Annotated in this window: 103 protein-coding genes and 1 tRNA gene (2 of these 104 cut by a window edge); 67 read left to right on the top strand and 37 right to left on the bottom strand. The window is 35.5% G+C overall.

The features are described from left to right. From B0E34_RS20290 to katG, 8 genes are all read right to left on the bottom strand, one after another. A protein-coding gene (locus tag B0E34_RS20290; RefSeq protein ID WP_087712389.1) for a UvrD-helicase domain-containing protein crosses the window boundary here: on the bottom strand, positions 1–1,030 show its 5' portion. 791 nt of this gene lie to the left of the window's left edge; the window shows 1,030 of its 1,821 coding nt (coding positions 1–1,030); the start codon lies at positions 1,028–1,030; its stop codon lies off the left edge, out of view. Between the two features lies 1 nt (position 1,031). Then, positions 1,032–3,074, bottom strand: a complete 2,043-nt coding sequence (locus B0E34_RS20285; protein ID WP_087712388.1) for an ATP-dependent nuclease — start codon at positions 3,072–3,074, stop codon at positions 1,032–1,034. Positions 3,075–3,482: 408 nt separating this feature from the next. Further along, positions 3,483–4,478, bottom strand: a complete 996-nt coding sequence (locus B0E34_RS20275) for a hypothetical protein (RefSeq protein WP_087712386.1) — start codon at positions 4,476–4,478, stop codon at positions 3,483–3,485. 159 nt (positions 4,479–4,637) lie between these two features. After that, positions 4,638–5,429, bottom strand: coding sequence for a DUF5131 family protein (locus B0E34_RS20270; protein ID WP_087712385.1), 792 nt, complete (start codon positions 5,427–5,429; stop codon positions 4,638–4,640). A gap of 142 nt (positions 5,430–5,571) precedes the next feature. After that, a complete protein-coding gene (locus B0E34_RS20265) occupies positions 5,572–5,859 on the bottom strand; it encodes a helix-turn-helix domain-containing protein (protein WP_087712384.1) in 288 nt (95 codons plus the stop codon). Between the two features lie 618 nt (positions 5,860–6,477). Further along, positions 6,478–7,767 carry a phage integrase SAM-like domain-containing protein gene (locus tag B0E34_RS20260; protein ID WP_087712383.1) on the bottom strand — a complete coding sequence of 430 codons (1,290 nt, stop codon included), beginning with the start codon at positions 7,765–7,767 and terminating at the stop codon, positions 6,478–6,480. Positions 7,768–8,006: 239 nt separating this feature from the next. Continuing rightward, on the bottom strand, positions 8,007–8,609 hold the full coding sequence (locus tag B0E34_RS20255; protein ID WP_087712382.1) for a phage tail-like protein: 603 nt from the start codon (positions 8,607–8,609) through the stop codon (positions 8,007–8,009). Positions 8,610–8,743: 134 nt separating this feature from the next. Next, positions 8,744–11,023: a catalase/peroxidase HPI gene (katG, locus tag B0E34_RS20250; RefSeq protein ID WP_087712381.1), complete on the bottom strand. Its 2,280-nt coding sequence runs from the start codon at positions 11,021–11,023 to the stop codon at positions 8,744–8,746. 332 nt (positions 11,024–11,355) lie between these two features. Here katG and B0E34_RS20245 point away from each other — a divergent pair, with 332 nt between their 5' ends. Both B0E34_RS20245 and B0E34_RS20240 read left to right on the top strand, forming a co-directional pair. Next, the gene (locus B0E34_RS20245) at positions 11,356–11,817 is read left to right on the top strand and encodes a heme-binding domain-containing protein (RefSeq protein WP_087712380.1); all 462 of its coding nucleotides are present in this window, start codon (positions 11,356–11,358) and stop codon (positions 11,815–11,817) included. 11 nt (positions 11,818–11,828) lie between these two features. Then, positions 11,829–12,242 (top strand): thiol-disulfide oxidoreductase DCC family protein, encoded by a 414-nt coding sequence (locus B0E34_RS20240; protein ID WP_087712379.1) that lies wholly within the window; start codon positions 11,829–11,831, stop codon positions 12,240–12,242. An 83-nt stretch (positions 12,243–12,325) separates the two neighbouring features. Here the strand turns inward: B0E34_RS20240 and B0E34_RS20235 are convergent, their stop codons facing one another. Beyond that, positions 12,326–13,762, bottom strand: coding sequence for an alpha-amylase (locus tag B0E34_RS20235; protein ID WP_087712378.1), 1,437 nt, complete (start codon positions 13,760–13,762; stop codon positions 12,326–12,328). A 190-nt stretch (positions 13,763–13,952) separates the two neighbouring features. Here B0E34_RS20235 and B0E34_RS20230 point away from each other — a divergent pair, with 190 nt between their 5' ends. After that, complete coding sequence (locus B0E34_RS20230) at positions 13,953–14,618, top strand: DUF4290 domain-containing protein (protein ID WP_087712377.1); 666 nt, start codon at positions 13,953–13,955, stop codon at positions 14,616–14,618. 2 nt (positions 14,619–14,620) lie between these two features. Continuing rightward, positions 14,621–15,928 (top strand): UDP-N-acetylglucosamine 1-carboxyvinyltransferase, encoded by a 1,308-nt coding sequence (gene murA / locus B0E34_RS20225; RefSeq protein ID WP_076390936.1) that lies wholly within the window; start codon positions 14,621–14,623, stop codon positions 15,926–15,928. A gap of 537 nt (positions 15,929–16,465) precedes the next feature. On the opposite strand, the gene B0E34_RS20220 is transcribed toward murA, so the two are convergent. The 5 genes from B0E34_RS20220 to B0E34_RS20200 all read right to left on the bottom strand — a co-directional run bounded on the left by B0E34_RS20220 (position 16,466) and on the right by B0E34_RS20200 (position 19,866). Further along, positions 16,466–16,777: an NIL domain-containing protein gene (locus B0E34_RS20220; RefSeq protein ID WP_087712376.1), complete on the bottom strand. Its 312-nt coding sequence runs from the start codon at positions 16,775–16,777 to the stop codon at positions 16,466–16,468. Between the two features lie 237 nt (positions 16,778–17,014). Beyond that, positions 17,015–17,608 carry a YiiX/YebB-like N1pC/P60 family cysteine hydrolase gene (locus B0E34_RS20215; RefSeq protein WP_165763037.1) on the bottom strand — a complete coding sequence of 198 codons (594 nt, stop codon included), beginning with the start codon at positions 17,606–17,608 and terminating at the stop codon, positions 17,015–17,017. Positions 17,609–17,654: 46 nt separating this feature from the next. Continuing rightward, on the bottom strand, positions 17,655–18,113 hold the full coding sequence (locus B0E34_RS20210; RefSeq protein ID WP_087712374.1) for a DUF1801 domain-containing protein: 459 nt from the start codon (positions 18,111–18,113) through the stop codon (positions 17,655–17,657). A gap of 555 nt (positions 18,114–18,668) precedes the next feature. Then, entirely contained in the window at positions 18,669–19,517 is an 849-nt protein-coding gene (locus B0E34_RS20205) for a GLPGLI family protein (protein WP_087712373.1), read from the bottom strand. 76 nt (positions 19,518–19,593) lie between these two features. Continuing rightward, positions 19,594–19,866, bottom strand: a complete 273-nt coding sequence (locus B0E34_RS20200) for a hypothetical protein (protein ID WP_087712372.1) — start codon at positions 19,864–19,866, stop codon at positions 19,594–19,596. Between the two features lie 482 nt (positions 19,867–20,348). Between B0E34_RS20200 and B0E34_RS21480 the strand changes: the two genes are divergently transcribed. Further along, the gene (locus B0E34_RS21480) at positions 20,349–20,519 is read left to right on the top strand and encodes a hypothetical protein (protein WP_165763036.1); all 171 of its coding nucleotides are present in this window, start codon (positions 20,349–20,351) and stop codon (positions 20,517–20,519) included. 208 nt (positions 20,520–20,727) lie between these two features. On the opposite strand, the gene B0E34_RS20195 is transcribed toward B0E34_RS21480, so the two are convergent. Then, on the bottom strand, positions 20,728–22,152 hold the full coding sequence (locus tag B0E34_RS20195; RefSeq protein ID WP_087712371.1) for a hypothetical protein: 1,425 nt from the start codon (positions 22,150–22,152) through the stop codon (positions 20,728–20,730). 10 nt (positions 22,153–22,162) lie between these two features. Beyond that, positions 22,163–23,347: a hypothetical protein gene (locus tag B0E34_RS20190; RefSeq protein ID WP_087712370.1), complete on the bottom strand. Its 1,185-nt coding sequence runs from the start codon at positions 23,345–23,347 to the stop codon at positions 22,163–22,165. A gap of 199 nt (positions 23,348–23,546) precedes the next feature. Here B0E34_RS20190 and B0E34_RS20185 point away from each other — a divergent pair, with 199 nt between their 5' ends. From B0E34_RS20185 to proC, 4 genes are all read left to right on the top strand, one after another. Then, positions 23,547–24,752, top strand: a complete 1,206-nt coding sequence (locus B0E34_RS20185; protein WP_076390929.1) for a pyridoxal phosphate-dependent aminotransferase — start codon at positions 23,547–23,549, stop codon at positions 24,750–24,752. A 16-nt stretch (positions 24,753–24,768) separates the two neighbouring features. After that, positions 24,769–25,248 (top strand): hypothetical protein, encoded by a 480-nt coding sequence (locus tag B0E34_RS20180; protein ID WP_087712369.1) that lies wholly within the window; start codon positions 24,769–24,771, stop codon positions 25,246–25,248. Positions 25,249–25,252: 4 nt separating this feature from the next. Further along, positions 25,253–26,266 (top strand): UDP-N-acetylmuramate dehydrogenase, encoded by a 1,014-nt coding sequence (gene murB / locus B0E34_RS20175; protein ID WP_087712368.1) that lies wholly within the window; start codon positions 25,253–25,255, stop codon positions 26,264–26,266. A gap of 143 nt (positions 26,267–26,409) precedes the next feature. Further along, positions 26,410–27,213 carry a pyrroline-5-carboxylate reductase gene (gene proC / locus B0E34_RS20170; protein ID WP_087712367.1) on the top strand — a complete coding sequence of 268 codons (804 nt, stop codon included), beginning with the start codon at positions 26,410–26,412 and terminating at the stop codon, positions 27,211–27,213. A 399-nt stretch (positions 27,214–27,612) separates the two neighbouring features. On the opposite strand, the gene B0E34_RS20165 is transcribed toward proC, so the two are convergent. After that, entirely contained in the window at positions 27,613–28,035 is a 423-nt protein-coding gene (locus B0E34_RS20165) for a VanZ family protein (protein WP_087712366.1), read from the bottom strand. A gap of 55 nt (positions 28,036–28,090) precedes the next feature. On the opposite strand from B0E34_RS20165, the gene lnt reads away from it, so the two are divergent. The 6 genes from lnt (at position 28,091) to B0E34_RS20135 (ending at position 31,997) form a co-directional block, all read left to right on the top strand. Next, entirely contained in the window at positions 28,091–29,725 is a 1,635-nt protein-coding gene (gene lnt / locus B0E34_RS20160) for an apolipoprotein N-acyltransferase (RefSeq protein WP_087712365.1), read from the top strand. 192 nt (positions 29,726–29,917) lie between these two features. Next, the gene (gene rpmB, locus B0E34_RS20155) at positions 29,918–30,160 is read left to right on the top strand and encodes a 50S ribosomal protein L28 (protein WP_002976757.1); all 243 of its coding nucleotides are present in this window, start codon (positions 29,918–29,920) and stop codon (positions 30,158–30,160) included. 3 nt (positions 30,161–30,163) lie between these two features. Then, the gene (rpmG, locus tag B0E34_RS20150) at positions 30,164–30,346 is read left to right on the top strand and encodes a 50S ribosomal protein L33 (protein WP_027379950.1); all 183 of its coding nucleotides are present in this window, start codon (positions 30,164–30,166) and stop codon (positions 30,344–30,346) included. Between the two features lie 20 nt (positions 30,347–30,366). Next, a complete protein-coding gene (locus tag B0E34_RS20145; protein WP_087712364.1) occupies positions 30,367–30,516 on the top strand; it encodes a DUF4295 family protein in 150 nt (49 codons plus the stop codon). Between the two features lie 196 nt (positions 30,517–30,712). Then, positions 30,713–31,666 carry a signal recognition particle-docking protein FtsY gene (gene ftsY / locus B0E34_RS20140; protein WP_087712363.1) on the top strand — a complete coding sequence of 318 codons (954 nt, stop codon included), beginning with the start codon at positions 30,713–30,715 and terminating at the stop codon, positions 31,664–31,666. Positions 31,667–31,736: 70 nt separating this feature from the next. Beyond that, positions 31,737–31,997, top strand: coding sequence for a GlsB/YeaQ/YmgE family stress response membrane protein (locus tag B0E34_RS20135; protein ID WP_087712362.1), 261 nt, complete (start codon positions 31,737–31,739; stop codon positions 31,995–31,997). A 78-nt stretch (positions 31,998–32,075) separates the two neighbouring features. Here the strand turns inward: B0E34_RS20135 and sppA are convergent, their stop codons facing one another. After that, entirely contained in the window at positions 32,076–33,833 is a 1,758-nt protein-coding gene (gene sppA / locus B0E34_RS20130) for a signal peptide peptidase SppA (protein WP_087712361.1), read from the bottom strand. Positions 33,834–33,852: 19 nt separating this feature from the next. Here sppA and folK point away from each other — a divergent pair, with 19 nt between their 5' ends. The 5 genes from folK (at position 33,853) to fmt (ending at position 39,981) form a co-directional block, all read left to right on the top strand. Further along, positions 33,853–34,272 carry a 2-amino-4-hydroxy-6-hydroxymethyldihydropteridine diphosphokinase gene (gene folK, locus B0E34_RS20125; protein WP_087712360.1) on the top strand — a complete coding sequence of 140 codons (420 nt, stop codon included), beginning with the start codon at positions 33,853–33,855 and terminating at the stop codon, positions 34,270–34,272. A 17-nt stretch (positions 34,273–34,289) separates the two neighbouring features. Further along, the gene (locus tag B0E34_RS20120) at positions 34,290–35,405 is read left to right on the top strand and encodes an outer membrane beta-barrel protein (protein ID WP_087712359.1); all 1,116 of its coding nucleotides are present in this window, start codon (positions 34,290–34,292) and stop codon (positions 35,403–35,405) included. Between the two features lie 41 nt (positions 35,406–35,446). Beyond that, positions 35,447–36,907 carry an OmpA family protein gene (locus B0E34_RS20115; RefSeq protein ID WP_087712358.1) on the top strand — a complete coding sequence of 487 codons (1,461 nt, stop codon included), beginning with the start codon at positions 35,447–35,449 and terminating at the stop codon, positions 36,905–36,907. Between the two features lie 79 nt (positions 36,908–36,986). Further along, a complete protein-coding gene (locus tag B0E34_RS20110) occupies positions 36,987–38,888 on the top strand; it encodes a RecQ family ATP-dependent DNA helicase (protein ID WP_087712357.1) in 1,902 nt (633 codons plus the stop codon). Between the two features lie 145 nt (positions 38,889–39,033). Next, positions 39,034–39,981, top strand: coding sequence for a methionyl-tRNA formyltransferase (gene fmt / locus B0E34_RS20105; RefSeq protein ID WP_087712356.1), 948 nt, complete (start codon positions 39,034–39,036; stop codon positions 39,979–39,981). 112 nt (positions 39,982–40,093) lie between these two features. On the opposite strand, the gene ribB is transcribed toward fmt, so the two are convergent. Continuing rightward, positions 40,094–41,215 (bottom strand): 3,4-dihydroxy-2-butanone-4-phosphate synthase, encoded by a 1,122-nt coding sequence (gene ribB / locus B0E34_RS20100; protein ID WP_087712355.1) that lies wholly within the window; start codon positions 41,213–41,215, stop codon positions 40,094–40,096. Between the two features lie 68 nt (positions 41,216–41,283). Further along, complete coding sequence (locus tag B0E34_RS20095; protein WP_087712354.1) at positions 41,284–42,288, bottom strand: LLM class flavin-dependent oxidoreductase; 1,005 nt, start codon at positions 42,286–42,288, stop codon at positions 41,284–41,286. A 403-nt stretch (positions 42,289–42,691) separates the two neighbouring features. Between B0E34_RS20095 and B0E34_RS20090 the strand changes: the two genes are divergently transcribed. From B0E34_RS20090 to B0E34_RS20050, 9 genes are all read left to right on the top strand, one after another. Further along, positions 42,692–43,168: a hypothetical protein gene (locus B0E34_RS20090; protein WP_087712353.1), complete on the top strand. Its 477-nt coding sequence runs from the start codon at positions 42,692–42,694 to the stop codon at positions 43,166–43,168. A gap of 333 nt (positions 43,169–43,501) precedes the next feature. Further along, positions 43,502–45,706: a hypothetical protein gene (locus tag B0E34_RS20085; protein WP_087712352.1), complete on the top strand. Its 2,205-nt coding sequence runs from the start codon at positions 43,502–43,504 to the stop codon at positions 45,704–45,706. Positions 45,707–45,710: 4 nt separating this feature from the next. Next, entirely contained in the window at positions 45,711–45,980 is a 270-nt protein-coding gene (locus tag B0E34_RS20080; RefSeq protein ID WP_087712351.1) for a hypothetical protein, read from the top strand. 104 nt (positions 45,981–46,084) lie between these two features. Beyond that, positions 46,085–47,113: a hypothetical protein gene (locus B0E34_RS20075; protein WP_087712350.1), complete on the top strand. Its 1,029-nt coding sequence runs from the start codon at positions 46,085–46,087 to the stop codon at positions 47,111–47,113. A 12-nt stretch (positions 47,114–47,125) separates the two neighbouring features. After that, positions 47,126–47,410 (top strand): toxin-antitoxin system YwqK family antitoxin, encoded by a 285-nt coding sequence (locus B0E34_RS20070; protein WP_087712349.1) that lies wholly within the window; start codon positions 47,126–47,128, stop codon positions 47,408–47,410. A gap of 99 nt (positions 47,411–47,509) precedes the next feature. Then, positions 47,510–47,755: a hypothetical protein gene (locus B0E34_RS20065; RefSeq protein WP_087712348.1), complete on the top strand. Its 246-nt coding sequence runs from the start codon at positions 47,510–47,512 to the stop codon at positions 47,753–47,755. Beyond that, positions 47,756–47,995 carry a hypothetical protein gene (locus tag B0E34_RS20060; protein WP_087712347.1) on the top strand — a complete coding sequence of 80 codons (240 nt, stop codon included), beginning with the start codon at positions 47,756–47,758 and terminating at the stop codon, positions 47,993–47,995. A 75-nt stretch (positions 47,996–48,070) separates the two neighbouring features. Continuing rightward, positions 48,071–48,445 carry a hypothetical protein gene (locus tag B0E34_RS20055; RefSeq protein WP_123956718.1) on the top strand — a complete coding sequence of 125 codons (375 nt, stop codon included), beginning with the start codon at positions 48,071–48,073 and terminating at the stop codon, positions 48,443–48,445. Next, positions 48,442–49,131: an endonuclease/exonuclease/phosphatase family protein gene (locus B0E34_RS20050; protein ID WP_087712345.1), complete on the top strand. Its 690-nt coding sequence runs from the start codon at positions 48,442–48,444 to the stop codon at positions 49,129–49,131. Before B0E34_RS20055 ends, B0E34_RS20050 begins: the two co-directional genes overlap by 4 nt. Positions 49,132–49,133: 2 nt before the next feature. Here B0E34_RS20050 and B0E34_RS20045 read toward each other — a convergent pair whose 3' ends face one another. After that, positions 49,134–49,502, bottom strand: a complete 369-nt coding sequence (locus B0E34_RS20045) for a lipocalin family protein (protein WP_087712344.1) — start codon at positions 49,500–49,502, stop codon at positions 49,134–49,136. A gap of 131 nt (positions 49,503–49,633) precedes the next feature. After that, entirely contained in the window at positions 49,634–51,760 is a 2,127-nt protein-coding gene (locus B0E34_RS20040) for a helix-turn-helix domain-containing protein (RefSeq protein ID WP_087712343.1), read from the bottom strand. Positions 51,761–51,842: 82 nt separating this feature from the next. On the opposite strand from B0E34_RS20040, the gene B0E34_RS20035 reads away from it, so the two are divergent. Further along, entirely contained in the window at positions 51,843–52,283 is a 441-nt protein-coding gene (locus tag B0E34_RS20035) for a hypothetical protein (RefSeq protein ID WP_087712426.1), read from the top strand. A 151-nt stretch (positions 52,284–52,434) separates the two neighbouring features. Here B0E34_RS20035 and B0E34_RS20030 read toward each other — a convergent pair whose 3' ends face one another. Then, positions 52,435–52,971, bottom strand: coding sequence for a gamma carbonic anhydrase family protein (locus B0E34_RS20030; RefSeq protein ID WP_087712425.1), 537 nt, complete (start codon positions 52,969–52,971; stop codon positions 52,435–52,437). A gap of 153 nt (positions 52,972–53,124) precedes the next feature. On the opposite strand from B0E34_RS20030, the gene B0E34_RS20025 reads away from it, so the two are divergent. Then, the gene (locus B0E34_RS20025) at positions 53,125–54,003 is read left to right on the top strand and encodes a NifU family protein (protein ID WP_087712341.1); all 879 of its coding nucleotides are present in this window, start codon (positions 53,125–53,127) and stop codon (positions 54,001–54,003) included. A gap of 66 nt (positions 54,004–54,069) precedes the next feature. Next, positions 54,070–55,092: a ferrochelatase gene (gene hemH / locus B0E34_RS20020; protein ID WP_087712339.1), complete on the top strand. Its 1,023-nt coding sequence runs from the start codon at positions 54,070–54,072 to the stop codon at positions 55,090–55,092. Between the two features lie 82 nt (positions 55,093–55,174). Here the strand turns inward: hemH and B0E34_RS20015 are convergent, their stop codons facing one another. Beyond that, positions 55,175–57,121, bottom strand: coding sequence for a M4 family metallopeptidase (locus B0E34_RS20015; RefSeq protein WP_165763035.1), 1,947 nt, complete (start codon positions 57,119–57,121; stop codon positions 55,175–55,177). Positions 57,122–57,581: 460 nt separating this feature from the next. Between B0E34_RS20015 and B0E34_RS20010 the strand changes: the two genes are divergently transcribed. Further along, a complete protein-coding gene (locus tag B0E34_RS20010; RefSeq protein WP_076390900.1) occupies positions 57,582–57,809 on the top strand; it encodes a hypothetical protein in 228 nt (75 codons plus the stop codon). 1 nt (position 57,810) lies between these two features. Beyond that, positions 57,811–58,062: a hypothetical protein gene (locus tag B0E34_RS20005; protein ID WP_076390899.1), complete on the top strand. Its 252-nt coding sequence runs from the start codon at positions 57,811–57,813 to the stop codon at positions 58,060–58,062. Between the two features lie 117 nt (positions 58,063–58,179). Here B0E34_RS20005 and B0E34_RS20000 read toward each other — a convergent pair whose 3' ends face one another. After that, entirely contained in the window at positions 58,180–59,391 is a 1,212-nt protein-coding gene (locus tag B0E34_RS20000; RefSeq protein ID WP_087712335.1) for a type IX secretion system plug protein, read from the bottom strand. Positions 59,392–60,017: 626 nt separating this feature from the next. Beyond that, on the bottom strand, positions 60,018–61,043 hold the full coding sequence (locus B0E34_RS19990) for an IS110 family RNA-guided transposase (RefSeq protein ID WP_165763034.1): 1,026 nt from the start codon (positions 61,041–61,043) through the stop codon (positions 60,018–60,020). 468 nt (positions 61,044–61,511) lie between these two features. Here B0E34_RS19990 and B0E34_RS19985 point away from each other — a divergent pair, with 468 nt between their 5' ends. The 5 genes from B0E34_RS19985 (at position 61,512) to B0E34_RS19965 (ending at position 65,284) form a co-directional block, all read left to right on the top strand. Beyond that, complete coding sequence (locus B0E34_RS19985) at positions 61,512–62,150, top strand: MBL fold metallo-hydrolase (protein WP_087712329.1); 639 nt, start codon at positions 61,512–61,514, stop codon at positions 62,148–62,150. 136 nt (positions 62,151–62,286) lie between these two features. After that, a complete protein-coding gene (locus B0E34_RS19980; protein ID WP_087712424.1) occupies positions 62,287–63,279 on the top strand; it encodes a phosphotransferase in 993 nt (330 codons plus the stop codon). Positions 63,280–63,341: 62 nt separating this feature from the next. Next, entirely contained in the window at positions 63,342–64,091 is a 750-nt protein-coding gene (locus tag B0E34_RS19975) for a hypothetical protein (protein ID WP_087712327.1), read from the top strand. A gap of 24 nt (positions 64,092–64,115) precedes the next feature. Next, complete coding sequence (locus tag B0E34_RS19970) at positions 64,116–64,703, top strand: leucine-rich repeat domain-containing protein (RefSeq protein WP_087712325.1); 588 nt, start codon at positions 64,116–64,118, stop codon at positions 64,701–64,703. Between the two features lie 17 nt (positions 64,704–64,720). Beyond that, positions 64,721–65,284: a leucine-rich repeat domain-containing protein gene (locus B0E34_RS19965; RefSeq protein WP_123956716.1), complete on the top strand. Its 564-nt coding sequence runs from the start codon at positions 64,721–64,723 to the stop codon at positions 65,282–65,284. Positions 65,285–65,357: 73 nt separating this feature from the next. Here B0E34_RS19965 and B0E34_RS19960 read toward each other — a convergent pair whose 3' ends face one another. Genes B0E34_RS19960 through B0E34_RS19950 form a run of 3 tightly spaced genes read right to left on the bottom strand, consistent with a single transcriptional unit; the run spans position 65,358 to position 70,534 of the window. Continuing rightward, positions 65,358–67,796, bottom strand: a complete 2,439-nt coding sequence (locus tag B0E34_RS19960; protein ID WP_087712321.1) for a TonB-dependent receptor — start codon at positions 67,794–67,796, stop codon at positions 65,358–65,360. 28 nt (positions 67,797–67,824) lie between these two features. Further along, complete coding sequence (locus B0E34_RS19955) at positions 67,825–69,303, bottom strand: trehalase family glycosidase (RefSeq protein WP_087712320.1); 1,479 nt, start codon at positions 69,301–69,303, stop codon at positions 67,825–67,827. Between the two features lies 1 nt (position 69,304). After that, positions 69,305–70,534 carry an MFS transporter gene (locus tag B0E34_RS19950; protein ID WP_087712318.1) on the bottom strand — a complete coding sequence of 410 codons (1,230 nt, stop codon included), beginning with the start codon at positions 70,532–70,534 and terminating at the stop codon, positions 69,305–69,307. A gap of 123 nt (positions 70,535–70,657) precedes the next feature. Here B0E34_RS19950 and B0E34_RS19945 point away from each other — a divergent pair, with 123 nt between their 5' ends. Both B0E34_RS19945 and B0E34_RS19940 read left to right on the top strand, forming a co-directional pair. Beyond that, the gene (locus tag B0E34_RS19945; RefSeq protein ID WP_087712316.1) at positions 70,658–71,563 is read left to right on the top strand and encodes an AraC family transcriptional regulator; all 906 of its coding nucleotides are present in this window, start codon (positions 70,658–70,660) and stop codon (positions 71,561–71,563) included. Between the two features lie 91 nt (positions 71,564–71,654). Then, positions 71,655–71,948 carry a DUF3892 domain-containing protein gene (locus B0E34_RS19940; RefSeq protein ID WP_087712314.1) on the top strand — a complete coding sequence of 98 codons (294 nt, stop codon included), beginning with the start codon at positions 71,655–71,657 and terminating at the stop codon, positions 71,946–71,948. 98 nt (positions 71,949–72,046) lie between these two features. Here the strand turns inward: B0E34_RS19940 and B0E34_RS19935 are convergent, their stop codons facing one another. Next, positions 72,047–72,601: a thioredoxin family protein gene (locus B0E34_RS19935; protein WP_087712312.1), complete on the bottom strand. Its 555-nt coding sequence runs from the start codon at positions 72,599–72,601 to the stop codon at positions 72,047–72,049. 301 nt (positions 72,602–72,902) lie between these two features. Here B0E34_RS19935 and B0E34_RS19930 point away from each other — a divergent pair, with 301 nt between their 5' ends. From B0E34_RS19930 to B0E34_RS19915, 4 genes are all read left to right on the top strand, one after another. Next, positions 72,903–73,499 (top strand): TetR/AcrR family transcriptional regulator, encoded by a 597-nt coding sequence (locus B0E34_RS19930; RefSeq protein WP_076390885.1) that lies wholly within the window; start codon positions 72,903–72,905, stop codon positions 73,497–73,499. 361 nt (positions 73,500–73,860) lie between these two features. Continuing rightward, a complete protein-coding gene (locus B0E34_RS19925; protein ID WP_087712310.1) occupies positions 73,861–75,021 on the top strand; it encodes an efflux RND transporter periplasmic adaptor subunit in 1,161 nt (386 codons plus the stop codon). A gap of 213 nt (positions 75,022–75,234) precedes the next feature. Further along, on the top strand, positions 75,235–78,417 hold the full coding sequence (locus tag B0E34_RS19920; protein WP_087712309.1) for an efflux RND transporter permease subunit: 3,183 nt from the start codon (positions 75,235–75,237) through the stop codon (positions 78,415–78,417). 290 nt (positions 78,418–78,707) lie between these two features. Further along, positions 78,708–80,120 (top strand): efflux transporter outer membrane subunit, encoded by a 1,413-nt coding sequence (locus B0E34_RS19915; RefSeq protein ID WP_087712307.1) that lies wholly within the window; start codon positions 78,708–78,710, stop codon positions 80,118–80,120. A 207-nt stretch (positions 80,121–80,327) separates the two neighbouring features. Here B0E34_RS19915 and miaA read toward each other — a convergent pair whose 3' ends face one another. Continuing rightward, positions 80,328–81,248, bottom strand: coding sequence for a tRNA (adenosine(37)-N6)-dimethylallyltransferase MiaA (gene miaA, locus B0E34_RS19910; RefSeq protein WP_087712305.1), 921 nt, complete (start codon positions 81,246–81,248; stop codon positions 80,328–80,330). Positions 81,249–81,468: 220 nt separating this feature from the next. Between miaA and B0E34_RS19905 the strand changes: the two genes are divergently transcribed. The 3 genes from B0E34_RS19905 to nadA all read left to right on the top strand — a co-directional run bounded on the left by B0E34_RS19905 (position 81,469) and on the right by nadA (position 84,092). Beyond that, positions 81,469–82,326 carry a YicC family protein gene (locus B0E34_RS19905; protein ID WP_087712304.1) on the top strand — a complete coding sequence of 286 codons (858 nt, stop codon included), beginning with the start codon at positions 81,469–81,471 and terminating at the stop codon, positions 82,324–82,326. A gap of 76 nt (positions 82,327–82,402) precedes the next feature. Continuing rightward, positions 82,403–82,966 (top strand): guanylate kinase, encoded by a 564-nt coding sequence (gene gmk / locus B0E34_RS19900; RefSeq protein ID WP_087712423.1) that lies wholly within the window; start codon positions 82,403–82,405, stop codon positions 82,964–82,966. Between the two features lie 106 nt (positions 82,967–83,072). Then, positions 83,073–84,092 carry a quinolinate synthase NadA gene (nadA, locus tag B0E34_RS19895; protein WP_087712302.1) on the top strand — a complete coding sequence of 340 codons (1,020 nt, stop codon included), beginning with the start codon at positions 83,073–83,075 and terminating at the stop codon, positions 84,090–84,092. A gap of 34 nt (positions 84,093–84,126) precedes the next feature. Here the strand turns inward: nadA and B0E34_RS19890 are convergent, their stop codons facing one another. Further along, entirely contained in the window at positions 84,127–84,315 is a 189-nt protein-coding gene (locus B0E34_RS19890) for a hypothetical protein (protein ID WP_087712301.1), read from the bottom strand. Positions 84,316–84,334: 19 nt separating this feature from the next. Next, positions 84,335–84,529, bottom strand: a complete 195-nt coding sequence (locus B0E34_RS21180; RefSeq protein WP_123956714.1) for a bacteriocin-like protein — start codon at positions 84,527–84,529, stop codon at positions 84,335–84,337. A gap of 460 nt (positions 84,530–84,989) precedes the next feature. On the opposite strand from B0E34_RS21180, the gene thrA reads away from it, so the two are divergent. From thrA to B0E34_RS19850, 8 genes are all read left to right on the top strand, one after another. Next, complete coding sequence (gene thrA / locus B0E34_RS19885) at positions 84,990–87,434, top strand: bifunctional aspartate kinase/homoserine dehydrogenase I (RefSeq protein WP_087712299.1); 2,445 nt, start codon at positions 84,990–84,992, stop codon at positions 87,432–87,434. 10 nt (positions 87,435–87,444) lie between these two features. Further along, entirely contained in the window at positions 87,445–88,368 is a 924-nt protein-coding gene (locus B0E34_RS19880) for a homoserine kinase (protein ID WP_087712297.1), read from the top strand. A gap of 11 nt (positions 88,369–88,379) precedes the next feature. Further along, the gene (gene thrC / locus B0E34_RS19875) at positions 88,380–89,681 is read left to right on the top strand and encodes a threonine synthase (RefSeq protein ID WP_087712295.1); all 1,302 of its coding nucleotides are present in this window, start codon (positions 88,380–88,382) and stop codon (positions 89,679–89,681) included. Between the two features lie 5 nt (positions 89,682–89,686). Further along, complete coding sequence (gene folB / locus B0E34_RS19870) at positions 89,687–90,049, top strand: dihydroneopterin aldolase (protein WP_087712293.1); 363 nt, start codon at positions 89,687–89,689, stop codon at positions 90,047–90,049. A 32-nt stretch (positions 90,050–90,081) separates the two neighbouring features. Continuing rightward, positions 90,082–91,446 carry a DUF4403 family protein gene (locus B0E34_RS19865; protein WP_087712291.1) on the top strand — a complete coding sequence of 455 codons (1,365 nt, stop codon included), beginning with the start codon at positions 90,082–90,084 and terminating at the stop codon, positions 91,444–91,446. A gap of 21 nt (positions 91,447–91,467) precedes the next feature. Further along, on the top strand, positions 91,468–91,977 hold the full coding sequence (locus tag B0E34_RS19860) for an RDD family protein (protein ID WP_087712289.1): 510 nt from the start codon (positions 91,468–91,470) through the stop codon (positions 91,975–91,977). Between the two features lie 56 nt (positions 91,978–92,033). Then, positions 92,034–92,104 (top strand) — tRNA-Cys (locus B0E34_RS19855). 488 nt (positions 92,105–92,592) lie between these two features. After that, the gene (locus B0E34_RS19850; protein WP_076390870.1) at positions 92,593–92,820 is read left to right on the top strand and encodes a hypothetical protein; all 228 of its coding nucleotides are present in this window, start codon (positions 92,593–92,595) and stop codon (positions 92,818–92,820) included. A 403-nt stretch (positions 92,821–93,223) separates the two neighbouring features. On the opposite strand, the gene B0E34_RS19845 is transcribed toward B0E34_RS19850, so the two are convergent. Both B0E34_RS19845 and B0E34_RS19840 read right to left on the bottom strand, forming a co-directional pair. Then, positions 93,224–97,687, bottom strand: coding sequence for a GEVED domain-containing protein (locus B0E34_RS19845; protein WP_087712287.1), 4,464 nt, complete (start codon positions 97,685–97,687; stop codon positions 93,224–93,226). 431 nt (positions 97,688–98,118) lie between these two features. Further along, positions 98,119–98,553, bottom strand: a complete 435-nt coding sequence (locus tag B0E34_RS19840; RefSeq protein WP_087712285.1) for a hypothetical protein — start codon at positions 98,551–98,553, stop codon at positions 98,119–98,121. Positions 98,554–98,782: 229 nt separating this feature from the next. Here B0E34_RS19840 and B0E34_RS19835 point away from each other — a divergent pair, with 229 nt between their 5' ends. The 9 genes from B0E34_RS19835 (at position 98,783) to B0E34_RS19795 (ending at position 108,934) form a co-directional block, all read left to right on the top strand. Then, entirely contained in the window at positions 98,783–99,322 is a 540-nt protein-coding gene (locus B0E34_RS19835) for a YMGG-like glycine zipper-containing protein (protein WP_087712283.1), read from the top strand. Positions 99,323–99,378: 56 nt separating this feature from the next. Then, a complete protein-coding gene (locus B0E34_RS19830; RefSeq protein ID WP_087712282.1) occupies positions 99,379–101,013 on the top strand; it encodes an LIC_10190 family membrane protein in 1,635 nt (544 codons plus the stop codon). Positions 101,014–101,064: 51 nt separating this feature from the next. Further along, complete coding sequence (aroC, locus tag B0E34_RS19825; RefSeq protein WP_087712280.1) at positions 101,065–102,135, top strand: chorismate synthase; 1,071 nt, start codon at positions 101,065–101,067, stop codon at positions 102,133–102,135. Positions 102,136–102,152: 17 nt separating this feature from the next. Continuing rightward, positions 102,153–102,716, top strand: a complete 564-nt coding sequence (locus B0E34_RS19820) for a thioredoxin family protein (protein ID WP_087712278.1) — start codon at positions 102,153–102,155, stop codon at positions 102,714–102,716. A 1-nt stretch (position 102,717) separates the two neighbouring features. After that, complete coding sequence (locus B0E34_RS19815; protein ID WP_087712276.1) at positions 102,718–103,470, top strand: hypothetical protein; 753 nt, start codon at positions 102,718–102,720, stop codon at positions 103,468–103,470. A 14-nt stretch (positions 103,471–103,484) separates the two neighbouring features. Further along, positions 103,485–104,024, top strand: coding sequence for a TlpA family protein disulfide reductase (locus tag B0E34_RS19810; RefSeq protein ID WP_076390862.1), 540 nt, complete (start codon positions 103,485–103,487; stop codon positions 104,022–104,024). Between the two features lie 83 nt (positions 104,025–104,107). After that, the gene (locus B0E34_RS19805) at positions 104,108–104,455 is read left to right on the top strand and encodes a YkvA family protein (RefSeq protein ID WP_087712274.1); all 348 of its coding nucleotides are present in this window, start codon (positions 104,108–104,110) and stop codon (positions 104,453–104,455) included. A gap of 228 nt (positions 104,456–104,683) precedes the next feature. Beyond that, the gene (gene pyrF / locus B0E34_RS19800; RefSeq protein WP_087712273.1) at positions 104,684–106,063 is read left to right on the top strand and encodes an orotidine-5'-phosphate decarboxylase; all 1,380 of its coding nucleotides are present in this window, start codon (positions 104,684–104,686) and stop codon (positions 106,061–106,063) included. Positions 106,064–106,117: 54 nt separating this feature from the next. Further along, a complete protein-coding gene (locus B0E34_RS19795; RefSeq protein ID WP_228423119.1) occupies positions 106,118–108,934 on the top strand; it encodes a gluzincin family metallopeptidase in 2,817 nt (938 codons plus the stop codon). A gap of 45 nt (positions 108,935–108,979) precedes the next feature. On the opposite strand, the gene B0E34_RS19790 is transcribed toward B0E34_RS19795, so the two are convergent. Both B0E34_RS19790 and B0E34_RS19785 read right to left on the bottom strand, forming a co-directional pair. Then, positions 108,980–109,768 (bottom strand): T9SS type A sorting domain-containing protein, encoded by a 789-nt coding sequence (locus B0E34_RS19790; RefSeq protein ID WP_087712269.1) that lies wholly within the window; start codon positions 109,766–109,768, stop codon positions 108,980–108,982. 99 nt (positions 109,769–109,867) lie between these two features. Further along, on the bottom strand, positions 109,868–110,806 hold the full coding sequence (locus tag B0E34_RS19785) for a T9SS type A sorting domain-containing protein (RefSeq protein ID WP_087712267.1): 939 nt from the start codon (positions 110,804–110,806) through the stop codon (positions 109,868–109,870). A gap of 187 nt (positions 110,807–110,993) precedes the next feature. Between B0E34_RS19785 and B0E34_RS19780 the strand changes: the two genes are divergently transcribed. Together B0E34_RS19780 and dusB are read left to right on the top strand one after the other, a co-directional pair. Then, complete coding sequence (locus B0E34_RS19780) at positions 110,994–114,206, top strand: DUF8818 domain-containing protein (RefSeq protein WP_228423118.1); 3,213 nt, start codon at positions 110,994–110,996, stop codon at positions 114,204–114,206. A gap of 194 nt (positions 114,207–114,400) precedes the next feature. After that, positions 114,401–115,343: the 5' portion of a tRNA dihydrouridine synthase DusB gene (dusB, locus tag B0E34_RS19775; RefSeq protein ID WP_076390857.1), read on the top strand. 56 nt of this gene lie beyond the right edge of the window; the window shows 943 of its 999 coding nt (coding positions 1–943); the start codon lies at positions 114,401–114,403; the stop codon falls past the right edge of the window.

Genomic DNA, 115,343 nt, shown 5'->3' with positions numbered 1-115,343 from the left:
AAAAACCTGCTCTTTCTGCTATACGACTATTTGCTAAAACAAGAATCTTGTCTGATTCTGCGTTAAAAACCCAACCTTGCTCTATTAATTTATTTACAACTTTATCATAGAAATCATTTTTGTGACTTTTTAATGAATTTTCAAATTCAGTTACTTTTTGCTTTCCTCCTTTTTCAGGATGATTTTTCCAATAAAGAAATTTAATTGAACCTTGTATTTCTTTTTGAGGCTTTTGCTCAATATTTGTTCTAAAGCTATTTAATAACTTTACAACTTCTTTTGAAGATCTATAATTTTCTTCTTTTTTAATTAAGACTAAAGTTTTATTCTCTCCTGTGTAATAATTTTCCAGGTTTCCAACACCTGTATCATAAATTTTTTGATGAGAATCCCCATAGAAACCCAATACAATATTTTTTTCATTTCTTTTTAATAAAAAATCTATTAGAGTTTGTACTGTATCTAAAGATGTATCTTGATATTCGTCTATAAAAATATATGGATATTTTTGTGCTACAATTGATGTTAACAAAGAGTAATTTTCAAAAAGCATTTTAGCCAATTCGATAACATCATCATGATGTAACTCTCCATTCTCAAAATCACGAAAAGAGGAATCATTATAAAATACTGTTTCAATATTATTAACTCGGTCTTTTAAGTTTTTAATATACTTAGAAGCTTTATCATTATCAACGTCTTTTTGATACCTTATTTCGTTCAGCTTGCATAATTCAATTTTAAGTTGTTTTTGGAATTGTTTGATAGATTGCCATAAAAATTCGTGAATTGTATATACATTAACCAAATCATTAAATTCAATTCTTTTGATAATTTCATTCTTAGCTACATTGGTATATGTAATACAGATGATACTTTGATTATTCAAGTTTAAATTATCTCCTTGCAATTCAATTAAATGGTTTAATGTTTGGATTAATAAATACGTTTTACCTGAACCAGCACCAGCTTCAACAACAAAACTTGATTTTTTCTCAATACATTCTTTTACTTCGTCAAATGCTGCCATACTAGTCAATTTTTGCAATTTCTATGTGATCATTTTTTGCCAACCATTCCAGGCCTTCTTTAATATATTTAGGGACTATCCATTGTTGCTTAGTTCCTTTTTCGTCAAAAGTCATCAAATCAAATGTAAATATTGTTTTTTCTTTTGAATTTGGTGCTAAATCATAAGGCTCTACAGTAAGATCTTTTCCTTTTAATAGATCAAAATAATCATTTACTTTTAAGTCTTTAGCCGAGTAAGAAAAAAAAGGATTATTACAATTAATAATAGCTTCCTCTAGACTTCGAGCAGTGTAAGAATGACTTTCTTCTGTCACTTGATAGGCTACCCGAATTATTCCAGAATCAATTTTTGAATCTTCAGATGCAGATAATAATTCTGATATTAGCTCTTTTTGAGGTAGCCATTGTTTTAAAGTTTGATTTGAAGTTTTCGAATTTGGAGTACTAACCTTACAAGCCTTTCTATTATCCTCTGGATCTACTGAGTCAAGGTCTGTCACAATAAGAACTTTTGTGTTTAAAAACTTAAAGAATTCTTTAAATTTATGAGTATATGCTCCACCAACTTCAATGATTGAAACATATTCATTTTCTAATTTTTCAGAAACTTTCTTGATAAATATCGGCATTAAAAGTTTTTCTGTGATACCCTCAACCATAATTACTTTGTCGGCAAAAAACAGATCACATTTGTTTAAATTTAAATATTGTTTTAAAAACCTAAAAGTATCTTCTTGTTTCTCTTTATGCTTGAAGTCATTAAAATCTTTAACTTCAATAAAATTCTTCCCATCTTTTTTGAATTTATTGAAATATCTAATTCTTTCAAAACTCCTTTTCACATTTAAACCTGCTTCAGCAATCATATGAGAAGAATGAGTACTGATAATTAATTGTACTTGTACTTTGTCTTCTGATAAAGTTTTTTCAATAGTTTCTCTCACCTGTTCAACAAATACTTGTTGCATCTGTGGATGTAAATGCGCTTCTGGTTCTTCAAGAAGAATAGTTAAGATTTCAGTTTCATGCTTCGCTTTATTTTTTTTGAAATTTTCGATAAAGGAAACAATTTTTAAAACTAAAAAAATTAAATTACTATATCCTAATCCATTATAGTTTTCGGGAAGCTCAATATCACCATTTTTGTAAAAGTATTTTATATTATTTTTTATAATGCTCTCTGGATCGAATTTAGACTTCAATATTATTTCAGGAATATTTATTTCCTTATCGACACCGAATGATTTAAGCTTTTCGAGAATTTTTTCAAGGACTTTTTCATATTTTCCGTCCAATTCAGTAGATACATATTTTAAAGTACTTTTAAGCGCTTCAACATCAGCGTTCTGATCACCATGAACATTTTGATAATAATCAGAAAAACCAACGGCTAATGATCGATTCTTATCTGTCTTAATATCATCTAATTTTCTAGATGCTTGAATACTCTCAAAATATAAAACTTTTGAAATTCTACTTAAAATATTATCTTCTATCAAATTATCTCCTCCAAAAAGACGAGTGGAATAATATCCTGTAATATTTTCATTTAACCATTCAATTAATTTTATGTCTTGATTTGCTCTATTATGAAATGTTTTGAAAAGATTAATTCTATCACTAGGCTCGTGTTTAAAGAGTATTGTTGCTTCTGTTTTTGCATCATCTAAATCAGAGATAAAATCACTTATATTTATTAAAGAATCTTTAATTTTATCATATTCAATCTTTATTTCCAGAGTAATTCTAGGAATATTCAAGATAATTTCTTTTTCCAATCTATCTCGTTCTGTTTCATCTACTTCAAAGAGCAATTCATCTTTAAATTTTTTATAACAATTTTCAAAAATTTCATAACTATTTTGAGAAAAATCATGAAAGGAAATTTTATGCTTTCCTCCTAGAAATAGGTTAATGATCTCAAAAAGAGATGTTTTTCCAGTATTGTTTTTTCCAACAATTAATGTTATATCATTTTCTATATTTACTGAAATATTATCTAATAGACGAAAGTTAGTGACGGAAATTTTAGTTATTTTCATGGTTAAATATTATGGAAATAGTTTTGCTAAATTTATAAATTATAAAAATAATAAAGGAATAAAAACTCCATTATGGTTTTCCGTAAAAATGAAATTTAATAATAATTGTATCCTACTTTTTTTCTTTTTAGACCACAAAACCGACTTTCAATTTACAACCCATGTTTCGATTTTCATTCTTTCTTACTGATTTTCAACTAATAAGAAGTAGATGATATAGCTCACTATTTATAAAATCATAAATTCATTTGTAAACATAGAATTAATCATATTATCACTCAAAAATGCTATAACCACCATGAATAAAGACTTTATATAAAAACCTCGAAGATAATACCATAGTAATCTAAATATTTATATCTTTAATTATTCTCATACAATCCATCCTAAACCACTTTTTAGGGTTCATCAGGCGGATTTATCTTTAGTTATCCAGTCTTCCGATTCAAATTTTGGGTTCATATCCGCAGAATATTCTGAAAATAGTGATTTTGTTACACTTTGCATCGTGGAAAACCATCGCATTGTTGTACATATTGAATCATGTATCGTCCAAAGTGGCATTTCAGGATAATATCTTTCTAACAACAAAACCATAAAATAAGGTTGAGAATTTTTAATATCCAGACTTGCAATCATTTCACCCTCATAACTCAAAAAAGGTCTAAATGATTTTGGAAGGTTGGTAAGATTGGTATGGATTCTATTATCAGAATTATCATCTCTTGTTGCTCTGAAAATCTGATTTTTCATCATTAAAGCACAATGCCAATAATTATAAACATTTGCTATTATTGGATTAGGTTTACTATAAACTGCATCATATTTATTATAACAGAATTTATCTTCCATACTGGCAATTAAATTGTCAAAATCAATAATAAGTCCTTTATTTAGCCATTTTGTAAGATGTGGACAATCATTTGAAAAATTTTCATCCAGAATTTTTTCGTTGAGTTTTTCATCCGAGATTTCAAAAATTGAAAAATCCAGACATTCATTACCTTCTGTTTTAATTGCAGAATAATTGAATCTGTAACCATTACTCGCATTAGTATAAGTTGAATAATTTATCTTTTGAATAATTTCAATATCAAGGAAATAATCAAAGTATCGATTGTATTTATAATATTTTTTCTCTAATACTCTTGAATTTAAAGGGATATACCCCCATTTGTAAGTTTTATCTTTTTTACGGGCGGGAATGCTGATAATCAAACTCAAGTAATACATTGCCAGTGCTAATTTAAACGTTTTGAAAGGTGGTTTTTTCTCAACCATATCTACCAAATAATTATAAACTTTTGTGGGTAATATAACCTTCCATTGAAAATCCTTATGATAAAAAGCTGTTGCATTGATTCTATGGTTTGAACTTTTGGTTTTGTATTGTTGTATTTTCATTTTTTTTGTTGTTAAAAAGGCACAGCAATGGCAATCAATGCAGTTTTTACTGTGCCTTTGGGTTGTTATTATAAAAAGATTTTTAGTTGATTTTTTGAGCGTACGCAGGGCTGTGCGGTTCAGTAGTAAAAAAGGTTCTGCTCCTGCATGGTAGTGATATTAAAAAGGTAACTCGCCAATAATTGGCTTTACAATACAGGGATTGTCGAGATATAGCTTACCGTCAAGCATACAACCTCCTTTTTCATATTGAGAATGACTTTTACTTATGGTTGGATCTTTTGGATCAGGATTAGATTTTATGTCTCCCCACTGCTTAAAGAAAAAAGGGACATTCTGATCTTCGCAATTTTTCTTGATTTTGAGTACCCATTCTTTTTTCATAGGTCTAATATTACCTGATCCACTCTCACCGCCTACAATAACCCAGTCAATTCCTGTCAAGTCGAGGTCTGGTAATTCTTCAATCAATGGTTCAATGGAAAGAAATTTATTTTTTGCGCCGCATTGTCTCAGTCGGTCTATTTTTCGGACGCTCGCAACACTCCCCACAGAAATACCCATCCAGATATTATTAGTCCACGTAAGCTGATCGGATCGTTCAACCAAAATAGCATCTCTTTTAGTCAAAACTTGATAGGTATGTGGAGTATTATTCATTACTTCAAATACTTTTTTAAGAAATCCCAAACTACAATCTTTATGAAAAAGATCTGACATGCTATTAACAAATATTACGGTTGGCTTTTTCCAAGTGATAAAAGGTTGCTTTAATGTGTAATCATGTTCAACAAAATTATCAAAGCCATGTATATACTTTGGATCTAGCTTTTCTTGAAGTTTGTCAGTGAATGTTTTAGCATAACAATTTTCGCATTCTTTAGAAAAAATTGTACATCCCGTGGTAGGATTCCATGTATGTTTTGTCCATTTTATTAATGATTTTTTCATAATATTTTACTTTTGATTCAGACATACCAATAGCCCCCCCTTATGTGTTTATACCAGGGTATTGTCTGATTGTTTAAAATTTGATTTAAGGGGGTAGTTAAGAAATTTTACAGTTGTGGGAATACAACTAATAAGAAAGGATTTAAGGATTTAAACGAGCTAAAACCTCATTTTTAGAGTAATAAACTCTTTTACCGATTTTTATATTTTTCAATGTACCATCATTGTTCCAGTGAAAGAGCGTTGTTAAGCTAACATCTAATAATTTAGCTGTTTCCTCACGAGTATAAAACTCTTTTTCATCTTTTGATACTTGATTAAGTTGCATTTTTTCCAATACTTTATAAACAACCTGCTCAAAATCCTGCATTAGTTCTTCTTTAGTTATTTGGAATAGTAGTGTGTTATTATTATTTGTATTAGTATTCATATTGTAGATTTTTAATTATTAGACATAAAAAAAGGAACCCTTTTGAGGTTCCTGATTGTTTCGCCCAATTTCGGGCATAAAAAAAGACCCAACTTTAAAAGTCAGGTCTGATATATTGTTGATTTAATTTCGTTGATGTTTGGATGTAATTATCCTATGGTATTTAATTCGTTCGCTGTTTTTAATGGTTTGGACTCCATCTATCAAAATTGTATTTGTTGCGAAGACATAATTACTCCAAGAAAAATTAACCCGTCATTTGGTGAGGTTGAGGTTCCGAGGTCTTCAAAAATGTATCCCAGACATAATCCACCTATCTAACATAGTAATTCGCCGTTTGGTAGGTTTGGACTCCTGTCTTCAAAATGTGTCACTATTTACACAGATATAATCATTTTTCTGCGCTTTTGTTTAATTTCGGAGGCTCCCGAAATCATCAAAAAAGTGATAATACAATTTTGGCATCACTGTTATCATTTCACTACTGAAATAAACAGCTACTTAATGAATTGTTAAAGATACCTTTGCTGAATGCGAAAATTAATAAGATTACATCCGATTTCCGATTCAATTGCAAATTTATAAGTTTTTTTCTAACTAACAAAATTTTAACAAAATTTAACTTTTTCTAATTCTTTTTACTTTCTCCTGCTCTGCCCAATATTGCTCTAGTTTTTCCGCATGTTCTCTTTTAGAGGTTTTAACATAGTCCAAGAACTGGCTGTGCGACTTATGCCCTGTAATTGCCATAATCGTTTTATCATCTAATTTGCCGTAATGGTTCGATACAAAAGACCTACGACAGGTATGAGATGCAATGAGCTTATGTTTTGGATAGTAGCCCTTCTCCTTTCGGTTTGTATCAGAATTTTTCAATCCGCCTAGAATCACTTCATCAATTCCCACTAATTCACATAACTCCTTGACATACAAGTTAAACTTTTGGTCGCTGATTTCTGGTAATACACCCTCCCTTTTCTCGATAATCTGTTTTAATTGCGGATGGATGGGAATCTCAATAAAACTGTTTGTTTTCTCTGTTTCTACAATCTTTATTCTGTTATTAGAAATATCAAAACTATTAATACGCTTCAAATCCGAGATTCTTAGTCCCGTCCATAGCCCCGTAATAAACAAATCTCTGACCTTATCTAATCTGTCATTATCCGAAAGGTCATAGTTAAAGATTCGTTCGATTTCGTTCTCATTCAGGTAGGTATCAATCGTTTCATCTTTTTTGATGGTAAAGCGGTCACTGCTCAATTCAGGGTTGATTTTAACGCCTTTTGCTACGGAAGCATTTAAAACCTGCTTTATCTGTTTGATGGATTTATTGATTGTGGTATTGCCATATTTGCTGACTTCCTTGTGATAACGGATGAACTCGTTGCAGAAATTCAAATCTACCTCCGAGATTCGTATTTTTTTGCCCATGTGTTCTTCAACCTGCTTTATATGTGCTTTTGTATACTCAAACCTTGTAATTGTTCTTTCTGCCAACGGTTCACCCGTAACAGTATTGATTTTAGTTTTTGCATCCGCAATATATTGGTCAAAAAGCGGGATGACAAAAAATTTAGGGTCATTCTCTCCGTCTGGTCGCTCGTGAAACTCATTGATAATTTTGAGTAACCAAATCGGAGTGATAGCATGACCTTTCGGAAAATCTTCGATAAACCGTTCATAAACTAGCTTTTTCAGTTTTTCCGTTTTTGCTTTTACAGAATCGTTTGTTACTTCAACGCTCCTTGTGCTTTTTTTTCCTTTTGCTATTTTTTTATATTTGAAATCCGTTTCAAAAACAAAGATGTTCGTTTTTGCATTAATATCAATTTTATTATGATAAAACCGTATATTGATATTTACAGGTACTTTTTTAGTGTAAACTCCGAATTCTATATTTGCCATAAACCGCCTATTTTAGGGTCATACAAAGATAATTAATTTTTCCGATTTACTCCCGAATTTATACTATATTATATTAAACTCAGTTATATTTATTTTAATTAAAATCAATAAAAAAGCCCATTATTAGGGCTCTTAAAGATTCATTCAAATACGGTTAAATTCAATGGTTAGATCCTGTGGGTCTACAAAAACCGTTAATTATTAAATTAACGGTTTTTTGTTTAGATAACTTTCCTCAATTAATATCTTGAAGTAATTACCCAAGCCGATCCCGTACTCTGCACTACAATTCCTCTTCCCAAATCGCTGTTATTTAATCCATAGTTAGAAAAAGTACCTCCGTTGATCCTGAATAATCCATTTACCGTTACATTTCCTGCAGTATCGTTGATGAGTTGATAGACCTTTCCTCTGTTCGACGAAGTTGCAGATGGTAAAGTAACATCTCCCGATATTAAAACGGTATAATCGTCGTCTGCAACGTTTCCGGTTGATAATGTCCTGATTTTTTGTGAAGCTGCAGCAGAGATCAGTTTGATCCATTTCCCAGAATTTCCGTCAAAATAGTAATATCCGGAAGCCGTAACATCTATGGTTTGTCCTGCAGGAGCTGTATCTTCCTGTGTAACGAAAACAATTGCTCCGTTTTGTGATGCAGTATAATTTTTTGCTCTCAATTGATCTCCTGTAATTCTCGGGGCAATTATCCCGTCAAATTTGAATGGATCTCCCGGATTGCCAATAACATCCAATGTGGCATTTGGACTTTCACCGTTGATGCCGATTTGAGCGTAACTAAAAGAACCTACCAATAGTAAGGCAGGAAATAATTTTCTTATCATGTTAGAATTTGTTTTTTTAACAAAAATATATCTTTATTACACAAATCCTAATTTTAAACCAATAAAATTACATTTAAAATACAAAAAGACAACCATATCGACTGTCTTTTCAAATATTATGTTAAATAATTAAATTATTTTAAATCAAATCGATCAAGATTCATCACTTTTACCCATGCTGAAACAAAATCTTTCACAAATTTTTCTTTAGCATCAGAACTTGCGTATACTTCTGCAATAGCTCTTAATTCAGAATTCGATCCAAAAACAAGATCTGCTCTCGTGGCTGTCCATTTTTTATCTCCTGTTTTTCGGTCTGTTCCTTCGTAAAGTTCATTATCTTCCGAAGCCGACTTCCACTGGGTACTCATATCCAATAAATTAACAAAGAAATCATTAGAGAGTACTCCCGGATTCTGTGTAAAAATACCGTGAGAAGATCCGTCGAAATTTGCATTAAGAGATCTCATTCCTCCGATCAGTACGGTAAGTTCAGGAGCTGTAAGATTTAATAATTGTGCTTTATCAATCAGTAATGATTCTGTGGAAACCGAGAATTTTTTCTTTAGATAATTTCTGAATCCATCTGCTGCAGGCTCAAGATATCCCATAGATTCTACATCCGTCTGTTCCTGTGAAGCATCCATTCTTCCCGGCGCAAAAGGAACGATTACTTGATAACCTCCGTCTTTTGCCGCTTTTTCAACAGCAGCACTTCCTGCAAGAACAATAAGGTCTGCTAAAGAAACTTTTTTACCACCTGTCTGATTTTCGTTAAATTCTTTCTGAATATTTTCAAGAGTAGTTAAAACTTTCTGAAGCTGTGCCGGATTATTTACTTTCCAGTCTTTTTGTGGAGCCAGACGAATTCTCGCCCCGTTTGCGCCTCCTCTTTTATCACTTCCTCTGAATGTAGAAGCCGATGCCCAGGCTGTAGAAACCAATTCGGAAACACTTAAACCTGAATCTAAAATTTTTGATTTTAAAGCTTCAACGTCTGAATTATTGATTAACGCGTGATCCACTTCCGGAATCGGATCCTGCCATATTAATTCTTCCGCAGGAACATCCGGCCCTAAATAACGGGCTTTTGGTCCCATATCTCTGTGTGTCAGTTTATACCACGCTCTTGCAAATGCGTCTGCAAAAGCATCCGGATTTTCATAAAATCTTCTTGAAATTTTCTCATAAACAGGATCAAACCTCAACGATAAATCCGTTGTAAGCATTGTCGGTCTGTGTTTTTTATCAGGATCAAAAGCATCCGGAATAATTTCTTCACCATTTTTGGCAACCCACTGATGTGCTCCTGCAGGACTTTTGGTAAGTTCCCATTCATTTTCGAAAAGATTTTTAAAGAAATAATTGCTCCATTCCGTCGGAGTTTCCGTCCAGGTTACTTCCAGTCCGCTGGAAATAGCATCCGGTCCTTTTCCGGATTTATAGGTACTGTTCCACCCGAATCCCTGCGCTTCAATTCCTGCTGCTTCCGGCTCTTCTCCTACATGATCTGCTGGTCCTGCTCCGTGCGTTTTACCAAATGTGTGACCTCCCGCAATTAAAGCAACGGTTTCTTCATCATTCATTGCCATTCTTCCAAACGTATCGCGAATATCTTTTGCTGCTGCAATAGGATCAGGATTTCCGTCCGGACCTTCAGGATTCACATAAATAAGTCCCATTTGTACTGCAGCCAAAGGTTTTTCTAAATTTCTTGTATGGATATCTCCGTCTGCATTATCATCAGTAGGAAGAACTCCTCTGTTTTCTACCACTCCGTCTGAGCCATGTGCATAGCGAAGATCTCCGCCCAACCATGTTTTCTCTGTTCCCCAATACACATCCTGATCCGGTTCCCAAACATCTTCACGACCTCCCGCAAATCCGAACGTTTTGAATCCCATAGATTCTAAGGCAATATTCCCGGTAAGGATCATTAAATCTGCCCAGGAAATTTTCTTCCCGTATTTTTGTTTAATGGGCCAAAGAAGTCTTCTCGCTTTATCCAGACTTACGTTATCCGGCCAACTGTTCAAAGGGGCAAAACGCTGCTGTCCTGCTCCTGCTCCGCCTCGCCCGTCACCTACACGATACGTTCCTGCGCTGTGCCAAGCCATACGGATAAACAAAGGTCCGTAATGTCCGAAATCTGCAGGCCACCAATCCTGAGAATCCGTCATTAGAGCATGAAGATCTTTTTTTACTTCTTCCAGATCCAGACTTTTAAAAGCTTCTGCATAATTGAAATCTTTCTCCATCGGATTAGACAGATCAGAATGCTGACGAAGAATATCTACTCTTAACTGATCCGGCCACCAATCTATATTTTTAGTACCACCTCCTGCTACATTTTCTTTTTTCATCGTTCCGTTGTGAAAAGGGCATTTGCTGATGTCTCCTGAAGTATTTTCCATATTGTTTAAATTTTTATGTTGTTTTACGTTTTACTGAATGAACAATGCAAACTTACCAATGTTACAATATAAATACAATCTATTGAAAAAATTTTTACGATAGTTAAAAACAATAATTTACACCAAATTACTGTTTTGCAGTTATTTAAAATTTGAAATAATTAATCATTCAATTAAGTTAAGCTTTTTTACTTTAATTTAAATAATCTTCAGCCGTTAAAAATCATATTTAGAACAATTCAAGACAGTGGTGAGATTTCCTGAATTTTATCCTTTCTATTTATCAGAATTTTAAGTATCTTTATCTATTAAGAAAACATAAAATTTTAGCAATGAAAAAAATATTGGTTGTCATTCTTGTCGCTTTTATCATCATCCAGTTTTTCCCAATTGATAAAACCAATCCGGCTCCGACTCCCGGAATGGATTTTTTAAAGATCAAAAACACGCAGCCCGAAGTGGCACAACTGATTAATAATTCCTGCTATGACTGCCATTCCAACGAATCCAGATATCCGTGGTATTCTAATATTGCTCCTGCTTCATGGATTCTGAAAAACCATATTGATGAAGGAAGAAAAGAGCTTAATTTCTCTACTTTTGCAACCTATCTTCCCAAACAGCAGGTTCATAAACTTGATGAATGCATAGAGATGGTCGAAAAGAAAGAAATGCCTCTGGAATCGTATTATATCGGACATCAGGATGCGAAACTTACTGATGCGCAAAGAAAAATATTAGTAGATTACTTCAAAAAAGAAAAAGCGGAAACCGAAAGAAAAATGGCTCTTTAAAACCAAAAATCATGGAGGAAAAATGGATGGGGAAACATATTGTATTTTTTGACGGCGATTGCGGAGTCTGCAATTTCTGGGTACAGTGGATTCTTAAAAGGGATCACAACAACAGATTTCTTTTTGCCTCCCTGCAATCGGATTTCGGACAACAATTCTTAACCGAAAGAAAACTAAATACGGAAGTCTTCAACACGCTTTATTTGTGGAAACCAAATCATTATTATCTTGAAAAATCCAACGCAGTTCTGCAAATTGCCAATATTTTAGGCGGAATTTATAAACTTTCAGCCATCGGAAAAATAATTCCCCGATTTTTCAGTGATACAATTTATGATCTGATTTCAAAAAACAGAATGAAACTGGCAAATCAGAAATGTTATCTGCCGACTCCGGATGAAAGAAAAAAATTTATAGAAGTTTGATTTGTATTTAAGTTACTTTTCTCACGAATAAACAAAGACTGCCTTTTCAAAAAAGCAGTCTTTTCATTTTAAATTGTCGAATCCTACTGGTTCAAAGACCATACAGAATAAGACTTCGGAGCACATTGAATTTTCACCCATTTGTCGCCCTGCGTTGTAGGATACCAGCCTGAACTTCCTGTAAAATCTTTAATCTGCTGACTTGCCCAGTTCGTCTGAATCCATCTTTCCTGCCAAGTTGAAGAGTTATTGATGTAAACTACCAATCCCGGATTTCCGTTGTAGCCGTTTCTTCTTGCAATGTATTCGTCGTTATCCGTATACAAAATAGAAGTTGTTCCGGTAGCTTTGTTATTGTGAATCCAGATCAGATTGTTTAATCTTTCTTTATTTAGCCATTCTTCATAATCTCTGTAGAAAATCGTAGGATATCCTTCGTGCGTTAAAATATAAGCATACGCCAACATTTTATTGTAAATGATGTCTGTATCGTGATTGGCAACAAAAGTCACCGCTTTAAAAGGATTTCTTTTCCACATCATATCATCATTCAGAGCATTCAAATTATTGTTATCAAATGCTTCATCCATTTTATAATAGGCTGCAAAATCGAAAACCGAACTGTTGGCATTATTTGCCCACCATTCCAGCGTATTTACATTAGAATCCCAAAGCTCTCCTACAGAAAATCCTCCCACGTTGGCATTCCATTTATTAACTACCCATGGTCCGAAACCTTTTACATAATCGAATCTCCATCCGTCAAACTTCATGACGTTTTTATAGTATTTTGCAACAGAATCGTCTCTTTCCCAAAGCCAGCTCTGAACGTATGGACTTGCATGGCAGAGATCCGGAAAACCGCCAAAAGCACCTTCATCGTTATTTCCGTAAGAATTTTTGTAAAAATCGTTGTAATTTCTTGGAAATTTTCCCGATGCTACTCCCGAAAAATTTGTCCAGGTACTGGTTCCTGTGTAAGGATTCGCTTCCGACTGACCACCACTGTTGTGATTGATGACAATATCGGCGTATACCTGCATATTTTCGTCATGAGCTTTTGTAATCAGAGCTTCCAGTTCCGCTCTTGATCCGAAACGTGTTTCCACACTTCCATTCTGGTTAAAATTTCCGAAATCGTAATAATCCGTGGGATCGTAACCCATAGAATAGGCTCCGTTCTGGGCTTTTGAAGCCGGAGGAAGCCATATCGCTCCAATTCCTGCATTCGACCAGTCGGTTACTTTGGTTTTTACGGTATTCCACCAGTTCCCGCCATCCGGAACATCCCAGTAAAATCCCTGCATAAGGACACTTCCACCCGGTCCGGCAACAAATTTTGAGGTGGAAGAAACTCCCGCTCCTGTACTGAAAGGACGTCCATCATGATTGGTGACATTCACAATTTTATCATGAATTTCTAACTGTTTTGAGCTTTCGCTAATTGTTTCATCATTGTTCTGGCAGGAACTTACAATACCTAAAGCCAGCAATGAAAGTAAAAAGTGTGTTTTTTTCATGTTAAAAATTTAAATTATTAAAGTATCAACTAAATTACACTTTTATTGAAATAAATTCTAAACCAAGTGAAATAATTTTAATTTTATCTAACAAATCCATTCAAATCGTTATTCGGAAGATTCATTAAAAAATCATAAACTTTTAAGATTTTCGGTACAATTTTTCCATTATTCCATATATTTGCAGACTATGGAATACAATACCCAAAAAACTCAGCTTCATTTGCCGGAATACGGCAGAATTATACAACAGTTGGTTGAACGTTGTAAAGAGCTTCCTACAAAAGAAGAGAGAAGCGAAATGGCAATGGCGATCATTGATTTTATGGGTCAGAGAAACCCGCAGCTGCGAGACGAAGAAAATTATAAACATAAACTTTGGGATCATCTCTATATTTTAGCCAATCATGAATTGGATGTAGATTCTCCCTACCCTTTTCCTACGAAAGAAGAACTTGAAGAAAAACCGAAGAGAATGGAATATCCAAAACTTCAGGGTGATTTTAAATTTTACGGGAAAAGTATTCTTCAGTTAATTGAAAAAGCCATCGAACTTGAACAGGGCGACGAAAAAGAAGCTTTGATCGAGGTGATTGCCAACAATATGAAGAAATCTTACAATGTCTATAATAAAGAACACGTAACGGACGATGTAATCTTCCGTCACCTTAAAGAACTTTCGGAAAACAGGCTGGATCTTACCGGAATAGATTCTCTTGAAAAGAGCAAAATCTATTACACGACCAATAACAACAACCGAAATAACAACAATAACAACAGGAATAACAACCGAAACAACCAGAACAACAAAAGAAGGCACAACAATAACAACAACAATCATAATAAAAGAAAGTAGACATGAGTGGAACATTTCAAATAAGAGGAGGAAAAAGACTGCAAGGTGAAATTACTCCACAGGGAGCTAAGAACGAAGCTCTTCAGATTCTTTGTGCTGTTTTGTTGACAGATGAGGAAGTCAGAATTAAAAATATTCCCGATATCCACGACGTTAATCGATTAATTGAGATTCTGGGCGACTTTGGTGTACAGGTTACCAAAAACGGACACGGCGATTATACTTTCAAAGCTGATAAAGTAAATTTTGATTATATAAAATCAAACGAATTTAAAAAAGACGGCGCAAAACTGAGAGGTTCGATCATGTTGATGGGACCAATGTTGGCGAGATACGGTGAAGCGTATATGCCGACTCCGGGAGGCGATAAAATCGGAAGAAGAAGATTAGACACTCACTTTCAGGGACTTGTAGAACTGGGTGCCGAATTTCATTACGATGAGGAAGAATTCTTTTATTCATTAAAAGCGAAAGAACTCAATGGTAAGTTTATCCTGCTTGAAGAGGCTTCTGTAACAGGAACAGCCAACATCGTGATGGCTGCAGCTTTGGCAAAAGGAAAAACCAGAATTTATAACGCGGCGTGCGAACCGTATCTTCAGCAGCTTTGCAAAATGCTGAACAGAATGGGAGCCAATATTTCAGGAATCGGATCCAACCTGTTAACCATCGAAGGGGTTTCGCATCTACACGGAACGGAACATACCATGCTTCCGGATATGGTGGAAATCGGTTCATGGATTGGTCTTGCTGCAATGACGAAATCTGAAATCACCATTAAAAACGTAAACTGGAATCAGCTTGGTGTTATTCCGAATACGTTCAGAAAATTAGGCATTCAGCTTGAGCAGAGCAATGACGATATTTTTATTCCGGCGCAGGAAAATTATAAAATTCAAAAATTTATCGACGGATCTATTTTAACGATTTCCGATGCACCTTGGCCAGGATTTACTCCGGATTTGTTATCGATTATTCTGGTGGTGGCAACTCAGGCAAAAGGAAGTCTGCTGGTTCACCAGAAAATGTTTGAATCCAGATTATTTTTCGTGGATAAACTGATCGATATGGGAGCGCAGATCATTCTTTGCGACCCGCACAGAGCAACGGTAATCGGGCTAAATCAGGAAACTCCGCTGAGAGGAACGACGATGGTTTCTCCTGACATCAGAGCAGGAAATGCTCTTTTAATTGCTGCCCTTTCCGCGGAAGGAAAATCTATTATCCACAATATCGAACAGATCGACAGAGGTTATGAAAATATCGACGGAAGACTGAAAGCAATCGGAGCGGATATTGAGAGAATTTAATTTTTATTTTAAAATACAGAGACCACTTTTTGAGTGGTCTTTTTTTTTCGCAAAGATTGTATTTACATTCCTTGTTATAAAGTGAGTAAAGAATAATCAATAAACTGATTTAATCAAGCTGTAATCTCTGGCTTCGTAAAGCAGATTTTATTTGCCTTTTCTTCTAAAATATCCTCAGTTCAGGATAAGAAATAAATTTAAATAATTAATTTATCGCAAAGAAAAACAAAAGATTTTTTTACTTATTGAAAGTTTGTAAGCTAAACAAAGGCACTTCGTTTATTTAAAAAACACAAAGATGGTATTACTTTGATCAATTTTACGCCTTTGTATATCTTAAAAACTGAATTCCTGATAAATGAATCTCTTTGTTTAACCTTGCGTTTAAAAAAATTTATTCCAAACTCAGGTTTAAAATAAGATGTAAAAAAGAATTATAAAAAATTTAAGAGAATCTTAATTTTTAACGAAAAATAAAAACGACCAGTCACAAAAAATGTAACGGTCGTTTGTTGTAATTAAAACTATATGAATCTCTTAAGTATATTTTCTGCACGTATATTCTACCGTGGTACTCAAAAGCTTATTTTTTTCCAGATAAAATTCTAATTGCTTAAAATCTTCTGAGTTTACATTAATATAAAGCTGAACTGCACCGAAACTTCTTCCGTCTACATATTCTACGTTAGCCGATAACACTTTATGACAAATCCCGAACTGATGGTAAATGGTATTCATTAAATGTTCGAATTTCATTTTACCATTCAGCTCTACTTCCAGTATCCATTCTTTTTTGGGCAGGTTTAATTGATTTTGTAAAACCTGTAGTCCCGGATTTGGTGTTACCATAACTCAACATTTTAGGGTTAAACTTTCAGAGAAAACTTTTTTCAGATTTAATATTCTGTTGCTTTGTGCTAATTGTCAGACAAAAATATAAAAAAATATTAGTCTATCAAATTAGTAGGGTAGTATTTTTTAATTTTAATCAAATTTTTTCTCTGATGTTTATTTTTCGGTTAAAACCATTTGATTTTTTTCATAAAAAAACGGGCTAAGCCCGTTCCTATTGAATCTTAATATAATTTATTTTTTATTTAGTTCCATCACTCTTTCCAGTTTTTGAGAAGCAGCCAGACCATTTGGATTGCAGCCTAACTCACCTTCAGGAACTTTCAAGTTTTTCTTTTGATAGAATTCTTCCCAAAAAACATTTGTTTTTCCTGTTTCCGGATCAATAAACGTCATCGGTTCCAATTTAAAAATATGATCCTGCCGAAAAGCTCTTTCTATGAAATCTGAACAGTAATAGGAATTTTCGTCAAGAATATAATTGAAATTGTAAGGTTTACCTACCATCGATTCTGCCTTTTCAAGCGCAGAAGGAATCGATTTCTGGTATTCGGATTTCAGACGGTATACTATAATCCGCTGTCCTTCTTTGGACTGATCTTTCAGGAAATCTTTTATCTCCTGCTTCTGCGAACCGCCTTTTGGAGCGGCGTGAAGCACGAAAATTCCGTCTTTACTTTTTTCCACAATACCGATGTGGTCGAAAGAAGCATTTTTCTGCTTTTGAGTGACATTATTGATTGCCCCGGAAAGTCCCGTTTCTTTTGCAGTCACAAAAAGCAAATCTCCGTTCTTCAAACCTGAAATCTGTGAGTTTTTACACCCCATTATCAGGACAAAAAGGAAAAAAACCGTAAAAACTTTCAATAAAAAATTATTTCTTTTTAAAATTGGTTTCATAAATATCAATCCATTCTTCAACCGTCATTTTTTTGCTCATTTCTGCCAACAATTCCATCGGAATATCTTCCATTTTTTTGAAGCGGACACAGGATTTCCCCATATCCAGCTTTTTTTTGGAATGTTTCGGAAATTCTTCTACAAACCAGTTCAGCAGTTCGGGTTTCGCATACATTCCCATGTGATACAACGCAACGAAATTTTTCTGGGAAGCAATGCTGATGAAAGGCAAAGGCGATCCGGGTGTACAGTGATAACCGTCGGGATACGTTTCCAGAGGAACCGCCCAACCGATCATTCCGTAGCTTGAACCCTGCGTAAAACCTTCGGGTAAATTATCGTTAATTGTCTGATACATTTTTCTGAATATTTCCTGTCTTTCTTCGGGAATCTGGGAAATATAATCATCAACGGAAACGGATTGAATCTGCATATTTTTCAGTTTTAATAATTCTCCAAATTAACAAAATTTTAGCGGAACAGGATTTTAAATGAATTACTTTGTTTTAACTTTTTTCTGATTCGCAGGTTTTAATCTTGATGCTTAATTGAACACAAAGCTCACGAGGGATTTTTAGTTATGAAATTTGTTTACACATTTTATTTAACCGCAAAAGTCGTAAAAGATGAACTAATTGTTTATTTAAAGCTGGCGATTATAAATAAAAAAGATCACAATAGTTTTTAAAAATCTTTGATTTTTATTCTTTTGAGTGCTTTGATTATTCTGGAAATTCGCTTTATCATTATCTTTTGCATCTTTTGCGGTTAATTCCTAAATTAATGTAAACAAGTCTTATTAACGTTTTTAGGTTCATAAAGCCGTTACACTTAACAAAGAATAAGGGAAAGTTTTCTTAACTTTTTTGATTCACCGGTTTTAATCTTGATGCTTAATTGAACACAAAGCTGAAGAACGATTTTTAACTGAATAAAGGCTATCATTTTGAATAATAGTATAATAAGACAGGATTCCTGTTTTATTATACTAATTTAATTCTATAGGGTTATCTCCCTTTTTCCTTAACTGCATTTCTTTCTGTCTTTCCATGATGATTTTTCTTTGTTCCGGAGTAACACTTGTTCCAAGACTTTCTAATATTCCTAATGAGTTTTCTCTGAAATTTTGTAAAGTTTTTTCTAATTCAGTTTTAGTTGTTTCCGTTGAATTAGTATATCTATTTTCATATATATTTACTAATCTTCCTTTCAACTTAGAGTTAGATACGGATTTTACAAGTTCAAAATCATAATCTCCTTTATTATCAGTTATTTTTATGATTAATCCCGGCAATCCACTGAATTTATACGGACCATAAGGCAATGGAATTTCTGCAGAATACCACGCAGTCCAATTTCTGCCTTTATATGAAACCTCTGCTTTTTTGCAATTAATTGTATTTATTATTTTTGTTTCATCAATAAGTTTCCAATCTTTTATTGCCGATTCTTTATATGACAGTAAAGACATGGCAACTCTTTGAAAATACTGTATATTTTCATTGGTTTGTATGATCGTATAAGAAAACTTTGTTTGTGGCATTGACGTCCCTCTGAAATCAAAAACCCCTCCACCATTATTAATTGCTTTTCTTGAAACAATACCGGCTACAGAATCTCTTTTCAAAGAATTAAGACTACTAAAAAATGTACGATAATCAGCTACCTGAAGTGAGAATAGTTCTTCATCTGTCTGATTAGGATTTAACGTATTTAATTTAGCTTTCAATAAGTAAATGAACTCTCCTCGCAATGAATCTTTAGTATTCAATTGAGAATAAAATAAAATACTGTAAAATAAAACGAATAGTTGAAATAGTTTTTTATGATAAGACATTGATATTGCTTTTTATTATGAAAAATTGCACATATAAAACCATATGTGCAAATGAAGATTTGTTATTTCTTAACTATTAATAACCGTGTCCACAATAAATTGCTTCAACCATATTGGCCCAAATTTGTCCTTGTTCGTTAGTCCAGTCCTGAGTAGTGGTAGCAGCTACACCACAAGAAGTATAAGTAACAAAAGTGCTCTTGAATTTAGCCGTTTTTTTTGTCTTTTTTACCACTTTAGTACTTACTATTGTTTTTGCAGCCTTAAGATTTAATTTTTTTACAGGTGTTCCTTTAGCACTAACAAAACCCGCTACACCAAGCATAGCGACGAAAAATACTTTTTTCATAATTGTATATTTTTTAAAATTGAACAGCGAATATATGGTTATAAATCAAACAAAAGAGAAAAATTTTATTATGTTAAACCCCTGACAAAAGCCATTTTAAAACATTATTTTATTTTACGGCTAACTTTTTATGAGAAGTTTATTTAACCGCAAAAGTCGCAAAAGATGAACTAAATATTTATTTAAAGTTGATCACTATAAATGAAAAAGCTCACAATAGTTTTTAAAAATCTTTGATTTTTATTCTTTTGAGTACTTTGATTATTCTGGATTCGCTTTATCATTATCTTTTGGTACCTTTTGCGGTTAATTCCGAAATTAATTTAAAGAAGTTCCTAAAATATGCTCACTCTGGCGTTTTAGCTTCGGAGGTTTCCGAAATCATATTCCTTTTGGCGAGATGATTTCGGGAGTTCCCGATAGTATATCATCTTGGGCGGAATACCCTCGGAGAGTTCCGAAAATTTACTCCTCTTGGCGAGATGGTTTCGGCAGTTCCCGAAGGCTTCCTCCTTTCGGCGGTGGCTCTGGAAAGGCGATTGCCGGGTTTGAGAATTTTACTCTTTTTACTTTTCCACGAGAATCTGGAAAATATAATCATGTACGGACACGGATTGAATCTGCATATTTTTCAGTTTTTTAATGATGTTTAATTGAACATAAAGCTCACAAAGGATTTTTTAATTATGAAACGTTTTTAGGGTTACAAAGCCGTTATTCTTAACAAAGAATAACGGTTTTAAGAATATTCAACTTTATGTTTTGCAATGATCTCTATTGATCAAATTTGAAACTATTTTAAATAAAAAAAATCAGCCCTAAAAATTTAAGGCTGATTCTTTTAATATTATTTTGATTAAATTATTTTACAAAATTGTAAACGCTGAACATCTGGACGTCTTTCCCGTTTTTGTCCAGAAACAACAATTTATTGTTTGCAGGAACAAACTGTACTAAGTTTCCGTCTGTAAAACCATAATTCTGGAAGAAACTTCTCCCTTTATAATCGAGTGTTAGTTCTTTCGGAGCCAGAGTGCCAAAATCGAAAGATTTCATGGAGAAACCTGTATTTCCGAATGCTCCTTTCGGATAGAATGCAGAAACATAAAGATTGTCTCCGGATTCAATCACCTGAACTCTTCTTCCCGAAGGATTGCTTCCAAGCGGTACAAACTGCTTTACTTCTCCTTCTTTATTGAATTTCATTAAAACACCCACATCAAGCGTATACACTGGATCGGGAAAACGGTTCATCGCAGTCGGCATCGGTCTTGAGATCTTTTCCTGCTGAACCGCCATTAAAACTTCATCGCCTTTTACGATGGTTTTAATTACTTTCACATCGTTCATATCTTTCGCTCCCGCAAGATTGGTATTGCTGATTACGGCTTTTCCGGATTTGATGTCGTAGAACATTACTGTTCCGAATGTACTTCCGCCCATCGTAACTGCCTGATTTTTTCTTCCGAAAGTTACCAGATAATCGCTGTCGTTTTTGCTGATCGCGTATAATTTTTCAGGAATGTATTTATCATCAAAAGGCAGATCTTTATCTTCCGTGTTGGAAACCATCTCTATTTTATAAGATTCTTTCCAGCCCGCAGCTTTACGAAGCAACACAATTTTTCCAGAGTTGGTTAAGGTTAACGATTTTTCCACATAATCGCTGCTTAAAGAAATTTCTTTGTTCCAAAGCGGCGTTAATGTTCTTAAATCGAGAACCAGAGCATCATTGATGTTATCTGTTTTTTTCGTGGCATATCGGTCGTTGAAAACGGCTGCATATTTTCCGTTCTCAGAAAAAACCACGTAGGTCGTTCCCGATTTGTTGGTAGATTCAATCGTATATTTTGCGATACTTTTTGTGGTAAACGTTCCCGATTTTTTGCTGAAGACGTGCTGAAAAACCTCTTTTCTGTTTTCTTTTCCGAAATATTCTTCCGTAAATGCCACAAAACGGTCTTCATCTATCTGCTGAGAACCCAGATAATTGTGAAGAACACCGTTGGTTTTATTCGCGTAATCCTGAATATAAGTATCTACAAGACTTCCGTTCTGATCGAGTTTTCTCATCAGCAGCTTTTTGTGCGGAAATACGTTTCTCATCAATCCGTCGATATTAATCGCGCTGAACATATAAGAATTGTAATCGTCTGCCAACACCAGTTTTTCGTCGGTTTCAAGATTGGCATCGGTTGTAAATTTTGTTCCCTCCACCACTTTTACCTGCGCAAATGCGCATACAGAAGCGGTAATCATTACAGAGGCAATAATCTGTTTAATCATATTATTTTCTTTAGTTATTATAAATTTTTTCTTCTAATCTTTTTAATTCGAGGTTCGCATCGTAAGACAGTTTGATGTCTACCAAATGTTCCTGAAGTTCGTTTAAATATTTTTCCGCTTCTGTGTAATTTCCCAAAGCAAGGTTCAGCCTTATTAAATTGAAATAAAGGTACTCTCCTATTTTCTGGTTGTAAGGGGCTTTTTTATCGTTGTAATTGACTTTGGTAAGTGCTGTTTTCCACATTTCGATTCCCTTCTGCATATTTTCCATGGCAACTTTATTGGGCGCGTAATCGGATTTTGCTTGAAGCTTTTTAAGATTCGTCGTTACATAGATATATGCTTTTTCCAGATCATCGTAGTCTCCTTTATTTTTTACCGTTTCTAAAGTAACCGATGAATTAATGGTCTGATATCCGAAATGATCATTGATGATATTTCTTGTACGGTCCATTGTTCTCTGTAGATATCTTTTTTCGTGGACATTGAGGTTGATTTCATTTGTAGGTACACTTGCGATCTCGGCAAAATCTGAAAAGTACGTTTTGTCTAATTTAACCACTCCGTTCTGTTTTCCGACAATTCGCACCGGCTGATTGGCGAATGTTTTCCCCTGATTGTCCTGAAAATTCGTTCTTTCCATTTCAACAAGCACATCAAGATGATTCCCTCCTTTTGAAAATCCGGCAACATCCATCTGAGAAGCGAGAATTTTATTATCGACAATTAAAGCATCTTTAAGATCGGGCTGTCTGTACACCGGCATCGGCGGAATATTGAGGACAGGTCTTGAAGGCAGCCTTAAAATTGGCGCTCCGTTTACAGCGGCAATTTTTTCGACAGCAGATAATTTATTGTACTCAGCAGATTCAAGCTTGAATTTTTCCTGAAGCTTTTTTACTTCTGCTTCATAATCTTTCAGCCTTTCCTGATGTTCGATTTTCGCTGTTTCTACATTCGTCTGATAATTATTTACCTGATTCTGATGCTCTTCTTTAGACATCCTTAAAACATCATCTTTCGTAATATTATAAGGGGATTTTACCGTGATGGTGTAATTTCTGTTGGCAAGATCTGTTGTAAAAACAGGCTCTTTCAGCAACTGAAAACTGATGGTTTCTTTATCAATTCTCTGCCCGAAAACAGACTGAACCGAAAACAAAACAACAGGAAAAAGTAAATTTAATTTCTTCATATATCTATTTAAGTTCCGGGCAAAAGTAAAATAAATTATTAATAAAACACTTTCTGTATCTATTATTAAGGAAATATTCACTTTAAAGGGGTTCTTAAAGCAAAACATTCAACTCAATCTGTTAAAATTCTTTCTTTACAAGCTTTATTTTATTATTGAGAAATTATATCTTATTTTTGCCATACAAATTTTTTGAACAATGCCGAATATTTCAAACAGAGCACTCCACATGCCGCCATCGCCGGTAAGAAAATTGGTTCCTTTCGCCCTAAAAGCGAAGCAGAAAGGGACAAAAGTTTATCATCTTAATATCGGGCAACCGGATATTGAAACTCCGGAAACGGCACTTAATGCTTTAAAGAATATTGATTTAAAAGTATTGGAATATGCTCTTTCTGAAGGAAATATCGACTACAGAAAAGCACTTACAGAATATTATCATTCATTGGATTTCACAGATCTTACACCAGATAATTTCATTGTAACCAACGGAGGATCAGAAGCTTTAAATTTCGCCATCTCTACTTTGTGTGATGATGGTGATGAAGTAATTATTCCTGAACCTTATTATGCCAATTATAACGGATTTACAAGTACTTTCAATGTAAATGTAGTGGCAATTCCTTCTACCATCGATACTGGTTTTGCACTTCCTCCGGTTGAAGAATTTGAGAAAAAAATCACTGAAAAAACAAGAGCTATCGTTATCTGCAACCCCGGAAATCCTACCGGTTATCTTTACACCCGTGAAGAACTTCAGAAATTAGCAGAGATTGCTTTAAAATATGACATCGTTGTTATTTCAGACGAAGTATACAGAGAGTATGTTTACGATGGAAAACAGCAGGTTTCTATGCTGGCTTTTCCTGAACTGGCAGAAAACTGCATCATTATCGATTCAGAATCAAAACGTTATTCAATGTGCGGCGTAAGAATCGGATGTATGATTACCCGTTCTAAAAAAATCCACGATGCGGCAATGCTTTTTGCACAGGCAAGATTAAGTCCTGTTTTATTGGGACAGATCGCGGCAACGGCGGCTCACCAAAATGACGGAGCGTACATCAGAGCGGTAAGAGAAGAATATACACACAGAAGAAATGTTCTGGTAGATTTACTGAACGCCATTCCGGGAGTAATCTGCCCAAAACCGAAAGGCGCATTCTACTGCGTTGCGGAACTTCCGGTAGACGATACTGAAAAGTTTGCACAATGGCTTCTGGAAAGCTATTCCCACAATAACGAAACCATTATGGTGGCTCCTGCAGGAGGATTCTACAGCAATCCGGAACTGGGGAAAAAGCAGGTAAGAATTGCTTACGTTCTGAAAGAGGAAGATTTAAGAAGAAGCGCAGCAATCCTTAAAGATGCTCTTGAAAAATACAAATCAGAATTCAGTCTTTAATTTAAACTAACATAATATGTCAGCAATAAAATATCATAGTTTGAAATTGTTCTCACTATTTATTTTATTGCTGATATTTTTTTCATGTAACCGCAAAAAGGAAGAAAATTATTCCGGAAACGCCAACGAAATTATTTCAATAAGCTATTCGGATATTGGCGGGGATCTCGGAAATTACAAAATCGTAAAAATTAACAAAGATTCTGTTTTTGCAGAACAGGGAATTTCAGCAAAGAAAATCCACAAAGAATGGAAATCTGCAATAACCCCGCAAATCTGGAAAAGAGTAACGGCGTCTCTTAATGTAAAAACATTAGACAAAATCGAAAGCTCTCCCAGCAAACAGCCGGTTGACGGATTTGATGAAACTTTCCAGATCAGAACACCGAAAAAATACCACGTTTATGTAAATTCGTATTCAGATACTATTTATTATCAACAGCTTCAGAAATTAAAAGACCAGATTAACGCCCTTCTTCCAACAGAATATAACTAAAACAATGCACGAAAATTATTCACTAAAGCCATACAATACTTTCGGGGTAGATGTAAAAGCAAGATATTTCACCGAAATACTTACCGTTGAAGAACTGAAAGAAGCCATTAGTTTCTCCAATTCTCATTCGCTTACTACTTTATTTTTAGGAGGCGGAAGCAATGTTTTATTTACAAAAGATTTTGACGGATTGGTGATTAAATTAAACCTGAAAGGAATTTCTGTGCTGCCTGTAAATGAGAACGAAGTTTTGGTTACCGCAAAAGCAGGCGAAAACTGGCACGAATTCGTGATGTTCTGTCTGGATAAGAATTTTGGAGGACTGGAAAACCTTTCTTTAATTCCTGGGAACGTAGGAACTTCGCCGATGCAGAATATCGGAGCTTACGGAACGGAAATTAAAGATGTTTTTTATGACTGCAAGGTTTTAAATCTTGAAACTCTGGAAATTGAAACTTTTGATCTTGAAAAATGCAGATTCGGGTACAGAGACTCAATTTTTAAGCAGGAAGGAAAAGGAAAATATGTGATTTTAGAAGTTTCGTTCAGACTTACCTTCCGAAATCATAAGATCAAAACAGAGTACGGCGCGATACAGTCTGAACTTGAAAGTTCAGGTATTGAAAATCCTACGATTCAGGATGTTTCCAGAGCGGTTATCAATATCCGGCAAAGCAAATTACCTGATCCGAAAGAAACAGGAAATGCGGGAAGTTTCTTTAAAAATCCCTCGATTCCTTTGGCTCAGTTTGAAGCATTACAGCAGAAATTTGAAAATATTCCGGGATATCCGAACGGAAATTCTGTAAAAGTTCCTGCAGGATGGCTGATTGAACAATCCGGCTGGAAAGGAAAACAAATAGGAAATGTTGCCTCTCACAAGTTGCAGGCTCTGGTCATCGTTAACGCAACCGGAAACGCAACCGGAAAGGAAATTTTTGATTTTTCGACGGAGATTATTAATTCTGTAAAAGAAAAATTCGGGATTGAACTGGAAAGGGAGGTGAATATTATTTAAAAACATTTCCAAAAAGACCTTTCAATTTGTTATAAAAATTAATCACAAAAACTATTTAAAATCCAACCTGTTGTGATTTTCGTGATTTTAAACAATTTTACTAACTTTAGAACTAATTATCAGAATAATAAAAACACACAAATATGAAAATAGCAATTCTCGGAGCCGGAAATATGGGCTTATCCTTTTCAAAGTCTTTTTTGAAATACGAACTGATAAAGCCTGAAAACCTTCATTTAATTACAAGAAACCAGTCTAAATTTTCAAAAATTTCGGAAGAATTCCCAAAGTCTAAGATCTCTACTTTCGATGAAGTGAATGATCTGGACGCAGATTTAATTATCATCGCCGTAAAACCTCAGGATTTTCAGCACGTAGCGGAAAATTTCCGGTTTCAGTTAAAAGAAAACCAGATGGTTTTATCAATTATGGCAGGAATTAAAATCGAGAAAATTCAGAAATTATTAAATCATCCTTTGGTTGTAAGAGCCATGCCCAACTCTCCTACTCTTCTCGGAATGGGAATTACAGGCTACACTTCTGCGGAAGGAATTTCTTTCAGCCAGTTAATTAGTATTGAGAGACTATTAAATTCTACCGGAAGATCTGTTTATCTGGAAAATGAAGAATTGTTGGACAGTGTTACGGCGCTTTCGGGGAGCGGACCTGCTTATTTTTACTACATTATCGATGCGATGATAAAAGCAGGCGTAGAAATGGGAATCGAAGAAAATCTTTCCCAGCTTTTTGTAAAACAGACGATGTTGGGAGCGTATCATTTAATCAACAATTCGGATAAAAGTCTGGAAGAACTCATAAAAGATGTGGCTTCCAAAGGCGGAACCACTGAAGCTGCCCTGAAATCCTTCAATGAAAATAATTTAAAGGAAATTCTGAAGGGCGGAATTCTGAGTGCAGAAAAACGTGCGAAGGAACTGAATGGATAATCAGACTTTTTCAGAGGATAAATAAAAATCGACTTTAGTCAGAATTTATGCTACGTTTTGGCTAAAGCCGATTTTCTTTTTTTAACCTAAGTTCGGGATAAGTCTTCTTAACCGCAAGGTTAAACAAAGAGATTCAATTATCAGGAATTCAGTTTTTAAGATATACAAACACGTAAAACTTATCAAAGTAATACCATTTTTGTCTTTTTTTAAATAAACGAAGTGCCTTTGTTTAGCTTATCAACTTTTAATAATTTAAAAAAATCTTTTGTTTTTTTTGCGATAAATTAATACAATACTACAAATCAATTATTTAAACTTATTTCTTATCCGAACTGAGTTTTTTTCATCATTATAATGAACTAAAAACCCATTCCTGTTGATGTATTCTTAAATATTTCAAACTATCCCGTTTGGAAATCGTTTTTCGATAAAATTCTTCATTAAAAAGCCTAGAAATACACCAAAAGTATTCAGAATAATATCATCCACTTCAAAAATCCCCATTCTGGAAAAGTACTGAATTGCTTCCACAATGGTAATTGCCGAAATAAACGTAAAAAGGAGATTCTGTAAATCCTGAAGTCTGGGAAAAATCCAGCCGAGAAATCCGAAAGGAATAAACATCACCACATTTCCCGCAACAATGGTCACGATTTCTTTCCATGAAATACATCCTTTAATGAAATTGATGGTAGAAAATATCGGCTCTATGGTTAACAGATTATCTTCCATCTGCGTTCTGCCCATCCCGAAAAACATGAGGTACAGCAAAAACAGGGTGTAAGGAACAATAATGATTTTATAAAATTTCTTTAACATCGTTTGCAAATTTATTCATTTCAAAAACATTAAATTTGTATGTTAAATCAATTTAATGAAATACGTTTTACTTACGCTCATTTCAGCGATGCTTTTGTCCGTTTCGTGGCCTACTTACGGCGTTCCGTTTTTTATATTTTTTGCGCTTGTCCCGCTTTTGATGATGGAACACGGCGTGTCTAAATTTTCAGATTACAACAGAAAAAGCTGGGTGGTTTTCGGACTTTCCTACCTCTGTTTTGTGATTTGGAATGTGGTAACAACAGGATGGCTTTATGGTTCAAAAAATCCGGACGGAAGCCATTCTATGATGGCGGTTGTATTTCCGGTATTGGTCAATTCTTTCCTGTATTCATTGGTTTTCCAATGCTATCACTGGTACAAAAATGCACAGGGAACATATTGGGGATTAGGATTTCTGATCGCGATCTGGATGAGTTTTGAAAAGTTCCATTTGGGATGGGAATTAACGTGGCCATGGCTGAATCTGGGAAATGTTTTTTCCGATTATCCTAAACTTATCCAGTGGTACGATACTTTAGGAGCAACCGGCGGAAGTTTCTGGATCCTGCTCATTAATGTATTGATTTTCTACACTGTAAGAATCTGGGAAGCAGGGAGAAAAAGAAAAGAACTCATTAAAAACACATCCATTGTTGCCGCTTTAATCATTATTCCGATGATTATTTCTGTGGTGAAATATAATAATTTTGATGAAAAACCCATCGGAAGCGTTAATGTTCTGATGCTTCAGCCTGATCTGGATCCGTATGCAGAAAAATACACGCAGGACAGCTTAACGATTGAAAACGATCTTCTAAACCTAGCAGAAAGAAATTCCAAAACAAAAATAGACTATTACATCGCGCCCGAAACTGCGCTTCCGGGAAGAGGTTCTATTTCGGAAACCGCTTTTGAAAAGAGTGTTATTTTAAACAATCTTAAAGGGTTTTTAGCCAAACATCCGGGTTCGGTTTTTGCAACAGGAATTTCTTCGCATCGTTTTTTTACAAATGAAAACAATCTGCCAAAAGAAGCGTATCAGATTCACACAGGACTTTGGGTGGAAAGTTTCAATTCGGCGGTGCAGGTTATTCCGAATCAGAAAGTAGAAGTGTATCATAAAGGAAAGCTGGTTCCGGGTGTGGAAATTTTCCCTTATATGAATTATTTGAAGCCACTTCTGGGTGATGCAATGATTAATCTGGGAGGAACAGTTGCTTCTTTGGGAACCGATAAAGAAAGGGTTGCATTTTCAAATCCTTTCAACAAAGGAAAAATTGCCCCTATCATCTGTTATGAAAGTATTTATGGTGAATTTACGGGAGAATATGTAAAAAAAGGGGCGAACTTTTTAGCCATCATGACGAACGATTCATGGTGGGGTGTTACAGAAGGGCATAAACAGCTTCTTTCCTACGCAAAATTAAGAGCTATTGAAACCCGAAGAGAAATCGCAAGAGCTGCAAACAGCGGAATTTCCGCTCATATTAATGCGAAAGGGGAAATCATGGAAGATACTTTTTACGGCGATAAAACCGCTTTATTTTCTAAAATAAACCTTTATGACGGGATGACTTTTTATACAAGATCAGGAGATCTTCTGTCGAGATTCTCCGTTTTTGCTTTAGGATTTCTGCTGTTTTATTTTTTAATCCGCTGGTTTCAGAGAAAGACAAAAAAGGCTTAAAAATTATTATTTCGGGAATATGAAATATATCATTCCTGAAGCCAACACGTACTGAGAGTGAGATTAACATAAAATCTGAACGATTAATGTATAAGTTATTTATAAATAATTTTGTAAAACATTTGTCTATCTGAAAAATTCTTTGTTATTTTGCACACTCAAATATTATAGTACAAATAAGAACATCGAGATATGTCAAGAATTTGCCAAATAACAGGAAAGCGTGCAATGGTTGGTAACAACGTTTCTCACGCTAATAACAAAACGAAGCGTCGTTTTGAAATTAACTTATTAGAGAAGAAATTTTACCTTCCGGAGCAGGATAAGCACGTAACACTGAAAGTATCAGCTCATGGATTGAGAGTGATTAACAAGATTGGAATCGAGGAAGCTATTGAAAGAGCTACTAGAAACGGATTGATAAAAAAGAACTAAATCATGGCAAAAAAAGGAAATAGAGTTCAAGTAATCCTTGAATGTACAGAGCACAAAGAAAGCGGTATGCCAGGAATGTCTAGATACATTTCTACAAAAAATAAAAAGAACACTACAGAGAGATTGGAATTGAAAAAATACAATCCTGTTCTTAAGAAAGTTACAGTTCACAAAGAAATCAAGTAATTTATAAAATATAATTTACCATGGCAAAGAAAGTAGTAGCAACCCTACAAACCGGGTCTAAAAAAATGACCAAAGTGGTGAAAATGGTGAAGTCTCCAAAATCAGGAGCTTACGTTTTCGAAGAAAAAGTAATGAATGCAGACGAAGTTGACGGTTATTTGAAAAAATAATCTCCACTTTATTTACAATATAAAAAACTACTCATATTTTGGGTAGTTTTTTTGTTATCTTTGCTTTTAATCTAATCTGGAAGTTACAAGCTGGATGCCTGAAGTTTATTACGTATTATTGTAAAGTAAGATTGTAAACTTTAATCCTCCATCTCCCGCTTCCATCATTACAACATAAAATTCCATAATTCATAAGATGAGTTGGTTTAAGAATATTTTTAAAAAAGAAGAAAAAGAAACGTTAGATAAAGGATTGGAAAAATCCAGCCAGGGTTTCTTTGAAAAAATGACGAAAGCCGTAGTCGGCAAAAGCAAAGTAGATGATGAAGTTCTTGATGATCTTGAAGAAGTACTCATTGCATCCGACGTCGGCGCATCTACCACCATCAAAATTATAGAAAGAATAGAAGAACGTGTTGCGAGAGACAAATACGTTGGTGTAAACGAACTTGATAAAATCCTTCGTGAAGAAATCTCAGGTCTTCTGCTTGAAAATCCACACGCAGGAACAGGAAATATCGACACTTCCAAAAAGCCTTACGTCATTATGGTTGTTGGTGTAAACGGCGTAGGAAAAACAACCACCATCGGAAAACTGGCACATCAGTTTACTTCAGAAGGAAAAAAAGTGGTTTTAGGCGCGGCAGATACATTCAGAGCCGCTGCGGTGGATCAACTGGTAATCTGGAGCCAGAGAGTCGGAGTTCCTATCGTAAAGCAGGAGATGGGCTCAGATCCGGCTTCCGTTGCTTTTGATACGGTACAGAGTGCCGTTGCCCAAAATGCAGACGTGGTTATTATTGATACGGCAGGAAGACTTCACAACAAGATCAATTTAATGAATGAGCTTTCTAAAATCAAGAGAGTAATGCAGAAGGTTATTCCGGATGCGCCTCATGAGATTTTACTGGTTCTTGACGGTTCTACCGGGCAGAATGCTTTTGAACAGGCAAAACAGTTTACAGCCGCTACGGAAGTAAATGCTTTAGCGGTAACCAAACTTGACGGAACAGCGAAAGGAGGCGTTGTTATCGGAATTTCAGACCAGTTCCAGATTCCTGTAAAATATATAGGCGTTGGAGAGAAGATGCAGGATTTGCAGTTATTTAATGGTACGGAGTTTGTAGATTCTTTTTTCAAGAAAAGATGATGTAAAAAATCATGTTTTCCCAACATTATTAATGAACTAAACATAAATATTAACATTAAAAAATGCAACTATGGGATTTATAACATGGATTATTTTCGGACTGTTAGCCGGAGCACTTGCTAAAGCAATCATGCCTGGAAAACAAGGGGGCGGAATTCTTATTACTATGATTTTAGGAATCGTAGGAGCCTTTATAGGAGGTTCAATAGGGGTTTACCTTCTTCACTGGGGAGATGTAGATTCTTTCTGGAACTTCAGAAGCTGGATCTTGGCTATCGGAGGCGCTTTAATTGTTCTGTGGATTTACGGAATGCTTACGAAAAAAAGCTAAGTTTAATTAGCAATAAAAAATTAAAACGGCGGATTTGAAATTCAAATCCGCCGTTTCTTTGTACAATATATAATTTAGTTAGTTGATTTTGATCTGGTAAGGCATTTCCATTTTAACTTCAGACTGCAGCTTTCTTTCTTCTACGATCTGCTCTAAAAGTTCATAATTTGCTTTTCCGATTTTATTCTTCACCACTCTTGCAGAGATATCCTCTTCATTAAGATCTTTAAAAATCTGCTCGAAAGGCGTCATGCTTTTAGGATAAGAAGAAACTGCGTAAGACTTTAAACCAGCTTTCTGTGCAGCAAATTTCACAGCATCATTCAATGTTCCCAATTCATCTACAAGACCGATTTGTTTGGCTCTGGTTCCGCTCCAAACTCTTCCTCCTCCTACACTGTCGATCTGTTCAAAAGTCTGTTTTCTGTTCTGCGTTACAAAATGCACGAATCTTTTATAAGTACCTTCCACGCTTCTTGTAATTAAGCTTACTCCGTAAGGCGTAACTCCGTTTAAAGAAGAATAATATTGGGAATTGGCATTGGTAGAAACAATATCGGAACGGATTCCGTTTTTATTGGCAATATCTTTGAAATAAGGAATCACTCCGAAAACGCCGATAGATCCTGTAAGCGTGTTTGGTTCAGAATAAATTTTATCTGCCGCCATTGCAATGTAATATCCTCCTGAAGCGGCATAATCTCCAAAGGAAACAATTAACGGTTTTTTCTTTTTCAACTGCTGAAGTTCAAATAAAATCTCATCCGAAGCATTTGCACTTCCTCCCGGAGAATTAATTCTGAAAACAACCGCCTTTACTTTATCGTTATCCTGAAGCTCTTTAATGTATTTAATATATTTCTCGGAATGGATATCGTTATAATCGTCTCCTCCGTTAATAGAACCTGAAGCATACAAAACCGCTACTCTGTCTCCCGATTTTTCATCATCAGAATAAGAAGCAATATATTTTCCTAAAGAAATTTTATTCAGCTTATCGTCTCCTGCTAAATTTAATTTCGATTTAATTAATTGATCGTATTCTGTTTTCTGAATTAATTTGTCCGCCAGTTTATATTTTAAACTTAAATCAGGAATCATTCCGTACAAACTGTCGACCACCGTTCTGAACTGTGCCGTATCTATTTTTCTTGAAACCGCCATTCTTGAAGAAGTGTTTTTCCAGATATCATTTAAAAGTGTGCTTAATTGCTCTTTATTTTCCGGAGAAATATCATTTCTTAAAAAAGGTTCAACCGCAGATTTAAATTTTCCGTGACGGATAACTTCAATCCCGATTCCGTATTTGTCGGCAAAATCTTTATAAAAAGCGACTTCTGTTGCCAAACCTTTAAGCTCGATCATTCCGGAAGGATTAAGATAATACTGATCTGCAACCGATCCTAAATAATAAGCTGCCTGAGAAACCGTATTTCCATAAGCATAAACAAATTTCCCGCTCTTTTTAAAATCCTGAATAGCATTTCTGAGATCATCGATCTGGGTAATTCCTGCATTTAAATAATCGGCTTCAATGCTTATTCCTTTAATATTATCATCGGTTTTTGCTTTTTCGATGGCTTCAATAGCATCATAAATCAACACATTTTTTGTCTGTTCACTAATATTAAAAAGTCCTTTCTGCTCTTCTGTAGGACTGTCTATTATATTGGTTTTTAAATTAATCGTAAGGACAGAATTTTTCTTTACAACCACAGATTTCTCACTTCCCATTGCGCTGAACACCAGCATGATGATAAAAAAGAAGAAAAACACAGCACCTAAAATGACAATAGCCACTATATTTGCCAGTACATTTTTAAAAAAGCTTTTCATAAATCAATCATTTTACAATATGTCGCAACATAAAGTCGTTTTGTTACTCGGAAGTAATCTTGGAGATCAAAAAAAAAATCTTGAAACCGCTATAGAAAAACTGCAAAGCGGTGGAAATGAAATATTAAAATTGAGTGAATTTTTAATATCCGAGCCCGTAGAATTTGCCAGTTCTAATATTTTTTGTAATATTGCACTGATAATGTTTACTCGTCTTTCGCCTATTCAACTACTTGATTTTGTTAAAAGTATTGAAAAAGAAATGGGAAGAGCTAACGATTCTAAAGCTTCAGGAGGATATTCTGATAGAGTAATAGACATAGATATCGTTACCTATAATGAACTAAAATTTGTCTCAGAAAGATTGGAAATCCCTCACAAAAAGCATCTTTTTGAAAGAGAATTTTCAAAAACATTATTAAGAAATTTTATCAAATAAAACATAAAACATATTGTATGAAATTAGGTTTATTATTATTGGCTACGTTGCCTATTGCTGCTTACGCACAAGATAGTATAGCTGTTACTTCAAATGATAAGTATCCCAATACATTTTCTTCAGGTTCTGCCAATGTTCAACCTTTCGACACAAAAGCAAAAAGATTCAACGACTGGTCTGTATCAGTAGGTGGAGGTGCTGCATTTATGGTTCACTCCGATCTGAAGTCTATTACAGATAAAAAAATCAACTGGGGCTACAATTCATATGTGAGTTTAGACAAACAGATTACCCATGTTGTAGGAATCAGTCTTATTTATCAGAGAGGAGAAACAAATCAGAGAGGACAGCTTGAAGGAGCTGCAGGTGTAGCTGCCGGAGTGGCAGAAGCCAAAACGAAATATAACCAGATTGCTTTAATGGGAGATGTTAACTTTTCTAATCTTTTAAGAAGAGTAGACAATCATTCTCCTTACAGATGGGCATTGCATGGTTATGCAGGTGTTGGTTTAATGAATTTCAATACTTCTTTATATGATAATAATGAATTCAGATGGAGCACTACTCCTGCAAGAATTCCGTTATTCATTAACCAAAAGTTAGACATCAACTCAATTTATTATCAGCTTGGTGCAGGTTTGAAATATAAAGTTTCAAAACTTATCGACATTGAAGCAAGAACAATGTATATCATCAGTGGAGACGACGAATTCGACGGTGGTGGTAACGCAGGTCCTGCAGATTATGATGTTACTTCTAAAGTATCAAAGTATAATATGCTTGATAAAAGAAGATCTGATAATGCGTGGACAGTTAACTTAGGTGTTTCTTTCAAACTAGGAAAACACAATTCTCATCTGGCTTGGCACGATCCTTTACAGGAAGCATATTACAGAACCAATGTTCTGGAAAACAAAAGCACAGAACTTGTAGTATGTGAAAAAGGTGATCTTGATAACGACGGTGTTTGCGACGATTGGGACAGACAGCTTGATACTCCTGCAGGAGCAAGAGTAGACGGAGCCGGAGTTGCTTTAGATATGGATCTGGATGGAGTAATCGATTTATACGATAAGTGTGTAACGGTTCCCGGACCGGTAGAAAATCAAGGTTGTCCTACTACAGCCAAATAATTATAACTAAATCATTTAATTAACTAAATAAAAAATACACTATGAAATTAAGTTTAGCAATTGTTGCATTAGCACTTACTGTTCCTACAGTTGCCTTTGCACAGGACTCAACTGCAGTAGTTTCAAACGGGCAATATCCAAATACGTTTTCTTCGGGCTCTGCAAATGTTTCCCCGTTTACCAATAAATCTAAAAGATTTAACGATTGGGCAATCTCTTTCGGTGCTGGTGTACCATTAGTTCAATCTGCAGACTTAACATCTATAAAAAGCGGAAACGGTAAAAACCTTTTTGGTTATTCTGCATATGTAAGTATTGATAAAGCCATTACTCACGCTTTTGGTCTTAATTTACAATACGACAGAGGAGAAACGAGACAGGGATGGTTTAATACAAAAGATTCTGCGCCTTCTGATGCTTCAGCGTATCAACGTGTAGCTGCAAGAACGCAATATGATGCAATCTCATTATTAGGAGACATTAACTTCTCAAACCTATTCAGAAGAGTGGATAACCATTCTCCTTACAGATGGGCTTTGCATGGATATGCAGGTATCGGAACTTTAGCCTACAGAGCTTATCAGAAAGATGATAAAGGGCAAAGACTGGTAACGGAAATTAAGCCGTTTCAACTTGGATCTATGTTTGCTCAGGCAGGTGCCGGTGTGAAATTTAAAGTAAACAGAAGAATCGATATCGAAGGTAGAGTAATGTATGCCGTTACCGGTGATGATGAATTTGACGGTGGAGGAGACAAATACAGCACGATCAACCAACGTGAAGAGCAGGTTTCTGATAACTTCTTCAACGCTACTTTAGGGGTTTCTTTAAAACTTGGAAAACACGAATCTCACTTAATGTGGCACGATCCACTTCAGGAGATCTACTATAAATTAGATGTTTTAGCTAACAAAAACCAGGATATCGAAGTTTGTAAAAAAGGAGATCTTGATAACGATGGTGTTTGCGACGATTGGGACAGACAGCTTGATACTCCTGCAGGTGCAAGAGTGGACGGTGCAGGTGTAGCTCTTGATACTGATCTTGACGGTGTTATTGATCTATACGATAAGTGTGTAACCGTTCCGGGACCAGTGGAAAACCAAGGTTGCCCTACAACAGCTCCTACTCCGGTTGGACCAGTTGATGAAAAAGAGACAAAATTAGATGGAATTGAATTTGATCTGAATTCAGACAGAATTTTACCTTCTAACACTCCAATTCTTAACAACGCTGTAAATTACATTAATTCTTCTAATGGATCTTACACAGTAGTTGGAGCAACAGATACAAGAGCTTCTGATGCATACAACCAAAAACTTTCTGAAAGAAGAGCGAACAACGTAAAAGATTATTTAATTAAAAACGGAGTTCAGTCTGGTAAACTTAACGCAGTAGGTAGAGGTGAAAAAGACCTTAAATATCCTGAATGCGACCCTGCTACGAAATGTCCTGAATGGAAAAACAGAGCAAACAGAAGAGTTTACTTCGAAGCTAAATAATAAAAATTTATTATTAAATATATAAAAGCCATGCATTGCGTGGCTTTTTTTGTCAGAATACTTTTATTACTTTTATCCTATGATTTCTCAGCAAGATTTTCAAAAGCTAAAATTTAAAACCCTGAAACATTTTTGGGGGTATGATGGTTTTCGCGATTCTCAGGAAGCAATTATAGATTCTGTCATTAATGAAAAAGATACTCTTGTCCTGTTGCCTACAGGAGCCGGAAAATCTCTTTGTTATCAGCTTCCCGCCTTGTTAAAGGAAGGAACCTGTCTTATAATTTCCCCTTTACTGGCATTGATGAAAGATCAGGTAAATCAATTAAAATCAAGAGGAATCGAAGCCGAATATCTGTCTTCGGAACTGGATGAATATGATGCTGAAAATATCTATGACCGATGCAAAGAAGGACTGACAAAAATGCTGTATGTCTCTCCTGAAAGAATCACCAATAAACAGTTTTTGCAGAATATTGAAGAAATCGAACTGTCTTTCATCGCGGTCGATGAAGCGCACTGTATCTCAGAATGGGGACAGGATTTCCGACCGAGTTATCAGAATATCAAAGAATTCAGAAAAAATAACCCTAAAATTCCATGTCTGGCTTTAACGGCAACTGCTACGCCAAAAGTTTTGGAGGAAATAAAATTAAAACTGGAACTAAAAAATCCGCAGGTTTTTCAGAAAAGTTTTAAAAGAGACAACATCAAAATTTTCATGGAAGAAGTTTCGGATAAATTTCAGAAAGTATATGATATTTTAAAATTCTCGAATGAAGCAGGAATTGTTTATGTGAGAACAAGAAAAGAAGCCGAACTCCTCAGTGAATTTCTGAAAAAAAATCAGCTTAAAAATGTAGATTATTTTCACGCTGGTTTATCCACAAAAGAAAAAAATACAAAACAGGAAATTTGGAACAGAAGCAATAATCATGTCTTAATTTCCACCAATGCATTCGGGATGGGAATTGATAAAGACAATGTACGCTTTGTACTTCACTACTCTCCTGCTCCTTCCATTGAAAATTATTATCAGGAAATCGGGCGTTCCGGAAGAGACGGAAAAGAAAGTTTCGCATTTCTGCTTTGGAATAAGCAGGAAATTTTAAATTTTGATCAGATTTTAAAAAACCAGATTCCCAATAAAGCTGAATTTCTAAAAATCGTTACCTACCTCTACTCTATTTTTCAGGTTGCCGAATTTGAGCTTCCGGAAAAAGTTTTTCAACTGAATATCAACGGAATTTATAATTTCACGAAACTTTCGAATGCGAAGATCAGAAATGTTCTCAATTTTCTTCACAATCAGGAAATAATTTATTTCAACGAACATAAAAGTCTTTCATCGCTTCAGTTATTGATGGAAGCCCATGAAATTGATCAGTTGCCCAGAAAAGACGCCTATTTTTTAGAACTCATGCTTCGTACGATTTCCGGGATTACTACGCATAAAGTGATGTTCAGCGAACAGCAGGTAAGCGGAAAAATCGGATCCAGTGTCGAATTAATAAAAGAACGATTAAAAGAACTTCAGCAAAAAGGCTATGTGGAATATATTGACGGTGCTTTAACAAGCGTAAAATTTCTGAAACCAAGAGATGAAAGATTAAACAGCTCTGTGTACTGGAAACTTTTTGAACATATTCAGAAAAATAAAATCCAGAAGTGGGAAGAAATGAAATTTTACATCGAAGATGATAAATACTGTAAAATGAAGCTCATTTTGAACTATTTTGGTGAAAAAAATGCTAAAAACTGCGGGCAATGTTCGGTATGTGAACGAAACAAACAGTCGATTTTCGGTAAAAACATTTCCCAGCAGATCCTCAATTTGCTGAGTAAAAGACCGGCAACGATTGAAGAACTTTCTATTCAGCTCAGCTATCATTCCAAAGAGAATATTCTGGAAAATTTAATTTTTCTGCTGGATACCGGAAAAGTAAAAATGCTGAATTTCAGAACGTATGCTTTGGCGTAAGATCTTTTCTCATCTCTTAAAAATAACGGAATTGGCATTTTAACTGAGATACTTCGTTGAGTTCAGTATGACATTTTTCTGATATCAACTCTCAATTTTAAAATCAAATCTTTCAATCCTTCATCAAAGACCTTATCTTTGCACTATGAAATCATTGAAAGTTGTATTTTTAGGAACTCCGGAATTTGCCAAAGCATCTCTGGAAGCCATTCATCATTCTCATCACGAAGTTGTGGGCGTTGTAACGGTTGCGGATAAAGCGAGCGGACGCGGACAGAAAATCAATCAGTCTCCGGTAAAAGTTTTTGCCGTAGAAAATAATCTTCCTGTTTTTCAGCCTGAAAAACTGAGAAATCCCGAATTTTTAGAGGAATTGAGAAAACTGGAAGCCGATGTTTTTGTGGTGGTCGCTTTCAGAATGATGCCGAAAGTTTTGTTTGAAATGCCAAAAATGGGAACTTTCAACCTTCATGCTTCCTTACTTCCTGATTACAGAGGAGCAGCGCCGATCAATTACGCAATTATCAACGGAGAAGAAAAATCCGGAGCTACAACCTTTTTTATCAATGAAAAAATAGATGAAGGAAATATTCTCCTTCAGGAAGAACTCCCTATTTTACCGGATGAAAATGCGGGAAGCCTTCACGACAGACTCATGGAAATGGGCTCTGAGCTTGTGGTAAGAACATTAGACGGATTGGCAGAAAATTCAATCACCGAAAAACCACAGCCGAAAGTTGAGCATCCAAAAAATGCGTTTAAAATTTTTAAAGAAGATACAAGAATCGACTGGACGAAAAATTCGAAAGAAATTCATCAGTTTATTTTGGGTATGTCTCCTTATCCTGCAGCTTTCACCACTTTAAAGATAGGCGAAGAAGAAAAAGGACTTAAAATTTTCGGTGGAAAATTTGAAATTTCAGATCATGGAAAAACAGCCGGAAGTCTGGAAATTTCTAAAAATGAATTTAAAATCTACACCCAAGACGGAGAATATTTTCCATCAGAATTACAGCTTGAAGGAAAAAAGAGAATGAACATCAAAGATTTTCTGAACGGTTTCAGAAATTTCGACGAAATAAAAATGGCTTGATTTCTCAAGCCATTTTTTATGTGAAATGTGAATTGTCGATTTGCTTCGCAAGTGAATTTAAAATGTATCAAAAAATTGACAACAAGGTTAATTCACAATTGACCATTCAAAGTTATAGTTGCACCATTTCCGTTACCTCAACGTCATATCCGCCAACCTGCGGTTTTACATTAGGATTCTGGGTGATTACTTTAAATTTATTAATTCCGAGATTTTTAAGAATCTGTGTTCCGATACCGTAATCTCTGTAATTGAACGCTAAAGTAGGATGCTGCTGTTGTCCGTCCTGATAATTCAGGAACTGCTGAAGCTTTCTTAATGTATTTTCAGAGCTTGAAACATTATTAATGAAAACAATGGCTCCTTTTCCTGCTTCGTTAACCATTGAGGTTACTTTTTCCAACTGAGGTTTTTCGCCGTTATTTAATCTCGTTAACACATCAAAATAAGAATCTGATGACTGAACTCTTACCAAAACAGGCTCATCAACCGTCCAAGAACCTTTGGTTAAAGCAAAATGGATCTGATCGTTGGAAGTTTCTCTGAAAGCGAAGAAATCGTAATCTCCGTAAGCCGTTTTTACTTTTCTTTCTTCAATTCTCTCAATAAGATTTCCTTTTTTAAGCTGATAATGAATTAGATCTTCAATGGAAACAATTTTCATATCGTGTTTCTGTGCAAAAGCATAAAGCTCCGGCAAACGCGACATAGAACCGTCTTCATTCATGATTTCACAGATTACCCCTCCTTCTTTAAGACCGGCAAGACAAGTTAAATCTATCGCAGCTTCTGTGTGTCCTGCTCTTTTCAGAACACCCCCTTTTCTTGCTCTCAATGGGAAAATATGACCGGGACGCATAAAATCTGTCGGCTTGGATTTTTCATCCATCAAAGCCAGAATGGTTTTTGCTCTGTCGCTTGCAGAAATTCCGGTAGAAGTTCCGTTTCCTAAAAGGTCTACAGACACCGTGAAAGCGGTTTCTTTCGGATCGCTGCTTCGGCTTACCATTACTTCAAGACCAAGCTCATCACATCTTTTTTCAGGAAGCGGCATACAGATAAGCCCTCTTCCGTGAAGCGCCATAAAGTTGATAATTTCCGGTGTTGTAAGCTCTGCCGCACAAAGAAAATCGCCTTCATTTTCTCTGTCTTCATCATCCACTACTATGATTATTTTACCATTTTTAAGGTCTTCTATTGCCTCTGGAATAGTATTTAACTTAATATCAGACATTTTTACTTTTTAAATTTGTGCAAAGATACTTATAAAAATATGCATCTCCCAATATTATAAATTCTTTATTATTCGTTAAATACGGAGTTTCTGGCTTTTCTGAAAATACTGTATGATTCCAGTCTTTTCTGATGATCGTAAATGTGGGAATTAATCATCAGTTCATCCACATTAAATTTTTCCTGAAAACTTTTCAGCTTCTCTTCAATTTCACTCTGATTTCCGATAAAAGTATATCTCAGTTTCTGCAAAACCATAGATTTTTCCATGGGCGACCAGATGTCGTCCATATCATCAACCGGCGGTGCAAAAGGTCTTCTGTCGTTTCGTATAATATTAATAAAAGCCTGAAACAATGTTGTTGACATTTTATGAGCTTCTTCCGAAGTTTCTGCTGCAACTCCGTTTACACAGGCAATGATGTAAGGTTTATCTAAATATTTTGACGGTTCAAAATGTTCCCTGTAAATATTGAAAGCCATTTCCATCTGCTCCGGCGCAAAATGCCCCGCAAAAGCATACGGAAGTCCCAATTCTGCTGCCAAAAAAGCACTGTCTGTACTCGAACCTAAAATATACATCGGAATATCCAGTCCCTCTCCCGGAATTGCACGAACCAAAGCATCACGGTTTTCTTTGGAAAAATATTTCTGTAATTCTAAAATCTGTCTTGGAAACTGCTGGTTAATCATTGCAGGATTTCTTCCTAAAGCCTGAGCGGTTAAACCATCTGTGCCAGGAGCTCTTCCCAAACCAAGATCGATTCTTCCGGGAAATAGGGATTCAAGGGTTCCGAATTGTTCGGCAATGACTAATGAACTGTGGTTCGGAAGCATAATTCCTCCGGAACCGACTCTTATTTTTTTTGTTCCGTTGGCGATAAAACCAATCAGAACGGAGGTTGCAGAACTGGCAATGCTTTCCATATTGTGATGTTCGGCAAGCCAGAATCTTTTATAATCTAAATGTTCAGCATGACTGGCTAATGATAAACTGTCCTGAAAAGTATCATGAACAGTTTTTCCCTGCTTTACAGGGGCAAGATCCAATACTGATATTTCAAAATTTTTCATATCGGGATATTCTGTTTAGACAAAAGCATTTCATAAAACTTTTGTCGATTCATTATTTTAAATTTTTACACAACAAAGATAAGACTAATAAACTGCATTAGTTACTTTTTGTAATCGATAAGATTAATGGTGAGGTTCAGGGAAAAACTATGGGGGAAATTTACTTTTTGCAATTGTTTTAGAAACACAATCTGCTCCCGAAAACTTCAGATCCATGAAAGCGTATTATAAAATTACAGCAAGTGAGTATAATTTTCTATTCATATCAATATTAAGTTTAAAATATTTAAAATTTAATTATTTCACAATAAAAAATTAATAAAAACTGTTATTTTTTAAAATTATAATGATTTTGTTAAAAATTAATTGATTTTTAATACATTTGAACAAAAATTTATAAATTATGAAAAACGTTATTCAGACACAACTTACCAACGATTTAAAAACACAAATAGATGCCAAAATTGTTGAATTAGAAGCCTTATTTCAGGGAAAACTGGCTGCTTTAAATGCCGAACAAAGAAAACTTTACGGAACCATAAATGAGCAGAACAAACTTTTTGTGAACAAAGTGAGAGATTATAAAATGAACCAACCTCAGTTGAGTGCAGATGATGTAGACTGGGATGAATTTGAAAGCGATTATCAGGCAAGAACTTTCTTAGAAACTAGAAAAGAAAGATTAGCCAGTTTGGTATATCAAATGGAAAGTACCAAGATTTTACACGATTACGATAATTATAATGATGCATTAGACGATTATGCATACTCTCAATACAAAAAAGGAAGAGAAGTAATTGGCTTTGCAGAAAAAGTAGCAGACCTGAAACAGTTTTTCCCAAGAACAGCAAAAAATAATATGCCTGAAGGCGAAAAATAAAGTAATATAGTATAAGTAAAAACTCAAAACCTAAACGTTAAGGTGAACAAAAGACCTGATTAAGCCTTTCTACGTTCTGTTTAAGTCTTATTACATTCCGTTTAGGTTTTTTAACTAAAGTTTTAAGTATTTCAGGCAAATCTTTAGATAATTTGTTGAAAATTTTAGCTATTTTCATCAAAAATTTAGAAAAAATAAAATCAGGTAGTTTTATTAACTGTCCTGATTTTTTTTATAAACAAAAAAATAACACGTCAAATTTTGGCGCAGCCAAGCTTTAGCTTTGTTTTCAGAAACATTTAAACAAATATTAATTGAAAGAACACAAAGATTATGGAAGATTTTGACGATGAATTTGGGGATCTTTCCCAATTTAAAACGATTACTTTTGAAGAGGCAAATAAAGGAGTTGCTGAAAATAAGAATGCTTTTGAAAATACTCTAATCAATAAGGATGATTCTCCAGAATTTAGGAGCAAGTTTCACGATTACAGAAATACACCTTTAGGGTATTCTTATCTCACAGACGAGCCTGTATCTATTTTCCCTTCAACCGGGATAGATGAAACCGGAAAGAAAGGATACGAATACAGAGCAGAAGTTTTGCCCTGTGAAAACGGTTCACAGGTATTGGGAAGCTACAATACCAACAAGCGAGAACCACAAAGCCTTTTCCTATTTTATGAAAAGCCTAATTCTAACAAATCCAACTTTGCAGGGGACTTCTATGCTGCTAAAATGGGAGATTATTTTGTAAGCCTTTTTAAGCAGTTTCCGGAACCTTTACCTGCCAAAATAGGAGGAAAGTTTTTTAAAAATATTACTTCTATGGAAGATGAGGCAGGTTATTTGGCACAACTGGCTTATACTTATGAGGGAGATAAGATTAATGCAACTCTTGTTCGGGATGCTTTAATGAGAGAATATCAGTTTTATACCGGTGACAGGAGGTTCGAAGAAATTATAGGAGATATCTCTTCCATTCCTGCTGATGCTATTGGGTGGTGTGCCAAGCAACTGGAAGACTTTAAACCTAATGAAAAAAATTATGACCCCGCTTCTAAAGATTACTCCCCTCTGATTCCTGTTTTTACAGGAGTCGCAGTTCCTGTAAATATGAACAAGGCAGCAGAATTTTTTGAAGATTTGGGCAGCAACCCATTTGTACAGGGGGTAGAGACTGCTTTTAGCCAAGTATGGGAACTGGTGATTCAATCTGCAAGTAAAGTGAAAGACGCTTCTATAGAACACTTGCCAGATTCCTTCAAAAAATTGGTAACCAAAATTACCGGAATTATCAATTCTATTAAAACCTTTCTTTCAGAAATTAAAGACACCGTTACAGATTTGGCAGAGAAAGGAATTGAATTCTTGAAAATTCTTAATGCTTTTAATTGTGGAGTAATAAATGGTTTAGTAGGTTTGGTACAATGTATTTTGTATATTTTGGAGTTTCTTTTGCAGCCTGCCACTACATTTTCTTACCAGCAGTATCTGGAAAGAAGAGACCTTTTGGAAAAAGCAGAAGATGTATTGGATTGGGCACATGAAAATGTATCTGTTTTTTTAGAAGGGGTTAAAAACCTGTTTAGTTCCAGTGGAGGTATTTCCCAAGATGATTTTCAGGGTATATTTGATGAGTTAAAAGGATATTGGAATAATGCATCCCGTTATACAATAGCATTTTATACAGGAGTTATTGCCTTTGAGTTCATCATCAATATTTTACTTCTGATTTTCACTGAAGGGGCAGGTAACATCATAAAAGGAGCTACTTATGTAGAGAAAGCATCCAGTCTGCTTTGGGTTCTCACCAGAGAAACGTTCTCAGCAGTAACATTTGGTATTACAGATTTGTTGCTTGGGCTTGGAAAGCTTATCTTTAGATTTGCAAAAGCCTGTGCTAAAGGCTTCAAAGGATTTATTAAATTTGTTGAAGAACTTTTGCAGGGTGCTAAAAATGGCGCAAAGGCAGAGGATTTAGCTGAAGAAGCGCATGATATTGAGGAGGTGATTGTAAAAGGAAAGAAAAAAGGCAAACACTCGTCAAATAATATTGAAGGAGAAGGATTATATGGTGGAAAAATATTGTCCGAAACCGATATTGAAGACTGGGCTAAGATTTTAAAAAAGAAATTTGGCACTAAGCTTCAAAAGGTAGAGAGTTTTGACAAACCTCATATTTTGGCACTATTTGACCCAAATACTAATACCATAAAGTATAAAGACAATGTCACAGAATATTTTATGTTACATGAATCTTTCCATGCGGAAGAAATGCACTTAATTAGCTTTGATGAATATGTAAAGCATGCTCCTTTAAAAGATACGAAAGAAGATGATTATACAGTAGAAAATTGGCAACATATTTACAAACGAGAAAAATATGTGTATGATAAGTTAGTAGAAAATGCAAAAAAATTTAATTTGAACGAGCAGGAATTATCTACACCGCCCTTCGGGCATGCCTTTCAATATTTTGATGGACAGATAGTTTTAAAATTAGAAAAAAGAAATATACCAATCCCAAAAAATTAAAATTATGATAGAAAAAAAATTAGAAAAGAAATTAGAAAAGTTCTTGAAAGAAAACAATAGACAATATTACGAAGATTCTATTGAGTATTTAGGCTTAAGGGAGGGAGGCACTATTCATAGAAAAATTAGAAACTTTCATATAGTTTCATATAGGGTTTCTATCTCAGATCAAACTTATGGCGGAGACGCTTTCTATAGTGCTCGTTTTGATGAAAAGGATTATCATTTAGTAGATATTATTGGTCCCCAATCTTGGGAAAATTTTGAAGACTGATATTTTTATAAACCCATTTCCTACTGTACATTAGAAGTGGGTTTTCTTTTTTTAAAGCCTGTGCTAAAGGCTTCAAAGGATTTATTAAATTTGTTGAAGAACTTTTGCAGGGTGCTAAAAATGGCGCTAAAGTAGAGGATTTGGCGGAAGAAGCGCATGATATTGATGAGGTAATTTTACAAGGGAAGAAGCTAAGAGGATTTATTGCTCAAGACATTAAAAATTGGTTTCGTACCAAATATAAAATAGGAAAAGCCACTTTAGAACTTCTTGAAGAGTTGGGATTAACCATTATAAGAAACATTGATGATCGATTAAAAGGAGCAAAAGCACTTGCAACACCTGAAGGTTTTATTGTACAATATGGTAATGACAATATTTTTGAAGGAACTGGTGATGCGATTAGACTTTTTTCAAAAAAAATAGAAAATATAACTAATTCTTCAGGGAAAAGTACTGCAAAAACATATATTTATGAATTAGCAGAAACTCAAAAAGATTTTAGAAATGCATATAAGCAAAAGTATGTTGGGAGAAAGCTAGCCAATTTAGTTGATGAGGCAAAGGCACTTCTTTATTTTGGAAAAGAAGGCAAGCAAACAGTAAAAGCTGTAAATAAATATGTGGAAGAATTAATAAACGAATTTTCTAAGAATGAAAGAAAAAAATTCGTTATGGTATGTGGCATGACTCATAAAGATGGAGAAAATATTTCTAAAACCTTTACTGCACATAATTTCTATAGAAAGGGAGATATAGATGAATTAGGTGAATTTTCTGAGGAATTTGGAAGATATGTTCTCGATAAAAATGGAACACCGAGTATTTACCAAAATTTTTTAGATGATATGCATATTACTCTTAAAAAACGTTTTGAATATCATAATAAACATTTTAAAGAAGGTTTACATGCAGACCGTCTGGATGCTGACAGAGCTGGTATACAAGCTTCTCATGGAGAAATACGTGCACTGGATGCTTTGTTGAAAAATGTAGATCCGCTAGGTAAGCAAGGAGATGAAATATTTAAGAAAATTACAGGATATAATAGGTTTTTAGCTAGGGAAGGTGTTCAACCACCATGTGCTCATTGTCATTTTTTAACAACTTTTGTTACATTTATTGAACTTTAAAATAAAAATATTATGGCTTTAAAAATAAAATATGAAGATTTAGAACACGGAGGATTTGATTTCGGAGGAAGTGAAATTCTTTTATACAAAGGTAAACCTTTTACAGGTATTTGCCAGATTTATGAAGATGAAGGATGGCTTTCTGGTGAAAATGAATATCAGAATGGATATTTGGAAGGTTGGATAAGAGACTATTATGAAAACGGAAATTTAGAAATGGAATATCAAATCCATAATAATATACCCGTTCCAAACACAACCAAAGTTTATGACAAAAATGGCAATTTGAAAAAGTAGAAAAACTGACCATTCTAAATAAGAAAATGGAATTATTATTTACGAAGACGAAACTATGTAAGGAAGGGTACGGTTGTTCGAAAACCTAAAAAATAAATAATGGAAATACAATATTTAAAAACAATGGAAGCTAATTCCTCATTTTGGAATAGAAAATCAAGAGGTTTTTCTTTAGATAAAATAGAAGAACTTGAGCAAAAACTTAATAATGGAATACCCTTTCCAAAGGCATTAAGAGAATATTTATTTTTGGGAGGAGAATTCAATAGTTTAGGATTTGACCACGAAGGCATTGGACAAGACGGAAGCGAATGGATCGCACTAAAGAAGTATTACGAAAAGTAAATGAGGAAAAATAACCTTTCTATTAATCGTCCTTATGTTGTATTGGATTCTTATGACGGGGCAATCTTTAGTTTTATTTATTTGGATGAAGGAGATGATCCAAGACCGTACAATTTCAGTGTTAGTGAGTCTTATAAAGGTCCAAATGGAGAAACAATATACCCTTTTCCCGAGAAAACATTTAGCCAGTTAATCAACCGTTTGGTAGATTATGCATTGAGAGGATTGCAACCGTGGTAAAAACAAGATTGCCCATCATTTGGGCAATTTTTTCATTTTTTATTTGAAATAATGGAAATAAAATATTTAAAAATAATGAAAAATAATCCTGAAATTGATAATAGAATAAATGAAGGGATTAATGAAACAAAAATAAAAGAAATGGAAAATTTTGCAGGACATAAATTTCCAGACGCTTATCGAGAATTTTTATTTTTAGGAGGAGAAAATAATAACTTGGGATTTGATAGTGAAGAGCATCCTATTTTGTTATTTTTTAACGTAATTATAAAATCCATTTCCAAAATCATTTTAGACGAAAATACATTTACGGTAATTGATTTTGCAAAGACCGATAAGCAAAGATTTAATGAAATAGAAAATGAAGAAATATTCTTCAAAGATACAAGTCGTTATGCAAGTTATTATGACAACAATCAACGGAAATTAATTTTAAACAGAGACTATTGAAAATCGCAACCCTCAACATCGATTGGGCAAGAAAAAAGAAACCTTCAGGAACCGCAGAATTTCTTAATCAGTTTGAATTTGATTTCCTTATTCTCACGGAAGCCATTGATCTTGATCTTCAAAATTTCCCATATAAATATCTCTGTTCGCCAATTCCTGAGAACACCGTTTATGAAAATCTCAATTATTCAGAATATTTAAATGGAGAAAAAGCTTTCCGGACAGTTTTATACTCTAAAATTCCCTATTCGAAAAAATATGCTGTGGCAGATGATAAAACCAATCTCGCTTTGGAATTCGAAACAGAATTGGGAAAAATTGTTTTCTACTGCACCATTATCGGAACTTGGTTTAACCGAAAACCTTTTGTTGATATCGAATTACAGAATACCATTCGCGATTGCCGAAAAATTGAAGCTGAGAACAAAAATATTTTTATCGTTGGCGATTTTAATACCTCCTTCCGAAAAGGAGAGGAACAATTTTCAATTAATTTAAAAACAACAGAAGCTTTAAAAAATCTTTTTGAAGAATTAAATATCATCCCTGTAACTTCAGAAATTGAAGAAAATATTGATCATATTGTTATTCCGAAAGGTTTTTCAGAAAATACAGAATACGGAATTTTTGTGGATAAAAATGTGGTGAGTGATCATAAAGGCGTTTTTATGACAATCTTAAATTAAAGCTATTTATCAATGTACCGTTTAAAAACCTGTTTTTCTTTACCTTCTTTTTTATTCTGAATTACCAAGACATCTTTGCTCAGTTCCTGAATTTCAAATGTCTTTTCTTTTCCCATTAAAGTAATTTTCAAATTTCCTTTGGTTTTTTCAATTTTATAAGGACCGGTCATTCCGCCAATCATTCCGTTGGAAGCCTGATCGATCATTTCAAGACTTGCCGTACTGTCTTTTTTAAAGGTGAATATTCCGGTAGAATTGCTGTTCGCAATGGATTTCTGCGACCATGAACCAATGAGGAGATCATAATTGAATTTAGAATCGTGATCTGCATTCAGTAAAAACGCAAACAAAAAAGTAAATAGATATTTCATTGTGATGAGGATTTAAGACCTAAAAATACAAAAATTCATCTGAATTTATTCTTCAAAAAAAAAATTATGATAAAAAAACCTCACAGGTTTTAAAAACCTGTGAGGTTTGTGGCTGATACATCAGCAATATTTTATTGATTTTTCTCCTTCAGATAATTAAAATGATTGATCAGAATCCGGATTTCATTAAATTCAAAATCACTCGGGAGAACATTTTTCCACTCCGTTAAAGTTTCTTTGGGATCTTTGTAGAAAATATCTTCAAAGGCTTTTATTTTATCTGAAGTGACCACTCTTGAAATATCGAGCAATCCCTGTTCTGCAAATTTTGCGAGATGACCGATCACGGTTTCTTTCACCAAACCTCTTTCAAGAGCGATTTCCCCGATGGTTTTCCCCTGTTCAAACAACTGGAACGTAAGAACCTGAGACGGGACTTTCGCCACTTTCATGCTCACTTCCTTGTTATTGATCTCATCCAGAAGTTTCGTTTCCAGCAAATAAATTTCCTTTAAACTGTTTAAATATTCTTCAATATCTTCCAGCCAAACCCGGAAATCTTCGTTATACTGTTTCAGACCTTTTGTTCCTTTAATTTCAGCATAAAAATCTTTCAGCGGACTGAAAACCTTATCTCTGATTTCAGTAAAAAAGAAGTTCACCGCACCTTTGGTTTTGCTTTCAATTTCAGACCATTCTTCTTTCTGCTCAATGAAATTATTCACCTTTTGAGAAATAACCCTTTCCAGTTTTTCAAAAATTTTGCCGAGATTAACGATTTCAGGTTTTAACTGGTTATATAATTGCTTTGTTTTAAGATGATCCAGACTTTTCGTTACAATTGAAAGATTGTTCCAGTCTTCAACTTCTTTTAAAAGCCACTGAGAATCGACTGCACGAAGTACTTTCCTGATGCTGTAATCGTATTTTTCGTTATTTAAAATCTTTTCAACCTGATCATTCGCAACCGTATCGGTATGGAAATGCAGAATTCTGTTGTCTTTAAAGATAACTTCAGGCGTAATTTTAGATTTCAGAACAATTCCTTCCAAAGTACGGCAACGCGATAAAGCAACATACACCTGTCCTGCGGTAAAACTTTTTCCGGCATCAATAATCACACGGTCAAAGGTTAAACCCTGACTTTTATGAATGGTAACCGCCCATGCTAATTTTATCGGAAACTGTTCGAAACTCCCCAAAACTTCTTCTTTGATGTTTTTATCGGTATCCAGAAAATATTTTTTCTGTTCCCAGACTTCACGTTTTACGGTAATTTCCCTTTCGCTACCATCCAGAATTACTTTAATTTCATTTTCGTCCAACGCAGAAATTTCGCCCAGTTTTCCGTTGAAATATCTTTTTTCTCCGGAAATATCATTTCGGATAAACATAATCTGCGCTCCGATTTTCAGGTCTAAAAACTGTTCGTTCGGGAACTGGTTCTCTTTAAATTCTCCGAAAAGTTTGGCTTCGTAGGTTTTGGATGTTACTTTTATTTCGTCGAGTTTTTCCTGATTGATATCGTCTGCCATTTTATTGTGCGAACAGAGATAAACATAAGGTTCGTCTCCGGAATTAAAATCCGGATCATATCTTTCGTTTAGCCTTTCAAAATCTATATTCGCAATATCTCCGTCACGGATGGCATTCAGAATCGCAAGAAAATCTTCATCCGACTGACGGTAAACTTTAGTAAGTTCTATGGTAATTAATGGGATTTCCTTAATCGCATGGCTATCAAAAAAGAAAGGCGAATTGTAGTACATTTTAAGAATATGCTCATCTCTCACAACCGGCGGAAGCTGATACAAATCCCCGATGAACAACATCTGAACCCCTCCAAAACGCTGATTATTTCTACGGATAAACCTCAGAGAAAAATCCATCATATCCAGGACATCGGATCGAAGCATGGAAACCTCATCAATAATAATCACCTCTACTTCCCGCAAAAGTTTAAGCTTATCTTTTCTGTATTTGAAATGAGGCATCAGGTCTGCAATATTATTTGCCAGACTCGTATCAATTCTTTCCGTGGTCGGTAAAAACGTTCTTAACGGCAGTCCAAACATAGAATGAATGGTTACGCCACCTGCATTAATGGCTGCAATTCCTGTAGGAGCAACAACGATGTGTTTTTTTCTGGTACGTTTTACAAAATCGTTGAGGAAAGTCGTCTTTCCTGTTCCTGCTTTTCCCGTTAAAAATACGCTTCGGTTGGTATGTTCTATTAAGTCAAAAAAATGATTGTTCATCGCTGTCAAAATTACGGAAATGAAACTTAAAATCCTTATCTTGGCATAAGTTTTGAAAATTTTGAAACAGAAAAAAGTAATTATGCTAAAACCTCTTTCTTATATTTCTGTCGTATTATTCAGTATTTCGGTAGTATTTGTTTCCTGCGGAACCGCAAAAGAAGCAAACGCCAATCTTCCTCAGGATATCGCAGAAAGACCTGCCGATGAAAGCAGCCAGAAATACGATCAGGCGCAGCTCGACAGAATTCGGGTTTCCATTGAATCTGAAGTTACGAAAGAAAAATGTACGGATGCAACTGAATGGGCTTTCGCTCCGATGGGCGCAAAATCCTGCGGCGGACCTCAACTGTACATTGCCTATCCTAAAAAAATGGAGAAAAGTATTCTAAGCAGAATTGATGATTATACTGAAAAAGTAAAAGCATTTAACCAGAAATACGGAATTATGTCGGACTGTATGATGGTGAATCCTCCTACTGCAATTAAATGTATAAAAGGTAAAGCCGAACTGATTTATTAAAAAACTATTATAAAATTCTATCAGGAATTTCACTAAGGATAAAAAAGCATTACTGAAGATTTCAGCAATGCTTTTTATTTTTATGAATTTGAATTTACTGTGAAAAATTTACTTGCGAAGCAAAATTCACCATTCACCATCAAATTAAAATTTATCCTTCCAAATTTTTCACGTTTTCTTTATACCATGAAGAATATTTCACATAATTATCTGCAATTCTGTTCACTTCTCCTTCCAGAAGCTGCGAATTGATGTCTTTAATTTTTCTTGCCGGAACACCGCCCCAAACTTCTCCCGATTTTACATGGGTTCCCTGCGTTACCACAGATCCTGCTCCAATGATCGAGTTTTCTTCCACAAGACAGTCGTCCATTACAATTGCTCCCATTCCGATAAGCACATTGTCTTTAATGGTACATCCGTGAACAATCGCATTATGACCGATGGATACATTGTTTCCGATATTCAAAGGATGTTTCTGGTACGTACAGTGTAACATTGCATTGTCCTGAACATTTACTTTATTCCCCATTTTGATGTAGTGAACATCTCCTCTAATCACCGCGTTATACCAAATGCTGCAGTCTTTTCCCATCGTAACATCTCCGATAATGGTTGCTGTTTCTGCTAAAAATGTATTTTCTCCTATTTGTGGGGCTTTCCCTAAAAGTTCTTTTATAAGTGCCATATTTTTTATTTTGAAAATTTTATAATGCGCCAAGTTGAAAATGATCGATTGAAATCATAGATTGTAAATTACAGTGATAGCAAAAATCTAACTCCCAACTTCCGGCTTCTTATTTCTAATTGCGTATTTTTGTATCTCAAATTTAAAGAAAAAATGCGTACGATACTTATAGAGCCAACCGAAAACCCGAAAGTGATGAAATTTGTAGCAGATTACAATCTCATTCCGGGATCTTTGGAGTTGGACAGAGATTCAGATATTTCAGAAATTCCGATTGCTCAGGAACTTTTCAATTATCCGTTTGTGGAAAGAATTTTCATCACGGCAAATTTTGTAGCAGTTGCAAAACAGGATACGGTAGAATGGGAACACGTGGCAGAAAGCCTTAAAAATGTAATTGAGGACGAATTGCTTGCAAACCCTAGAATTTATCTTCAGAAGAAAAAAGAAATGTACCAGATCTATGCGGAAATGACTCCGAACCCGAATGTAATGAAATTTGTTTCGAACAAGTTGCTGCTTGAAGGTTTTGTAGAGGTAAAATCAAGAGACGCGGCGGAAGGTGTTCCTTTGGCTCAGGCAATTTTCAATGAATTCGATTTTGCGAAAGAAGTTTTTATTTCCGATAATTTTGTGGCAGTTACGAGAGATAATTCTGTAGAATGGCATCAGGTAATGATGACGGTTCGTGCATTAATTGCAGAATACCTGCAAAACGGAGGCGAAATTTCAAATATTGAAGCCCAGAAGCATGAAAATCCGGTTGAAAAAATCATCAACAGAGAATATACAGACGACGAACAGAAAATTTCTGATATTTTAAATGAATATGTAGCTCCTGCGGTGGAAAACGACGGTGGAAAAATTTCTTTAATGGAATATGACAAAGAAAACAAAACCGCAAAAATGCTTTTACAGGGTGCCTGTTCAGGATGTCCAAGCTCAACAGCTACGCTAAAAGGCGGAATTGAAAATATTTTAAAACAGTTTGTTCCGGATTTAGTAGAAAAAGTGGAAGCTGTAAACGGATAAAAACATAAGTAATCAGTAATAAGCTCTATTAAATTACTCATTACCATTACTCATTATTTATATTTTATGAAAGGAATTTTATTAGTAAATCTTGGTTCGCCGAAATCTACGGCAGTAAATGATGTAAGAGAATATCTGGATGAATTCCTGATGGATGAAAAAGTGATCGATTACCGCTGGTTTTTCCGTGCACTTCTGGTACAGGGAATTATCCTGAACACAAGACCGAAAAAATCTGCGGAAGCCTATAAAACGGTTTGGACGGACGAAGGTTCGCCGCTTATCGTGATCACAGAAAAAATTCAGAAGAAACTTCAGAAAGTGGTGGATGTTCCTGTGGAAATAGGGATGAGATATGCACAGCCGAGTATTGAAGCCGGAATTCAGAAACTGGTAGATCGAGGAGTTTCCGAGATTGTACTTTTCCCGCTGTATCCTCAGTATGCGATGAGCACGACAGAAACGGTGGTGGAAAAAGCAGAAGAAGTAAGAAAACAGAAGTTTCCGAAGGTAAAGATCAATTATATTCAGCCTTTTTACGATCGTGATATTTACATCAACTGTTTAGCGGAAAGCATCAGAGAAAAACTTCCTGAAAATTTCGATGCGCTTCAGTTTTCTTATCACGGAGTTCCGGAAAGACATATTTATAAAACCGATCCAACGAAAACGTGTAATCTGAACGACTGCTGTTCCAGAGAAAGCAATCCGAGTCATACGTTTTGCTACCGTCACCAATGTTTTAAAACAACCAATCTGGTAATTGAAAAACTGAATCTTCCGAAGGAAAAAACCATTGTTTCTTTCCAGTCGAGATTAGGAAAAGACAAATGGATCGAACCTTACACCGATGAAACGCTTGAAACCATCCCTAAAAAAGGAGTAAAAAACCTGGCAATTGTCTGTCCGGCTTTCGTTTCAGACTGTCTGGAAACACTGGAAGAAATTTCCGTAGAAGGAAAAGAGCAGTTTTTACACGGCGGTGGAGAAAGTTTCCATTACATTCCGTGTCTTAATGATGAAGACCGATGGATTGAAGTGGTAAAAACACTTTGCGAGGAAAAACTTCATGAGTTTTATCTGGTATAGTACCTTTTAAATCTCAAGAACAATAAAGAAGACCACAGAAAAATTTCTGTGGTCTTGCTTTTAAAAATATTATGGTATACTATTATTTTTTAATTAAGTTCCCTGCTTTTTGTCCGTTTACGGTTACTACGTAAATTCCCGGAAGCATATTACCCGGAAGCTGAATTTCCACTCTGTTTGCTCCGTCCGTTAATTTCACTTTCTCGGAAATTTCTCTTTTTCCTGTTAAGCTCATTACTTCTACCACTCCGCTTCCTTCTTTACCATCGAATGAAACGGTAAATTTATCTGTTGCCGGATTTGGACTGATGGTGTAAAGCAATGCGTCCGAAACAGCCGTTTTTCCTGCTGCAGAAGTTCCGCCTCCTACTCCTACGGCATTCCATGCGTTGGTAACCTGAGTAACTTCAGCACTTCCTGCACCGTATAAATCTGCAGCAGCCTGAAGAGAATATGTTCTTGCATTCAGGAAAGTAGATGAAGAAGACAAATAAGTAGTCAGTGTTCTGTAAGCAATTGCCGCTGCTTTATCCAGACCGATTCCTGTAACATTGTAAGCAAATCCTTTGTCATTGGTTCCGCTTCCTCCGGTTACTAATAAATAATACCAGAAATTAAGAACTCCCGAATTAGTATGAACTCCACAATAGTCATTGGTTTGGGAAGGAGTTACACAACCTGTTGTCGTTGTAGTCTTCCAGTATGTTCCAAGATAAGTATCCGGCTGTCCGTAAGCATTCGGGTTTGCCATATCTCTGATCACGTAGCTGAAATCTTCTCCTAATTTCCAACTATTCTGTGTAGGTCTTGCCCAACGTTCTATTGAATTTCCGAAAATATCGGAGAAACCTTCATTCAATGCTCCGGATTCTCTCTGGTAAGCAAGGTTTGCTGTTTTGGAAGTCATTCCGTGAGCAATCTCATGTCCGCAAACATCTAACGCTGTAAGAGGTTTTCCTCCATTGGTAGATGAACTTCCATCACCATACGTCATTCTCGTTCCGTCCCAGAACGCATTAAAATAGTTAGTAGAATAATGCACGTAAGATTTTATCGCAAAATGGTTGTTATCAATACTCTTTCTTCCGAATTTTGTGTACAGATAATCCAAAGTCATTTCGGCACCCCAATGTGCATCGGTTGCATACTCGTCTTTGTTTGTATTAACATTATTCCATGTGTTATCCGCATCTGTAAAATCTACTGCTGAAGCGTAGCTGGTTCCCTTTTTCAGGTTGAAGGTCTGCACTGCTGTTCCGCCGTTTCTTCCTGTTTCTCTCAGTCTGTAGCTTCCGTTGTAAGAATCTGATACGATGCTTCTCGTACCGCTGTATCCTGTAACTGCCGTTCCCGGTGCGTTTACTTCATGAATGATTGCATCAACCCCCAATACTTTTCCGTCTTTTGCATCTACGAAAACATATTGTCTGCTTAAAGGTTTTTCTGCATAGATATCAAATTTATAGGCTAATTTTAAGTCGTTCATTTTTTCATCTGACGGATCAGAGTAATAAACTACTTCACCTTTAGGAGCAAAAGAAGCATTGGCATCATTAGATTCTTTTTTAATGAATTCTTCTTCTTCTTTATTCTGCCATTTGTAAGATTCAGCCCCTACAAATGCCATTGCATTCTGTAAAGCAATGTTTTCTGAAATTTTTGCGCTTTTCTCTAAATTTTTCGGAGTTTTAACGATCCATTTTCCGGACTCTCCTACAATCTTGCCGTCTTTTGTCTGTACAGCCATCATTCCGTATTCTACAGGAATACCATCAATGGTCTGCTGGAATCTGTGTGTTTCAAATCCCAACTGATCTTTTTCAAATCCCAACTTACGACCTTGAGCCTGAGAAAGTCTCTGCGAAGCTTCATCGAACAAAACGGGACTGCCCTGAAAAGCAGGTCTGTCTTTTTCGAATCTCATAAAATCTGCATGCAATCCGTCTTTCGCCGGAATTAATTTTGAAGGAACATTTTGCCCGAAAACAAAAGAGCATACAGCAACACTTGACACTAGGATAAATTTCATTTTCATAATAAATATTTAATGGTTTTAAATTTAATTAACATAAACTCTTTACCAAATTAACGAAATAAATATTAATTATTCAATAGAAATTATTTATCGACATAAAAATCACAATTACAATTTTATCATAAGTGTCATTATTTATGTAAAATTTAATATGAAACTATATTTTATGTTAAAATTTTTAATATAAATCATAGATTCTTGAATTAAAATTTTTCACTATGTAGTGCATTATAATTCAAAGTTATTTGAATTATATACAAAAACTCCACTATTCTACAAAAACAAATAATCGATAAAATAAAAAAACACCCCTATAAAAAAATTAAAAATGATAAAAAAAATAGCAAATAAATAAAATACCCCCTTAAAAATTAAATAAATTTTTAAAATAAAATAATTTTTCATTACCTTTACCCTATCAAATAAAAAGTTCAATCTCTTAAATAAAGAAATGATGAATGCAACTGTAGAAATTCTGAAAAATAAAATTGAGAACTTAAATTCTGAAATGCTGGAAGCTTTTGCACAAATGATAGAAAATTTTGAGACAGAAAGAACAGCAGAAATACCACAATTCTGCATGGATGAAATTCTATACAGAATTCAGTTTCATAAGGAAAACCCCAAAACCAAACTGGATTTCTATGAAAACATTTCTGAGCTGAAAAAGTTTTGTGCTTAAAATGAATATACTGCTCTCTTCTATCGCCAAAAACGACATAAGACTCCTTATGAGAGTTTTTAATGCCGAAAAACAAAATAAAGGCATTGATTTTTTAGAAGAATTAAAAGAATGTGTAAACGCAATTTCAGAAAAAGAGAAAAAAAGATTTCAGGAAACCCTTGTTGAAACAATGCAGGGTTATCCCGTAAACATTCATTATCTTTTTGAAGATGAAAAAAATATTCTGATTACAGCCGTATTCAAAACATAGATTTACGCAACTTCCACACTATTATTATATGCAAACCTCACGGATTTATCTGTGAGGTTTTTTAATTATAGATTTTCAGTTCAAATCTTTTGTAAATAAATTAAAGCCTTAAAAAAATTATCTCACCGGCGTTCTGAATTCACCATACCCCATTAATCCGTCATAATTTCTTCCGAAAGGAGCATAATATAAAAATGCCTGATAAAGATTTTCCGTCTGCCAGAAATTCCCGTTCACTTCACCGAAATTCAGCGTTCCGTCAGGATTTTTTGTTGCCAGAATGTAGTTGTAAAAACCCTGCTTCAGATATATTTTTGCTACATATTTTTTTGAAGCTTCATCATACTGCATCTGGTTTTCTTTACTTGGCTTAAAATTATTAAAACCTCCCAAAACAAAAATTTCTTTGTCCGTAGGTTCAGAATCGAGATAGAAATACACCCATGAATAATCTGCCTCTCTTGTGGCATCTCTTTCTCTTCCCAGATCGTTTCTTCGGTAATACCAAGCTCCGTTAACGTCTGGCTGATACTGATAATTCAGCGGGAAAGCCCAGACCGGATGAAGATAAGTCTGGTTGACTCCTTCCAAAAGTTCGGTTGCACGAACCATATCTGCTGCCATATTCATATTTTTATTATCGAAATAATAAAACTCGTTATTTCCGGGAAACACCAATGACAACTGCTGAAAAAGAAGCTGGTTCCCCAATGTGGCACTTGGTTTTAAATTATTTATTGTAACATTAGGATTATTGTTCTGCATTACATTCAGTGTCATGGAATTGACATTCGAGGCCAAATCTCCCCCTTTCGGAACGGCTTTCACTTCTACCCTTTGGTTGGCATCAGGTTTTCTGGCATCAGCAAATCTTGAAATTCCCAAAGCTAAAGTTGCCGCATCCTCCACGACGTAAAATCTTCTTTTAAAAAGAGGCTTCTCGGCAGAATCTTTATAAACGATCAGTTCAAAATTTCCTGAAATTTTTGGCTGCATTTTTTCATTCGGAAAGTTCAGTGTGTAATGGGTGTACGATTGCAGGGTGTTGAAAGAGTACTGAAATTTATCCAGCAAACCATTTAAACTTCCGTTGGCAAACTCGGTAAAAAACAGATTATCGTCTTCCCAGTTTCTGTTGTAATGCTTTAAGGTATATCTGTAGATTTCACTTGCGTTGGTAAGATCATCGAAACTTAAAACCAACTGCTGATTAAAATTAATAACCGGTGTTTCGTCATTGGTTTGTGGATTGAACAGTTGAATACTCTGGATGTTCTGTCCAAAAACCAATCCGCCAAGAGAAAGTAAAAGTAGCTGCAATGTTTTCATTATGACGAAGATAAAGAAAAATCGTTTTTAAACAACAAAGCAACATATCTTTATTCATTAAAAAATGCCTGAATTTTATCTTAACCGCAAAAGATTTTACATTTTAGTTATTTATCCTAAGTTCGGGATAATTCTTATTAAACGCAAGGTTAAACAAAGAGATTCAATTATCAGGAATTCAGCTTTTAAGATATACGAAGGCGTAAAACTTATCAAAGTAATACCATTTTTGTCTTTTTTAAATAAACGAAGTGCCTTTGTTTAACTTACCAACTTTTAATAATTAAAAAAAATCTTTTGTTTTTCTTTGCGATAAATTAATATAATGCTATAAATCAAATATCTAAATTTATTTCTTATCCCGAACTCAGGTTATTTAAATTTAATAATTAAATAGGAAAAAAGCACACATAAGTTTAAAAAATCAAAGATTTTTTCTCTTTGCAGGCTTTTGAAATACTTTAAATAAATCCAATAATCTTTTGCATCTTTTGCGGTTAAAATTTAAATCAAAACTATAAGTCTGTTTAAACTTTTATTTAACCGCAAAAGGTACTGTGTTAATATGCAAATTATTTTTTAAATTTGTTTAAACTATTTTTTGGGAAAGCTATTGTTTATCCCGTTCAGACAGGCGAAACCCTGTCTGTATTTTTATTTTCTTCATAATTGATATTGAATTCTTCCTCTTTTTTCCAGAGAACGTAGATTAAACACAATAACTTTCTCGCTACGGCTGTTACCGCTATTTTTTTTGCAGGTTTCCGTTCCGTTAAATTTCTGTAAAAAGATTTCATCGAGGGATTAAATCTACTGGCACACAATGCCGGCATATAAAGCGCATACCGAATAAAGCTGTTTCCTTTTTTCGAAATTCTTGTTTTTCCCTCTCTGCTGCCAGACTGGTTCTGCTGTATATCAAGACCTGCATAACTGGTAAGCTGTTTGGAATTGGAGATTAAGGCAAATGCATTTGTTTCAGCCACAACGCAAACAACTGTTATAAAACTCACTCCCGGGATCGTGCATACCCGCTGTATTTTATCATAAAAAGAGCGGTCTGTCATCACCAAAGTTCTTATCTCTGCCTCTATCTCCAGTGCCTGAGTTTCGAGCAATGCAATCTGTCTTTTTAATCTTTGTTCTGTACTTTCAGGGCATTGATAACTGTAAAATCTTGCATGAAGCTGGTTTTTGACCTGATTTATTTTATATTTTATCTCGCGATACTCTCTGCTTAAGAACTTAAGCTCCCGCATGATTCCGGATGGTTTTTGCCAAAATCCAAGTCTTCTTTCCAAGCCCAGCCTACATAAAACTTCAGCATCTACCTTATCCGTTTTCGTCTTTATGTTCAAACTTTTGACATAGTGTTTTACCATATTGGGCAATAAAACCGATGCTTTACAGTCGTTTTCTGTGAGATAATAAATCAGATTTTCATAATAAACTCCTGTAGCTTCCATTACATACATCAAATTTTCTGTAACCTGAAGATCTGAAACCCAATTCAGCAGTGCCTTAAAACCGGTTTCATTATTCGAAAACCTTTTGTTATTTTGCAGCTTATGATTCTGGTCAGAATCTATACATCCGATACAGCAATCAAGATGATCCTTGGATATGTCAATGCCAACACACTGTTTTTTCATCATATTATTTTTTATAAAGCCGCAGTTTCCGATTATCTTTTCTCGTAATTATCCGGGATATTTATTCATTCCCTAAGTACTGTTCAGATTTTGGAGAAACTTAGAGACAGAGAATCTTTCTTTTTACGGTATATTAAAATCAAATCAACTACCTGTCACAAAATATTTCTTCTGTCCCTTAGCTTTTTGGTTATCCTATGTAAACGTAAATTTTTGATATGCAAACATACGAGTCACAAAAGATCTACTATTTTTATTTGAAGCTGATCATTATAAATGAAAAAGCTCACAACAGTTTTTAAAAATCTTTGATTTTTATTCTTTTGAGCGCTTTGATTATTCTAAAAATTCGCTTTAAAATTATCTTTTGTCCCTTTTGCGGTTAATTCTGAAATTAGTTTAAACAAGTTTTATTTTTAAACAAAAACTTTTGTAGCTACCTTTGTTTCCAATAAAAATATTCAGAATATGCTTCAGATTCAAGGTTTCGTATTCAATTTTGCAAGCGAAAACACTTATATCCTTTATAATGAAAATAAAAAAGCATGGTTATTTGATCCCGGAAATATGAACGGACAGGAAACCAAAGCGATCGAAAGTTTCATTTCAGAAAATGAACTGAAAATTGAAAAAATTCTTTTAACGCACGCTCATATTGATCATGTTTTAGGCTTACAATGGGCTTTTGACATGTATAAAGTCCCTGTTTTGATGCACAGAGAAGATAAAGAAGTGTTGGATATGTTCCAGATCAGCGGGATGAGATTCGGTTTTGAGCTGGATCATATTAATGTGGAAATTCAATATATTAATGAGGGTGACGAACTGGATTTTGACGGAGAAAAGTTTAAAATCTATCATGTTCCGGGGCATTCTCCGGGAAGTGTGGTTTATCATAACGAAAATCAGAAGTTCATTATTTCAGGGGATGTTCTGTTCGAAGGAAGCATCGGAAGAACTGATCTTTATAAAGGAAACTACGAACAATTAATTGACGGAATTAAGACCAAACTTTTCATTTTGGATAACGACACTCAGGTTTTCTCCGGACATGGAAACCCTACGAAAATCGGGTTTGAGAAGGAGTATAATCCGTTTTTTAAGTAAGAGTGTTTGAGTGTGGGTGAGCTAAGAGAGTTTAGATACGAACCTTACTGTTTTAATCTAAATTGATTTGCATTTGATTACAAACAAGGTTGTTTCATATAAAGTACTGTTCACTTACGGATATAAATTTAAATTAATGACAGAAAAATTCCCTGCTATAAACAGTACGCTTGATCCCGTGTATCTCGGATATCTTATTCAACAAAAATACGGACTGAGCGGTAAAACCGAGTGCCACATCTTTCGGCTTGCCATGAATCATTTGTACATGGTTCATGATGAGGAAAAGAAATTTGTTTTCAGGGTGTATACTCATCATTGGCGGACAAAATCTGAAATTGAGGAAGAACTAAAGCTTCTTCTTCATTTAAAAGACGCAAACCGGCAGGTTGCTTTTCCTATCGCAGACAAATTCGGCGACTATATTCAGGAAATTGAAGCACCGGAAGGAAAAAGGTTCGGCGTTTTATTTTCCTATGCGAAAGGCATAAAGACAGCAAAATTTTCTTCTGAAACAAGTTTTCTGATCGGACAGGCTTTAGCCAGAGTTCATCAGTCGGCAGAGCATTTTGAGCTGAACAGGATTTCTTATAACGCAAAAAATCTGCTTATAAACCCTGTTGAAAAGATAAAAAAAATCTTTAACGATGGTAATCCCGAAGTTATTTTTCTGGAGAAATTATCTAAATTTTTAAGCCTTAAATTCGAAACTTTCGACAGACAGCAAATGAGATACGGAAGTGTACATCTTGATGTCTGGTTTGATAATCTGCATATTGATAATGAAAAGGAAGTTACTTTTTTCGATTTTGATTTCTGCGGAAACGGCTATTTATGTTTTGATATTTCTTACTTTCTGTTTCAGCTTTTGGCAACCAACCTGAATGAGGAAGAATATTGGGTAAAAGCAGAAAGTTTTTTAAAAGGTTATGAAACGGTAACAGCAATCAGTAACGAAGAAAAAAAGTTCTTATCTTACGCCTGTTTAGCTGTCATGACGTATTACATCAGTGTGCAGTGCGACAGATTTGAATTCTGGACAAATATCTTCCTAAATGAAGATCATCTGAAAAGGATGGTTGGAAATTTAAAACGATGGATGGCTTATCATTCTATTGAAATTGAATAAAAAATATATTTATAGAAAAATCTTACAAATAAACTAATACCTAAAATTTAAAATTATTAAACATGAACAAAGAAGAACTGGTAAGAAAACTGGCAGGAGATTCATTTCAAGAATATTTAGAAGCATGTAGTGAATTGCCGGATTATGCAAAAAATGGCGGAGAACTGGATCAGGAAATTATAGAACGTGCATTATTTGTCAATCTTTTTCCTTTTTGGGCAAACCATAAGGATTTGAATGATAAATATGACGAAATAACAAGCGAACTACCCAACCATTCAGACTTACTTCAAACCGACCAAAAGTATGATTTAATGGGAATTACCGCTTTTGTTAACGGACTCATGAATGGAGTTTTCGATGTATCGGGATTTTTATGGGCTAATAATGGATACATGAGCAGTAAAGTCTCCTGCGACTCTATATCAGAATATTATAAAGAGCAGGGGAAGGATAAAGAAGCAGCCTATTTTCAAGAACTCGGCGAATGGTTCTTGACAATCTATTCCGCAACAACCGATGTATTCCGAGCTATTATGAATATCAAATCATGGAATGAGCAAATGGTGATTGGTCTTACGAATTTCTTAAATAAAAGCTTAAGCCAATATGGTATTTTCGAATGGATCTTAAGCGGATTATACGAAGTTGTAGACGACCCGTTAATTAAAGAAAAGGTATTTGATCATTATATTGATTCCTTCAAAAAAGCCAGAGAAAACCTGAAAAAAGAAAAAAATAAAGAAGGAGCAGATCAGATTACCGGGAAATTGAAAAATTTGAGAAAATTGGCTAAAGGACAAAATGTTTAAAGTTTAGATAGTAATAATATTGTAATGTATTCTTTTAGGAAAAATAAATTTTCATCATTAAGCGAAGCACTTGAAAATCCAAAGAATTGTAAAAAACTAAGTCTGCTGTTTATAGAATACAATCTAAAGGACAAAGGTGCCATTTTTTCGCAATTTATCAACTTAAGAACCTTAGAAATTCAGGCACATCCTTTTATTTATAATTTGGATGATTTTGAACTTCCGAAAGAAATTGCTGAATTGAAAAAATTAAAAAAAATTTCACTCCTAAATCTTCCATTAAAAGTTTTTCCTGAATGGCTCACCCGAATAAAATCGTTACAGTATTTAATGATTCGAGGAAATGATATTGATACAGTTCCTGAGACAATATCGCAATTAGATCAATTAAAAACATTACGTATTGAAAACTGCGAACTGAATAAATTACCAAAAACCCTCAACCAAATGTTAAACTTAAAATATTTAGGTTTGTGCGAGACAAAACTTACAGATTTAAATCCTGATCTTTTTCCAAAAAATTTAAAAGAAATAAATTTATCCGGCTCAAGAAGATACAAAGATGATGATTTTGAAAATTTGAAAAGAACAATGAAAAGAACTAAGATATAAATAAGTATATAATGATTATGGAAAATCCAATAAAAATAGGTAATCATTATTATGATATAAACAGTGAACATTTCTCATTGAAATGGGAAGAATCTCCAATTAATTTTAATGACTTATCTTATCTGAAACAGTTTCCTAATCTTATATCTGCCAATTTTTACAGTTCAAATCTCAATGATGAAGGATTAGCTCATGTCTCAAATTGCTGTAAAATTGAAAATTTAGATTTACAGGACACTGAAATTACGAACGATGGCATAAAATATTTAAAAAATTTAGAATTTCTGCAATATCTTCGGTTAAAAGGCAATACACAACTTACAGACGAATGTATTCCATATTTGACAGAAATAAATAATTTACTAAATCTGCAAATTCAGGAAACATCAATTACTGAAGTTGGTTTGAAAAAATTAACGGTAATGAAATATATGAATATGATTACCATTCAGGTTTGGAACAATAATTTTACATTTGATGGTCTTTCAAAAATATCCCGTGAACTTCCGCACTGTGAAATTTTAGCAAAAGGCAACGGATCATTTTGCAATGGTGAATTTGAAGGAAAATGGAAACATTAAATGAAGGCTTTTGAAAATAAAAACCGTCAGAAAAACTCCTGACGGTTTTATCAATTATATGAAGAAATAAATTTTAGAAATCCAGCGTAATGGAAGCTCTTACCGCAGCACCCATAATTGGTCTTGCCATAATAATTCCGTCTCCCGATGGAGATCCGGCTCTTGGATCACCTTCTGTAATACCGATGGTATTAAAGATATTGGTTCCGTCCACCGCAAAACGGATTTTGCCTAACTGATAAGAAGTTCCCGCTCCAAATTCTGAGAAAGAAGGCAGAGTCTGCGCATTTTTCTCATCCTGAAAACGTTTTCCGTAGTAATTCATGCTTACATAAGCTCTCCATTCTTTGGTAAGATTTACCGCAGGAGAAATATTAAAGTAGAATTTCGGCATTCTTCTCACGGTATTTCCGTCATAATTGAATGTAGATCCGTCTGCATTTCTTCCCGTGAAGTCTTTGTATTTCGGACTTTGGATCGTTCCGTTGAAAGTTACTTCAAACACGTTGTTGAATAATCTTGCGTATCCTTCCAGCTCAACTCCTAAGTTCGTGGTATTTGCAAATTTGTTCTCTGAGCTTCCGTCTGAATACACATCGGTAAATGAAAGATTTTTCAATGTAGAATAGAACGGAATTACCGCCACATCAAACGTTCTTGAATAGTACTTATATCCCACTTCCAACTGATTGGTTGTTACCGGCTTTACAACAGATAAATTATTCATATTGTTGTAGTATGCTTCCTCATTCGGCGATCTGAAACCATTGGAGAAACGGGCATACACTGCATTTTCTTTATTGATTTTATAATTCAGCGCCGTTGTGAAAGAAACTTTATTCACATCAAAATTCCAGTACGTGTATTTATTGCCTAAAACAGACATATTTTCGTCCGCAGTGGTTGTTGCAAAACTGTGCGTTCCGTCAGTAGTCAATCCGGAATTGTTAAGGTTTCCGCTCGTTGTGTTCACCCCGTAACCTTTATAGAAATCTCGGCTGTAACGAATTCCTCCGTTAAAACTAAGATCATCGGTAATGTTGTAATCCAAATTCAGGTAAAGATCATTCAGACTTCCCTGAATCTGAGAATCTCTCAACAGGAACGACATATTGGTAACCCCATTGTACGTTTTAGAATAACCTACACTGTTTGGCGTTAATGAAGTATCTACCAAATTCAAAAGTTCCGGTTTATCTGAGGCTGTGGTTAAAATATTGCTCCAGTTCCAGTATTGGTGAGACTTCCAGTTAGATTTGTAGAAGCCAGCCGTTACATTCCCTTTATCAAACTTATAACTGAACTGCAAATCGTTCACAAAATTATTCATCTGCTTATCAATTGCCCAGAAACCTAATTTCTGAACGTAGCCCGGATTTACCACCGCTCCGTTGCTTACCATTGAATATTGGAATGTATTTCCTGCAATTCCTGCCCCTTTGGCAAAATCAGCCGCACTTTGAGGTCCGCCTGCAGGGAAAATTCCTGTATAATTCATATTGATATTGGTATATCTTGTCTTGTTTAAAACAGAGAAATTGCTGCCCAAATCATATTTGAATTCCGCTCCCAGAACATCAACTTTCGGATGAATTCCATCCTCTAAATTTCTGCTGAAAAAACCTCCGCCTACTTGTGGAATATTCAACTGACTGATGTTTCTGTAACTGTACGTTCCGTAATTGGCATCAAAACCGGAAAACTCTTTCAGATCATTTCCGTTCTGTACCAAAGGAATCGGAAGGAAGAATGTATTTCTGTCATCCAGTTTTTTGTAATAGATTTTGGCATAACCTTTATCGAAAACATATTTCAGATTCATTCTGATCTGTCCGCCCTGATTGGCTTTAAAACCGGTTTTTCTGATTCCGTCATCCGTTCTGTAAAAACCTCCTACATTGAAGAATAATCTGTCCTGAACCAAAGCTCCTCCTACATTTACATCAGTACGCATTAATCCATAAGTACTGGTTTCCAGTTTTGCCGTTCCTCTGAAATCGTTTCCGCCTTCTTTGGTAATAAAGTTAATTAAACCTCCCGGAGAATTGTTCGCAAAAATAGAACCTGAACCTCCTCTCAAAGCTTCTAATCGGCTTACCGAATTGTCTACACGGAAGAAATTATCTGCATTGGCAAACTGTAATGCTCCGTCTTCAAACACTGGAAGACCATCTTCCTGAACCTGTACAAATTCATACGCTCCCGCAGAAGGAATACCTCTTGCGAAAAGGTTGTTTCCTACTTCACCACCGGAAGTTTCTACCGCAAAACCGGGAACACGCTGCAACAAAGCTGCCGCACTGATCGGGTTTTGTTTCTGGATTTCTTTTGCTGTAAAAGTAGAAATCGCCGTACTCGATTCTATTTTCTTTTTCGGATTAGAGTTACCCGTAATAACCACCTGTTCGATGGAAGCCGATCTCGTGGAATCTTTAGGAGTTTCCTGAGCGTATGCATTGTTGTAATACAAGGTTGCAATACCGGCAAGTAAAAACATCGATCTTTTTTTCATAGCCTTATTTGATTTTTATTTGTTAGTTTTAATTCTTTTTTAATTTGAGATACACTCCGTTTGTCCATCCGAAACCATCCTGATTAGGATATTCTCCGCCTCCTGCAACGGTTTCTATGTCTAAAGCATTGTATTTTTCCATCAGTTTTCCGGTGTTTTTGTACACTCTTTCCACATTGCTGCACCAGTTGTTTTTAATTTTTTCAGCCAGATCATCAAATCCGTAGTTTTTCATCGACTGATAACCCAACCACTGATACGGTGCCCAGGCGTTTGGAAAATCCCATTGCTGACCTGTGTTTTTAGTCGTTGTTACCAAACCTCCCTGATACAGAAATTTTTCTTCAATATTTTTCGCAACTGCCTTTGCCTGATCTTCACTGGCGATTTTCAGGAACAAAGGATAAAGAGCAGCAATATGTTCAGACGCTGTGTTTGTGTTTTTTTGAATATGATAATCTTTGTACGTTCCGGAAGTTTCGTCCCAGAAATACTGATCTATCATTTGTCTTCGCTTTGCTGCTCTTTCAGAATAATCAAATTCTTTTTCATTTAATTTTTGAAGCGATGAAGATTTTGCCAGTGTTTTTTCCAAATGCCATAAAAGGCAGTTCAGATCAACTTCAGCAAGATTCAACGTTTCAATAGTCTGTATATGTTCTCCGTCTGCAAACCATCTGCTGGAAAAATCCCAACCCGATTCGCAGGCGCTTCTGATGTTTCGGTAAAATTCTTCTCCTGCATTTTCACTGTCTTCAATATCAATTAAATAACTTTCAGGACGCGGTATGTTTTCAGTATCATAATATCTGTTCAATACATCTCCGTGAATTGTTTTCACTACTCTGTTTACCGCCGAACCATATTCCAGTCCTTCTGCTCCGTTCATCCAGAAAGCATATTCTTTTTCTAAAGTATTGTGATATTTGATGTAAATATTTTCGTCTTTCGTTGTTTCAAAAAGCAGATCCAGCATCAACGAGAAATAGGGCGGCTGAGAACGGCTTAAGAAATGAGTTCTGCTCGCATTCGGTACAAATCCTACGTTCTGAATGAGATAATAACAGTTTTCTATAATATTTTCCATCATTTCCACTCTTCCGGAAATCTGAAGTCCCAACATGATGTAATAACTGTCCCAGTAGAAAAATTCGTTAAAACGACCTCCCGGAACCACATAAGGTTTTGGAAGTTTCAGCAACGTTCCTTTTTCCTCATAGGCTGTTCTTGTCAGTTCATCCCATAATTTTTCAATATGTTCCTCAATCGGGAGATGATTCTCCCTCTGAATCAAAATTTTAGCTCCTAAAAAATGGAAATTTGACAGGACAAATTCTTTCAGATTAAAATTTTCCGACTGCTTTTCCGCTTCATATTTCGCATTAATTTCTTCGACCGGAAACAAAGGAACCGCATCCGTCATCATCTTCTGATCTTCAAAAACCTCTGATCTCTGCACATCATCAAAAAGAGCCTGAATTTCATGTATATATAATTGCTTGTTCATTTTATTTTTTAGGATTTATTTTTAATTTGTTCATAATAACTGCTGAAACAATCAACAGTGAAAGCGGTATTAATGAAAGGTAAAATGCCTGCTGTCCGCTGAATTCCTGAAACACAAAACCTGTAATGATGGATCCGATAGTTCCTCCGATTGCCGAGAAAACCACAATTAAACCCGACATTGCGCTGTGTAAATATTTGGGAATCGAGGCTAAAATCACCGAGTTGATGCTTGGATAAATCGGAGCCAATAAACCGCCCATCAAAGGAAATAAGTAAACAACCAAAGGAGCATTTAACCAGGTCGTTCCCGCATCAATACTAATATTGTGAGTTAAAGGAAGAACCAATAAAATACTTATGGCAAAACCTACCACACAAAAAGAAACCACGTAAATCCAACTGAATTTTTTAGAGAAAAAACCCGAAAGAAATCTCCCCAGTGCGAAAGCTCCCGCCAAAACGGCTCCCGCCTGAATACTCATGGAAGTCGGAACTTTTAAAATTTCCTTATAAAAAGTCGGCGTCCAGGTCTGGAAACTCTGCTCTACCAAAACAAAAAGGAAAGCACACAGTAAAAAGAACAGGACTTTTTTATAACTGAATAAACTCACACTGTTTTTCAGATCTCCCAACAAATCTGTTTTTTCACTTTTCGCTTCGTTTTCATTTAATCTGGTAAAAAACAGGAACAGAAAAGACAGAGCCGAAAGTCCTCCTAAAACCCAATACACATTCAGCCAATGGGTTGATCTCGGATTATGGTCGTCTATGAATAAGCTGAATAAAACATTTCCCATTAATACGCCGATCATAAAAAAACCCTCCAGATAACCCATAAAACTTGAATGTTCCTTATCTGTATCCGTTACCAAACCAATGGATGTGAAAACGGAAATTTTAATTAACGCAAAAGAAACCCCGACAATCGTAAACAATAATTTGAAAAACCAAAACGCATTGGCAAAAGGCATTAAAAAACACATACAGCTCACCAAAAGCAAAGCAATCAGCATCGATCTTTTAATTCCTATTTTGGGTAAGAACGAAGCCAGAATGAATGAGCAGATCGCAATCGGCAGATCTTTAAAACCCTCCAGAACGCTGGCTGAAGATTTTGAGATCCCGAAGTTTTGCTGCATTTGTAAAATCACCGTTCCTACAGAATTCAGAAGAATCGCAAAAACGAAATAATTTAAAAATAAAACTGCCTTAATGTTGAAATTTTTCATTCATATAATTTCTTGTGGGCTAAGATATATTCATTTGCCTTAACATTAATTTAACATCATAAATGAATATTTGAACTATATTAATATAATTATTATTTTAGGCTTCAAAATATGATTAACTAAATGAAAGTCACTTTTGAACGTGTTGTCCCCGATGAAAAGAGCTCTTTTCGCACCATTCACAACAATTCTCCCATTTCAGAATTCAAATGGGAATATCATTATCATCCCGAAATTGAACTTGTGTGTGTGATTTCCGGGAGCGGAACAAGGCACGTTGGTTATCACAAAAGCAATTATACGAACGGAGATCTGGTGTTAATTGGCTCCAATATTCCTCACTCCGGTTTTGGACTGAACTCCATCGATCCGCATGAAGAAATTGTTTTGCAGTTTAAAGAAGAAATCCTGCAGTTTCCGGAGCAGGAAGTTGAAGCCAGATCGATTAAAAATCTTCTGGAACTGTCAAAATACGGAATTCATTTTCATGATGAGGTTCATATCAATATGCTTCCGAAACTAAAGCTGATGTTGAAATCTGAAGGCTACAAAAGATATCTTTTATTGCTGGAAATTCTTTTTGAGCTTTCAAAATGTGATGATTACGAACTTCTGAATAAGGAAATTATGCCTTACACGATTATTTCCAAAAACAAAACAAGACTGGAAAATATTTTCACTTACGTGGAACATCATTATGATAAAGAAATTGACATTGAGGATGTTGCCAAACTTGCCAATCTCACTTTACCCGCATTTTGTAATTTTTTCAAAAAAGCAACCCAAATCACTTTCACCGAATTTGTGAACCGGTACCGCATCAATAAAGCCTGTTTACTGATGGCACAGGATAAAAGTATTTCAGAATGCAGTTATAGCTGTGGTTTTAATAACGTAACGTATTTCAACAGAATGTTTAAAAAATATACCGGAAAAACGCCTTCCGAATTCATGAAGAATTTTGCTCAAAATAAGGTGAATGTAGATCTTAAGGTTGAAAGTGAGGTGAAGATTAGAACACGCTTTTAAAAATCTTTTCATTTATGGAAAACCGTAAGGATTAAGATTATTAATAAATTATTTTCGTAACTAAATTATTAACAATCTTAATTATAAAATTATGGCAATTAGAATTACATGTATTAACAAAGACAATGGATATCACGAAAATCCTAATTTAGCAATTACCCACTTAGGTTGGATAAATGAACAAACCAGAGAAACAGGGAAAAATACTCGATTAGAAATATACGACTGGATTAAGCATAAAAATGGATATGCATATGTTAAAGATGTCTTTGGTAACGAAGCAAAGGTCATAACCGCAGAAACTTATAATGGAACTAAATATTTAAAAACAGAGGCAGACAACTCGACAAAAAATAATTTATTATCACTTCCTGAATGTCAATAAAATCATATTTAAAATTAAAGCTGTTCATTTTTTGAACAGCTTTTAATATAATTTAAGTTCAGACGATCAACCGACAACCTGCCACGATCAGCCAAAAATTATTTCCACTTGATATTGCATCCCATGCTTGGTTTCTGAATTTCTTCCTGCGGTTCTCCCAACAAAAGATTTTCGAAAGCAATAATCAGATCTTCTCCTGTTACTTCTTTGTGATTTCCCGGTCTGGAATCGTCCATCTGTCCTCTGTAAATTAAATCCAGTTTTTCATCGAAGAAAAAGAAATCCGGTGTGCAGGCTGCATCGTACGCTTTTGCGATTGCCTGACTTTCGTCGTATAAATAAGGGAAATCAAACTTTCTTTCAATCTGGAATTCAATCATCTTTTCAGGAGAATCTGCGGGATATTTTTCCACATCATTCGAGTTGATGGCGATAAATTCAATTCCTCTTTCGTTGTAATCTTCATACAGTTCGGTTAATTTATCAATGACATGAAGAACAAACGGACAGTGGTTGCACATAAAGATCACCAAAGTTCCTTTTTCGCCTTTCAGATCATCCAAAGACTGAATTTCGTCACTTTTTGACGGGTTCGGAAGCTCAAAAAAAGGAGCTTTTGTACCCAGTTCGATCATATTTGAGGGAGTATTCATAACTTTTTTATTTGGTTACAAAGATATAGAATTTCTTGATTATTATAGTATCGAGGATAGATGCGAGAAGATGGCAGTCTTATAAATTACAATCGATTGAATAGGACTATAAACTCTATTAATTTTTACAATAATTAAAATATCAACACATTAAAAATACATCCAGCTCCCATCCTTCCGGCATCCAAGCCAATTTACAAATATCTTCAAAGCCTTACTTTAAAAGTTAAAGCGTAAAATTTGTTTGGAAGATATCCTCAAAAGTTTGTAGTTTTGCTAACACTGTTAGTAATTAAAAATCATGGGTCTGCACGAACGTCGGCAACGAGAAAAAGAAAATATACGCGCCAGTATTCTGGATGCGGCTTTTTCTTTGGCTAAAACCGAAGGATGGGCATCCCTTTCCATGAGAAAAATTGCTGATGCCATAGAATACAGCGCACCGGTGGTTTATGATTATTTTGAAAACAAAGAAGCGATTTTGTATGAAATTTCGCTGAATGGTTTCAACTGTTTACACATAGAATTACTGAAAGCCCAGAGAGAATATGAAGCTCCGGACGAACAACTGAAAGCTATTGTGGATGCTTACTGGAAGTTTGCATTTAAAAACAAAGAGTATTATCAGCTAATGTTCGGATTGGGAATGCAGTGCAGCGGAAAAGGAATGATGAAGGAAGAATTTTCTTCTTTCCAGAATATGCTTTACGAGTGTACATACGAGATTATTAAGAAAAACGGATCCAATCCTGATAACGCCTGTCATATGTCACACGCCTTATTTTCAGCAGTTCATGGTTTGATATCAATTATGATGATGCGTAATGACGATATTCCTTCTACGATGAACAAAACGACTTTAGATGAAACAGTTTCTGCTTTCATTAAGTCTTTATAAATTTTTTTGAACTAAAAATTAACACCGTTAGGAATATTAACAGCCATTAATGTAAATTATTCATTTAAACCGAATTAAAAATTAAAAAACCAATCATGCAGAATGTAAACAATTAATTATTGATCTTTTTTTACTTTAATAATTAACACCGTTAGCAAAAGTAACACACTTCACACCTCATATAAGTCATATTTAACCAACATTAAAAAGTTCTTCTCATGGAAACAACGATCTGAAAGTCGACATTAAGAATTCTGTAATTTTTTTTGAACTAAAAATTAACACCGTTAGAAAAAATAACAGAATTCAACTTAAAAACATCACTACTTAATCTAACACTTCATTAAAAATTAAACTCAAAATGAAAATATTTGGAAAAATAAGATTCATTGTACTTCTCTCAGGAATTATCCTTTTACAAAACTGTACAAAGGCTGCAGAAGGAGCCAACGCTGCTCCACCCGCTCCGGAACTGCCCGTTTATACCGTCATTACATCTCCGGCAACAACCTATCAGGAATTTCCTGCCGCTTTGGAAGGAAAAAACAACGTGGAAATAAGATCTCAGGTTGACGGATATTTAGATAAAATCTATGTGGAAGAAGGTGCATACGTAAGAGCCGGACAGCCATTATTTAAAATAGATTCAAGAGCTTACGGAGAGCAGATGAATATGGCAAATGCCAATTTACAGGTAGCCAATGCCAATATCCAGAAAGCTAAAGTGGAAGTTGACAGGCTGGAACCTCTTGTTGCTGCAAAAGTCGTTTCTGAAGTACAATTGAGAACGGCAAAAGCAAATTACGCCGCCGCAGTTGCCGCCGCTTCACAGGCGAAAGCTTCCGTTGGAGGAGCAAAAATCAATATCGGATTTACAACCATTACGGCTCCGGTAAGCGGATACATCGGAAGAATTCCTCACAAAAAAGGAAGTCTGATCTCCAGAACAGATGCGAATCCGTTGACTTTACTATCAGACATCAGCGAGATTTACGCCTACTTTTCTTTAAGTGAACTTGATTTCATTGCTTTTCAGAATAAATATGAGGGCGCAAGTTTAGAAGAAAAACTGAAAAATATGCCGATGGTGGATTTGGTGATTGCCGACAACAGTGTCTATCCGCAAAAAGGAAAAATGAGCATCGTAGACGGACAGTTCGACAAATCTACAGGAGCAATCAGCGTTCGTGCGGTTTTCCCAAATACCAACGGAACATTGAGAACAGGAAATACAGGCAGAGTTCGTATGCCTCAATTGATATCGAATGCAGTGGTCATTCCTCAGGAATCTACGTTTGAGATTCAGGATAAAACCTATGTTTACGTGGTTGGTAAAGACCAGAAAGTAACCGGTAAACCTGTAAAAATCTCAGGAAAAACTGAAAACTACTATTTTATTTCCGAAGGAATACAGCTGGGAGAAAAAATCGTATTCACAGGAATCGGAATGTTAAAAGATGGTGCTTCGATTAAGCCGAAAGCGATTTCATCCGACAGCTTACTGAAAGCAAAACCATTATAACCGTTTAAACTTCTTTAACCACAAAAGTCATAAAAGTTTTTAAACATTTTAGTCAAATGAAGTTTAGATCATTGACTATAATACACATAAATTTCAGAAAATCTTTGATTTTCATTTTTTGTAAACTTTTAATAATCTTAAAAAATTACCATTGTCTTTTGTTCCTTTTGCGGTAAGAATATCGTTTAAACTACATTAAAAAATAAACTTCTTATGTTAAAACAATTTATAGAAAGACCGGTACTCTCTACCGTGATCTCCATAATACTTTTATTATTGGGGGCGCTCTCCCTCTTTAATTTACCCATTGCCCTCTTTCCGGATATTGCTCCGCCGAGCGTTCAGGTAACGGCATTTTATCCGGGAGCAAATTCGGAGGTTGTTGCGCGTTCTGTAGCTACGCCTATCGAAGAAGCAGTGAACGGGGTTGAAAACATGACGTACATGACTTCCAATTCCAGTAACGACGGTACGATGACGCTGAATGTCTTCTTCAAGCAGGGTTCTGATGCAGATAACGCAGCAGTAAACGTACAGAACCGAGTATCGAAAGCGATGAGCCAGCTTCCGCAGGAAGTTGTTCAGGCGGGAGTTTCTACGCAGAAAGTACAAAACAGCATGATCATGTTCATGGGGTTATCCAGTAACGATCCTAAACAATACGACGAACTTTTTTTACAGAATTATCTGAAAATTAATATCATTCCACAGATTCAGCGTATTCCCGGAGTGGCGCAGGCGCAGGTTTTCGGAACGAGAGATTATTCCATGAGACTTTGGCTGAAACCGGACAGATTAGCAGCAAACGGACTTTCGCCACAGGAAGTTCTTAATGCGGTAAAAGATCACAATTTAGAAGCCGCTCCGGGTCGTTTGGGACAGGGAAGCAAGGAAACTTATGAATATATTTTAAAGTATAAAGGAAAATTAAACAAGAACGAAGACTACGAAAACATTGCTATTAAAGCCAATACAGACGGTTCATTTTTAAGATTAAAAGATGTGGCAAGAGTAGAATTCGGATCTTATACCTATACAGCAGCTAACAGAGTGGACGGGAAACCGGTAGCCGGATTTGCGATTATGCAGACTGCCGGTTCCAACGCCAACGAGATCTTAACAGAAATTGAAAAACAGGTAGACCAGTTCAAAACAACGCTTCCAAAAGGAGTGGAACCGATCATCATGTACAATTCTAAAGATTTCCTCGACGCGTCTATTCATCAGGTTGTTGAAACTTTAGTGATCGCATTTATTCTGGTATTTATTGTAGTGTATATTTTCCTTCAGGATTTCAGATCTACTTTAATTCCTGCGATTGCCGTTCCTGTTGCGATTATCGGTACATTCTTTTTCTTACAGCTATTTGGTTTCAGCATCAATATGCTGACTTTGTTTGCCTTGGTACTCGCGATTGGTATTGTGGTGGATGATGCAATTGTGGTAGTAGAAACCATTCACTCCAAAATGGAACATACCGGAATGCCTGTGGAACAAGCCACCACAAGTTCGATGAGTGAAATTTCCGGAGCCATTATTTCCATTACTCTGGTGATGTGTGCCGTATTTATTCCGGTTGGTTTCATGCAGGGACCTGCAGGAGTTTTCTACAGACAGTTTGCCTTTACACTGGCAATTGCCATTATGATTTCTGCGGTGAATGCCTTAACATTAAGCCCTGCTCTTTGTGCTTTATTATTAAATGATCCTCAGGGAGAACACGGTGAACATGGTAAGAAAACAGGTTTCGGAGCGAGATTTTTCAATGCTTTCAATACAAGCTTTAATAATTTAACGAAGAAATATATTTACAGTCTTAAATTTTTAATTAAAAACAAATGGGTTGCCATCGGAGGACTGGTTTTGCTGACTGCCGCAAGTGTTTTCTTAATTAAAAAAGCACCTTCAGGATTTATTCCCACCGAAGATCAGGGTTTCATTTTGTATGCCGTGAATACTCCTCCGGGAAGTTCACTAAATAGGACTCACAACGCAACAGAACAGATCGATAAAATCATCAACGGTGAAAAAGCGAAAAAAAATCTCTGGGTTGCAGACGGTCTGAACTTCATCAGTAACGCCAACGCCTCTCCTTATTCCGCAGGTTTCATTAAATTAAAAGACCATGATAAGCGAGGTGAAATCAGCGATCCGGATCAGATTGCAGCAGGATTAACAGGGAAAGTTTCGCAGGTGAAAGATGCCAATGCATTCTTCTTCAACTTCCCTACCGTTCAGGGATTTGGTAACGTTTCCGGTTTTGAATTTATGCTTCAGGACAGAACGAACGGCTCTTTGGAACAATTAGGAACCAACACTCAGGCTTTCATCGGAGAATTGATGAAACGTCCGGAAATTGCCTTCGCGTTTACAACCTATGCAGCAGGAAATCCGCAATTCACGATTGAGGTGGATAATGATAAAGCCAATCAGTTAGGTGTTTCAATTACAGAATTAATGCAGACGATGCAGATCTATTACGGAAGCAGCTTTGTTTCAGATTTCAACCGATTCGGAAAATACTACAGAGTAATGGCTCAGGCAGATATTCCTTACCGTACCGATGCGAATTCTCTGGAAGGAATTTATGTTAAAAATAAATCCGGCGAAATGGTTCCTGTAAAAACATTGGTGACTTTAAAAAGAAGTTTCGGACCTGAAACGGTGACCAGAAACAACCTTTTCAATGCGGTAACAATCAATGGAACACCGAAGCCGGGTTACAGTACCGGAGATGCGATTAAAGCAGTGGAAGAAGTAGCCCAGAAATCACTTCCGAGAGGTTATGGGTACGAATGGACAGGAATCACCCGTGAAGAGATTAAAACAAGCGGACAGACTACTTTTATCTTTATGTTAAGTATTTTGTTTGTCTATTTCTTACTGGCAGCGCAGTACGAAAGTTACATTCTTCCGTTTGCCGTTATTTTAACGATTCCTACTGGTATTTTCGGAGTATTTGCCTTCACGGGACTTGCCGGAATTGATAATAACATTTACGTTCAGGTCGGATTGATCATGCTGGTCGGATTACTGGCGAAAAACGCAATTCTGATCGTAGAATTCGCCGTCCAAAGAAGAAATGCGGGACGATCTTTATTAGAATCCGCTCTTCAGGCTTCGAGATTACGTTTAAGACCGATCTTAATGACCTCGTTTGCCTTCATCATCGGGATGCTTCCGTTAGTTTGGACTCAGGGAGCCTCTGCGAAAGGTAACCACTCGATCGGGATGAGTACTGTGGGCGGAATGTTAACCGGAGTTGTATTCGGAGTGTTCATTATTCCTGTGATGTTTGTGATCTTCCAGTATTTACACGAAAAAATGCCGAGCAGAAAAAAGAAAAGACTTCAAAGACAGAAACTGGAGGAAGAACTTTTAGCTGCGGCTCATTAATATATGATTGACAAAACTTTGAGAATTTAATATTATTTGAACCATTAAGATTTTGATTAAGGAGTTTAGAATATTAAGTGAGCTACGCTTTAGCAGAATATTTATTAAAAAATCTATTTGATTTTCTTAATTAAAACTTAACACCTTAAATGCTTCTTAATGGTTCAAATAAAAAATAGAGAAGAAACTATTCAAACTAAAATCATAAAAAGCAAAGCATTTTCTCCTACTAAAGACTGCTTTGAAGAAATTTATCAAAGTTTTGTAATCCATTAAAAATTTAAACCTTTATGAAAAGAATAAAAAATATCATCATCACTTTTGGACTGGCTTTGGTTTCAGTCTCCTGTGTGTCGAAACTGGCATATAAGGAGCCTGAACTGGAGCTTCCCGAAACCTTCAAATATACGGCAACAGCAGATACCGCAAGTGTTGCCAACTTAGAGTGGAAACAGTTTTTCAGCGATCCGATGCTGCAAAACTTAATTGAAAAAGGAATTAAAAACAACTACGATTTACAGATTGCTTTGAAGCAGGTTGCTTCATCACAGGAAAAACTGAAACAGGCAAAATATCTTCAATATCCCGATGTTGGTTTCGGAGTTTCCGCACAGATCTCAAAACCTTCCAAAAACAGCATGAACGGACAGAGCTTAAATTTATTTTTAGGAAAAAGCTATGTTGAAGATTACAATGCAGCATTCAATTTATCTTGGGAAGCTGATATTTGGGGAAAAATCAAAAATCAGCAGGAAGTTTCAAAAATGCAGTATCTGCAGACTTATGAAGCAACAAAAGCTATTCAGACGCAGGTTGTTGCAGCCATTGCTCAAGGGTATTACAATCTTTTGATGCTGGATAAACAATTGCAAATCGCCCAATCTAATCTGGAACTCAGCAACCGTACGCTTTCTCTTACAGAAAAATTATGGCAAAGCGGTGACACCACTTCTTTGGGAGTTCAGCAAGCAACCGCTCAGAAACAATCAACTGAATTATTGATTACGCAACTGGAGCAAAACATTGCGATTCAGGAAAATGCGTTGAGTATTCTGGTGGGTGAAAATCCAGGAAAAATCAGCAGAACGATTGAAATGTCTGAAACTTCTTTACCGCAGGACATTTCCGCGGGACTTCCCGCAGCGATGGTGAGTCGTCGTCCCGATGTCCGTCAACAGGAACTGGTTTTACTGGAATCCAATTCTATGGTAGGAATTGCGCAGGCAAACATGTACCCTTCCTTGAAAATTACGGCAAATGGCGGTGTCAATTCATTTAAAATTGATAACTGGTTTCAGATTCCGGCTTCATTGTTCGGTTCTGTTTTGGGAGGTCTGACTCAGCCGATTTTCCAGAAAAGACAATTGAAAACAGATTTAAATGTGGCTAAAATTCAGAGAGAGAAAAATGTTTTGGCGTTCCGTCAGTCGGTTTTAAATGCTGTGGGTGAAGTTTCTGATGCTTTGGTTTCCAATGAAAGTTTAAAAGTTCAGGAACAAAAAGCAACGGAACAGGTGGCAACCTTAAAAAACGGAATCAAAAGTGCCGAAATGCTGTACAAAGGCGGAATGGCAAATTATTTAGAAGTGATAACAGCTCAGGGAAATTCTTTACAGGCAGAACTTAATCTGGCGTCTGTAAAAAGACAGAGATTGAGCAGTATTGTAGATTTGTACCGGGCTTTAGGAGGCGGTTGGAAGTAGTAAATTTAAATTACATTGTTAATGGAATGCGGTCTTTCGGGGCTGCATTTTTTTGTTTAAATTAAATTTTTCTGAACCATTAAGAACATTTAAGGAGTTAAGTTTAATTAAAAAATCAAATAGATTTAATAAACATATTATACTAAAAGCGAAGCTCACCTTAATATTCTTCACCTCTTAATTAAAATCTTAATGGTTCAAAAAGATTTATTTTTGAAATTCCTCATTAATATAACCAATCAAACCATCAAAATCCTCCTGCGAATATCCCAACTGTAAATAATGAATATCATCCGCTTTCCGATACCATGTCAATTGTCGTTTTGCGTATCTCCGGCTGTTTTTTTTAATTTCGGAAACGGCAAAATCCAGATCCCATTCTCCATCAAAATATTTGAATAATTCGGAATAGCCAACCGTATTCAAAGCGGTGAGATGTTTAAATTTCTCAAGACTTTTTGCTTCTTCCAGCAAGCCTTTTTCCATCATGAGATCCACTCTCCTGTTGATTCGGTCGTAGAGTTCTTCTCTCGGCGCTTCAATCCCGATCCGGATGGTTTTAAAATCTCTGGAATCCTGCGAAACAGCTATTTGTTCAGAATATTTTTTATTCGTCTGCCAAATAACGTCGATAGCGCGTAAAAGCCTTCTGTGATTGTGAAAGTCGACTACCGCAAAATATTCGGGATCGAGTTCTTTCAGAATTTCCTGAAGTTTTTCGATTCCTTCTTTTTCGAAAATTTCCTGTAATTTTTTCTGATTGTTTTCATCCGCTTCAGGTAAATCATTCAACCCTTCAATCACTGCTTTCTCATACATCATGCTTCCACCAACCAAAATGACGGTTTCATGTTTTTCGAAAAGTTCACTGATTTTTTTTAAGGCATCTTCTTCATATTGCCCGATGGAATAATATTCTTCAACGGAAAGGTTTCCGATAAAATGATGAGGTGCTTCCGCAAGTTCTTCAGCAGACGGTGAAGCCGTTCCGATTTTCATTTCCCTGAAAAACTGTCTCGAATCACACGAAACAATCTGTGTGCTGAAATGTTTTGCCAGATCAATTGACAGTCTTGTTTTACCAATTCCGGTGGGTCCTACAACAGAAATTAAATTTTTCTTTTTCACCGCGCTAATTTACGAAAATGAGTTTATTTAATTGGCTGGAAGATGGGAAGAACGAAGATGAAAGTTAAAATCGGTATTCAATAATATCCACAACAATCTTCCCGCCCCCTTCTTCCCTCTTCCCTCTTCCCTCTTCCCTCTTCCTTCTCCCCGCCTCCCTCTTTCAACATTAGCCAAACTATACACTTAATTGTTTATCTTTGTAAGACAATAAAAAACTATGATTTTATCAATGACCGGCTTTGGTAGAGCCGAAGACGTTTTTGAAGGTAAAAAAATTACCATCGATATTAAATCACTGAACAGTAAAAGTTTTGATTTAAATATCAAAATTCCTTTAAGATATAAAGAGAAGGAATTTGAGGTAAGAAAAATTCTTAACGACAGAATAATCCGTGGAAAAGTAGACTGCTACATCAATATAGAAAATCTTGAGGAGTCCAACGATGTGAAAATCAATAAAAGTTTAATTGATTCTTACATGAAGGAGCTGAAAAACATCGCTTCAGACGGACCCGATTTCGAATATCTGAAAATGGCAGTGAGGCTTCCGGATGCGATAACTTCAAGACCGGACGAATTATCCGAAGGCGAATGGGAAGCTTTGGCAAAAATTGTGAATGCGGCGGTTGACCGTTTTGAAGAATTCAGAAAAACGGAAGGTAAAATTTTACATGAAGAGCTTGAAAGAAATATTCAGAATATTGATAAATACTTAAGTGAAGTAATTCCGTTCGAAGAAGACAGAATTTCTGCTGTGAAGGAACGTTATCAGAAAACTTTAAAAGAATTTGAGAACATAGATGAAACGCGTTTCTATCAGGAAATGGCTTATTTTACAGAAAAACTGGATATTTCAGAAGAAAAAGTAAGACTTTCCCAACATTTGAAATATTACAAAGAAGTAATGGACAATGAAGATTTCAACGGTAAGAAACTTGGATTTATTTCTCAGGAAATTGGTCGAGAAATCAACACATTAGGTTCCAAAGCCAATCATTCGGAAATTCAGAAACTGGTGGTGATGATGAAGGATGATTTAGAGAAGATTAAAGAACAAACGTTGAACGTACTATAAATTAGTTGATGGTTTTTAGTTGATGGTTGTTGGATTTTTTACTGCTATCAACTATAATCTATCAACCAACAACTATATGAATAAAGTTATCATATTTTCAGCACCGTCGGGAAGCGGAAAAACAACATTGGTAAAGCATTCTCTGGAGGTTTTCAATGAATTGCAGTTCTCGATTTCGTGTACAACGAGACAGCCGAGAGGCAGTGAAGTTCATGCAGTGGATTATCATTTTTTAACGCCCGATGAATTCAGACAGAAGATTGCGGAAGATGCTTTTGTAGAATTTGAAGAAGTGTATACCGACAAATATTACGGAACATTAAAATCTGAAGTAGAAAAGATCTGGAATGAGGGAAAAACAGTTATTTTTGATGTTGATGTAAAAGGCGGAATTTCCTTAAAGAAGTATTTCGGAGAACAGGCTTTGTCGATTTTCATTGAACCGCCTTCCATTGAAGAATTGGAACGAAGATTGATCTCAAGGAACACAGATGATGCAGAGACCATCAAAACGCGTGTGGCAAAGGCAGAAGAAGAAATGTCTTACGCAAAGGAATTTGATAAAATCGTCATCAACAGCGATCTGAGCGAAGCAAAAAAAGAAATAGAAAGTTTAATAAAAAATTTTATTGGAAGTTAAAGACCGGATGATGGAAGCGGGAAGCTTGAGGTTTATTATAAAACGTCAAAATTCTAATTTTTAATTCCTATTTTTTAATTTCTGATTCTAAAACATTGAGGTTGATATGAGTACCGAAACATTAGAAAAAGCTAAATCTGCGATCCCTGTAAGAGGATTTCTGGATATAAAAGATATAGCAATTCCTCAAGGAGAAGAGCTTGTACAGGCGATTCTTAAATTGAAAGAAGAAAAAAATGCCGTTATTCTGGCGCATTATTACCAACCCGGAGACATTCAGGATATTGCAGATTTTCTGGGAGATTCTCTACAACTGGCAAGACAGGCAAAAGATACGGATGCGGACATGATTGTTTTCTGCGGAGTTCATTTCATGGCGGAAGCGGCAAAAATCCTCAACCCGACTAAAAAAGTAGTTCTTCCTGATACAATGGCTGGATGTTCATTGGCAGACGGATGTTCCGGAGAAGGTCTGAGAAAAATGCGTGAACAGCATCCGAATGCTTTGGTGGCAACCTACATCAACTGTAATGCAGAAACGAAAGCGGAAAGTGATATTATTGTTACCAGTTCAAACGCTGAAACAGTAATTGAAGCTTTACCGAAGGACCGACCGATAATTTTCGCACCGGATAAAAACTTAGGAAGATATTTATCTCAGAAAACAGGACGCGATATGATCCTTTGGGACGGAAGCTGCATTGTACACGAAGCTTTCTCTATGGAAAGAATTGCAAAGCAACTGGCAGATAATCCGGATGCAAAATTAATTGCACACCCTGAAAGTGAAGAAGCCGTTTTAAAGCTGGCTCATTTTATAGGTTCCACTTCTGCCCTGTTGAATTATGTTGAAAAAGACGACTGTCAGAAATTCATCATCGCTACAGAAGAAGGAATTCTTCACGAAATGAAAAAACGTGCTCCTCATAAAGAATTAATTCCTGCTTTGGTTTTTGATGAAAGCTGTAACTGCTCGGAATGTTTTTATATGAAGCGCAATACCATGGAAAAATTGTATTTATGTATGAAATATGAGCTTCCGGAAATCATCATCGATGAAGATTTAAGATTAAGAGCTTTAAAGCCTATCGAAGCGATGCTTGATCTTTCTAAAAGTATAAAATAAATAAAAGCACTGTTTTGGCAGTGCTTTTTTGTTTTTAGTTCCAGTTTTCAAAACAGTCTGCGCTTACATCTACACACATCTGGCAATTCTGTGATAATGAGAAGTAACTTGCACATGAAGCTGAATATTCCGGGCCGTCCCCATAATTATTCTGAACAGGACATCCTCCACAGTTTGTTGCTCCTTTAATTTCTTTTAATTTTGATCTTGATAGTTTTTTCATAATAATTATAATTGAGTTTTTAACCTTCTAATATTAAGCAGCTATTGGGATTAGACGGATCGTTGTTAAGATAAAGACATACTCTTCTACCTCTCAGATCTGTACATACCGCACATCCTTTTGGACCACAATCCGAATCTACCACACAATTGTCTGTAATACCTCCGCTGATTGAACGCAGATTCTGCCTGTTCAGTTTTTTTAGATTTTTCATAATAATTAATTTGTTTTGGTGAATGCCTAAAATTAATAAAAAAACACAATAAATCACCTTTTATCGATAAATTAATTCTTATTTAGTAAAAAGTATTTATAAAAAATCATTAAAAATCTAAAATTCAGAAACTTAATAACAAAATTTGTATTTTACAGGATGTTGACTGAATAAAAAAAATTAGTTACAATTTGTGAAACTAATTCAATTAAATTCAAACAAACAAGTTAATTATTCAAAAAAATTTGTACATTTGTTTGTACAGTAATGAATTTATTAATAAAAATATCAGATATTTCCACTCCGATTTTCTCTATTTCGGAAGTATCTTTTGTTTCTATTATTGCTACAACAACTACAACTACCCCATAACGGGGTGCATTTTCACATATCATTATAAGCCTGCGTACTCTTTTTCCTAAAGAGTAAAATTCAATTTTCTATAATTAAAAAACAAATAATGAAAGTTTTAAAATTCGGGGGAACTTCAGTTGCCCATTCACAAAATATAATGTTGGTAGAAAACATTATTAAAAAAGAATCTCAGAAAAACAGAATCGTCGTTGTAGTTTCAGCACTTCACGATGTTACAGATCAATTGATAATGGCTGCAGAAGCCGCTTCTCACAACAATGAAAATTATCTTCATATCCTTAAAAATCTGGAAGAAAAACATTTAGATCTCATTAAAGACCTGATTCCTTTTTCAGAACAAAGTTCATGGCTCAGTTTCGTAAAAAAACATTTTAATGATATTGAGGACATCTGCAACAGCATTTTTATCCTGAAAGAGTTTACAGACAGAATCAAAGATAAAATTACATCGTACGGCGAATTTCTTTCTTCAAATATTATTACAGCCAGACTGAAATCAAATGGTTTGGATGCATTATGGATGGATTCTCACATCGTTACAGACAGCAATTTCACCAACGCAAAAGTAAATTTTGAAGCTACAGAAAATAATCTGACAAAATTTCTGAATGAAAATAAAAATCAGATCATTATTACTCCGGGATTCATTGCTAAAGATGCAAAAGAAAATGCCACAACATTAGGCAGAGGCGGTTCAGATTACACAGCGTCAATCATTGCTTCTGTTGTCCATGCAGATGAACTCGAGATCTGGACCGATGTAAGCGGAATGATGACTTCAGATCCGCGCTTGGTTTCCAACGCTAAGCCTATTGCTGAAATTTCATACTCCGAAGCGATGGAACTTTCTCATTTTGGGGCAAAAGTTCTCTATCCTCCAACCATTCAGCCGGTAATGGTGAAAAATATCAATCTGAGAATTAAAAATACTTTCGATCCTGAAGCTCAGGGAACATTGATTTCTCATCATGTAAAAAAATCTCATTTAGAAAATGAACAAATTGCTGTCGGTGTATCCAATATGAGCCACATTGCTCTGCTTACTTTAGAAGGAAGCGGGATGATAGGCATTCCCGGAGTTTCCGCAAAACTATTTCAATGCCTGAGTCAGGAGAAAATTAATGTCATTTTAATTACCCAAAGTTCTTCAGAACACTCTATCACGATTGCAATCAGCGAAAAGGATATCTTAAATGCAAAAAGTGCCATTGATTCTGCTTTTGAAGATGATTTAAAGCTCAAAAGAATTGATCCGGTAAAAATAGAAACAGATCTTGCGATTGTTGCTTTGGTGGGAGAAAACATGAAAAGCAGAAGCGGCGTAAGCGCCAAAATGTTCGGTTGTCTGGGAAATAACGGCGTCAATATCAGAGCAATTGCTCAGGGATCATCAGAAAAAAACATCAGCATTGTTATTTCAGAAAAAGATATTACAAAAGCGGTTAATGTATTGCATGAAGAATTTTTTGAGTCCGAAATAAAACAGGTACATCTCTACATCTGCGGAACAGGAAATGTGGGAATGAAATTAATTCAGCAGATCTATAGCCAGAACGACTATCTTAAAGAACACCTTTTAGTTAATTTAAGAATTGCAGGACTGTCCAACAGCCGTAAGATGATTTTCTCAGACAAAGGGATTTCAGAAAATGAATTTACTGGCTTCGATCAAAATGGTCAGGAAGCTTCTGCGGAAAAATTTGCGCAGGAAATTATTTCAAGAAATCTAAGAAACTCTGTCTTCGTAGATGTTACCGCCAGTTCTGAAGTTCCGAATATCTATGAGCAACTTCTGAAGAGAAGTGTAAACATTGTTGCATGTAATAAGATTGCCGCTTCTTCTGATTTTGAAAATTATAAAAATCTAAAAAATACAGCCAGAAACCACAGTTGTCAATTTCTATTTGAAACCAATGTGGGAGCAGGATTGCCAATTATCGGAACAATCAATGATCTTATCCGAAGCGGTGATAAAATCACTTCTATTCAGGCGGTTCTCAGCGGAACTTTAAATTTTGTGTTCAACAATTACGACGGAAGCAGAACATTTTCTGAAATTGTGGCTCAGGCTCAAAAAGAAGGTTACACAGAACCCGATCCCCGACTTGATTTAGCGGGAACAGACGTCGCCAGAAAAATTATTATTCTTGCCAGAGAAGCAGGCTATCCCATTGAGTTTACTTCTGTTGAAAATGAAAGTTTTCTTCCTGAAGAATGCATGAAAGGAAGCGTAAACGACTTTTATGATGCACTTTCCAAATATGAAGATCATTTCAGGAATCTTTTGGAGGAAGCAAAAAGTAAAGGCAAAATTTTAAAATATGTTGCAGAATTTAAAGAAGGAAAAGCAAAAGTAGGACTGAAGCATATTGCTCCGGAAAGCGATCTTTTTCACCTGTATGGAAAAGATAATATCTTAATTTTCAAAACTTTGAGATATTATGAACAGCCTCTTGTTGTAAAAGGTGCGGGAGCCGGTGCAGAAGTAACAGCAAGTGGTGTTTTCGCAGATATCCTCCGTTCAGTTTAAAAGTTAGCTTATGAAAAAAGTTAAATTAAAAGTTCCTGCTACCATTGCCAATCTGGTTTGCGGATTCGATATTTTAGGAATGGCAATCCATGAACCGTTTGATGTAATGGAACTGAAACTGCTGGAAACCTCTGAAATCATCATCAGACACACAGACGATTTCGGACTGCCGGAAGAAACGTCAAAAAATGTTGCCGGAAAAGTTTTATTGAAAATTCAGGAGGAATTAAACCTTAAAAACGGCTTCGAGGTAATCATCCATAAAAAGATAAAACCCGGAAGCGGACTGGGTTCCAGTGCGGCAAGTGCAGCAGGAGCCGCTCTTGGAGCCAACTGGTTGCTGGGAAATATTCTCTCTAAAGAAGAAATGATTTATTTTGCCATGTTTGGTGAAGAATTAGCTTCAGGAGTGAAACATGCAGACAATATTACACCCTGTATTTTTGGTGGAATAACATTAATCAAATCTTCAGATCCTATTGATATTATTCCACTGAATGCACCGGACTTATTTGTAACGGCTTTTCATCCGCAAGTCGAAGTAAAAACTTCTGATGCAAGACAGATTCTGAAGAAAAATATTCTTCTAAAGGATGCCATAGAGCAATGGGGAAATATCGCAGGGCTGGTTGCCGGAATCCAGAATAATGATTTCGGACTGATCGGAAGAAGTTTAAAAGATGTGATCGTAGAGCCTGTAAGAAGTATTCTGATTCCTAAATTCGATGAAATTAAAGAAAAAAGTCTCGGTTTAGGGGCTTTAGGCGGAGGTATTTCAGGTTCAGGACCTTCCGTTTTTATGCTTTCCGAAAACGAAAAAATTTCATACGAAATAGCAGAAATGATGAAATCTGTTTACCGTACAATCAACATTGAAAGTTTCGCTTATGTCTCTAAAGTAAACCCTAAAGGAATAGAAATTATTGAAAAATAAAAAATCAGCCTATGAAGTATTATAATTTAAAAGATAAAGAAGAAGTTGTTGATTTCAAAACAGCTACCATAAAAGGACAGGGAAAAGAAAAAGGACTGTTTTTCCCAGAGTATATCCCATTATTTGAAAAAGATTTTATTGAAAATTTAGACCTTTATACCGATGAAGAAATTGCCTACCGATGCATGAAAGATTTTGTGGGAAACGAAATTCCTTCAGAGGTTCTAAAAGAAATCGTTTCGGAGACCATCAATTTTGAAATTCCGTTGAAAAAAATCAATGAAAACATCTATTCTTTAGAGCTTTTTCATGGACCAACTTTAGCCTTTAAAGATGTGGGAGCCCGATTTATGAGCCGCTGCCTCTCCTACTTTCTGAAAAGTGAAAATAAAAAAGTAACGGTTTTGGTTGCTACATCGGGAGATACAGGAGGAGCCGTTGCGAATGGATTTTATAAAACTGAAAATATTAATGTGGTTATTCTCTATCCAAAAAATCGGGTAAGCGAAGTTCAGGAAAAGCAGTTAACCGCACTTGGCGAAAATATTTCTGCTTTAGAAGTTGATGGCAGCTTTGATGATTGCCAGAATTTGGTAAAACAGGCTTTCTCGGACGCAGAAATTAATTCAAAATTATTTTTAACATCTGCCAATTCCATTAATGTCGCAAGATGGCTTCCTCAGCAAATTTATTATCTGCTCGCGCTGAAGCAATGGAAAAAAACAGAAAATGGAAAACCTGTTATTGCCGTCCCAAGCGGAAATTTCGGCAATCTGTGTGCCGGAATTTTAGCTTATTTCCGGGGACTTCCTGTAGAACATTTTATTGCTGCGTGTAACGAAAACGATGTTATTCCCAACTATTTAAGAACACAAAAATTACAGATAAAAGAAACGGTAGCTACGCTTTCTAATGCAATGGACGTAGGAAATCCGAGTAATTTCGTGAGAATTTTAACGCTTTTCGGGAATAAGTTTCAGGATGTAACGGATATAATTTCAGGATATTCTGTGGATGATGAAAAAACCTTAGCATCTATTAAAAATGTATATGAAAAATACAGTCATCTGCTCGATCCTCACGCCGCAGTTGCGTATGCTGCTATGGAAAAACACTTTGAAGATAATCCTAAAAAGGGCTTTATTCTGGGAACCGCACATCCCGTAAAATTTCCTCAGGCAGTGGAAAAAGCCATTCAGACTTCAGTAGATTTACCCGACTCTTTAGAATTATTAATGAAAAAAGAGAAAAAAAGTATTGAAATAAATCCAGATTTTGCAGAATTAAAACGATTTTTGCTTACAGAAATTTAAGAGCTATGAGCACGATTTATTTAGAAAATGTAAAAATATACGCTTACCACGGTGTTCTTCCGGAAGAAAATATTGTTGGTACCTATTATATTGTAAATGCAGAACTTCATACCGACCTCTGGAATGCAGCGGCGTCTGATGATCTGAAAGATACGATCAGTTACGCAGACATCAATGATATCATTCATGAGGAAATGAAAATAAAGTCTAAATTGCTGGAACACGTCGCAGGAAGAATCATCTTTAAAATTCATGAGACATTTCCGCAGGTAGATTATATCAAATTAAAAATAACGAAAACAGCTCCACCGATGAAAGGCGAAATGACAGGAGCAAGTATTGAGCTTGAAAAAAGTTTTAAGCCTTAAATTCTGATATTCATTTATAAAAAATCACACAATTGAAAGTTGTAAAAATAATATTTCTTCTGTTTTGTACGGCTGTTTCCGCACAGACCACGATGAGTTCTGAAGTTCCGAACTATAATTTTCCGAAAGTAAAATCCAGTATTACGATGCCGGTTGCCATTCCGCTTTCAGAGATCAGCAATCTGATTAATGCATCGGTAAAAGATCTGATTTATCAGGACGATTCTTACACGGATAATGACAATGACCAGTTTAAAGTAAAAGTATGGAAAACCGGTCCTATTCGTCTTGCAGGAGGAACGAATCAAAATATATTAATCGAAGTTCCTCTGAAAATATGGGCAGAAAAAGGCATCGGAACATTGGGACTTTATACGTACCAGAATACTACTTTTGAAACGGTAATGTCTTTTAATGCGGTATTAAATTTTCAGAATAACTGGACGATCACGACCAACACAAAACCTAACGGTTTCCGATGGGTAACCAAACCGGTTCTGGATTACGGGAGAATTAAAATCCCGATTACTTCTCTGGTGGAAAAGAGTCTGGTGGAACAACAGCAGAAATTCTGTAAAACCATCGACAGCCAAATGGCAACCCAGCTCAACTTTCAGCAATACGCCGTAATGGCGTGGAATGTTTTTGCACAGCCTTTTAATATTTCTGAAGAATACAAAACGTGGCTGAAAGTTTCTCCGGTAAAGGTAAACATCACTCCTCTAAAATTTTACGCCAACCAGATTGATACCAACATCGGGATTGATGTTTTTTCTGAAACATTCACGGGAAGTCAGCCCGGTTCTTCACCGGCGATAAAGTCGGCTCCCGGTTTCACTTTCATTCCGACTTTGGGAAATCAGTTTCTGCTTCAGACAACCGCCAATATTCCGTTTACAGAAGCGACCAATATTGCGAGAAATATGTTTCTGAATAAGGAATATGATGTAAGAGGTTCATCCGTAAAAATTAAAGATATTAAAGTATATGGCGTTGATGATAAGGTGATGATAGAAGCGGAAACCGAAGGATATGTAAACGGAAAAGCTTTTATTTCAGGTATTCCGGTGTATGATGAAGCCAAAAAGAAAATTGTATTGTCCAATACAAAATTCAACCTGAAAACGGCAAATTTCCTTCAAAAAACAGCTACTCTCCTTTTCAAAGGACGAATCGTAAAAATGATTGAAGAAGAATACGGAATTCCTACTCAGGAACTGGAAAACAGTTCAAAGAAAAGTATTGAAGAAGCATTCAATAAAGAATATTATAAGGGCTTAAAAATGAATGGAAAAGTATTCAGCCTCAAACCCAGCAAAATCCTACTCAATCCTTACGGAATTACTGCCGTTATTGATACTAAAGCTACCTTAAAATTAACACTAACAGGAATTTAAAATTATTAAAAACTAATACACATGAGAAAGTACCTTAAAATTGTGGATATCCACAGAGCAACGAAATGGCAAAGATTTGCAAATCTTTTTATTGATAAACTGGTGATGAATCTGTTCTTCTTCCTTCTTGGTATTGCTTTAGTTTTTATTGATAATGTTTTTGGAATGTATTATTTCACTCCAATGATTTATAAACTATCCGGAATTGGGCGTCTTGCCGATATCATCCTTACTTCGGTTGTATATTTTCTATATACTTTTCTTATGGAATATTTTACAAAAGGAAAAACAATAGGCAAATATATTACAGGAACGAAAGTTATTATGACAGACGGTACATCTCCTACTTTACAGGATTATTTTATACGGAATATTTCAAGACTTGTTCCTTTTGATGTACTTTCTTTTCTTGGCGAAAACGGATGGCACGACAGTTGGAGCGATACAAGGGTAATTCATACTAAAAATTATGAGACTGAAAGACAGGCAAAAAGCGAAATAGAGAGCATTGGCACGAAAGAAATTGCTTAAAAATTTTTGTTCGAAAATAAATTTTACTATATTTGCACACCTCAAAAATGGTAAATGGTACTTTGGCCGAGCGGCTAGGCAGTGGTCTGCAACACCATCTACAGCGGTTCGAATCCGCTAGGTACCTCTTTAAAATCCCTAAATTGCTGTTTAAGCGTTTAGGGATTTTTTTTATGATTTCCAGACCTTTTCCCGACAATTTCTCATTTTACAGATTTTCGCACCTGAAAATAAAAACTTCCCAGAAAAACTGAGAAGTTTCTAAAACTGTTAAAACGAATGGAAATTGAAGTTTTAAAGCTACAATAAAACTATTTTTTCTGATATGATCTGAGTCATAATAAAAAAAACCTCTCACTAATGAGAGGCAAACTTACTGAGATACTAAAACATTTAAATGTTATTTGTTAAATTTAGTTATTACTATTCTTGTATCATATGACTCTGATCATAGAAATAGTTCTAATTTAAAAACGAAAAACAAATCATCAATAAATTGGAATACAATCAATTAAACAATACATTTATAAAAAAATTAGATATTGCATACAAAATTTCTTCGTCAGGACACTTTTTTTTCACTTAATAATGATTAAATTTGCGTAAACTAAAATCATGACATTTAACGAAGCATTAAAACACAAGAAGAACATTTTAAAAAATTCCAGCGAGTTTACAAAAACACTGTACGATTACATTATTATTCCAAGTATCGACGAAGAAGGCCTTAAGTACATTGAAGAGTTTAAAAAATCGCCCGATTTGTTTATGGATGAAAGCTGTAAAAGGTACAGCAGTAACGACAGGTTTAAAGTGTTCTTATTTGCCAAAAACCAAAACTAAAAGCTTCTATTCTTCTTTCTCTCTTGCTATCTTTTTTAAACCAATAAAAAATCCCCGTATTTCTACGAGGATAAAAACTAATAACCATGAAAACTCAAATTAAACATGAGTGACTGCAAATTTATGAAATGTTAGTTTTACATACATCTATATGAAATATTAATTTCATCAATTAACAATTTTTATTAAAGATTAAAAAACTGTTAATTTCATTATAACAGGATATATTTTCTTTTTTACCTACCCTAACTTTCTTTTATTGCTGTAATTACCGGCATATAACAAATTAACCATTCTACAATCATCGAATTTTTTCTATAATTCATGTTTTAACATTTATTAACAAACCAAAAAAATAAGCCTTCATTTCTGAAGGCTTATCATGTGTAAATTATTAATTATTTTATTCTTTAATGAACTTCTTTTGTACAGTTCCTTTAGAATCCTCAATATCGATTACATACACTCCGTTTATCAGGTTATGAACGTCGATCTTATTGTTTAAGATAATACCGCTTGATACCACCTGTCCGGCTGAATTATAAATCTTATAATTCCCTCTCGCACTAATGTTCTTAACATTTAATATTGTGCTAACCGGGTTCGGATAGATTAATATATCAGACTGATTGATTGAATTAGGAACCGGAAGCTTAGAAATTCTTACCGTGTAATCTTCTACTTCACCATCTGGGAAGTTGGTACAGTTTACCGGAATGATATCTTTGCCCATTGCCACTCTCATCACTACATATTTGTAGTCTACCAGACTGATGAATGCATCTGCAGGTACCGTAAATGTTGTACTTGCCGTAGGATTGCTGTTTGGTCCGTCAGCAAGGATTCTTTCGTTGATATCGAAGTATCCGTTTCTGTTGAAATCGATCCAGACTGCAACACCCGCTTTATTGTTTCCTGCTAATTTTTTATCGATCACGATCTTGTTATCCGTAGATCCCTGAATCAGCTCGATAAATTTAGCTGGAACTCCTGTATAATCTGAATAATTAGATCCTACAGAAATATTTGTCATCTGAGGTTTACCGTTTGGCGTTACCGTTACTTTAGAAATATATTCTGAAGTTATAGCTCCTGTTGATGCCATCTGACAATAAACAATCGTTGGCGTTGTGAAGAAATACGGCAGTGTATACGTTCCCGGAGTTCCGCTGCAAACGTTGGCTACCTGCATTTCATACTGTGTCAATTCAGATAAACCTGTAAGGGTAATCGTATTGGTATTAGACGGTACCATCGTCCAGCTCGGAATTCCTACTTTTCTGTATCTTAAGATATAAGTAGCTCCCGGGAAAGGATCCCAAGTTACCTGAGCTGTTGTAGGAGTGATCGCTGTAATGGTAAGTCCCGGAGGAGGCAACTGACACGTTCTTTCCGTTGTAAATACTTTAGGATTAGACCAAGTATTAACAGTCGTTTCACCGTTACAGATATTCGCCACCTGTACTTCATATGTAGTATACGGAGTTAATCCGGTAAGTGGATATGTATTTAAAGGAGGTGCAGTAATACTCACAGTAGTCCATGTTCCTGTACTTACAATTCTATATCTGATTACATAAGTAGCACTCGCCACAATAGGAGCCCAAGTTACGATTGCAGAGTTTGTGGTAATATTACTTATGGTTACATTCGGAGGTGTAGGATCACATCTCGTAGTAAACACAGCCGGAGTAGCAGTACCTTCGGTATTGTTACAAACAGCAACTACCATTACATCATATTTTGTAGCCGGATCTAAACCTGTAGTTATGGTATAAGATGTAGCCGGTGGTGCTATTACAACTGAGGAATTCACCCATGCTGTCGTTCCGTTCTTTCTCCAGTATACTTTATAACCAAGGTTATCAGGAGAAGGAGTCCAGTGTACAGTCGCTGCATTATGAGCAATTGCATCCACATATACATTCGTAGGTGCTGTTGTAGAACATGGCTTAATGATAAATGTAAAGTCTACATAATTACCATAAGGAGCCGGTCCGCAAGGCGTAATTGTACCAATATAAGACGCTGCAAATCTTGCACGGTAAGATCCCGAAGGACGACCTACCGAACTTACAGGAGCGTTGGTTACAGAATTTACATAACCCCCTGAATAATAAACCTGCTCAGTAGCCGGATCAAACACCAAATCATTATTCCAGTCGATCCAGATATAATAGTAATAAGAGCTTGTTCCTGCATTCATCGAAACGTTAGCAATTCCTCCAGGCAATACAGAGAAACTTGTCGCTGAATTATTTACATATGCACTGTAACTTGTAGCAGTATAATTCAGATTTGTAAATCCGTTTGTAGAAGTAATTGTTTTTAAATAATTTGTTGTTGATGATGAACCTCCCGTTGGCAAACAATAATTTGTATACACCGTACGAGGTCCGGACCAATAACTAATATCTGAAGCACTACATCTTGCTCTTACCCAGAAATAGTACGTTGTACTTGAAGCTAGCCCTGTTACCAATTGACTAGGTCCCGGAACTCCTGTGAACTGAGGAACAGTTGCTGCTGTAGGGGCAACTCCTGTAGTGTTGTAATAAACATCATAGCCATTTGCCGGTGGCGTAGCCGGAACCGTCCACTGTATTGTTGCACTTGATGTTGTTGCGTTTGCAATCACAAGACCAGTTGGAGGCAGACACGTAGGAGGCGCTACAACAGATAATGTAAAATCTACATAATTTCCATATGCAGCAGGTCCGCAAGCACTGTTTGCTCCAATAAATGATGAAGAAGTACGAACTCTGTAGTTTCCTAAAGCCTGCCCTGCAGGGATGGCAATATTTGCTGTTGCAGTTGATGTATACGTTGTTGTTGCCAGAATAGTTTCTCCCGGATCATTAAAATCTAGGTCATTATTCCAGTCTACCCATACGTAATAGTAATAAGTACTTCCACCAGATGTCGCTAAATTTGTTGTTACCGTAAATCCTGGAGAACTCAAAACAACACTAGGAGTATTTACATACGCCTGATACGACGATGCCGTGTAAGCTAAATTAGTCCATCCACCAGTAGTCGTAATATTATTCAGATAATAAGTAGTAGAAGAAGAACCTCCTGTAGGAACACAATAGTTTGTGTAAACCGTACGAGGTCCGGACCAATAACTAATATCCGAACTGCTGCATCTTGCTCTCACCCAAATATAATACGTTGTACTAGCTGCCAAACCGGTGATCAACTGGCTAGGTCCTGTAACACCAGTATACTGAGGAACAGTTGCTGCTGTAGGAGCAACTCCGGTTGTATTGTAATAAACATCATATCCGTTTGCCGGCGGTGTAGCCGGAACCGTCCACTGTATTGTCGCACTTGAAGTTGTCGCATTGCTGATAACAAGACCAGTTGGAGGTAAACATGTTGGAGGCGCTACAATAGATAAAGTAAAATCTACGAAGTTTCCATACGGAGAAGGTCCGCACGAAGTATTAGCTCCGATAAATGATGATGAAGTACGAACTCTGTAATTTCCTACAGCCTGTCCCGCAGGAATAACAATATTCGCAGTTGCAGTTGCAGTGTAACTTGTCGTTGCCAGAATTGTTTCTCCCGGATCATTAAAATCAAGATCATTATTCCAGTCTACCCATACGTAATAATAATAAGTACTTCCACCTGATGTAGCTAAATTAGCCGTCACCGTATTTCCCGGAGAACTCAATATTACTCCTGGAGAATTTACATAAGCCTGATAAGAAGTAGCGGTGTAAGCAAGATTGGTCCATCCACCGGTTGTCGTAACATTATTTAAATAATATGTAGTGGAAGAAGTACCGCCTGTAGGAGTACAATATCCCGTATAAACACTAATAGGTCCAATTAATGAACTTTGAGTTGTCGAGCTGCACTTTGCTTTAATCCATACATAATACGTGGTATTAGCAGCTAATCCCGGTATAGTATAACTTGTAGCTGTTCCTGCAATACCTGTAATCTGTGGTGTAGCAGGAGCCGTTGTTGTCGTACTGTAATAGATCTCATATCCATTTGCAGGAGGCGTTGAAGCAGCCGCCCAAGTAACCGTAGCACTGTTTGTAGTAACTCCCGAAGAAGCAAAACCAGAAGGTCCGAAACAAGATGGCGGAGTCCATGTATAGATAAGTCCATCCGAAGGCATCCCCGGAGTTGCAGCGGTTGTATTGAAAGATTGGGTGCTGCTGTTCGCTGTTGCCAAAGTAGAAGCCGTAAACAAAGCAGTGGTAGCATTCAGTCTGTGATTAAAATCAGCGTTGGTAGCCCCTCTTAATCCCGCCTGAATTGTTCCGCTTACAGAAGTAGTACCCGCAAGATAACTTCCTCCTTTATATACTACTGCAATCGTGTTTGTAGTTTCTCTAAGTCTGATCTGAAAAGAAAAAGTATAAACACTGGTTGTAGAAGTAGAATAAGAAGGTCTGAAGTCTGACCATTGTACTACAATCTCTCTGTTAGGCGCTGTACCTACAACAGCCCAACTGATGCTTCCAGTTTTAGAAGCAATATTAAAAACTGAATTTAAGTCTCTACCCCATGCAGAAACAGCTCCTGCATAAGCCTCCGTGCTGGAAATCGGGCTGTAAGTAGCCGTTCCCGGAGCGGTGGCTCCGAAAGTAATAAATCCGTTTGTTGAAACATTGATGGAAGAATAATTGCTTCCGTTAAAGGAAACAGGAAAAGGAAGAGTAACCGGATAAACAACATTGTCTAATGATGCCGCACCTGTGTTTCCTGTAGCTGTTGCCAAAACCGTTGCCGAACTTGGCAAATCTGTATAGGTTCCCGTAGATTGCGAAAAACTATAAGAATTTACCTGTGCACTCAGTATATATGAAAGTGCCAAGAAAAAAAACAATAGATATTTTTTCATATTAATACATATTAAATCCTCTTAGGATATGAAAGTTATAAATTTTATTTAAGAAATCTTCTTTCGGATAAGAACTATCCGGGAAATTGAATTTGTGATAAAATTGAAAAAAAGTAAAAAAATTCACCATAGGCAGAAAATTTATTGTTGTACTGCAAATCTAATTCGTTTTTTAATAATATATAGTATAAATTACAATCTTTTTTGCAGAAAACGCATCAAAATTTAACTATCTAAATCATTCACACAGTCAAATTTGTTTTTTAATAACGTTATCTTTTCTGTTTTAGTATAAGTGTTTTATGAATTTGTAAATTCAAATTAAATACGAAGAACTCAATACATATAAAACAATCCTTTATTGTCATAAATAAAAAAGCCCCCTTACTCAGGAGGCTTAAAATACTTGCTAATTTGTAAATAAGTCTGCACTACTCTTCCCAGGCAATAGGAACATAAATGGTAACATAACCATCCGCATCCACTTGCGCTTCAGAAACCTCTGCTGTTACAGAACCATAACCTACCCATCCTCCCTGTCCTTGTGTCGCACTGAAGGTATACGTTCCCGCAGGAAGACCATCAAAATACTGAGGCAAAGACTGCATTCCGCTTCCGCCATACGTTTCAAAAGTTTCTCCGGTTACCGTATTGGTTGCTACAAAATTTCCAAGATCATAGCTTCCCGAAAGTGTTTTAGAACCATTCTGACCCTGTAATCCAAAACGGATTTGATACGTTTCTGTCTGAGAAATGTTTTTAGATGGTGAATATCTTTTTTCAGAACCACCATTAAATGTCGAAAAAGAACTTACGACAGCAATTACGCCTGCAAAAAGCATAATTTTTACAATTGATTTTTTCATAATACTGTAATTTGGTATTTCAAAGATAAAGAATTCATATTAATTAAATTTTAAGCAAAAATCAACAATTTTTAACAGCATAAAATCCATTATGGATAAAGGATTTACATTAAAAATTTAAGATTTGTTAAAAAATTTTAACATTGCTTAACTGAATTTTGGCTTCAAAATTGAAAACAGTATAACATCGAAGTTGGATTGACTTAAAATCCTTATAAAAATTTGAGTTATGAAAAGTATAGTATTAACAGGATTGATGTCGGTATTTTTACTGACTGCCTGTAAAAAAGACGACCAGATAGCCCAACAATCTTTGGAACAGCAGAAAATGGAGTTCCAGATGAGACAGTTGGAAATTGAAAAACAGAAATTAGCCATTGAGAAAGAGAAAATGGCTTATGAAGCACAGAAAAAAGCAGACAGTGTTTTAGAAATACAAAAAGCAAGAACTGCTGCTGCCAATGCAAAACCACAAGTGATAAGAGAAACCCGTACTGTTTACAGAGACAGACCTAGCCAGAGCTCAGGTTCGAGTAACGGAAGTTATGCCAATAACGGAAGTTCCCAGACTACTGCTAAGAAAAAAGGGATGAGTGAAGCGGCTAAAGGTACCATCATCGGTGCTGTAGGTGGAGCGGCTTTAGGAGCTATTGTTAATAAGAAAAGTCCGGGAGCCGGTGCAGCCATTGGGGGTGTAATCGGTGGGGCTACAGGATATACTTTGGGTAGAGCGCAGGATAGAAAAAGCGGTAGAGTACAGCCAAGATAAAATTATATTTTCATCATAAAAGAGAAAGATTGCTTATTTTTAGGCAATCTTTTTTTATGATTCTACTTTTGCTTTCCACACTTTTACTCATTCCTGTTTTAATGGGAACAGGGAAAATTGTAGAAAATTTTTCAGGAAAATTAATTGAAGGAATATCCGGAAAAATTCTTTTAGGAATTCTTGGAATAAGCTTATTGTGGACAATTCTTGCATTTTTTATTCCTTTAAACCGTTATGTAGAATTTTCTACTATTGCAATAGGACTGATTTATTTTTTTAAGGATAAACTTTATAAAGATTTTACTGCCTCTTCAAAAAAAGATTTTTCGCTGATCTGCTTAGTTTCATTAATTATTTTATTCAGCGGATCTTTTTATCCCTATATTTTAGACCATTTCGGATATTATGTTCCCACCATAAAATGGCTGAAAGAATTGGGTTTGGTAAAAGGAATATCCAACCTCGATCTCACATTGGGACAAATGTCGGTGTGGCATATTTTTCAGGCAGGATTTTCAAATTTCACTGATCCGTTTTTAAGAATCAATTCTGTTGTACTGATCATTTATACCTTATATATAATAGAAAAGAAAAGCTGGATTCAGCTTTGTTTTATTCCGGTTTTACTATTTTTCTGTCAGTCACCAAGTCCGGATTTGCCTGTTATTGTTTTTTCACTTATCATTCTAAATGAAATTTTAAAACAAAATAAACAAACCACTCTCCTATTTGCTTTTTCAGTTTTTGTTTTTACCATTAAACCCACCATGATCTGGCTGCCGGTTTTGAGTTTTCTCTACTCTGTTTTTATTTTGAAATCCAACTTAAAAAATTTAATCTTCGGAATTTTAATCGGTTTCCTGTTTTTCATTAAAAATATTTACACATTCGGATATCCGGTTTTCCCTGTTTCAATAATAGATTTAGGAGTAAACTGGAAACCCAATCCTGAAATTTTAAAAATATCTTCTCAGTTTGCTATTCAGAAAACATACGACATGCAGTATTCGTATGAAGAAATTCAGAAATTTTCTACCATTGATTACATCAGAAACTGGCTTTTTCTCAATGGAATCAAAGCAAAAATAAATCTTCTTTTTATTGTAAGTCTGATTATTTTCGTTGTTTTTACCTTCATCAAAAAAAACAGAATCATTACTTTCATCTGTATCTCGCTGATCGTTAAAAGTGTTTTGGTTCTTCTTTTTTCAGCGCAGTACAGATTTTTTATGGATGTCTTTTTCGTGATCTTCTTTATTTTTTTCAGAGATTATTTTAACCAGAAAAAATCGGTAGCGGTATTTTCTGTTTTAAGCATCCTCTTTATTAGCTTTTTAACTTTCCCGAATATTTTAAAGACCTATTTTCCAAGCTTCAATCCGGGAAGTTTTATGGGAAAATTTGAAAAAGAACAGTTGTACAACCCTTCGGTCTATGAAAGCACAAAGTTTAATTCTTTCAGGGTTGGCAATTTAAACTTTAATGTTTCTTCTAATTATCCTTTTAATTATGATTCTAAGCTCCCCGCTATTTCCGCAGGTTATGTTTCACAAGATGAAAAACTCGGGATATTTCCTCAATTAATTGATGATAAAAACCTGAAAAAAGGATTCGTCTGGAAAAAATTAAACAATCAGGAAAAAAAACAGGCAAAATCTGTTATTTATACTATCAATCCTCTCGGTAAATAGATCATATTTCGGGAGCCTTTTTATCTGAAGAAAAAGCCTTAAATTTGTAGTATGTTAAATACTTTAGGTAATCTTCTCAGTCTTACAACATTTGGAGAAAGTCACGGTCTGGCTTACGGTGGAATCATCAATAATTTTCCGGCAGGTTTAACGGTAGATTTCGATAAAATTCAGTACGAATTGGATCGCAGAAAACCGGGACAGTCTGCCATCGTAACCCAAAGAAAAGAAAGTGATACAGTGAAATTTCTTTCAGGAATTTTCGAAGGAAAAACAACCGGAACTCCGATTGGCTTCATTATCGAAAACGAAAATCAGAAATCAAAAGATTATGATCATATTGCAGAATCTTATCGTCCGAGCCACGCAGATTTTACTTATGATCAGAAGTACGGATTGAGGGATTATCGCGGCGGCGGAAAATCTTCTGCAAGAGAAACCATCAACTGGGTGGTTGCCGGAGCTTTAGCAAAACAGTTTTTATCGGATATCGAGATCAACGCATACGTTTCTTCCGTAGGCGAAATTTTCTGTGAAAAACCTTATCAGGCTTTGGATTTTTCGAAAACCGAAACCAATGAAGTACGTTGTCCGGATGCGGAAACGGCAGAAAAAATGATCGAAAGAATCAAGGAAATTAAAAAAGAAGGAAACACGATTGGCGGAACGATTACCTGCGTGATTAAAAACGTTCCTGTAGGAATCGGCGAACCGGTTTTCTCAAAACTTCAGGCTGAATTAGGCAAAGCCATGCTCAACATTAATGCAGCAAAAGGTTTTGAATACGGAAGCGGTTTCTGTGGTGCAAAAATGACGGGGAAAGAACACAACGATCTTTTCAATGAAGATTTTACCACAAAATCCAATCTTTCAGGAGGAATTCAGGGTGGAATTTCCAACGGAATGGATATTTATTTTCGTGTGGCTTTCAAACCTGTGGCAACGATTTTAAGACCTCAGGAAAGTGTGGATAAATACGGAAATCCGGCAATTGTAGAAGGAAAAGGGCGTCATGATCCGTGCGTTCTTCCAAGAGCAGTTCCAGTGGTGGAAAGTCTGGCGGCGTTTGTTCTCGCAGATTTATTCCTCATCAACAAAACAAGAAACATCAATAATTTTTAAACATCATAATTTTAGCAGTGAAAAATTACTGGGAAAAAGGCATCTCTTTCGAAGAGTATGTGGAAATCGGAAAACAGAGATTAGAAAACCCTTCCAATCAGCAGGAAGCAGATTATAAACCTTATTACGAACTTGGACTTCAGAGAATCGAGAGAACTTTAAAAAAGTATGTTGCAGATGAAGAACAGCTAAAACAGTTAGAATCTAAAAATTTTGACGGTAAGATTTTAATTATTTCTGAAGTTTGGTGTGGTGATGCAAGTGCAACCGTTCCTGCTCTGGTTAAATTTTTCGAAGGTAAAAATGAGGTTCGTATTTTCCTGAGAGACAGCGACAAAAGTTTAATCAGTCAGTTTTTAACGAACGGAACCGAATCGATTCCGAAAGTGATTATTCTGGATAAAGATTTTAACGTTAAAAATTCATGGGGACCGCGTCCGAAATTCGGAACAGAACTTCTGATGAAATACAAAGCTGATCCTGAAGTATATACTAAAGATCATTTCTATAACGATCTTCAGGTGTATTACGCTAAGAACAGAGGAAAAGATGCCGTTCAGGAAATTTTAGAATTGTTGTAATATGTCGAAATTTTTCAGATTTTTTGTTGCAATTCTATGCATTTCGAATTTTTTGAATGCTCAAAATCCAAAGCTTGAAAATAAAGAATTATTTTTCTCAAAAGAATATGAAAAATTTTCTCAGAATGACGACTACGATGGTAAAGAATCCCAATCTTTACATTTTTCTGCAGAATTCAAGAAATTCATTTCCGAAAATCCTGAAACACTGTCGTATAACTTTAAAAAATTGAATAATAAAGTAAGCATTATTACCTCCGAAGATAAAAAACTCAGATTTTATGTTTGGGATACAGAACTGGGAGGAACAATGAAAAGTTTTGATCAGATTATTCAATACTCCTCAAATGGAAAAGTAAAAACCATTTATAATAAAGAACAGTCTGATACTCCTTATTTTATTTCGGAAATTGTAAAAGTTCCTCTTAATAATCAGATGTATTATCTTGTTATTTCTAACGGGATTTTCTCTACGAAAGATATGTCTCAGGCAATTCAGGCATTGACGATCCGAAAAGATCAGTTAATTGATTCTGATAAAATTTTTAAAACAAAAACAACAACTCTCAATAAAATTCAGGTTGATTTTGACTTTTTCAGCGTTGTTGACAGACCGGAACGTCCGCTGAAACTAATTACATTTCAAAAAGACAAATTGTACATTCCAATTGTTAATAAAGAGGGTGTCGTTTCAAAAAAATTTCTGGTTTATCAGCTTAATAATAATTACTTTCAATATATTGGGACAAAATAAATAATATAGATTTAATGAAAAAAAATATAATTTACATCGTACTGATTGCAGTTATTGCCGTTATCGCATTTATTCCGGGAGTAAAGGAGAAACTGCAGGAAGCATTTTTTCCGGTAGCCACCATTGAAAACGCGGTACACATCAGCGAAGAAGATTATGATATCGATCTGAAAGGAATTAATGTTCCGAGTACCAATCTTAAAGCTTTTAAAGGAAAAGCGGTTTTCCTTAATTTCTGGGGAACATGGTGTCCTCCGTGCCGAAAAGAATGGCCTTCGATCCAGAAACTGTATGATACCAGAAAAGATCATGTAAATTTTGTTTTAATTGCCATGGAAGACAAAGAGGATGCGGTAAGAAAATTTCTGAAAGAAAATAATTACAACGTTCCTGTATACATTGCGCAAAGTCCGATCTCTGAGAAAATCCTTCCGAAAGTGTTTCCTACAACCTATTTGCTGGATAAAGACGGAAGAATTTTAATCAAGGAAGATGCCTCAAGAGACTGGAACACAGAATCTACCCATCAGTTTATAGATAATATTATTAAATAATTTTAACTAAATTTTGTAAATTATTGGTACAGAATTTGCGAAATTTACAGAGTTAAAAAAAATTATTTAAACCTAAACACAAAATGAAGTATTCTAAACTGAATCTGGCAAAAGAAGCGATTAACCACAAAGGTTTCGTAAAAAAAATCCCTGATATTTTCAGAATGATAAAAATGTGGAGAAAAGGAGAATATCGTATGAGATCCATCGATATTATTCTGCCGTTGTTAGGATTGTTATACGTGATCTCACCAATAGATCTTCTGCCGGAAGTTGCCGTCCCTGTTATCGGCGTTTTGGATGATCTTGCTGTTTTATCACTTGCAATTCCAAAGCTGATAAAAGAGGTAGATAAATTTCTTCTCTGGGAAACCGAGCAAAAATATAATTCAGGCACCACGAAAGTAATTGATGCCGAAATTGTAAAATAATTTGAAAATAATAATTAAAGACCATTCGTTGTACGAGTGGTTTTTTTATGGAAAAATACTAAAGGCGAATCCTAATATTTAATCTCGCAGATTTTATTGATTTCGCAGATTAATTTTGTGTCATACGTGAAAACATTCGTGTCATTCGTGTTTGAAAAAAAACGAAACAAAATTCACAATTGACATTTAACATCATTTCCTTAAATTTGCAACATCTAATAAAAAATAATGGAAAGTAAAAAAGAATTCTTTTTGGAGTGCTACAAACTGGGCATCATTAAATTCGGAAGATTTACCTTAAAAAGCGGAATCGAAAGCCCTTTTTATGTAGATTTAAGACCTTTGGCTTCAGATCCGAAAATCTTAAAAAATTTAGCCAATTATTTGCTGGATATGCTTCCTCTGGATAATTTTGATCTGATCTGCGGAGTTCCTTATGCAGCACTTCCGATGGCTACAGCGATGTCTCTGGAAAGCTATATTCCGTTAATTATTAAAAGAAAAGAAGCGAAAAACTACGGGACTAAAAAACTGATCGAAGGAATTTACCAGAAAGGACAAAACTGTCTTCTGGTGGAAGACGTGATCACCTCTGGAAAATCTTTAATTGAAACCATTGCAGAAGTTGAGCAGGAGGACATCAAAGTTGCAGACATCGTGGTGGTTTTAGACAGAGAACAGGGCGGAAAAGAGCTTCTGGAAAGCCGTGGTTACAGAGTTCACACCCTATTCAATATTTCTGAAGTCTGCACCATTCTTCGTGAAAACGGTGAACTTACGGATGATGAAGTAAAAAGAATTCAGGATTTTTTACAGGGAAACCACATTCAGTTTGAAGAAAAAGTAAGACCTTCTTACGAACAGAAATTAGAAGCCGCACAGCATTCCGTTTCAAAAAAATTACTGGAAACCGCTTTAGCAAAACAGTCTAATTTAATCGCTTCAGCAGATGTTACCACCACTCAGGAATTATTAGATTTAGCTGAAAAAGTGGGACCACACGTTATTGCTTTAAAAACTCACATCGATATTATTTCGGATTTTGAATACGAAAAAACCATTACTCCGCTAAAAGCTCTTGCTGCAAAACACAATTTCCTGTTAATGGAAGACAGAAAATTTGCAGACATCGGAAACACGCAGGAACTTCAGTTTACAAGCGGTGTTTTTAAAATTACAGACTGGGCAGATTTTGTAACGTCACAGGTGATCGGAGGTTTTGAATCTTTAGACTGCTTCAAAAATGTAGGGGTTGTAGCCATCATCGGAATGTCTTCCAAAGGTGCATTAACAACAAGTGCGTATCGTGAAGAAGCGTTAAAAATAGCTTCATCGCACCCGAATGTTATCGGAGGAGTTTCTCAAAATGCGCTTCCTGAGGAAATGTTATTATTCACACCGGGAGTAAATTTAGCCGATTCGGGAGACGGAAAAGGACAGCAGTACAATACTCCGGAACACGTTTTCAAAACACTTCATACAGATTTCATTATTGTAGGAAGAGGAATTTATAAAGCTGAAAATGCAGAACAGGCAGCTCAGACTTATAAAAACGAAGGTTGGAAAGCATATTTAAATTCTTTAGAAAAAAAAGCAGTTCAGCAGTAAAATCTTTGCGGAATCTCTGCAAAATAAGTTATATTTGATACTTTATCAGGAATTTTGAAAAGAATCAGTATTTGTCTTATTTTGTTTTTGGGTGTTGCAGAAGTTTCTGCACAGAAAGATAGTATTTATATCGGGGCTAAATTATCTCAGGATAAAAAGATGCTTGATGTAACCGAAGAAATTGTGTATTTCAATAATTCGGAGAAAGATCTCAACACCATTAAGCTTTTGAATTGGGTCGCCGCATACAACAGGCGCGGAACTTCTCTGGTCTACCGAAAGCTGGAAGACAGGAATACCGATCTTCATTTTGCTAAAAAAAATGAGCTTGGTAAGCTGCTGAATTTACAGGTTAAAAATTCAGGCGAAGAAATTCCTGTAGGAGAAACTTCAGAGGAAAATATTTTTCTTCCTTTGAAAGAAACTCTGAAACCCGGAGAAAAAGTAAAACTTCAGCTACAATATCAGATCCAGCTTCCTGATAAGAAATTTACAGGATACGGAACTTCTGATACCAACGTAGCGTTAAAATATTTCTTTATTGTTCCGGATCGCTTTGATCCGGACAATATTTCCAAAAGAGATTATGCCGACATCGAAGAAACCGTAAGTTATAATACATTCTGGACGGTAAACTTAGATCTTCCGGTTAATTATTTTGCAGAAAGTAATCTTTTACAGACCCAGATCAATTCTTTCAATGGTTATCTGGATTCTGATCCTGAGTTCCTGATTTCACAAAATGAATATCCCTCCATTAATATCAATACGAACGATATTCATACGGAAATTAAGTTCGGTTACAATTTAAAGCCTGAAGAAAAAGAAAGTCTGGAATTTTATCTTCCTTTACATTTAAAATTCATCAAAGAAAGGATCGGTTCTGTTCCTGAAAGAATTTTTATTTCAGATAAATTCAGAAATAAGGAAGATTTTTTCGGAAATAATGATATTGCTTTCTGGAAATTCAGATTCCAGCTTTTTACCGATGCCGAAAAAACAGATCTTGACTATTTCGGAATTGTTGCCAAAAAAGTTTTAGACGAAATCACCATTACCGATAAACAGGATCATCACTGGTTCCGAAACGGGCTGAAATCTTATCTGGAAATTCAGTACCTCAAAAAATTCTACGCAGATACTAAATTGCTGGGAAATTTACCTGAAACGAAAATTTTCGGGGTAAAACCTTTAAAATTATTTCATGCTTCGGATGTAAAACTGACTGAAAGATACGGTTTGGCGTATCAATACATCATGTCTCAGAATCTGGATCAGAAAATTGATGAAAATTATTCTGACCTGAGTAATTTTAACGATATGACGATCAGTAATTTTGAAACTGGAACGCTTTTCAATTATTCTGCCGACAAAATGGGCTACGAAAATTTTGAAGCTCTTGTAAAAAATTTTATTGCTAAAAATACCGACAAAGAGATTGATCCTGCTGATTTTTTAAAAGAATTAGCAGAAAAAGATAAAAGAACATCTTACCTTCCTGAATTTCTTGAACATAAAAACAGGGTAAATTTCAGACTGAGAAAATTTAAAAGAGAAGGCGATTCTCTGAATGTAACCATCCAGAAAAATACTGCTGCAAACATTCCGGTGAAGTTGCAGACGACATCAAAAAACGGTGAAACCACAGAATATTGGGTTGAAACAGATGAAAACCAAAAGGAAAAAAAATTCTCAATTCCGGCTTTAGATACCTATAAAATAACACTGAATGACGATTACATTTTCCCGGAAGACAATTACAGAGATAACTTTTTGTATGCAAAAGGTTTCTTTTCCAATATGCGTAAAATAAAGCTTAAACTGATTAAAGATATTCCGAATCCTGAGTTCAATGAAATATACATCAATCCAAGAGTACGTTTCAGCAATACGTATGATAAATTTCTGATCGGATTTAACTTTAAAAATCAGTCGTTTTTCGATCAGAAATTTCTGTATTCCATTACTCCGACTTACAGTACCGGAACAGGAAAACTGACAGGTTCGGGAGCAATTGCCTATTCTTTTCTTCCGGCTGAAAGCATCATCCGAAGTCTTACTTTCGGAGTTTCAGGCTCTTATTTTCACTATGATTATGATCTCGCCTACCGAAAAGCTTCCATTTATTCGAATTTAAATTTCCGAAAAAACCCGAGAAGTACGGTAAGCAGAAGCTTAGGTGTTTCTTATAATTATTTTGAAAGAGATCTTAATGCGTTGATGATTGCCAATAACGACTATGACCGGTATAATCTCTGGAGCGTTGGATATGGATACAACGACAGCCAGAGTATTCATGAAAAAAGCCTGGGTGTAAGTACACAGTGGATGGAAGATTTTCATAAAGTAACCGCAGAAGGATTTTACCGATGGGAATTTGCGCCAAGACAAAAACTAAGTGTACGATTATTCGCAGGATATTTTATTAAAAACAATACCAGAAACAATACTTTTAATTACGGGATTTCCAGAGTTTCAGACTACTCGTTTTCTTATAACTTACTGGGACAGAGTGCAACAGGCGGAATTCTTTCCCAGCAATATGTTTTGGCGGACGGAGGATTTAAATCGTTCATTCCCGGAAGTGTAAATAAATGGATTACTTCAGTAAACGTAGATACAAGTGTATGGAAAATTTTCCACGTCTATGCAGATGCAGGAGTTTATGACAACAAAAACCAATCGACGAAATTTATCTGGGACAGTGGCGTAAAAGTGAGAATCATCCCCGATTTTCTTGAAATCTATCTTCCGGTGCAGTCTTCTTTAGGTTTCGAACCCGGCTTTAAAGATTACGGAAAAAGAATAAGATATACTTTAATTCTTAATCTGAGTTCTATTATTAATGCAGCGAGAAGAGGCTGGTATTAAAAAATGTCGCTTTAGAGCGACATTTTTTTGATGTATTATGAAATATTATTGCTTTATAATCTTCTTGACTATAATATTCCCATTCTGATTAATCTGAACAAAGTTAACTCCAACTGGAAGCTGAGAGGCATCAAAAGTAGCAAAATCCCTTATTTTTTTGCTTTCAAATATCTGCCCTGAAGATGAAAAAATCTTCACTTCTGCATTTCCTGTAAGATATATATCAAAAGAATTTTTAACTAAGGTACTGGAAAGTTTTACGCTATTTTTAAGAATTTCAGGATTCATAGTTCCCAAAGAACCTGAAGGACTTAGAACAATATCATCAAAATAAATAGCACCTGTAGTAACACTATTTTGAGCATAAACTCGTAAACTAAGTCTTAAAAATTCTGTAGTTGCAGGACTTGTTGCCGTTGCTGTAACATTCACCCAATTAGCGTTATCAGATGTATAAGTCGAAGGCTGAAAAGAACTTCCCGTAACGGAAATATTAGCGCTTGCAGTTCTGAACTGTATCCAATGTCTTGCTCTGGCATTAGGATCATTATCCAATACCCAATAAGAAACAGTGTAATCAGTATTTCCTGTTGCTGCTACATCAATATAATCTAAGTTTCCGTTAGTATTCACTGCGACAGGTGAAATTTTCGCAGAATTATTACCTCCGTGAACTGAAGTTGTTTCTTTTGCTCCTCCTGCCATACTGAACCATCCATCTGGTTTAGCAGCAGGATCAGTCCAAGTTTCAAGATTTCCGTTGGATATAAGATTCTGAGCGTTAAAAGAACTCATAGCTGAAAGTGCTATTAAGACAGTAAAAATCTTTTTCATAAATTTAAAGCTTTAATTATTAATAATTTACATTTACAAAGGTATAAAAAAACCACCATTTAACATAAATGGTGGTATATATTTAATATATTATTAAAGTTACTTCTTTATAACTTTTTGTGAAATATTCTTTCCGTTAACCAAACCTGTAACAATGTAGTTACCTTTTGATAAATCAGATATGTCAACTGCTTCATTTTCTTTTACTGAAAAAGTTTTTACAACTTGCCCTAAAAGATTATAAATTTTCACATCTCCAGTCATTCCAAAGTTTATTTCAGAATCTATCAAAGTATTTTTTACAAATAAATCTTTGTTTAATTTATTTTCGTTTATAGCCAATACTGAAGACTGTTGAGGAGTTAAAGAGAAATCATCAACTGCTAAACCATCATCTGTACCTGTGATATTAACATCAACAAATCTTATCCAAAAATTTTGACCTGGAGCAATATTCAGTCCTGTGATTGTAGAATTTAGAGAAGTTCTAAAGCTAGTACTATTACCATCCCTTAACCCTGCAGTACCGGTAATATCCGTTGTATTATATGTTAGTGCAGGCACAGATACCCATGTACCTGTATTTAAAGAAGTAGCATTAGTACTATATTCAAAAGTAATCTGATCATTAGTACCTCTACCTGCGTCACCTAATCTCCATTCCTCCCCAGTGTATGAGATTAGCAATTGGGTAATTGTACTATTTGTATCATTTTTAAATTGCGCACCCCATCTTGAAAGCAAATTACTACTCGCAATTGAGCCCAATGCTCGATCAGTACTTCCTGTTGCACCATAACTGTAAGTGTCTCCAGTATTAACTGATCCTGTGCTTGCTGTATAAGTCGTATTTGAACTAGAACCTGTTTCCAAAATAGCCCAACCAGATAAAGTACCAGATAAAGTTGTAGAACCTGTTGATGTATTAGATAATCCATCAAAGTTTTGTGTGTATGCCGAATTTAAAGCACTAAGACTAATTTGTCCAAAAGCAAAGGATGCAAAACAAACAACTGCCAAAGTATAAAGTTTTTTCATGATTTTAAAAATTTAATTATTAATAATTTACAAGCCAAAATTACGCCATTTTTTTTTAGTAATGCAATAATTGGGTTAATTTTCTGTTAATAATACTAAAACCCTTTCCATAAAGTATTTTTAAGTATTTTTACGCTTTATTTTTAGAGATTTGCGAAATTTTATTCTGATATTCGTGTTGTTGTTCGTGGGCATATTTTCAGGAAATGCTCAGGTATTTACATGGAAAAATCCCAATCTTCCGCAAGACACTCTTAAAAATGACAGTCTTAGGCAGGACAGCATCCTTGCTGCAAGATTTGAGCAGGATATTTTCGCAAAAGACACGCTGGATTTTGTAAAAACCAACAACCGTATTATTGTAGATGAAGGAGTTCTTGCTAAAAATGATAAAAAAAGATTTTTAGGGGAATTAAATTCCAAAGGATCCATCATTCGCGGGATTACGTTTGGGAACAATCAGGGACAGTCTGTACAAAGTTCAATGGATCTACAGATTTCCGGAAGACTTTCAAAAGACGTAACCATTCTTGCAAGTATTTCGGATCACAATCTCCCGATTCAGGCAGATGGATATACACAAACGCTTGAGGAATTCGACAAAATTTATATGCAGCTTAATATCAAGGATAAATCGATATTGAGAGCGGGACATCTGGATTTGGTAGAAGCTAAAAATTATTTTGCCAAATATCAGCGAAGAAGCATGGGACTCGAATTTCAGACGGAATTCGGGAAAGAGAATAAAACCTTTGTGGATGTTTCGATGGGGGTTGCCCGAAGTGAATTTCACAGAATCCGTTTTCAGGGAGTGGAAGGAAATCAGGGACCTTACCGTTTAACCGGGAAAAACGGCGAACAGTTTATCACTTTAATTTCAGGTTCTGAACAGGTTTTCATCGACGGAATCTTGATGAAGCGTGGTGAAAATCAGGATTATATCATCAATTACAATACCGGAGAAGTTACTTTTACCAGTTTCCGACCGATCTTCCAGCAGAATTTCATTACGATATCTTATAATTATACCAATAGAAATTACTCAAGATATTTATTTACCGGAAAAGTTGAGCATAAAAGGGAAAAACTGAAGCTCGGACTGAACTGGTTTATGGAAAACGACAATAAAAATGCACCGCTTTCTTTAAATCTTTCACAGGAAGATCAGCAGATTCTTGCAGAAGCCGGAAACAATCCGAATTTAATGTATGCTCCTTCCGGAGTGGTGACAGAATATGATGTCAATAAAATCTTATATAAACTGGTTCAAAGTTCGGGAGGAAATTATTATGAGTTTTCAACCGATGCCACACAAACGTTATACAGTGTTTCTTACACGTATTTCGGGGCTAATTTAGGAGACTATAAAATTACGCAGACCACCAACAACGGGCGTGTTTTCGCTTACGTTGGTCCCAACATGGGAGATTATCGTGCCGTAAGGAAACTTCCTTCACCGGAGAAATCGCAGGTGTATTCTGTAAACTCAGAATATTTATTGAAAGACGGAAAAATAGGAGCCGATATATCTGTGAGTAATTATGATGTCAATTTATTTTCATCAAAAGATTCTCAGCAAAATATAGGATATGCATGGAGAATTTTCGGAAACAAAACCTTCACCAAAAACAACTGGAAAGGAACTCCGAATTTCGAATATCAATATATAGACAAGCAGTTCCACATTTTAGACCGAATTAATGATGTGGAATTCTCCAGAGATTTCAACCTTGCGCAGGAGTTCAGCGGAAGAACGCAGAACAGATTTATCTTCAGCTTTTTGAACAAATGGAACAATAAATCTACCTTAAATTACAGAATCAATTATCTTGATGAGCAGGAAACATATAAAGGAATAAAGAATGATCTGGATTTTGGGTGGATCAGCGGTAAATTTTTCACAAAAGGAAATTTATCCTATCTGAATACCAATGCTGTACTTCAGGACACCAAGTTCATCAGAGGCGGGGTTTCCACTGAGTTTACCGGTAAAAAAGGAAGCTGGGCGATTGGCGGAAGCATGGAACACAACGAAAAGAAGTACAACGATACCCAGCTTATGGATGTTACCAGTTTTAGCTGGAAAGAAATTTTTGTTCAGAAAAAAATCGGAGACAGTACAAGAACCAAACTTTTGGCAAAGGTTTATATGCGTGATAATGATTCTGTGCGGGACAACCGACTTCAGAATATGAATAATATTTTGGGAGTGATGGCGGAAAGCCAGATCATCAAAACAGAAAAAACAACGCTGAATGCCCTACTCCACTACAGAAAGTTCTTTTACCAGAATCAAGATGTGGATCTTTCCAGAAACAATGACTTCGTTGTCGGGAATATTCTTTACAATCAGCAGCTTTTCAAGAACGGAATGCGTTTGCAGGCGTTCTATGAACTTGGGAACGGACAGGAAGCCCAAAGAGAGTTTCAGTATATTAAAGTGACGGACGGACAGGGAATTTATAAATGGACGGATTACAACGGAGACGGTGTTCAGCAGCTTGATGAATTTGAAATTGCCGAATATTCGGATTTGGCGCAGTACATCAGAATTTACACGAATTCGGTGCGTTATATTCCTTCCAACAAAAATAAAATTCAGCTCGCGTTATTTGTAAATCCGTCGATTGTTTTTAATTCAGAAAATAAATTTTTAAAACGCTGGAATTTCAATATTTCATTAAACTCACAAAATTCATTCTTCAAAAAAGATAAAGTTCTGGTTTTGAATCCTTTTGAGAAGAGTGATGACATGATTCTTAAAAATCAGAATATTCTGGCTTCCGCACAGTTCAGTCCGACCGACAAATCCGGCTGGAACGGAAATTACCGTTTCATCTCCAATGACAATCTCATCAATGCGAATTTCAGTAATGAGGAGCGCGAACAGGTTTCGCATTTCCTGAATATCGGCTATTGGTTTAATAAAGAATTCCGGATCGACTGGGAAAATTCAGTTCATGATATTCAAAATTCTTCACAGTTATTTTCAACAAGAGATTACCGCCTGAATAATTTTGAAACGAAGCCAAAAGCAACCTATAAGTTTACCGATGCCATTCAGGCTGAACTTTCTTCGGCATTCCGCCAGAAACAGAGAGTGGATGGAGAAGAATTACTAAAAGCGTTTGATGTTACGGGAACCATTCAGTGGGAACGCAGAAAAACTTCTATCAGAGGAAATTTCTCATTCATCAATAATAATTTTAACGGCAATAATTTCAGTATTGTCGGAAACCAGATGTTGGATGGTTTAAAACCGGGGAAAAATCAGGTTTGGAGTGTATTCATTCAGCAGGCGATTAATTCTTTTCTACAGTTAAATTTAAATTACGAAGGCAGAAACTCCGGAGACCGGACGATTCATATCGGAAGCATGCAGGTGAAGGCGAGTTTTTAGAGTCGGAGGGGTTTTGAGTTGGAGAGTTTTAGGGTTGGAGAGTTTTTGAGTTGGAGGGTTTGAGTGTTTTAAATTTCTTGCTTAGTATTATAATTTACCTGAGATTTTCGTTTTTTACACTGCTTATTTTACAGCAATTACATTAATAGAAATTATCAAATTCTGAAATGCTCAGAAATTCGTAAATTTGCACCATGATAAAAATTGGCAATATAGAACTGCCGGAATTTCCGCTTTTGCTTGCACCGATGGAAGATGTGAGTGATCCGCCGTTCAGAAGACTTTGCAAAATGCACGGAGCAGATTTAATGTATTCGGAGTTTATCTCTTCGGAAGGGTTAATTCGTGATGCTATCAAGAGCAGAAAAAAGCTTGATATTTTCGATTACGAAAGACCTGTCGGAATTCAGATTTTTGGAGGTGACGAAGAAGCAATGGCAATGTCTGCAAGAATTGTGGAAACGGTAAATCCGGATCTGGTTGATATCAATTTCGGATGTCCTGTAAAAAAAGTGGTCTGTAAAGGAGCAGGAGCAGGAGTTTTGAAGGATATTGATCTGATGGTTCGTCTTACCAAAGCTGTTGTACGTTCTACAAGTCTTCCTGTAACGGTAAAAACGCGTTTGGGTTGGGACAGTACTTCCATTAATATAGATGAAGTGGCAGAACGTCTTCAGGAAACAGGCATCAAAGCATTAACCATTCACGCGAGAACCCGTGCGCAGATGTACAAAGGGGAAGCTGACTGGGAACATATTTCAAGAATTAAACAAAATCCTAATATAGAGATTCCGATTTTCGGGAACGGTGATATCGATTCTCCTGAAAAGGCGTTAGAATACAAACAGAAATATGCGTGTGACGGTATTATGATCGGTCGTGCTGCGATTGGATATCCCTGGATTTTTAACGAAATCAAGCATTTCTTTAAAACCGGAGAACATTTGCCGGCTCCTACAATCGAAGACCGATTACTGGCGGTTCGTCAGCATGCAGAATGGAGTGCAGAATGGAAAGGCGAAAGATTAGGACTGGTGGAAATGAGACAGCATTACAGCAATTATTTCCGTGGAGTTCCTCATTTTAAAGATTTCAGAAAGAAATTTTTAGAAGTGTTTACTTTAGCAGAAATGGATG

The sequence above is a fragment of the Chryseobacterium mucoviscidosis genome, assembly GCF_002177115.1.
In the GTDB taxonomy this organism is placed as follows: Bacteria; Bacteroidota; Bacteroidia; order Flavobacteriales; family Weeksellaceae; genus Chryseobacterium; species Chryseobacterium mucoviscidosis.
The sequence above is the reverse complement of the archived record's forward strand: the minus strand, read 5'-3'. Positions and strand labels throughout refer to the sequence as shown.

Bases quoted from the DNA above. Each gene is read 5' to 3' on its own strand.
- B0E34_RS20285 (WP_087712388.1), bottom strand. From the start codon at position 3,074: ATGAAAATAACTAAAATTTCCGTCACTAACTTTCGTCTATTAGATAAT.
- B0E34_RS20275 (WP_087712386.1), bottom strand. From the start codon at position 4,478: ATGAAAATACAACAATACAAAACCAAAAGTTCAAACCATAGAATCAAT.
- B0E34_RS20270 (WP_087712385.1), bottom strand. From the start codon at position 5,429: ATGAAAAAATCATTAATAAAATGGACAAAACATACATGGAATCCTACC.
- B0E34_RS20265 (WP_087712384.1), bottom strand. From the start codon at position 5,859: ATGAATACTAATACAAATAATAATAACACACTACTATTCCAAATAACT.
- B0E34_RS20260 (WP_087712383.1), bottom strand. From the start codon at position 7,767: ATGGCAAATATAGAATTCGGAGTTTACACTAAAAAAGTACCTGTAAAT.
- B0E34_RS20255 (WP_087712382.1), bottom strand. From the start codon at position 8,609: ATGATAAGAAAATTATTTCCTGCCTTACTATTGGTAGGTTCTTTTAGT.
- katG (WP_087712381.1), bottom strand. From the start codon at position 11,023: ATGGAAAATACTTCAGGAGACATCAGCAAATGCCCTTTTCACAACGGA.
- B0E34_RS20245 (WP_087712380.1), top strand. From the start codon at position 11,356: ATGAAAAAAATATTGGTTGTCATTCTTGTCGCTTTTATCATCATCCAG.
- B0E34_RS20240 (WP_087712379.1), top strand. From the start codon at position 11,829: ATGGAGGAAAAATGGATGGGGAAACATATTGTATTTTTTGACGGCGAT.
- B0E34_RS20235 (WP_087712378.1), bottom strand. From the start codon at position 13,762: ATGAAAAAAACACACTTTTTACTTTCATTGCTGGCTTTAGGTATTGTA.
- B0E34_RS20230 (WP_087712377.1), top strand. From the start codon at position 13,953: ATGGAATACAATACCCAAAAAACTCAGCTTCATTTGCCGGAATACGGC.
- murA (WP_076390936.1), top strand. From the start codon at position 14,621: ATGAGTGGAACATTTCAAATAAGAGGAGGAAAAAGACTGCAAGGTGAA.
- B0E34_RS20220 (WP_087712376.1), bottom strand. From the start codon at position 16,777: ATGGTAACACCAAATCCGGGACTACAGGTTTTACAAAATCAATTAAAC.
- B0E34_RS20215 (WP_165763037.1), bottom strand. From the start codon at position 17,608: ATGGGGTGTAAAAACTCACAGATTTCAGGTTTGAAGAACGGAGATTTG.
- B0E34_RS20210 (WP_087712374.1), bottom strand. From the start codon at position 18,113: ATGCAGATTCAATCCGTTTCCGTTGATGATTATATTTCCCAGATTCCC.
- B0E34_RS20205 (WP_087712373.1), bottom strand. From the start codon at position 19,517: ATGTCTTATCATAAAAAACTATTTCAACTATTCGTTTTATTTTACAGT.
- B0E34_RS20200 (WP_087712372.1), bottom strand. From the start codon at position 19,866: ATGAAAAAAGTATTTTTCGTCGCTATGCTTGGTGTAGCGGGTTTTGTT.
- B0E34_RS21480 (WP_165763036.1), top strand. From the start codon at position 20,349: ATGGTTTCGGCAGTTCCCGAAGGCTTCCTCCTTTCGGCGGTGGCTCTG.
- B0E34_RS20195 (WP_087712371.1), bottom strand. From the start codon at position 22,152: ATGATTAAACAGATTATTGCCTCTGTAATGATTACCGCTTCTGTATGC.
- B0E34_RS20190 (WP_087712370.1), bottom strand. From the start codon at position 23,347: ATGAAGAAATTAAATTTACTTTTTCCTGTTGTTTTGTTTTCGGTTCAG.
- B0E34_RS20185 (WP_076390929.1), top strand. From the start codon at position 23,547: ATGCCGAATATTTCAAACAGAGCACTCCACATGCCGCCATCGCCGGTA.
- B0E34_RS20180 (WP_087712369.1), top strand. From the start codon at position 24,769: ATGTCAGCAATAAAATATCATAGTTTGAAATTGTTCTCACTATTTATT.
- murB (WP_087712368.1), top strand. From the start codon at position 25,253: ATGCACGAAAATTATTCACTAAAGCCATACAATACTTTCGGGGTAGAT.
- proC (WP_087712367.1), top strand. From the start codon at position 26,410: ATGAAAATAGCAATTCTCGGAGCCGGAAATATGGGCTTATCCTTTTCA.
- B0E34_RS20165 (WP_087712366.1), bottom strand. From the start codon at position 28,035: ATGTTAAAGAAATTTTATAAAATCATTATTGTTCCTTACACCCTGTTT.
- lnt (WP_087712365.1), top strand. From the start codon at position 28,091: ATGAAATACGTTTTACTTACGCTCATTTCAGCGATGCTTTTGTCCGTT.
- rpmB (WP_002976757.1), top strand. From the start codon at position 29,918: ATGTCAAGAATTTGCCAAATAACAGGAAAGCGTGCAATGGTTGGTAAC.
- rpmG (WP_027379950.1), top strand. From the start codon at position 30,164: ATGGCAAAAAAAGGAAATAGAGTTCAAGTAATCCTTGAATGTACAGAG.
- B0E34_RS20145 (WP_087712364.1), top strand. From the start codon at position 30,367: ATGGCAAAGAAAGTAGTAGCAACCCTACAAACCGGGTCTAAAAAAATG.
- ftsY (WP_087712363.1), top strand. From the start codon at position 30,713: ATGAGTTGGTTTAAGAATATTTTTAAAAAAGAAGAAAAAGAAACGTTA.
- B0E34_RS20135 (WP_087712362.1), top strand. From the start codon at position 31,737: ATGGGATTTATAACATGGATTATTTTCGGACTGTTAGCCGGAGCACTT.
- sppA (WP_087712361.1), bottom strand. From the start codon at position 33,833: ATGAAAAGCTTTTTTAAAAATGTACTGGCAAATATAGTGGCTATTGTC.
- folK (WP_087712360.1), top strand. From the start codon at position 33,853: ATGTCGCAACATAAAGTCGTTTTGTTACTCGGAAGTAATCTTGGAGAT.
- B0E34_RS20120 (WP_087712359.1), top strand. From the start codon at position 34,290: ATGAAATTAGGTTTATTATTATTGGCTACGTTGCCTATTGCTGCTTAC.
- B0E34_RS20115 (WP_087712358.1), top strand. From the start codon at position 35,447: ATGAAATTAAGTTTAGCAATTGTTGCATTAGCACTTACTGTTCCTACA.
- B0E34_RS20110 (WP_087712357.1), top strand. From the start codon at position 36,987: ATGATTTCTCAGCAAGATTTTCAAAAGCTAAAATTTAAAACCCTGAAA.
- fmt (WP_087712356.1), top strand. From the start codon at position 39,034: ATGAAATCATTGAAAGTTGTATTTTTAGGAACTCCGGAATTTGCCAAA.
- ribB (WP_087712355.1), bottom strand. From the start codon at position 41,215: ATGTCTGATATTAAGTTAAATACTATTCCAGAGGCAATAGAAGACCTT.
- B0E34_RS20095 (WP_087712354.1), bottom strand. From the start codon at position 42,288: ATGAAAAATTTTGAAATATCAGTATTGGATCTTGCCCCTGTAAAGCAG.
- B0E34_RS20090 (WP_087712353.1), top strand. From the start codon at position 42,692: ATGAAAAACGTTATTCAGACACAACTTACCAACGATTTAAAAACACAA.
- B0E34_RS20085 (WP_087712352.1), top strand. From the start codon at position 43,502: ATGGAAGATTTTGACGATGAATTTGGGGATCTTTCCCAATTTAAAACG.
- B0E34_RS20080 (WP_087712351.1), top strand. From the start codon at position 45,711: ATGATAGAAAAAAAATTAGAAAAGAAATTAGAAAAGTTCTTGAAAGAA.
- B0E34_RS20070 (WP_087712349.1), top strand. From the start codon at position 47,126: ATGGCTTTAAAAATAAAATATGAAGATTTAGAACACGGAGGATTTGAT.
- B0E34_RS20065 (WP_087712348.1), top strand. From the start codon at position 47,510: ATGGAAATACAATATTTAAAAACAATGGAAGCTAATTCCTCATTTTGG.
- B0E34_RS20060 (WP_087712347.1), top strand. From the start codon at position 47,756: ATGAGGAAAAATAACCTTTCTATTAATCGTCCTTATGTTGTATTGGAT.
- B0E34_RS20055 (WP_123956718.1), top strand. From the start codon at position 48,071: ATGAAAAATAATCCTGAAATTGATAATAGAATAAATGAAGGGATTAAT.
- B0E34_RS20045 (WP_087712344.1), bottom strand. From the start codon at position 49,502: ATGAAATATCTATTTACTTTTTTGTTTGCGTTTTTACTGAATGCAGAT.
- B0E34_RS20040 (WP_087712343.1), bottom strand. From the start codon at position 51,760: ATGAACAATCATTTTTTTGACTTAATAGAACATACCAACCGAAGCGTA.
- B0E34_RS20035 (WP_087712426.1), top strand. From the start codon at position 51,843: ATGCTAAAACCTCTTTCTTATATTTCTGTCGTATTATTCAGTATTTCG.
- B0E34_RS20030 (WP_087712425.1), bottom strand. From the start codon at position 52,971: ATGGCACTTATAAAAGAACTTTTAGGGAAAGCCCCACAAATAGGAGAA.
- B0E34_RS20025 (WP_087712341.1), top strand. From the start codon at position 53,125: ATGCGTACGATACTTATAGAGCCAACCGAAAACCCGAAAGTGATGAAA.
- hemH (WP_087712339.1), top strand. From the start codon at position 54,070: ATGAAAGGAATTTTATTAGTAAATCTTGGTTCGCCGAAATCTACGGCA.
- B0E34_RS20015 (WP_165763035.1), bottom strand. From the start codon at position 57,121: ATGAAATTTATCCTAGTGTCAAGTGTTGCTGTATGCTCTTTTGTTTTC.
- B0E34_RS20010 (WP_076390900.1), top strand. From the start codon at position 57,582: ATGAATGCAACTGTAGAAATTCTGAAAAATAAAATTGAGAACTTAAAT.
- B0E34_RS20005 (WP_076390899.1), top strand. From the start codon at position 57,811: ATGAATATACTGCTCTCTTCTATCGCCAAAAACGACATAAGACTCCTT.
- B0E34_RS20000 (WP_087712335.1), bottom strand. From the start codon at position 59,391: ATGAAAACATTGCAGCTACTTTTACTTTCTCTTGGCGGATTGGTTTTT.
- B0E34_RS19990 (WP_165763034.1), bottom strand. From the start codon at position 61,043: ATGAAAAAACAGTGTGTTGGCATTGACATATCCAAGGATCATCTTGAT.
- B0E34_RS19985 (WP_087712329.1), top strand. From the start codon at position 61,512: ATGCTTCAGATTCAAGGTTTCGTATTCAATTTTGCAAGCGAAAACACT.
- B0E34_RS19980 (WP_087712424.1), top strand. From the start codon at position 62,287: ATGACAGAAAAATTCCCTGCTATAAACAGTACGCTTGATCCCGTGTAT.
- B0E34_RS19975 (WP_087712327.1), top strand. From the start codon at position 63,342: ATGAACAAAGAAGAACTGGTAAGAAAACTGGCAGGAGATTCATTTCAA.
- B0E34_RS19970 (WP_087712325.1), top strand. From the start codon at position 64,116: ATGTATTCTTTTAGGAAAAATAAATTTTCATCATTAAGCGAAGCACTT.
- B0E34_RS19965 (WP_123956716.1), top strand. From the start codon at position 64,721: ATGGAAAATCCAATAAAAATAGGTAATCATTATTATGATATAAACAGT.
- B0E34_RS19960 (WP_087712321.1), bottom strand. From the start codon at position 67,796: ATGAAAAAAAGATCGATGTTTTTACTTGCCGGTATTGCAACCTTGTAT.
- B0E34_RS19955 (WP_087712320.1), bottom strand. From the start codon at position 69,303: ATGAACAAGCAATTATATATACATGAAATTCAGGCTCTTTTTGATGAT.
- B0E34_RS19950 (WP_087712318.1), bottom strand. From the start codon at position 70,534: ATGAAAAATTTCAACATTAAGGCAGTTTTATTTTTAAATTATTTCGTT.
- B0E34_RS19945 (WP_087712316.1), top strand. From the start codon at position 70,658: ATGAAAGTCACTTTTGAACGTGTTGTCCCCGATGAAAAGAGCTCTTTT.
- B0E34_RS19940 (WP_087712314.1), top strand. From the start codon at position 71,655: ATGGCAATTAGAATTACATGTATTAACAAAGACAATGGATATCACGAA.
- B0E34_RS19935 (WP_087712312.1), bottom strand. From the start codon at position 72,601: ATGAATACTCCCTCAAATATGATCGAACTGGGTACAAAAGCTCCTTTT.
- B0E34_RS19930 (WP_076390885.1), top strand. From the start codon at position 72,903: ATGGGTCTGCACGAACGTCGGCAACGAGAAAAAGAAAATATACGCGCC.
- B0E34_RS19925 (WP_087712310.1), top strand. From the start codon at position 73,861: ATGAAAATATTTGGAAAAATAAGATTCATTGTACTTCTCTCAGGAATT.
- B0E34_RS19920 (WP_087712309.1), top strand. From the start codon at position 75,235: ATGTTAAAACAATTTATAGAAAGACCGGTACTCTCTACCGTGATCTCC.
- B0E34_RS19915 (WP_087712307.1), top strand. From the start codon at position 78,708: ATGAAAAGAATAAAAAATATCATCATCACTTTTGGACTGGCTTTGGTT.
- B0E34_RS19905 (WP_087712304.1), top strand. From the start codon at position 81,469: ATGATTTTATCAATGACCGGCTTTGGTAGAGCCGAAGACGTTTTTGAA.
- gmk (WP_087712423.1), top strand. From the start codon at position 82,403: ATGAATAAAGTTATCATATTTTCAGCACCGTCGGGAAGCGGAAAAACA.
- nadA (WP_087712302.1), top strand. From the start codon at position 83,073: ATGAGTACCGAAACATTAGAAAAAGCTAAATCTGCGATCCCTGTAAGA.
- B0E34_RS19890 (WP_087712301.1), bottom strand. From the start codon at position 84,315: ATGAAAAAACTATCAAGATCAAAATTAAAAGAAATTAAAGGAGCAACA.
- B0E34_RS21180 (WP_123956714.1), bottom strand. From the start codon at position 84,529: ATGAAAAATCTAAAAAAACTGAACAGGCAGAATCTGCGTTCAATCAGC.
- thrA (WP_087712299.1), top strand. From the start codon at position 84,990: ATGAAAGTTTTAAAATTCGGGGGAACTTCAGTTGCCCATTCACAAAAT.
- B0E34_RS19880 (WP_087712297.1), top strand. From the start codon at position 87,445: ATGAAAAAAGTTAAATTAAAAGTTCCTGCTACCATTGCCAATCTGGTT.
- thrC (WP_087712295.1), top strand. From the start codon at position 88,380: ATGAAGTATTATAATTTAAAAGATAAAGAAGAAGTTGTTGATTTCAAA.
- folB (WP_087712293.1), top strand. From the start codon at position 89,687: ATGAGCACGATTTATTTAGAAAATGTAAAAATATACGCTTACCACGGT.
- B0E34_RS19860 (WP_087712289.1), top strand. From the start codon at position 91,468: ATGAGAAAGTACCTTAAAATTGTGGATATCCACAGAGCAACGAAATGG.
- B0E34_RS19850 (WP_076390870.1), top strand. From the start codon at position 92,593: ATGACATTTAACGAAGCATTAAAACACAAGAAGAACATTTTAAAAAAT.
- B0E34_RS19845 (WP_087712287.1), bottom strand. From the start codon at position 97,687: ATGAAAAAATATCTATTGTTTTTTTTCTTGGCACTTTCATATATACTG.
- B0E34_RS19840 (WP_087712285.1), bottom strand. From the start codon at position 98,553: ATGAAAAAATCAATTGTAAAAATTATGCTTTTTGCAGGCGTAATTGCT.
- B0E34_RS19835 (WP_087712283.1), top strand. From the start codon at position 98,783: ATGAAAAGTATAGTATTAACAGGATTGATGTCGGTATTTTTACTGACT.
- B0E34_RS19830 (WP_087712282.1), top strand. From the start codon at position 99,379: ATGATTCTACTTTTGCTTTCCACACTTTTACTCATTCCTGTTTTAATG.
- aroC (WP_087712280.1), top strand. From the start codon at position 101,065: ATGTTAAATACTTTAGGTAATCTTCTCAGTCTTACAACATTTGGAGAA.
- B0E34_RS19815 (WP_087712276.1), top strand. From the start codon at position 102,718: ATGTCGAAATTTTTCAGATTTTTTGTTGCAATTCTATGCATTTCGAAT.
- B0E34_RS19810 (WP_076390862.1), top strand. From the start codon at position 103,485: ATGAAAAAAAATATAATTTACATCGTACTGATTGCAGTTATTGCCGTT.
- B0E34_RS19805 (WP_087712274.1), top strand. From the start codon at position 104,108: ATGAAGTATTCTAAACTGAATCTGGCAAAAGAAGCGATTAACCACAAA.
- pyrF (WP_087712273.1), top strand. From the start codon at position 104,684: ATGGAAAGTAAAAAAGAATTCTTTTTGGAGTGCTACAAACTGGGCATC.
- B0E34_RS19790 (WP_087712269.1), bottom strand. From the start codon at position 109,768: ATGAAAAAGATTTTTACTGTCTTAATAGCACTTTCAGCTATGAGTTCT.
- B0E34_RS19785 (WP_087712267.1), bottom strand. From the start codon at position 110,806: ATGAAAAAACTTTATACTTTGGCAGTTGTTTGTTTTGCATCCTTTGCT.